The following is a 107,760-nucleotide window of genomic DNA, read 5'->3' as shown; positions in this document are numbered from 1 at the left end:
GGCGCCTCCGGCACCGGGGCGGCGAAGGGGGCGGGGAAGTCCTCGCCGTCGGCGGACGCGACGTCCGGCAGCGGCACCGGCAAGGGCGACGGCAGCGGTGCGGGCGCCGGCACGAAGGCCCCGCCGTCGGCCACGCCCTCGGGCGGCGGGTCGCGGACGGCCTCGAAGGGCGGCGCGGACGGCTCGTCCGCGGGCTCGTCCGCCGGGTCGTCCACCGGGTCGTCGGGAGGGTCGTCGAGCGGCACGTCCGGGAACTGAGCGAACTGAGCGGCCCCTGGGCCGTGTGTGGATTTGGTTTCGGCTTGCCGGGTGGTTGCGGTCCGCACCACCCGGCAGGGTAGCGTCAGCTCTGCCATGGACATTGCTTACATCCCCAGCCCGTCGACCGGCGTGATCCATCTCGGACCGATCCCGCTGCGCGGCTACGCGTTCTGCATCATCGTCGGCGTCTTCGTCGCCGTCTGGCTCGGCAACAAGCGGTGGGTCGCCAGAGGCGGCAAGCCGGGGACGGTCGCGGACATCGCCGTGTGGGCGGTGCCGTTCGGGCTGGTCGGCGGCCGCCTCTACCACGTGATCACCGACTACCAGCTGTACTTCGGCGAGGGCCGCAACTGGGTCGACGCCTTCAAGATCTGGGAGGGTGGCCTCGGCATCTGGGGTGCCATCGCGCTCGGCGCGGTCGGTGCCTGGATCGGCTGCCGACTGCGCGGGATCCCGCTGCCGGCCTGGGCGGACGCCCTGGCCCCGGGCATCGCGCTGGCCCAGGCCTGCGGGCGCTGGGGCAACTGGTTCAACCAGGAGCTGTACGGCCGGGCCACCGACCTGCCGTGGGCGGTGGAGATCAGCGAGGGCGCTAACCGCGTCGCCGGCACCTACCACCCGACCTTCCTGTACGAGTCGCTCTGGTGCGTCGGCGTCGCCGTGCTGGTGATCTGGGCCGACCGCCGCTTCACGCTCGGCCACGGACGGGCGTTCGCGCTGTACGTCGCCGCGTACTGCGCGGGCCGCGGCTGGATCGAGTACATGCGGGTCGACGAGGCGCACCACATCCTGGGCCTGCGGCTGAACGTCTGGACGTCGATCGTCGTCTTCGTCCTGGCCGTTGTCTACCTGGTGCTGTCGGCCAGGCTGCGGCCGGGCCGCGAGGAGATCGTCGAGCCGGAGACCTCCGGCGCGGCGAAGGACAAGGACAAGGGCGGGACCGGCGGCGACGCCGGGGACGCGGCCGGGGACACGGCCACGGACGTGGCCGGAGCCCGGGACACCGCAAAGGACACCGACAAGGACGCGGACCAGGGCGCCGCCAAGGGCGAGGCCGTGTCCGGCGCGAAGCCGGCCGGCGGCGCCGCGACGGAGGCGGCCGCGGAGTCCAAGGCGCCCGTCCTGACGAAGGCCGAGCCCGCGGACGCCGCGCCGGCCGGGGCCGCGGCCGAGCCGAAGGGCGCCGTCACGGCGGACCTGCGGAAGGCGGAGCCGGCCGAGGGCGGGACCCCGGAGGCCGGAAAGGCCTGACCGGAACGTTCCAGGAGGGGCGCCGCGCACCGCGCGGCGCCCCTCCTGCGTTCCCCCGGGCGGCGCGTGCCGGGGCCGGGCGCCGCCGCCCTCACCGCGTGGCGGCCCGGCGGGACAGGGCCAGGGTGCGGTGGGCCGCGGCCACCACCGCCGGGTCCACGAACCTGCCGTCGGGCAGGGCCAGCGCGCCCGGGGTGGCGCGGGCGGCGCCGATCACCTCCTCGGCGGCGGTCACCTCCTCTGGCGCGGGGACGTAGGCCCGCTCGATCACCGGCAGCTGGCGGGGGTGGATCGCCGCCCGGCCGAGGAAGCCCAGGGACCGGCCGCGGGCGCAGGAGGCGGCCAGTGCCTCCAGGTCCCGGATGTCGGGGAACACCGACTGGGCCGGGGGCGGGAGATCCGCGGCCCGCGCCGCCACGACCACCCGGGACCGGCACCAGTCCAGCCCCGACTCGGCACTGACGGCGAGGTCGGCCCGCAGGTCCGCCTCGCCCAGCGAGAGGCCGCGCAGGGAGGGGTGGGCGCGGGCGATCTCGTACGCGCGCTCCACGCCCAGCGCCGACTCCAGGAGGGCGTGCAGGCCGACGCCGCCGGTGCGGTCGGCGACGGTGGTGATCTGCTCCGGGGAGCTGATCTTGGGCAGCCGCAGGCCGGCGAGGCCGTGCAGTCCGGCCAGGGCGGCGAGGTCGGCGCCGCCCCAGGGGGAGTCGAGGGTGTTGACGCGTACGTGGACGGGGAGCGGGGGCCGCTCGCCGAGCAGTTCGGCGGTGGCGGAGCGGGCGTACTCCTTGCGGGAGGCCGGTACGGCGTCCTCCAGGTCCACGATGACGGCGTCCGCCCCGCAGCCCAGGGCCTTGGCCACCACCGCCGGACGGTCGCCCGGTGCGTAGAGCCAGGTGAGGATCACAGGGCCCCCTCCGTCCGCAGCGCGCTGACCTCGGCCCCCGTCAGGCCGAGTTCGGCGAGGACCTCCTCGGTGTCCGCGCCGTGCGGGCGGCCGGCCCAGCGAATGCCGCCCGGGGTCTCGGAGAGCCGGAAGAGGATGTTCTGCATCCGGATCGGGCCGAGTTCGGGGTCCTCGACCTCGGTGACGGTGCCCAGGGCCGCGTACTGCGGGTCCTCCATCACGTCCCGTACGTCGTAGACCTGCGCGACCGCGGCCTGGGCGTCCTCGAAGGCGGCCAGGACCTCGTCCGCCTTGCGCTGGGCGATCCAGCCGCCGACGGCCTCGTCCAGCACGGGAGCGTGGGCGGCCCGGCCGGAACCCGTCGTGAACCACGGCTCGTCGATCAGCTCGGGCCTGCCGACGAGGCGCACCACGCGCTCGGCGATGGACTGGGCGGAGGTGGATACCGCGAGCCAGCGCCCGTCGAGGCTGCGGTAGGTGTTGCGGGGCGCGTTGTTCGTGGAGCGGTTGCCGGTGCGGGGCTGTACGTAGCCGAGCTGGTCGTACCAGAGGGGGTGCGGGCCCAGCACGGTGAGGATCGGCTCGATGATGGCCAGGTCCACGACCTGCCCGGCGCCGGTGCGGTCGCGTCCGGCGAGCGCGGTCATCACGGCGTACGCGGTGGTCAGCGCGGCGATCGAGTCCGCCAGGCCGAAGGGCGGCAGGGTCGGCGGCCCCTCCGGCTCCCCGGTGATCGCGGCGAAGCCGCTCATCGCCTCGGCGAGGGTGCCGAAGCCCGGGCGGTGGGCGTACGGCCCGTGCTGGCCGAACGCCGTGACGCGGGCCAGGACCAGCCGCGGGTTGGCGGCCGACAGCTCGGCCCAGCCCAGGCCCCACTTCTCCAGGGTGCCGGGGCGGAAGTTCTCGACGACGACGTCCGCGGTGGCGGCGAGGCGCAGCAGGACGTCCCGGCCGCCGGGGGTGGACAGGTCGAGGGTCATGGTCCGCTTGTTGCGGCCCAGCAGCTTCCACCACAGGCCGACACCGTCCTTGGCGGGGCCGTGGCCCCGGGAGGGGTCGGGCCGGCCGGGGTGCTCGACCTTGACGACCTCGGCGCCGAAGTCGCCCAGCAGGGTGGCGGCGAGGGGTCCGGCGAAGAGGGTGGCGAGGTCGAGGACACGGAGCCCTTGCAAGGGGCCCGGGGCGGGTGCCGCGGGGCCGGGTGCCGGGCCGGCGGTCCGACGGGTGCCGGTGGCGGTGCGGGATGCGCCGGTGGTGGATGCGCGCGGGCCGGGGCCGGGGGCCGCACCGGAGGGGGTCACGAGGCGGCTCCGGAGCCGCCGGCCGACCCGGGGACGACCGGGGTTCCGGGGCCGGGCGAGGCTTCTGGGGCTGCCCGGTCCGCGGCCGCGGAGCCGGATGCCGGGGCGGTGGCGGGCCTGGTCCTGGGGTCGGTGCCGGAGGCCGGGTTGGTGTCGGGCGCGGTCTTGCGGCCGGTGCCGGAGGCCGGGGCGGTGGCGGGCCTGGTCTTGCGGTCGGTGCCGGGCGGGGCGTCGGTGCCGGGCGGGGGCGCGGCGAAGGCGTCCACCTCCGCGCGGGTGGGCATCGAGTCCTGGGCTCCGGGCCGCTGGACGGAGAGCGCGGCCGCCGCGGAGGCCCAGCGCAGCGCGTGCGGCATCGGGCGGCCCTCGCCGAGGGCCACGGCGAGGGCGCCGACGAACGTGTCCCCGGCCGCGGTGGTGTCCACGGCCCGGACCCGGGGCGCGGGCACGGTGAGCGGTTCGCGGCCGCGCGCGGCGTACAGGACCCCGGCCGCCCCCAGCGTGACGACCACCTCCGGTACCTCGTCCAGCAGCGCGGCCGCGGCCCGGCGCGGGTCGGTGAGCCCGGTGAGGGACGCCGCCTCGTGCTCGTTGGGGACCAGGAGGTCGGTCGCGGCGAGGAGTTCGGCCGGCAGCGGCCGGGCCGGGGCCGGGGTCAGGACCGTGCGGACCCCGTGCGCGCGGGCGGCGAGGGCTCCGGCGAGGACGGCCTCCAGGGGCAGTTCGAGCTGGAGGAGCAGGGCGCCGGCGGCGGCGATGCGGCTGTCGTCGCCCGCCTCCAGCCCGGTGACGCGGGCGTTGGCGCCGGGGATGACGATGATGCTGTTGCCGCCCTCGTCGTCCACGGTGATGTGGGCGGTGCCGCTGGCCCCCTCCACCGTGCGCAGGGCGGCCGTCTCGACCCCGGCCGCGGCGAGCGCGGAGCGCAGCCGTACGCCGAACTCGTCGGCCCCGACCGCCCCGATCATCACCACCGTCCCGCCGAGGCGGGCCGCCGCGACGGCCTGGTTGGCGCCCTTGCCGCCGGGCACGGTGCGGAAGGCGGTGCCGGTGACGGTCTCCCCGAGGCGGGGGGCCTTGGGGACGTAGGCGACGAGGTCCATGTTCGTACTGCCGAGCACGGCGATGGCCGTCATGAGCGTGCTGCCTCCTGTGCGGTGAGGTGGGCGAGGGTGTCGAAGCCGGTGCCGTCGAAGCCGGGGACGGTGGTGGACAGGCGGTTCTTCAGCGGGACGGTCCAGCGCTCCGGGAGGGCGTCCGGCGAGCCGGCGAGCAGCCCGGCGAGGGCCCCGGCCGTGGCCCCGTTGGAGTCGGTGTCCCAGCCGCCCGACACGGCGCGGCAGACGGAGCGGGTGAAGTCCCCGTCGGCGTGGGTGAGGGCGGCCGCGATCAGGGCGGTGTTGGGGACGGCGTGGACCCAGTGGTAGTGACCGTAGCGCGCGTGCAGGGCGTCGACGACGCGGTCGAAGTCCGGCTCCGCGGCGGCCGCGGCGATCGCGAACCGGACGGCTTCGGCGAGGCGCGAGCGGGGCGGTACGACCGCCAGCCCGGCCCGCAGCGCGCCGTGGACGTCCGTGTCGCCGGTGGCGGCCTCGGCGGTGGCGGCGGCGACGAGGAGCGCGGCGTACACGCCGTTGCCGGTGTGGGTCAGGGTGGCGTCCCGGTACGCCTGGGCCGCGGCGGCGGCCGGGTCGCCGGGATGGGTCCAGCCGTGGACGTCGGCGCGGATGAGGGCGCCGATCCACTCGCGGAACGGGTTGTGGTGGGCGGCGGTGGCGGGCGGCTCCAGCCCGAGGAGGAGGTTGCGGTAGGCCGCGCGCTCGGCGGTGAAGGTCCGTCCGGCGGGCAGTTCGTCGAGCCAGAGGCGGGCGACGTCGGCGGTGGTGAACCGCTTGCCGTGCCGCTGGAGCAGGAGCAGGCCGAGGAGGGGGTAGTTGAGGTCGTCGTCCTCGGGCATGCCGTCGATGTTCTCGGCGAGGGAGGTCGGGGCCGAGCGGCGGTTCCAGGGATGGGCGGCCAGCAGCTCCGGGGGGACGCCGCGGGCGGTGAACCAGTGGTTCAGCGGCCAGTTCCCGGTGGCGCGGGCCAGCGCCCGGATGACGGCCAGGGGCAGCTTCTCGACGGGCTTGCCGAGCAGGCACCCGGCGGCCCGCCCCAGCCAGGCGGCTTCCAGCCGGGCCGCGAGGCGGGGATCGGCGGCGGGGGCCGGTTCCGGTGCGGACGGGCCCGGGGCGCCGGGGCCCGGCCGGGTGCCGTCGGGCGGGCCCGGTGTCCCGATCGGGCCGGGGACGCCGTCCGGCCAGGTGGCGCGGACCGCCTCCCAGGACACGGGCTCGTCGGCGGCCAACGGCGAGGGCAACAGGGCGAGTTCGTCCAGCAGCCGGGCGGCCAGGGCGCGGAGCTCCGGGTCGGCCGGGCCGGGGGAGGCACCGGCCCGCTCGGGCGCGGGATGCCCGCCGGCCGCCAGCCAGGCCCGGCGGGCGGGCCCGGGGTCCCGGCCGTCCTCGTCCGCCTGCCGGAGCTCGTGCCCGATGAGGTCCTCGGGCTGCGCCCAGGTGACCCGTACGCCCTGCCCGGCGGGATCCGCGGCCGGGCGCGGGGAGGACCGGCCCGGGGACGCCGCCCGTACGGCGCCGGGATCCGTCGGCGCGGTGGCGGGCGGCGCGGTGGCGGCCGGCGGCCTCCGCCCGGCCGGCCGTTCCGGCTCCGGCCCGCGCCGGGCGAGGGCGGTGACGGCGACCTCGGCGGTGGCCTCGGCGGTGCCCCCGGCGGTTGCCTCGGCGGTGCCCCCGGCGGTTGCCTCGGCGGGGCCCGGGGCGGGGCCCGGGGCGGCGGGGCCCTCCCGGGCTGCCCGGGTTCCGGATGCTGCGCGGAAGCCGAGGGGGGCGTCGGCGCCGAGGATTCGGCCGTCCCCGGCCGGGGACGCGTCGGGCGGTGTGGTTCGGGTGGTGGGCGGGAGTGGGTCGATGGGCGTGGTCTGGTGGGTGGCCGGGGGCGGTGTGGTTCGGGTGGTGGGCGGGAGTGGGTCGATGGGCGTGGTCTGGTGGGTGGCCGGGGGCGGTGTGGATCGGGTGGTGGACGTGAGTGGGCCGACGGGCGTGGCCGGGGGTGATGTGGTCGGTGTGGGGGTGGGCTCGGGAGCCGGCCTCGGGGGTGCGGGGGCCCGGGTGGGGTCGGGGCCGGTCATCGGGGGGTGGTGATCGCGGTGAAGGCGACCTCGTGGGTGCGGCGGCGGGAGCGGTCGAGGGCGAAGACCTCGCGGGCCACCGCGGCCAGCGCGGCCGCCGGCGCGTGCAGGTCGAGGCGGCTGGCCTCGGCGACCTGCTTGGCCCAGGCCTCGGGGACGGCGGACTCCCCGCCCAGGGCCCCGGCGATCGCGCCCGCCATGGTGGCGATGGAGTCGCAGTCGCGGCCGTAGTTGACCGCGCCGAGGACCGAGGTCTCGTACGCGCCGTCCGCGACCAGCAGCATGCCGAGGGCGACGGGGAGCTCCTCGACGGAGTGCAGACGGGACGGGCGCCGGGCGCCCAGGGACGGCTTGCGATAGTCCGGGCCCACCGAGTCGTACGGGGCCACCGCCGCCCGCAGCGGGACCAGGGCCGACTCGAAGTCCCGGTGGCGGGAGGCCGCTTCGGCGACTGCCGCGATGGCCGCGCGGGTGCCGTCCTTGGCCAGGTCCAGGGCGGTGTCCACCACCGAGGCGGCGGTGGCGCCGGGGACGCACGCCGCCGCCACGGCCGCCGCGAACACGCCCGCGGCCTCCCGCCCGTACGAGGACTGGTGTGCGCCCGCGACGTCCAGCGCCTCCGCGTACGCACCCTCCGGGTTGCCGGCGTTGACGATGCCCACCGGAGCCATGTACATCGCCGCACCGCAGTTGACGATGTTGCCGCTGCCGGCCTCGCGCGGGTCCACGTGCGCGTAGTGCAGCCGGGTCACGATCCACTTCTCGGCGAGGAAGATCCGCTGCAACGGCAGTGCCTCCGCCTCCAGTTCGGGGATCCAGCGGGGGTTGCCCATCAGGTCGGGGACGAGGTGGTCGGCGACCGCGTAGGCGTCGAGGTGGTCGCGCACGGTCTCGTAGACCCGTACCAGCGCGTGCGTCATCAAGGTGTCGTCCGTGACGTGTCCGTCGCCCTTGTGGTACGGGGCGATGGGGCGCGCCGTGCGCCAGTCCTCGTACCAGGGGCCGACGATGCCGTGGACGCGGCCGCCGTGCCGGTCCACGATCTGGTCCGGGGTCCAGCCCTCCACCGGGCCGCCCAGCGCGTCACCGACGGCGGCTCCGACGAGGGCGCCGTGGGCCCGGTCCTCCAACGTGAGCGTCATGTCCGAATCATCCCTTGGGTGAGGTGAGTTCCGTACGCGCGAGCAGCGCGGCGAGTGCGACGAGGTCGGTGCCGGCGAGGCGGGGGAGGGCGCAGCCGGACAGGGTCCGGCAGGCCATGCGCCAGGCGGCGGGGATCGAGTCGCCGCCGCCGAGCGCGCCGGTGAGGGCGCCGGCGAGGGCGGGGGCGGAGTCCGCGACGCGGGACAGGCAGGCGGCGGCCGGAACGGCCTCCGCCACCTTGCCGCGGGCGGCGGTCGCGAGGGCGAGGGCGACGGGCACGGTCTCGGCGGCGGCGATCCCGTAGCTGTAGACGTGGTCGACGATCTCGTGTTCGAGGGTGGGGACGATGGCGAAGGCGCCGCCGTCGGCGCTCGCACGGAGGTGGGTGCGGGCGAGTCCGACGGCGTGGCGGGCGTTGCGGCCGATCTCGGTGGAGTCGGGGAGCTGGGCGAGGGCGGCCTCGACGGCGGCGTCGACGTCCGCGCCGGCGAGGGCGGTGGCGATGGCGGCGGCCATCGCGCGGGCGCCGTGGACGCCGTCGCCGTCCTGGGTGTAGCGGGCGTCGAACTCGGCCAGGTCCGCGGCGGCGGCCGGGGAGCCGGGGTGGACGACCGCCAGGACGCAGGCGCGGACGCAGGCGGCGTCGTCGAAGTAGTGCGGGTTGTCGTGGCCGGTGGCGGGCGGGCGCAGGCCGGCGGCGAGGTTGCCCAGGCCGGCGCGGACGGAGATCCGGGCGCGGAGCGGGAGCACGGCGGATTCGACCTCGGGGGCGCGTTCCGCGGCCGCGGCGACCTCGGAGGCGAGGGCGTTCCACGCGAGGTCGATGGCGGCGCGCATGCGGCGGGAGCGGGAGAGGTCGCTGAGCAGGACCCCGGCGGCGGTGAGCACGGACTCGGCGGCGAAGGCCGCCCATTCGGCGTCGTCGCTGGGGCCGAGGCGCAGCGGCTCCGGGGGCTGGTTGAGGGCGATCGGGACGGGGAGGGTGGTGGTGGCGTTCTGCTCGGCGAAGGTGTCGAGCTCCCGGGTGAGGCGCCGGGTCCACTCGGGCATCCGGCTGGCGCGGTGGCGGGCGGCGGGCCAGCCGGCCGCGTCCCCGGCGGCGAGCCCGAGCAGCAGCCCCTCGATCCGCCGCCGGTCGACCGCGCCGCCGGTCACGTCCGCGGCGGTACGGGGCTCCGGGCGGGGGAGGTCCGCGGGGCGCACGGCCGGGCGCTCGGCGATCCGGACCCCGGCCGTACGGGGTGCTCGCGGCGCGGAGTCCGGTACGGGTGCGAGCCCCGCGGCGGCGGTACGGGGCCCCGGGCCGCCGCCGCCCGGGCCCGGGATCCCCGGCGCGGCGGGGTCCGCCGGGGCGTCCCGCAGGTCCGGGGCCTCCTGGGCGCTCGGGCCGTCCTGGGGGCGCGGGCCGCCCGGCGCGCCCGGGGTGTCCGGGGCCGGGACGGCGGTGGTCCGCGGGGCGGCGGCCGTCCAGCGCGGGGGAGCGGGGCGTGCGGTGCCGGGCTCCGGGGCCGCCGGGCCGCCGGGAGCCGGGTCCGGGGCTGCCGGGTCGGGTGCGCTGGGACGGGCGGCTGCCGGGTCCGGGACCGGTGCGCTCGGGGCTTCCGTGCCCGGGATGGCCGGGTCGGGCCGGCGGGCGGCAGTCCCGGCCGGGGACGCCTGGCCCGCCGGGGCCGGGGCCGCCGGGATGGCGGGGGTGGGGCCCGCCGGGGCCGGGTGGGGGGGCGCGGGGTCCGGGGTGTACGGGGGCGGGGTCACCGGGGGGTCTCGTATTCGGGGGTGAGGAGGTCCGCGATGTCCAGGACGTGGTAGCCCCGCATCGAGGGGAGGCAGCTGCCGCGGACCGGGCCGATGGCCGACGCCCAGGCGACGGGGATCGCCGCGGCCCCCGACATCGCACCGGCGAGGGCGCCCGCCACGGCCGCCGTGGTGTCCGCGTCGCGCCCCATGTTCACGGCGGTCAGGACGGAGGCGGCGAAGTCGCCCCCGCACGCGGCGAACGCGCCGAAGGCCAGGCCGACGGCCTCCGGGGCCAGGTCCGTCCACGGGTAGCCGCCGATGACGACGGCCGAGCGCACGGCGCGCTCGCCGCGCGGGGCGGCGGTCACCGCGCGCCGCAGGGAGCGGGCCGTCCAGGAGTCGGAGGGGATGACCGACAGTGCCGCCGAGACCACGGAGGCCGGGGACCCGCCGGCCATCGCCGCGGCGACGCCCGCCGCGACGGCCTGGCCGCCGTAGATGCCCTCCCCGTCGTGGCTCACGCAGCCGTCGATCGCGACGAGCCGCGCCGCCTCGGCCGGGCGGCCGGCCGCGAAGACCCCGAAGGGCGCCGCCCGCATCGCCAGCCCGTCCGACCAGGCGTGCCGGTGCTGCGCGGAGATGGGAGCCGCGAGGCCCCGGCGGAGGTTCTCCAGGGTGCCGCGCTCCGAGAAGCCCGCGCCGCGGAAGGGGCCCTCGTCGAGGTCCGCGATCCAGTGGTGCCAGGCCCGCTCCACGTGGGCGACGGTGAGCGCCGAGCCGTGCCGGGCAAGCAGGAGCCCGGAGAAGATCGCGTACTCGGTGTCGTCGGTGCCCGCCGGGTCGTCCGACACGAAGCCTTCGATGCGGCCCCACTTGGCCCGGATCTCCGACGGCTTCATGTTCTCCGCGGGGGCGCCCAGCGCGTCACCGACCGCGAGCCCCAGAAGAGCACCCCTGGCCCGTTCGAGGAGGACCTGCGGATTGCATGCAATCAGCTCCATGGCGCGCCTCTCCACTTGATGGGACTCATGATGAGCCCTTGGGGGATTTGTTCCATGACATGAGGTTTGTCGCTCGCCGCGAAACACCCCGCGCGGGCTCTCGTCACCCGGTCGCCGATCCGTAAAACCGCAGGTAAGTACGGCCTTCCTTGCTGGCGGGCGGCAAAAATCGGGCGTAGGTTCGAGGTGGTCAGGGGGAGTGGGTGTCCGCGCGTCGGCCGCGTGGCGAATTCGCGTACCCATTCGTACAAAAGGGGAGAAAGGCGCCGCCATGTCCATCATCGACATCGAAGCACCGCTGCACGCCGCCCACCGCGACAACCACACCCACCGCGACGTCAACGGCGGATGGCTGCGCCCGGCGGTCTTCGGCGCGATGGACGGGCTCGTGTCCAACCTCGCCCTCATGACCGGCGTCGCCGGCGGCGCCGTCGCCCCGCACGTCGTGGTGATCACCGGGCTGGCGGGCCTCGCGGCCGGCGCGTTCTCGATGGCGGCCGGCGAGTACACCTCCGTCGCCTCGCAGCGCGAGCTGGTCCTCGCGGAACTCGACGTGGAGCGCCAGCAGCTGCGCAAGCACCCCGTCGACGAGATGGAGGAGCTGGCGGAGCTCTACGCCTCGCGCGGAGTCGACCCCTCCCTCGCCCGCGAGGTCGCCATGCAGCTCTCCCGGGACCCGGAACAGGCGCTGGAGATCCACGCCCGCGAGGAACTCGGGATCGACCCCGAGGACCTGCCGTCGCCGATGGTCGCGGCGGTGTCCTCGTTCGGCTCCTTCGCGCTGGGCGCGCTGCTGCCCCTGCTGCCGTACCTGCTCGGGGCCGTGTCGCTGTGGCCGGCTGTGCTGCTGGCGCTGGTGGGGCTGTTCGCCTGCGGAGCGGTCGTCTCGCGGGTCACGGCCAGGTCCTGGTGGTACAGCGGACTGCGCCAGCTCGTCCTGGGTGGCGCGGCCGCGGGTGTGACGTACATCCTGGGAACCTGGATCGGTGGGGCCGTAGGCTGACCGCGCAGGGAGTGAGACACTATGCAGTACGCGACATAAGTAGTTCGTTACTCGGCGGTTTCGCTTCCGTGTCCGCCGGGCATCACACCATCGCGTCTCCCCGGTCCCTACCGGGAGGCGCCCAGGGGCAACGATGCCCCTCGCGCCGGGACCTTCGGCCCGTGATCGCAAGCTGATTCGCCCGCGAAGGTCCCACTTTTCTGCCCCGTGCACTGTCCGCATGCTGGAATGGCGTATCCGCTTCTCGGGATTGTCGTCATCATGTAATCTGCACGAAATTTCGCAGAGGGCCAACGTCGTCCCTCGGCTATGCACATATGCCACGACGACGACGGGAGAGCCGATGCGTTCCGCATCCACGCACTCCGCGACCGGCCCCAGCACCACTGCCTGGTCGCCCATGGACGGTCGCCCCGCCCAGCAGGGCATGTACGACCCGCGCAACGAGCACGACGCCTGCGGCGTCGGCTTCGTGGCCAACCTCAGCGGCGAGGCCAGCCACACGCTGGTCGAGCAGGCGCTGACCGTATTGCGGAACCTCGAGCACCGCGGCGCGACGGGCTCCGAGCCCGACTCGGGCGACGGCGCCGGAATCCTCTCCCAGGTGCCGGACGCGTTCCTGCGCGAGGTGGCCGGGTTCGAGCTCCCCGAAGCCGGCGCCTACGCCGTCGGCATCGCCTTCCTGCCCGCCGACGGCTCCGCACAGGCCGTCGCGCGGATCGAGGCCATCGCCGCCGAGGAGGACCTCACGGTCCTCGGCTGGCGCGAGGTGCCCGTCACCCCCGACCTGCTCGGCAACGGCGCCCGCGCCACCATGCCGGCCTTCTCCCAGCTGTTCGTCGCCGGGGGTACCTCCCAGGCCGAAGGCTCCGGGGGAGGCAGCACCGGCATCGAGCTGGACCGCAGGGCGTTCGTGCTGCGCAAGCGCGCCGAGCGCGAGGCCGGGGTGTACTTCCCGTCGCTCTCCGCGCGCACCATCGTCTACAAGGGCATGCTGACCACCGGCCAGCTGGAGCCCTTCTTCCCGGACCTCTCCGACCGCCGCTTCGCGTCGACGCTCGCCCTGGTCCACTCCCGGTTCTCGACGAACACCTTCCCGTCCTGGCCGCTCGCCCACCCGTACCGCTTCGTCGCGCACAACGGCGAGATCAACACGGTCAAGGGCAACCGCAACTGGATGGAGGCCCGCGAGTCCCAGCTGGCCTCCGGAGTGTTCGGCGAGGGCGCCCTGGAGCGCATCTTCCCGATCTGCACCCCGGACGCCTCCGACTCGGCCTCCTTCGACGAGGTCCTGGAACTGCTCCACCTCGGCGGGCGCTCCTTGCCGCACAGCGTGCTGATGATGATCCCGGAGGCGTGGGAGAACCACACCTCCATGGACCCGGCGCTGCGCGCGTTCTACAAGTACCACTCCACGCAGATGGAGCCCTGGGACGGCCCGGCCTGCGTCACCTTCACCGACGGCACCCAGGTCGGCGCGGTCCTCGACCGCAACGGCCTGCGCCCCGGCCGCTACTGGGTCACCGATGACGGCCTCGTCGTCCTCGGCTCCGAGGTCGGCGTGCTCGACATCGACCCGGCCAAGGTCGTCCGCAAGGGCCGCCTGCAGCCCGGCAAGATGTTCCTCGTCGACACCGCCCAGAAGCGGATCATCGAGGACTCCGAGATCAAGGCCGAGCTGGCCGGCGCCGCTCCGTACGCCGAATGGCTGGAGACCGGCGAGATCGAGCTGACGGACCTGCCCGAGCGCGAGCACATCGTGCACACCCACGCCTCGGTCACCCGCCGCCAGCAGACCTTCGGCTACACCGAGGAAGAGCTGCGCGTCATCCTCGCGCCGATGGCCCGTACCGCCGGTGAGCCGCTGGGCTCCATGGGTACGGACTCCCCGATCGCGGCCCTGTCCGAGCGGCCCCGGCTGCTCTTCGACTACTTCACGCAGCTGTTCGCGCAGGTCACCAACCCGCCGCTGGACGCCATCCGCGAGGAGCTCGTCACCTCGCTGCTGTCCTCGCTCGGCCCCCAGGGCAACCTGCTGGAGCCGAACGCCGCGTCCTGCCGCAGCGTGACCCTGCCCTTCCCGGTGATCGACAACGACGAGCTGGCCAAGCTCATCCACGTCAACGCCGACGGCGACATGCCTGGCATGAAGGCCGCCACGCTCTCCGGCCTCTACCGGGTCTCCGGCGGCGGCGAGACGCTGGCCGCCCGCCTGGACGAGATCCGCGGCGAGGTCGACGCGGCCATCGCGAACGGCGCGCACCTGATCGTCCTGTCGGACCGCCACTCGGACGCCGAGCACGCGCCGATCCCGTCGCTGCTGCTCACCTCCGCCGTGCACCACCACCTCATCGCCACCAAGCAGCGCACCCAGGTGGGCCTGCTGGTCGAGGCCGGCGACGTCCGCGAGGTCCACCACGTCGCGCTGCTCATCGGCTACGGCGCGGCCGCGGTCAACCCGTACCTCGCCATGGAGTCCGTCGAGGACCTGCTGCGCGCCGGTACCTTCCTGTCCGGCCTGGAGCCGGAGCAGGCCATCAAGAACCTGATCTACGCGCTCGGCAAGGGCGTCCTGAAGGTCATGTCCAAGATGGGCATCTCCACCGTCGCCTCCTACCGCGGCGCCCAGGTCTTCGAGGCCGTCGGCCTGAACGAGGAGTTCGTCGGGGCGTACTTCAGCGGTACCGCCACCAAGATCGGCGGCGCCGGCCTGGACGTCATCGCCAAGGAGGTGGCCGCGCGCCACGCCAAGGCGTACCCGGCCTCCGGCATCGCCGCCACGCACCGCGCGCTGGAGATCGGCGGCGAGTACCAGTGGCGCCGCGAGGGCGAGCCGCACCTGTTCGACCCGGAGACGGTCTTCCGCCTCCAGCACGCCACCCGCAACCGCCGGTACGACATCTTCAAGCAGTACACGGACCGGGTGAACGAGCAGTCCGAGCGCCTCATGACGCTCCGCGGGCTCTTCGGCTTCAAGACCGAGGGCGCGGCGGCCCGCCCGCCGATCTCCGTCGACGAGGTCGAGTCGGTAGCCGACATCGTCAAGCGCTTCTCCACCGGCGCCATGTCGTACGGCTCCATCTCGCGCGAGGCCCACGAGACCCTCGCCATCGCCATGAACCAGCTGGGCGGCAAGTCCAACACCGGCGAGGGCGGCGAGGACCCGGACCGCCTGTACGACCCGGCGCGCCGCTCCTCCATCAAGCAGGTCGCCTCCGGCCGCTTCGGTGTGACGAGCGAGTACCTGGTCAACGCGGACGACATCCAGATCAAGATGGCGCAGGGCGCCAAGCCCGGCGAGGGCGGCCAGCTGCCCGGCCACAAGGTCTACCCGTGGGTGGCCAAGACCCGGCACTCCACGCCGGGCGTGGGCCTGATCTCCCCGCCGCCGCACCACGACATCTACTCCATCGAGGACCTCGCCCAGCTGATCCACGACCTGAAGAACGCCAACCCGGCGGCCCGCATCCACGTGAAGCTGGTCTCCGAGGTCGGCGTGGGCACGGTCGCCGCGGGTGTCTCCAAGGCCCACGCGGACGTCGTCCTCATCTCCGGCCACGACGGCGGTACGGGCGCCTCGCCGCTCACCTCGCTGAAGCACGCGGGCGGTCCCTGGGAGCTCGGCCTCGCCGAGACTCAGCAGACGCTGCTGCTCAACGGGCTGCGCGACCGCATCGTGGTCCAGACGGACGGCCAGCTCAAGACCGGCCGCGACGTGGTCATCGCCGCGCTGCTCGGCGCCGAGGAGTTCGGTTTCGCGACCGCGCCGCTCGTCGTCTCCGGCTGCGTCATGATGCGCGTCTGCCACCTGGACACCTGCCCGGTCGGCATCGCCACGCAGAACCCGGTCCTGCGTGACCGGTTCTCCGGCAAGCCCGAGTTCGTCGTCAACTTCTTCGAGTTCATCGCCGAGGAGGTCCGCGAGATCCTCGCCGAGCTGGGCTTCCGCACGATCGAAGAGGCCGTCGGCCACGCCGAGCTGCTCGACACCACCAAGGCCGTCACGCACTGGAAGGCCCAGGGCCTCGACCTGGAGCCCCTCTTCTACGTGCCCGAGCTGCCCGAGGGCGCGGTCCGCCACGCCCTCATCGAGCAGGACCACGGTCTGGAGAAGGCCCTCGACAACGAGCTGATCAAGCTCGCCGCCGACGCGCTGAACGCCGACACGGCCGAGCAGGCCCAGCCGGTGCGCGCCCAGGTCGCGATCCGCAACATCAACCGGACCGTCGGCACGATGCTCGGCCACGAGGTCACGAAGAGGTTCGGCGGCGCGGGCCTGCCCGACGACACCATCGACCTGACCTTCACCGGTTCGGCCGGCCAGTCCTTCGGCGCCTTCGTTCCGCGGGGCATCACCCTGCGCCTGGAGGGCGACGCCAACGACTACGTCGGCAAGGGCCTCTCCGGCGGCCGGATCGTGGTCCGCCCGGACCGCGGCGCCGACCACCTCGCCGAGTACTCGACCATCGCCGGCAACACCATCGGCTACGGCGCGACCGGCGGCGAGATGTTCCTGCGCGGCCGCACCGGCGAGCGCTTCTGCGTCCGCAACTCCGGTGCGCTGGTCGTCTCGGAGGGCGTGGGCGACCACGGCTGCGAGTACATGACCGGTGGCCGGGCGGTCGTCCTCGGCGAGACGGGCCGCAACTTCGCGGCCGGCATGTCGGGCGGCGTCGCGTACGTCATCGACCTCGACCCGGACAACGTCAACCTCGGCAACGCGGGAGCCGTCGAGACCGACCTGTCCGACACGGACAAGCAGTGGCTGCACGGTGTGGTGCGGCGCCACGAGGAGGAGACCGGCTCGACCGTGGCCGCGAAGCTCCTCGCTGACTGGTCCGCCGCGGCGGATCGATTCAGCAAGATCATCCCGACCACGTACAAGGCAGTGCTCGCCGCCAAGGACGCCGCTGAGCTGGCCGGACTCTCGGAGTCCGAGACCACTGAGAAGATGATGGAGGCGGCGACCCATGGCTGACCCGAAGGGCTTCCTCACCACAGCGCGCGAGACCGCCTGCACCCGTCCCGTGACCGACCGGCTCCAGGACTGGAACGAGGTCTACGTTCCGGGCTCCCTGCTCCCGATCATCAGCAAGCAGGCCGGCCGCTGCATGGACTGCGGCATCCCGTTCTGCCACAACGGCTGTCCGCTCGGGAACCTGATCCCGGAGTGGAACGACTTCGCGTACCGCGAGGACTGGACGGCGGCGTCCGAGCGCCTGCACGCCACGAACAACTTCCCGGAGTTCACCGGGCGGCTGTGCCCGGCCCCGTGCGAGTCGGCGTGCGTGCTCGGCATCAACCAGCCGGCCGTCACGATCAAGAACGTCGAAGTCTCGATCATCGACCGGGCGTGGGACAACGGCAGCGTCACCCCGCAGCCGCCCGAGCGGCTGTCGGGCAAGACCGCCGCCGTCATCGGCTCCGGCCCGGCGGGTCTCGCCGCGGCCCAGCAGCTGACCCGGGCCGGACACACGGTCGTGGTGTACGAGCGCGCCGACCGCGTCGGCGGGCTGCTGCGCTACGGCATCCCCGAGTTCAAGATGGAGAAGGTGCACATCAACCGCCGCATCGAGCAGATGCGCGCGGAGGGCACCAAGTTCCGTACCGGCATCGAGGTCGGCCGCGACATCACCGCCACCGACCTGCGCAAGCGGTTCGACGCAGTGGTCATCGCCGCCGGCGCCACGGTCTCCCGCGACCTCCCGGTCCCGGGCCGCGAGCTGAACGGCATCCACTTCGCGATGGAGTACCTGCCGCTCGCGAACAAGGTGCAGGAGGGCGACTTCATGGCGCCCCCCATCACGGCCGAGGGCAAGCACGTCGTCGTCATCGGCGGCGGCGACACCGGCGCGGACTGCGTGGGCACCGCCCACCGCCAGGGCGCGGCCTCGGTCACGCAGCTGGAGATCATGCCGCGCCCGTCGGAGGACCGGCCCACCCACCAGCCGTGGCCGACGTTCCCCATGCTGTACAAGGTCACCTCGGCCCACGAGGAGGGCGGCGAGCGGGTCTACTCCGTCTCCACCACCCACTTCGAGGGGGACAAGGACGGCAACGTCCAGTCGCTGCACCTCACCGAGGTGGAGTTCGTCGACGGCAAGCTCACCTCGAAGCCCGGCACCGAGCGCGTCCTCCCGGCGCAGCTCGTCACCCTGGCGATGGGCTTCACGGGCACGGACCAGGAGAACGGCCTGGTCCAGCAGTTCGGCCTGGCGCTGGACGCGCGCGGCAACATCGAGCGCGACGCGGCCTACGCGACCAACGTCGACGGCGTCTTCGTCGCCGGGGACGCCGGCCGCGGCCAGTCGCTCATCGTGTGGGCCATCGCGGAGGGCCGCTCGGCCGCCCGCGGCGTGGACCGCTTCCTGACGGGCACCAGCGCCCTCCCGTACCCGGTCAAGCCGACGGACCGCTCCCTCACCGTCTGACCCGCCGCACCCCGGCGGCCTCCGGGCCGCCGGGCCCCTCCCGAACGGGAGGACCCCTCATACGGTCCGTACAACGGTGTACGGAACTCCGACACCGCGCCCGCCATGACCATCCTGGATGCCGGGCTCGCACCGCTCGGCCGCAGGCGGCCTCCCGGGCTTCGCCCTGCTGCGCCGGCCTCCGGCCGTCGGCCCCCCGCCCCCGCACAGGGCGGGACCCCTCATACGGTCCGTACAACGGTGTACGGAACTCCGACACCGCGCCCGCCATGTCCCCGACCAGGGATGGCGGGCGCTGTGGCGTTCCGGGGCTACTCGGGGGTGAACTCGTACTGGAGCTCGTAGAGATGCCCGGCCTTCACCATGACGGTGACCTCGACCGGACGGTGGTCCCCGTCGCACACGGTGCGCAGGGTACGCAGTACGGGCAGGTCTCCCGGCAACCGCAGCGCGGCGTACTGCTCCTGCGTCGCGATCCGCGCGGAGATCCGGTCGGTACTGTGCGCGGGCGGGAAGCCGAGCCCGGTGAGCAGGGTCGGTGTGCCGCCCCGGATCCGGCGCGCCGCCGCCAGGGCGGTGCCGTGCGCGACATCGAGGGGGTAGTACGAACTCACCAGTTCGGCGGGTTCGCCGTCGAGAGTGATCAGCTGGTATCTGCGGACTGCCCTGCCGCCCCCCGGGAGGCCGAGCGCGGTGGCGACGTCACCGGCTACCGGTACCTCTTCCACCGAGAGCAGAGTGACACGGGCGGCTGCGGACTGTTCCGTGACGGCCCGGGCGAGCCAGGGGTATGTGGTGCCGTCTCCCGCCGGGGCGAGAGAACCCGCCGGGCGGACGGTGCGCTGTCGGTTCTGCCGTACGGTGATCGCCGATCCGGCTCTGCCGATGACCAGCCCCTCGCTCTTCAGGAGCTGAACGGCCTTTTGAATCGTGGCGTTGGACGCGTCGAACCGGTTCTTCAGCTGCGCGGTGGACGGCAGCTTCGCCCCGGACGCAAGCCCTCCGCTCATGATCTCGCCGCGAAGGTCGGCAGCGATGCGTACGTGGAGCGGGCGGGGGTCCGACCCATCGGTTTCGGGACTGCTCAAGGTCATCCGATCCTGATCTCGTACCGCAGCTGCTGGCGTCCGGAGGGCATGAGCATCAGATCCGCCTGGATCGCACGGTCCGATCCGTCGTAGGTGGTGCGGGTCAGGTGCAGCACCGGCTCGGCCGGACCGAGGCTCAGTTGCCGCTGCTCCCGTGCATCCGGCATGCGGGCCGTGACGGTCTCGACAACGCGCTCGCCGACGTAACCGAGCTGCGCCAGCAGGGTCACGGCACCACCGCGGATTTTGGCGGTGCCGGCCAGAGGAGTGCCGGAGGCGATGTCGGCAGGGTAGTAGGTGTCCGTCAACTCCACTGGAACTCCGTCCAGTTCGATCAGCCTGCGACGGACCACGACTATTTCCGGGCCGGCCAGTCCGAGGGCGCGGGTGACATCGGGCGGGGCGGCGGTTTCCCCCGCGTGCAGGATGCGCTGACCGCCTCGACGCCCGGCGGCCCGCGCTTCCTCGGTCCACGTGTCCGTTTCTCCCGCGTGGCGCGGCGTCAGGTACGGCAATGACGTGCTGGTCCATCCGCTGCCGCTCACGATGCCTCCGCGCTCCGATCCGCTGTGTCCCGCACTACGTTAGGCGACTCCTTCGTGTGGGCCTACCCTCGCAAACCTTGCTGCTTTTTGCGAATAGCGATACGTTCCGTGTGGTCTTGGAAGCTGAGAGTCAAGGCGGTGGGATGTATATGCGCTTGTCCAGGCAACAGCGATTTCCTCGGGTGCGCAGTGCCGTGCCGGCGGCCCGTCACTTCGTTGGTGACACGCTCGCCGGGTGGGGGATCGTCGAGCGTCGAGACGACGTGCGGCTCTGCGCGTCGGGGCTCGCCGCCAATGCGGTCGTCCACGGAGTTCCCGTAGGGCGCCAATTTTCCGTGCAGTTGGTGTGGGAAGTGCGCGATCTGTGGATCGAGGTGCGTGACAGCGGTCCGGGATGCCCTGTCGTTCAGCGGCCCGGGTGGGAGGCTTCCGCCGGCAGGGGGCTGTGGCTCGTCACTTCGGTCGCGGACGCGTTCGAGGTCCGGGACGAAGGAGTGGGCAAGTCGGCCCGCGCGGTCTTCAGGCTGCCGCCGCATGTCGTAGACGGGCGGGTGGTGCCGGGGCGCTGAGGGCGCTGCCCTGGAGGCGGTGCCGAGGGGGTGCGCAGGGGCCGGAGTGCCGGTCGGGCAGGTCGGGGTGGACGGCGCCGGCGCGTTCGGACGGGCGTAAGCGCGGTGGGCCGGGGTGTCGGCAGCGGCTCACGGGGTTGGTGTCGAGCGGGATGTGAGGGCTGCCGGGGCTAGCGGGTCGTGACGCCCGCCGTGCGGAACATGTGCGACAAGTGGGTGTCGTCCGTACGGGGGCTGCGGTGGAGCCGGGCCGCGATGGCCGGGGTCGTGAAGCCCTTCGCCGCCAGGGGCGGGGGAGGAGCGCCGGAACCCGGGCCGGTGCGGGCGGCGGCGGGGGGAACAGGTCCGCCAGGCCCGTGAGGAGCCGGGAGCCGCCCGCCTCCGCCAGGCGGCGGCCCCGCCGCCACAGCGCCGCCGCCGCCGCACCCGGGTCACCGGTCGGCCCGTCAGGCCGGCGCCTGCCGGCAGGGCCTGCGACGGCCACAGCGCCGCACTCGCGTCGGCCGCCGCCCGCGCCGCGCGCGTACCGCTCCGCCGCCGGCCCCGGCGCGCCCCGCCCCGCCAGCACGGCGCCCGCGCCGTCGTCTGGTACCTATCGGCACCATGGCCCCCACCCGAACGCTGCTGAGCGGCCTCCTCGGAGCCGCCCTGCTGTTCCCCCTCCCGCTCACCACCGCCACCGCCACCGCCACCCCGAACGCCGCCGGCGACGGGCGGACCGTCGACTACCGCGGGCTGCGGCTCTCCGTCCCCGCCGACTGGCGGGTCGTCGACCTCGACCGGAACCCCGGCGCCTGTGTGCGCCTCGACCTGCCCACCCTGTACCTCGGCCACGCCGGGACCCAGGCCGAGTGCACCGGCCGGGCGGCCGTCCGCCGGGCCGACACCCTGCACCTCGAACCCCTCGACGGAGCCCCGCCGCGCGCCGACGTGCCGACCGTCGCCGCGGAGTCCGTGGAGGCCCTGCCCGAGGTCCCGCCCCGCTCCGACAGCAACGAGCTGCGCTACGCCCTGCGCCGCTCCGGGATCATGGCCACCGTCTCCTACGGGCTCGCGCCCGACACCGTACGGGAGGTCCTGGCCCGGGCCCGTACCGTCGCCGGCGCGGCCGCCGCGGCCCCCGCCGGTCCGGCCGTCGCCACCGCCGCCCTCGCGGCCCCGGCGCTCCGTACCGCCCAGGAGCCGTTCACCGGCCAGGGCTTCGACGCCTGCACCGCGCCCACCCAGCGTTCCATGGACACGTGGCGCGCCGATTCCCCCTTCGGCGCGGTCGGCATCTACATCGGGGGCCGCGCCCGCGCCTGCGCCCAGCCGCAGCTCACCGCCGGCTGGGTGCGCAAGCAGGCCCAGGCCGGCTGGCACCTGATGCCGATCTGGGTGGGTCCGCAGCCCTGGCACAGCGCCAGCACCGGCCTGTCCACCGATCCCTCCGAGGCGGACGCGCAGGGCCGCTCCGCCGCCGACGGCGCGGTCGCCGCGGCCCGGTCGCTCGGCCTGCCCGAGGGCACCGTCCTCTACAACGACCTGGAGAACTACTCGGACCGCGCCACCTGGGACGCCCCGGTCGTCGCCTACCTGACCGCCTGGACGGTCCGGCTGCACGAGCTGCGCTACCTGTCCGCCGCCTACGTCTCGGCGAGCTCCGGGGTCAAGGCCCTGAGCGCCCACTACGACCAGGCCCGCGAGGCCATGCCCGACGTGCTGTGGGTCGCCCGGTGGAACGGGACGGCCTCCGTCTCCGACGCCGATATGGGCCTGCCGAAGGGCACCGCCCAGTGGGCCGGACCGCGCCGGGCCCACCAGTTCCGCGGCGACCACGACGCCTCGTACGGCGGGGTGACCATCAACATCGACCGGAACCGGGTGGAAGTGGATCCCTCCGTCCTCGGGACCGGAGGGATCCCCGCACCGCTCCTGCCGCTCAGCTAGGGCGCCGGCCGGCGGTCCGGAAGTCGGCGGTCCGGGAGCAGGCGGTCCGGGAGCAGGCGGTCCGGAAGCCGGCGGTCACCCGCCGGCCGGGTCCCTCGGGTCCTCCCGGGCCGGCTCGTCGTCGTTGCCCCGGCGGATGGTCCGCAGACCGCCCGCCGGGGTCCACGACCGCACCACCAGCTCCTCGCCCGCCACGCCGACGTGGACGACCTCCGTCAGGTCGGCGTGGAAGAGGTGGAAGGGGTGCGGGGACTCCGACGCCGTCTCCTCCGCGTACCGGTGCAGCTCGGGCGGGTCGACGACCTCGACCGCCCGCCCGGAGACCCGTACGTCCCCGTCCGGCATCGTCTCGCCCGCGCCCGGGTTGGTGTGCAGGGCGAAGCGGGGGTCGCGCTGGAGGTCCCTGGCCTTCATCGAGCCCGGCATCATGCCGAGCCACAGCTCCCCGCCGCGGATGTCGACGTTCAGCCCGGCCGCCCGGGGGGACCCGTCCTTGCGGAGGGTGGCCAGGACGTGGTGCGGGTACTGCGCGAAGCGGTCCCGGACCGCCGTCGCGAACTCCGGCTCTGCCTTCTCGAAGGCCGCCCAGTTGGTGATCGTCATGCCGCCATGAAACCCCTCAGGCCACCGTGATGCCCAGCCGCCGGGCCGCGTCCAGCCAGGCGGGGAACTCCCCGACGAGCCGGTCGTACAGCTCCGAGTCCGCGACGGAGCGCGGGTCGGGGCCCGCGTGGAAGTAGCCCGCGTTGTCCACGGCGCGCCGGCCCGGGACCGGCAGCTCGTCCAGCCGGCGCAGGAAGTCGAACTGCGAGCTGCGGGTGTTGCCGAAGCCGACGAACTGCCAGAAGAGCGGCAGCCGGGCCGCCTTGCAGAGGTACCTCTCCGCCGCGAGCTTGTTGATCGGCCCGCCGTCCGTCTGGAACACGACGAGGGCCGGCCGCGTGGATCCGGAGTCCAGGTAATGGTCGATCACCGCGTCCATCGCCGCGTGGTAGGCCGTCTTGCCCATGTGGCCGAGCCGGGAGGCGATCTCGGTGACCCGTCCCTCGTGCCCGGCGAGGGAGACCTCCTCCACCGCGTCGACGTCGGTGGAGAAGAAGACGACCGGGACGCGCCCGTCGTCGTCCAGGTGCGCCGACAGCCCCAGCACCCGGTCGGCGAGGGCCTGGACGCTGCCGTCGTCGTAGTACGGGCGCATCGACCCCGAGTAGTCGAGGACCAGGTAGACCGCGGCGCGCCCGCCCTCCAGGCCGTACTTGCGCAGGGAGACCCCGGCGCTCTTGTAGAGGCTCACGAGCGCCGGAGCCGTTTCCTCGACCTTGCGGAGGTCCATCGCACTGCCCGTCATGGGGCCGAGGGTACGGGAGGACGCGCCGGCCGGCGCCGGTGAACATCCGTGCGCATCCCGGGGTGCGGGGGCGGGCGGCGACGGCCGCCACGGCCGTGCCGCCGGCTCCCGGCCCGGCTAGGGGCGGTCGGCCCGTTCGGCCCGTTCGGCCGCCGCCGCCTCGATGTCGTCGAGCATGGCGGCCGCGAGGTCGCGCTCGGAGGCGTAGTACCGCTCGGCCCACTTGAGGGTGAGGGCGGGGTAGGCCCAGGCCGGCTCGTCCTGCGCGCTCTGCGCGTCGGCGACCGCGCGCAGCCGCATGTCCTCCGCGAACTCCTGGTGCCGGACGAGGACCTCGCGCATCTGGGCGGGTTCCAGCAGGTGGCCCAGCCACAGCCGGAGCATCGGCCCGTGCTTCAGGACGGGCGGGTCGACGGCCGCCTCCCGGGCCCACTCGCGTACGGCCGCCATGCCGTCCCCGGTGATCCGGTAGACGCGCTTGTCGCGGGTGCCGGTCTCCTGGGCGACCAGGCGCGAGGAGGCGTACCCCGCACCCTCCAGCCGCTTGAGCTCGCTGTAGATCTGGCTGAAGGAGGGGCTCCAGTAGAAGAACTTCAAGGACCGGTCCGACCACTTCTTCAGGTCGTAGCCGGACAGCTCCTCCCCGAAGGACAGCAGCCCGAGCACCGCCCAGCTGGTCGCGGGGAGCGTGCGCCTGTTCGTCTCGTCTGCCACGCAGCGCAGTCTACGACCGGTGTCCGCGACGGCCCTTCCCCGGAGAGGCCATGCCTGCTAGGAATATTTCTAATCGAAATATGTCCAGGAAGTCCGGAGGCTCCGTGAAGTTCTCGATGATCTTCGAGGCGCAGCTCGTCGACCCGACCCCGGAGCGGGAGCGCCGGGTCATCCACGACTGCGTCGAACAGGCCGTCTTCGCCGAGGAGATGGGCTTCGACCGGATCTGGGCCGTCGAGCACCACTCCCTCACCCAGTACGCGCACATGAGCGCCTCCGAAAAGTTTTCACTGCGCATGTGTTCTGGTCAAGGGAAAGCCCCCCGGATGCGGAGCCGGGGGGCCTGGCGGGTGGGGGCTACTGAGCGTACTTCGACAGCAGTCTGAGGACGTCATCGAGGGAGCTGCGGAGGCTCTCGATCATCACGATGGATCCGGCAGCATCCAGGGCGGCCAGGTCGGCTACGCGGGATGCGGCGAGGGCGCGGGCGGCGGCGTCACGCTCGATGCGTTGGGCGGGGCCAAGGTTGGCGACTGGCGAGTCCGGCATTTCGTGCACTGTGTATCACCCTGGGTTGTTGATCGGCGCGGCTCTGTCATGAGCTTGGTTGCTTTAAGCCACTGACGCAATGGGTTTCGGTCAACAAATTGGAAGGGACATCTAACGATCAGGTGTACCTGGCCAGGTACAGACAAAATAACAAGATCGTTACAGCGTGGGCCGGATGTCTGCCGATCCGCCGCCCACCTGGACAGTCGCCCGACGCCGGGTCATCGGCGAGCGCCTACGCACCGCCCGCACCGCAGCGCGCCTCTCCCAGGAGGAGCTGGCCGAGCGCGCCGGGATCGACCGGAAGACGGTCGTACGTCTGGAGGGTGGCGCCAGCGACGCGCGGTTGACGGTCTGGATGCTCCTCGCCCGCGCGGTGGGCGTTCCCCTTGCGCACCTCGTACGCGAGTAGCCCCGGCCGGAAGGGTGACCGGCCGAGGCGCAGGGGTGGAGCTACTACACCGGCGGTCGGCCCGGGGTTGTCGTCGGCTTCGGAGTGGGCAACGCCGGGCCGGGGTTCGGTGGCGTCTTCGGCGGGCCGCCGGCGTGCTTGCCCATCTTGATCCTCGCCGTGCTCAGGCCGTACAGGCCGAGCGGCGGGAACAGGACGACGCGGGGCGCGTTGCCCAGCACAGCGCAGTTAAGGCACAGCAGATCGCGGGCGCCCTGGCCGACGCGAGCCGCCTCGACAGGCGCGCGCCAACAGGCCTCGCAGGTGGTGACGTCGGTGGGCGACGCCTTGAACTCGGTGGTGGTGATCACTCGGTCCTCGCTTCGGTGAGAGGTCGGTGGTTCAGGTGGATGCGGCCCAGAGGGTGACCGCGACGAACGCGACCACCGTGGCGGCGACGATCAGGGCCTGCTTCTGTCGCTCGGTCACTGCTCGACCGGCTCTTCCGGCCGACGCACGGTGCAGCTCGGCTTGTGGAGGATCGCCCCGCCCTCGGGGCCGCCGATCGGCAGAGCTTTGACGCCGCAGCCGCCGCACTTGCGGGGCAGCGCGGTCCACCGCCCGGTCGGGTACGTCGGCGTTGTCATGCCGTGCCGCCGGGCGCCGGGCAGGAGTAGACGTCGAAGTCCAGGGCGTACGGCCCGTCGTGGACCATGGCGACGCCGCGGTGCACGCGGTTGGTGGAGAGCTGGCCACCGCAGGCGACGCACGCCACGCCCTTCAACTGCTCCGTCGTCAGCTGGCTGGTGACTGGGACGGGGACGTCTCGGCACCGGGTGGTGGGCAGTCGGTCGGCCTCGGTTCTCGCGTTCACGTTGCCCTCCTCGGTGCCGGGAGGGAAAGCGTCGTCCTGCCGGACCGTCAATACGAGGACTTTTAGCGGACTTCTTGCCGTGCCAAAGGGGACTTCCTATGCTCCGAACGGGCATCCACTGGTCGCCGATGGGACTTCCTGGGACAGTGGCATATACCCATCACCATACGGAGGTTGAGCGTGACCAAGCCCGATGGGAACCGACGCTTCAAGGCCGCGCGCGTAGCCGCCGGCTACCCCTCACAACAGGCCCTCGTGAAGGCCCTGGCCCGCGAGGGCCTCGCCGTGGACGTACGGCAGGTCAGACGCTGGGAATCCGCCACCCCGCCCTGGCCCTACCAGGCCGCGCAGGACGCACTCACCAGCCTCCTCAAAGCGAGCATCGAGGAACTCGGCTTCACCCCGCCCGACGGCCGCGACCGCCCCGTCACCACCCGGCGCCGCGTCACCGCGCCGCACGCCCCGGCCGCCCGCACGCCGATGCAGAACGTCGGCGCCATGCAGCCCGCCACCGTCGCCGCCGACTACCTCGCCGTGACCCGCGCCCACCGCCGCCTTTACTGGACCGTCGCGCCCGCGGCCCTCCACCCCGCCGTCACCGCGCACGCCGCGCTCGGCACCGAACTCCTCCCCGCGACAGCCGGCGCCACCGGGCAGACCGTCGCCGCCGCCCTCGCCGAGAGTTTGCTCCTCGCCGGGCGCATCGAGTTCTTCGACCTGCGTGAACCCCAGCAGGCCACCGCCACGTGGCTGCGCGCAGTCCAGGCCGCCGGGGAAGCCGACGACTCGATACTTGGATCGGCGATCCTCGCCCACATGGCGTTCGCCCCGGGCTGGGCCGGCGACCGCGAAGGCGCCGCCGAGCGGATGGTGATGGCGCGGACGTACGCCCGCCGGGGCCCGGCGTCGCCCCTGTTCCTTGCGTGGCTCGACGCGGTCGAGGCCGAGTGTGAGACCCGCAGCGGGCAGACCCGCACCGCCCTGAACCTGATCGCGCACGGCGAGGACCTCCTGGCCGGCGGCGGGGAAGCGGCGCCGGCTCCGGAGTGGATGGACTGGTTCAGCCCGGCCCGTCTCGCCGCGTTCAAGGGCAACACGCAGTTGATCGCTGGGCACCTGCCGCAGGCGCGGACGACGCTGCTCGGCGCCCTCGACGCGCTGCCGACCGACGCCGACAAACAGCGGACCGTCCTGCTCGGCGATCTCGCCGCCGTCGAGGCTGCGGCCGGACTGCCGGAGGCCGCGTGCGGGTACGCGCTGCGCGCCCTCGACCAGCTGGAGACGCACTGGTACGCCACCGGGATGGAACGGGTCCGGGAGGTGCGGCGCACGCTCGCACGGTGGCAGCACGAGCAGTGCGTCCGCGACCTCGACGACCGGCTGTACGGGTGGGGGCCGACGCTCAGCGCGCTGACGCGTTGAACTCGGTGATCCGACCGGGAAGTTCGAGGAGGCTGTCGACACGGAACGTCGGCAGCTTCTTCGCTTCCTCGGTGTCCCACTGGATGGTGGCCCACGGGCCGCGGCGGATCAGCGCGGTGTGCATCCCGGCGGCGGCGCCCGGCCGGAGGTCGTTGTCGACTCGGTCCCCGACGTAGAGGATCTCGTCGTTGGCGTGCGGGACGACGGCCGCGACGCGCTCGAAGAACGCGAGGTCCGGCTTGCTGGCGCCCCAGTCGTCCGACGTGCCGATCAGGTCGACGTCCCGGGTGAACAGGCTCCGCAGGATGCCGCCCGCGCGGACTGTCTGATTCCCTGCGATGCCCAGCCACAGCCCGTCGGCGCGCAGCTCGGCGAGCGCGGGCCGGACATCCGGGTACAGGTCGGACTCGTCGAAGTGCTCCGGCTTGCCCGCGGCCGCGCGGGCCTCCCGCTGCTCCGTGAGGTCGAAGCCGGGCGCGAACTCCTGGAACACCTCGCGGTAGTCGCGGCCCTGAGCCACGACCGCGCCGAACATCGAGGCGAAGGTGTGGCGCGGGACGCCGAGCCAGTCCGCCCAGGTGCCGTACTCCCGCGTCTCGTCCACGAGGCACTCGCCGACGTCGAAAACCACTGCGCGAATCGTCATGGCGGCAGCGTAGCCACCGACCCCGGACGCACGAAAGCGCCCCCTCCCGACCCCGAAGGGCCGGAAGGGGGCGCCCGCCTACTTGCCGCTGTCCTTCAGCATCTTCTCTTTGCTGAACCGGCCGTTCTCGTCCGCCCAGCCGAGCCGCTCGATCGTGGCACTGACAGCGATCGGGGCGTAGTCCTCCTGCTTGATGTCCTTGCAGGCCCCCGGCTTGCCCGTCTCGCTGGCGGGGCGCTCGATGAGAACACGGCGGCATTCCTTCACGGTGTCGTCGTAGCTCTGCCCGCAGCCGGTGGCCAGGAACAGGACGGTGATGGTGGCCGCGGTCGCGCGGCGGGTGGTGCGCATGGTCCCCCCTAGGGTTCGGGTGGGCTGCATCATGCAGCGCGCGCCACCGTTCTGGCGAGGGGCTGGCGCTGGTCGGACTCCAGTTCGGTCAGTCGATGCTGTACGGGATCAGCTCGGGCGGGATGGGCTCCGGTTCCAGCTCGGCCGTCCGGAGTCGGCGGTTCGCGCGGCGGATGACACGCATCGCCTGGCGGAGCAGTTTCTCCAGGGTGGAGACGCGGATGGTCTGGTGCTCGACGAGCTCCGTCAGATGATCCACTTTGGCTTCCAGGGTGGTGATCTTCCCGGAGAAATGCGACCAGATTTGCGGGCTGACCTCCAGCGCACCCGGCGCCCGGTCGTCATCACCCTCGGCCGCCGCGGGCGGGCCGTGGACGGGAGACTGCGGGCCCTTCGGTGCGGACACCCGCGCCACGAGGACGGAGCCGATCACGCCGACGACCGCGATCACGACTCCCAGAACGGTTCCCTCAGTGCCCATCTGGCGCCCCCTCATCACACGTGCATGAGCGCCTGCGACCCCCCGTCAGCGCGGCGACAACGAACACCAGCAGGACGATCGCCGCGTACAGCGGGGCGGACGCCCACGCGACCTCGTACTCGCCCGTCGCGGACGAGCCGACGAACGCCAGCCCCCACACCGCGGGCGGCAGGAACACACCGCCAACGCCGAGGAGATCCCGACCCGGGCGCAGGGCCGCGGTCAACACTCCGGCTACGCCGCAGGCGATCCACACCCCGCCCCACGCCTCAACGCACATGATCCGAATCAGGGGCGCCGCCGCGGCCACGACCCCGGGCCGGGCGGTCACGATCAGACCGATGCCGTACGCAATCCAGCACAGGCCGGTGCCGCCCAGCGCCAGGCCCCGCCACTGGAGGTGCCTCCACAGGGCGGCCCGCACTCAGACCGCCTGCGGCGCGGCCGGCTTGACCGGGCTGGACTGCTCGATCGGGAGCCGGGCGACGGGCGCTTCGACCTGGTCGTGCGAGACGAACGCCAGGACCGCCGAGACGAGAGACATCCACGTGGCCTGCTCGGTCGCCGAGAGGTCGAGGCCGAACCCGACGAACAGAGCCAGCGCCGCCTGCGCGAGCTGGAGGATCGCGGCTCCGGCGGCGCCGGTCTTCAGCACGATCGCGGAGGCGACCGCAACCGCGCAGGCGAGGAACGTGTTGATGAGGGTCTGCTGGAACTCGGTGACTTCCCAGCCGTACGCCGCGGACAGCTTCAGCGTGACGGCGATGACGGCGAGAAGGTAGACGGGCTCGCGTCCGAAGATGCGCATGATCAGGACTCCTTCGGGGTGGTGGCGGGGGCGACGGTGATCTGGACTTTGAGGGTGCCGTCGGCGAGGGCCGCGGCGATCTCGGTCGGGGTGAGCTTGCACGCGGCGGGTAGTGCCGCGAGGATCGCGTTCTGCGCCTTGAACTTCGTGTTCAGGGACGCGACGACGCCCGCCAGCGGGTGCGTGCCCGCCGACTCGGGCTTCTCGGACATCGCCTGGTTGAGCCAGTACAGGGTGGCGTGCGCGATGTCCTCTTTGGTGAGGCCAGCCATGGGGTCTTCCTCCTCGGTGGGGTTGCTGTTGGTCGGTTCTTCCGGCTGTTCGCCGCGGGCGAGAGCCAGGACCCGCGCGAAGTCGATGTCGCCGGGGTCGCCGTGGTCGTTCTCGGGGACGTGCTGGTGGCCAAGCCACCCGTAGTAGTCGCCCCACTGGGTGCCGGTGAGTCGGACGCCGTTGGCGCCGTACGAGCCGCCGACCTGGCCTTTCTTGTAGGGCTTCCACGTCACGCCGGACTGCATCAGGAGGTTGTGTGCCTCGCTGGCCCAGCGGACAAAGATCGCGAGCTCGGCAAGGACCCAGTCGGGGGCGGCGGGCCAGAAGATGTAGTCGACGCCCGCGCGCTTCCCGTCCCAGGTGACGGCCTTCCGCTCGTCGCAGGTCCCGACGAGCTCAATCTGCACAGCGTTCGCGGTGTTCGTCTCGACGCCACCAGCGAGGTTCATGAGGGCGCGGCTGGAGGTGTCGAAGTCGAAGTGCTGGTACCAGCGCAGCCGCTTGTTGGGGATGTCGGGGAGCGCGGTGAAATTGGGTGCGTCCCGGCCGCCGCGGTAGTCGGGTAGGGTGCGGCCCTCCGTGGTGTGGAGGACACCGACATTCGACTCCATCGGGTTGCCGGGGAAGGCGCCCTGCCACCAGTACGCGAGCGACGCCGGCGGGTACTTCTGCGGACCGGTCTTGGACATCAGGAGGCCTCCCCTTCTGTGGGCGGCAAAGCGGCGCGCACCGCCGCGTCCTTGGCTTCGAGCAGTTTGCGGAGCGCCACCGACAGCTCGGGGCCCGGCGGCAGGCTGTCCACCAGCTGGCGCGCGAGGACCGAGAACGGGGACGACACCGACTTCAGGCGGTCCGGGAGGTGCCCGGACTCGAAGTACCGCAGGATCGGGGGATGCGACATCAGGTCTCCAGTGCTGGTGGGTTAGGGCATGCCGACGAGGAGGATCTGCCGGTAGTCGTAGGTGCCGGTCGAGGCGTTGACCCGGTGCTGCATGGTCACCGTGAGGGTCTCGCCGGGCGTCAGCCCCGACAGGCGGTACGACAGGTCCACGGGCAAGTTCTGCGTCCCGTTGACGATCAACGCGGCCGTGTCGTTCGCCGTGTATACCGACCCCGCGATCGACCCCGACGCGTTCCACGACGTGATCGTGTTGTTCGTCGAGGAGTTCCGCTGTGTTGCCCGCAGCTCAACGACGACCGCCCCCGACGCCGGCACGATCACCGACGTCGAGAACGCGCCGCCCGTCGCCGCGTTGCCGTACGACGTCGACACCGTCGTCCGGGTCGTGGTGTCCTCGACCTGTGAACTCTCGATCGTCAGCAGGCCCGCGGTGAGGCGCTGCCCGGCCCGAAGATGCGTAGCCACGGTGGTCTCCTACAGTCCGAGGATGGGGGGATTGGCAAGCCGGATGTCCTCACCGGCGACCTGGGCCTTGCTGATCGCGTTGTAGGACCGGGTGACGGTGAGGCGCTGCGGCGACAGGACCACCCAGTCGTGAAAGCGGATCTGCGGTGACACGTTGGTGTTGCCGGTGAGGCCGGACGCGGCCAGGCCGACGACTCCGTCCGTGATCGGGCTGGAGACGACTGTCTCGTCGAGGTGCCACGTCACCGGCTCGACAGCTCCGGTTGCCCAGGCGCGGGCTAGGACACGGTTGCCGATGACCCGGACCCGGACCTCGATCACGGCGCCCGGTGTGTAGGTGACGCCGGTACTTACTGTTGAGCCGGTAACGGTGCCCCCGCGGGTCAGCGTCAACGACACGGTGCTGCCGGTGGTGAATTCGACACGGACCCGGTAGTAGGCGGACGAGCTCTGCCACCGGCAGAGGAGCGCCGCGACCAGCGAGCCGCCGGTTGCCGTCGCGGACACTGCGACCGCCGCCCGGATCTCGACGTCCTGGCAGGTCTCGGCGACCGTCTGGTGCCGGATCGTTGTTGGCGCTGATGCCAGCGTCACGATTCCGTACGTTGCGGCCACCGACCGCTCCGCCGCCGTCCCGTTTGTCAGCGTGTAGGTGTGGCCGTCCGAAGCGGTGCCCCAGCCGCCCGCGGCGACCGTCCGCGTGAACGTGTCCGCGGCGAGCGGCGCGCCTGCGGTCGCGGTGACGACCTCCCCGCCGACCCGCAGCCTGAACGGGTAGTCGGCCGGGGTCTCCGTCCAGATCGGGACCAGCCCGTCAGCGGTCTGCGTGGTGTGCACGACCAGCGTCGTCGCCGAGTTGGTAGCCGCGGCTCCGAGGACGGAGCCGTCCGTGTCCAGGTGGTCATCGTCGTCGAGGATGATCACCGTGTACGGGGACGCCGGCGCGCAGTGAAACCGCAGGTCCCACTCGTACTGCCACAGTGTCTCGGTGTAGCCCTGCACCAGTTGGTCGATCGTTCCCGGCGGGAGTTTCGCCACCGGCGGGCTCAGGACTTGCAGGCGGTCTCCGCAGTCGAGTTCGGCGACTGTGCCGATCAGCTCCGGGTTCGCCTGTAGCGCCACACGGATCGTCGGGTACCGGTGCTCGTCGACGGTCCCCAGGTTGACCAGCCACCCCGCATGGTTGGTGGTCTGTTGGTCGGTGTGCAGGTTGAGGGTGAAGCTCTCGGAGTACCGGTTGACTCCGGCCGGAGGGGGCAGGACGGACAGGGCCCCCGATTCGAGGGAGGCGTAGCCGGTCGCGCCCCCGGTCCGCTGCACGATCGCGTCGTTCAGGGTCATCTGGTCGTCGTCGATGGGGTCGAGGGGCGGCATCAGGTCGGTGGAGTAGGTGAGGGCGGCCGTCGGCGTCTGGTTGCACAGCGACGTCAGGTCCCGGTACGCGGCCGCCAGGGTGTTCCTCGACTCGTACAGCAGACCGTGGTCGGCGGCCTCGGCCTCCCGCCACAGTTCCATGATGGTCGCGGCGCGCTGGTTGCCGAGCTGCTCGCTGCCCGCGTCACTGACCGCGACGGGGATGTCCTCCTCGGCGCCGAGGCGGGCGATCCGGGAGGCCGCGGTCTCGCCCCGGTTCGCGATCGTCGCCGGTCCGGTGGAGGTGAACGCGTCGGCGGTGTTGCCGACCGCGACGTGGCCGACGGCAACCCCGTCGAGGCCGTCACCTATGACGACGTCGGTGGCCGCGCCGATGGCCGTCAGGGCGACGGTGCCGCTGGACGTGGTGCCGGACGTCGGGGAAAGACCGTCCAGGTAAAAAACGGTCAGGTCCCAGTCGACACCGACGCCCGCGGTCCTCAGGTCGAGGGCGACGATGACGGACTGCTGGCCGATCGCGAACGGCAGCCAGCCCGAGTCGACGAGCGTCGCCGCCGAGCCGGTGTCCACCACGATCAGCTTCAAGTCGCCGACGGAGTCGACGTAGATGCTGTAGCTGCGCATCCCCGTCGTCGTCATCGACATGAGCAGCGGGGTGCCGGTGATGGCCTGCGAAAAGTCTGCGAACAGGCGCAGCGAGAGGAACCCCGTGAACCCTGCGGGTGCGGGTGCAGGTACGGACCCGGTGAGACGGCTGTCGGCCGTGTGCACGGGCAGCGCGGCGGACGCCGCCCACCCGCTGTACGAGCCTGTCCGCAACGTCCCCGTGATCATCAGGGGTGGGGCCTGCTCGATGGCCGACGCGAGGAACGTCGCGGAGTCGCCGTCCTCGCACGGCCAGTAGGCGACGATCCCGGCCCGCGCCGGGCTGGCGAGCTCGCGCCGCATCGAAGACTTGATCGGCGCCTGCCGGCGGCCCAGCCGGCGCAGGATCCCGGCGGCTTCGACCGGTACCCAGATGTCCTTGCCGGAGGTGTCCCAGCGGGTAGGCCACGACGTCACCTCGCCGACGAAGCGGGTGCGCCGGTTGGAGATCAGGCTCGCGTCCGACACCGTCCACGTGCGGCCCGCCGCGTCCGCCCACGTTGTGGCGCCGACGGCCTGCGCGGTAAACACGGGGTTCGCGACGGCGCTGCCGCCGATACCGTTGCGGACTTCCACCGCGTGGACCCGGCCCGTGCAGCCCGGGGTGTCCCCGAGCGTCAGGTGCCCCACGTCCACGCTCGCGGTGCTGTTGAAAATGCTGGTCGTGCCGCTGGTAACGACCGGGTCACCGAGCTGCGTCCACGTCCCCGACAAGCTGTCCGAGGTGTAGAACGTCACGGTCCGGCCGGCGGCCCCGTTGTTGACGTCGAGGGTCGCCCGCACCGCCAGCGGCGCGCCCGGCGCCGCGTTCAGGCGCGCCGTGGACGTCGACGACTGGACCGCGCCGGACGTCCCGGACGTCGACCAGGCGAGTTGCAGGCAGCCCCGGTACAGCAGCAGCCGCCACGACCGCTGGTCGGTGGACTCCAGCCACTTCCCCATCAGTGACGTCGTCACGTACGGCGACCAGTCATCGAGGCGCCCCTCGAAACGGACGTCGATATCGCCCGTGATGTCGAGCGACGCATGGTCCACTGTGCTGGCCCGCTGCTCGGTGCTGGCGGTGAGGTCGAGAAACGGGGTCCCGGTGTTGACGCTGACCCTGATCAGGGTGTTGCGGCCGATCTTCCCGTAGTACTCGCCCGTCGGGTTCTTCGGCGCGTACTTCCCCAGCCGATTGTTCAAGGTCAGCGAGCAGCGGCCCGCGTCGACCTGCCCGCCCTCGTTGGCGCGGCCGCGGCTGATGCGGATCTCGTTGCGGGTGTAGACGTCGGAAGTGATCTCCGTCCAGGCGCCGTCGATCATCAGGTCGGTCTGGAGACCCAAGGGCGTCTGCGGGAACGTCATGAGCGCCGCCCCCCGAGGACCAGCTGAACGTCGCCGCCCCGCACCCGGATCGACTCCCGCAGCAGCTCCAGCAGCATGTCGTCGACCCTCGACCCCGACGACTGGATCTCCAGGACCGGCATGCTCGCGCCGGCCCCGCCGGCCATGCCGTCCGCGATCCGCTTCGAGTCAGGGTTCGACCGGACCCGGGAGCCGGGCGCCAGATCCACCAGCTCCGGGCCCTGCTCGCCGACCAGCGTCATCCGGGAGCGGGGCCCGCCGCCCGCGGCGCCGATGAGACCGCCATGGGCCCGCGCCTGCCCGCCCGGGTGCTGCTCACGGAACGTCCGGTACACGGTGTTGATGAATACGGTTCGATCATCAAGGCCGTTCACGGCGGCGTCCGCCTGCCGGACCTTGGCCATCAGGTCCGAGATCTCCGCCCTGATGGACGCCTGCTTGTCCAGCGGGGCCTTCGCCAGCCGCGACTGTGCGTCCCTCAGCTTCGTGTGCAGATCCTCGCTGTTGGCCCGCAGGTAGGCTGTTTTGTCCGGCGTCGCCAGGATCTGATTGGCGAGCGAGCGGGCCTGCGCCTCGGTCATGCCCATCGCGCCGGCGCTCTCGATAAGTTTCCCGCGGCCCCGCTCCCACACCTCCTGCGCCGCTTCCCAGCCCTGCCCGTTAGCCATCGTGGCCTCGACCGCCCGCATGGTGGTGGCCGCAAGGTCGTCGAGGGCCTGGTTGTTGGCGCGGCCCTTCTCGGTGTTCTCGTCGAGCGTCGCCCCGTTCCGCTTGAGGGCCTCGGCGGCCGCGTCGATCGCCGCCTCCATCGCCCGGACCCCGCCACGCGCGAGCAAGTACACCTCGTTGAGGGCGTGCAGCGACTGCACCAGCCCCGACACGCTCTGCTTTTGCATCTCCAACTTCGCCTGCACCGCCATGGCCTGCTCGCCGAAGACGCCCATGCTGCGGGCCGCCAACTCCTGCTCAGCCGCCAGTCCCGCCACCGCACCCTGGTACTCCGGGAAGATCGCCGCGATCTCCTGCGAGGTGGCCCCGGCGGCCCGCAGCGCCTGCTCGAACTGCATGAACTGGATGCTGGCTTCCTCGGCGTACCCGGACTTCGCCATGCCGGCAAATGCCTCGTCGAAGGCCTTGAAATCTTCTTTCGTCGCGCTCAGGGACTTCGATCCGCGTACGAGCTCGTCGAGCTTGCCCGTCATCCGGGTGACGGCCTCGATGCCCGGCACCCAGGATCCGAACTGCTCGGCCATGTCGAAGGTCTTCGTGGCCGCCTTCATCTCCGCGACCTTCTGAACGAACCCGTCCATATCGCCGAACGTCGACTTGAGTTCCCCCGTGAACTTCCCGGCCTCGCCCAACTTCTTGAGGCTGGTCGTCAGCCGGTCGACGTCCGGCGGCGCCCCCTTCGCCCGTTCCGCCAGCTCGTTGATCCCCATGACGACCGCCGTCAGCACAGCCAGGACGACCGTGGACTTCTGCATCGCGGACAGGCTGGCCGTCACACCCTGGATCGCAGCGCTCACCCCGGCGAAGCGGGCCGAGCGGATGAACATGGCCACGGCGCCCGACGCAGCCATGACCGCAGGGGCGACAGCACCCAGCGCGGCCGCCGCCAGACGCACCATGGCGAACGCCGATGCCAGCTGCACCAGCCGGGCCAGGAGCTCCGGCGGGATCGCGTTGACCATCTGCGCGAAAGCGTTGACCAGGCCGAGGACGCCGACGCCTGTCTCCGCGGCCGCGACGAGGAGCCGGCCGACGGCCTCGGCCAGATTGCCGAGGGTGTCCGCGACGAGCGGCCCGTGCTCCTCGGCGAACCGCATGAACTCGGCGATCCCGCCGGACGCCGTGCCGGAGGCCAGGGACTCCGCCAGCCGTACGACGCCCAGGTTCGCGCGCGCCAGGGTCTCCGTCGAAAACTTGGTGAACCGGGCCATGAGCCGGTCGAAGCCGGGGGACTCGATACCGCCGGCGAGGATCGTCATGAACCGGGACAGCTGCTCCGACGAGCCTCTCACCAGCGGCGTTAGTTTCGGAAACAGGGCCCCGAGCGCCGCGAACCCCTTCGTCGCCACGGGCAGGGTGTCACTGGCCAGCCCGTCGGACCAGTCCTTGTAGGCCGTCTTGAACAGGGTGAACGCGGCGGCGCCTTCCTGCACGACGCGCGGGGTGTGGGCGAGTTGCTGCGTGAACGCGGCCTCCGCGCGCATCGCCTGCGCCGACGTCCGCCCGAACTGCTCGCGCGCGTCGGTGACCGCCTGCTCCGCCTTCGACACCTCACCGAGCGCTTTGATCTGCGGGATGACCGCCGCCGTGAACGCCATGACGGCCACACCCGCCGCGCCCAGGCCCGCCGCGACCGGGGCGACAGCCGCCGCGACCGGGATGATGGCCGGCGCCAGGGCCAGCGCGGCAAGGAGCAGCTTGTTCATGCCGTCCGCGGAGTTCCCGGCCGACGACCCGAGCGACCCAACGTTCCCGCGGACCGCGGCCAGGCGCCCGCCGACCCCGCGCAGTGCGTCGTCGAGGCCGCTCATCTGCCCGCGCAGGGCGCCCACCCGGGTAGCCATCGCGTCCATGCGGCCGCCCGCACTGTCCGCGCTCCGGGACACGCTCCGCAACGACGTCGACAGGCTGGTGCTCGACGCCCGCAGCTCCTGCAACGCGACCGAGGCGAGCGCCGCCTGCCCCCGGAGGGACCGCAGGGCCTGCGCCGCCTCGTCGACAGCGTGCCGGAGGACCACCAGCGCCGCGGCGGCCGCCCCCGCCCGGCCCGTCAGCGCCGTCATCGCGGTGCCCGTGACGGTGGCGCTGGTCCGGAGCTCACGCATCGCGCGGGCGGACGTCGCCAGCTCGGCGCTGTCGCCGTGAACCTCGACGTTCAGCCGGACCGGGGCCTCGCCACGCAGCGCCGCGATCCGGGCCCGGAGCTCGGCCACGCCGGTCTCGGTGCGGTCGTTGAGGGACACGTCGAATGCGGCCGTACTGGCCAGTGCCGTACGAAGTTGGGTTACGGACTGGCTTGCGTCGCGCGCGCTCTGGCGGAGCTGCCGCATTGAGGCGTTGACGGGGGCCAGGCCGCCGGCGGACTGGTTGGAGACGCGAACCCGGATTTCCACGTCATTCGCCATCCGCGTCCCCTTCCGTACGTCCAGTCTGTTGGATCTTGATGAGTTGGAGCAGTTCGATCGGCTCGCTGTAGATGGCGCTGGGCAGGCAGTGGAACCGCTCGCACAGCCCGAGGATCAAATCCGCGTGGGCTAGCTCACGAGGCTGTCGGACAGGGGTTCCATCGGTAGCGACGCCTCCGGGAACGGCTCGCCATCGGGCGAGCTCGGCTCCAAAGGGGCAGGCACCTCAGCCTCTTTGGAGAGCGAGTCCATCCAGCCGTTGAGGATGGCGAGCATCAGGGCCTGGTCCTGAGCGAGGACGGCCTCCTGCGTCGTGGGGACCGGGGTGCCGTCCTCCTCTTCCAGGTTCCAGGAGATCAGCTTGTCGGCCATCTTCCGAAGCTGGTCGCCGACGTGGCGGACCTCGGGGGTCCCGGCGCCCATGCCAGTGATCTCCAGCCACTCGCCCAGGGTCAGACGGCGGAGGACGGCCTCGCAGCCGTGGTAGTCGTGGCCTTCCTCGAAGTCGAGGTGGATACGCGGAATCTTGTGCCTGTAGCCCACGGTGAGCCCCCTATTGGTTGTGCGGACAAACGCCGCCGTTTATCTGTCGACCGAAATTGCAGTTGTGGCAGAGCGCCCGGAAGCCTTCCAGGGATGCCATGACGTGGTATTAGCTCCAGACCGGGACAGTGCCGTCGGACAGGACGCCGGGTACGGCCCAGGTCAGTTCGCCGGAGTCGGACCGCTGGAGCGGGTAGTCGGTGAACAGGCATTCGTTGGTGAGGGTCTGGCCGCTGACGGCGAGGGTCACCGTCCGGGCGACGCTCGTGCTGGGGACCGTCTTGAACACGGCGTGGCTCTGGTTGGCCGCGTCGTTGAAAACCCCGTTCAGGGTGATCGAGAAGTCGGCGAGCAGGAGCAGCCGTTCCATCGCTGACTTGTCGATACCGGTGACGTCCTGCACCGCTCGCGGCGTCGCGAACTGGAGATTGGTGACATCGTTTTTGATCGCCTGCGGGGACCCCGACGCGTCATCGACGCTGCACGTGGTCCAGCCGAGGCCGCTTTCCTTCGCCATGGTCTATCCCTTCTGCTGCTGGTCGGTGAGCACCAGCTGGTGCTCACCGAAGTCCTCGACCCAGTCACTGGGGCGCTGGTGCTGGCGGACCCGGCCCGTCGGGTTGCCCCGCCAGTCGCCGTCCCGAACCCCGTAGGTCTCCGGGTTCGTCTTGTGCTCCGCGAAGCACCGCTGCCCGGAGTCGAACCGGAAGACCGTCAGACCCGCGGCGGTGCGCAGCTCGCTGAACGTCCGCCCGGCCTGCGTGCGGATGTACGCGGCCTGCGACCGGCCCAGCGACGTCATCTCGTCGACCGTCGACTCCCAGCCGGACAGCCACGCCGAACAGCCGACCTGCTGGCAGGCCGCCCGTACGAGAACGTCGGGCTGCCGGCGGATGCTGTACGTCTGGTACGCCTGCACGGCGTACAACGGGTCGATCCGGTTGATGGACTGCTGCATGGCACCTCCTAGAAGCTGGTCGCAACCTCGTTGCGGTTGACGGACACGGCGAAGACCGCGCTGGTGAAAGTCCCGGTCGTCACGACGCGGAGGTACCGCTCGACGGTCTGGGTGTCGGAAGTGACGATCCGCTGGCTGGTCACGCCGGTCGCCGCGGTGAAACCACCGCCGGTAACGTCGGCCCAGGCATCGGCGCCGCCGTTGTCGCTGGACTCCTGGAGCTTCACGGTGACGCTGGTCCCGGTGAACGCGAACACGTGCAGGTACGCCTGGAGGCCGAACAGAGTCGACCCGGTGCCGAAGTCGACGCTGCTGCCGTTCGTGCCGGTGGTGTCTGTCCGCTTCCCTGCGGTGAGGTTCGTGCCCCACTCCAGGCCGTAGCCGTTGCCCTGGTTGGATCCGGCGAAGGTGAGCGCGCCGTCGTCCGCCCGGGTGGGGTCGTAGTTGAGCTGCTTCGACACGAGGTTCGCGGACGCGCCGCCCAGGGTGGTGCCCCGGAAATACGTCATGATCACGTCGGTGGTGGGCAGCGCCGACAGGCGGGCGTGCGCCCGGCCAACCGCCGGGTTGAAGAACGACGTGTAGTCGATGTGGCCGTCGCGGCGCCCGCCGATCCGCTCGAACGCGGACTTGTCGATGCCGGTCACGTCGAGGAGCGCGGGGCCCCCGCTGATGCCGTTGACGGCGCCGATGTCACCGGACAGGTCGTAGCCCGCGATGTACAGCGCATCGCCGAGCCCGGACTGCTTTGCCATCAGGCCACCTGCTCCCAGAGATCATTCACGATGAGGGGAAGGGTGATCGTCATCACCCGGAACGTGGCGCCGCCCTGCTGGAGGTAGCCGGCGCGGACGAACAGCGGCACACCGTGCGCGCCCAGGACGTCCACGTTCCTGACCAGGCCGTCCAGCGTGTAGTCGCCGACGTACGCCGCGCACAGCTCATCGACCGCGGCCATCATGTCCGGGTCGATCGCGTCGGCCGGCTCGGACTGCGCCGACGTGTAGATCCGCACGTTGACGGCGAGGCGGACGGTTGTCGAGTCCAGGCCGGACGCCCGCACCGGCTGGACCGCGTCCACCCACACCGCGGCGGTCAGGCCCAGCGACGGCGCGTTCTTCACCGGCTCGTGGCCGTTGACCTGCTCGAACCGGCCCAAGGCCATGGCGTGGGAGACGACTCCGTCGAGGATCCCGGCGATGTTGAGGGTCATCGGGTCACCTCACCCTCGGCAGGTAGCGTTCCAGCAGTCGCTGCGCCATCTCCGGCGCCCGCGCGGCCAGCACGGCTTTCGTCTGCCGCCAGTGCTGGTAGCCCTTGAAGCGGGTGACGGGGAAATTTCGGGAGCCGACGCCCTCCAGCCACGGCCCGTAGACCACCCCGGAGTCGTGGACGCGGGACACCTCGGCGGACACCCGCTCGGTCATGACCTGCGACTCGTAGTAGCCCGTCGGATGCTTGAAGGCGAGGCCCATCAGATTGAGGGCGTGCTCCTCGGCGAACTCAGCGAGGTGCTCGCGGAGATCGTCGGCGTACTCGGCGAGCGCGGTAGCGGCCCGCCCGTCGAACAGCGGGCCCGTCGTGACGATCTCGACGTCGGACATCATCAGACCCCCCTGATCCTGGCCATACGGCCGTAGGCGTCGTAGACCTGCTGGCGCAGCGCGGCGATCCCGCGGAGGTCGCGGGTCCGCTCGCCGCCCGACTCGCTGGAGCGGACCGTGGTGATGTACGCCGAGTGCTCCTGGCCGAGGGTGCTCAAGGCCTCGCCGATCGCCAGGGTGCGGATCAACGCGGGCGGCTCCCAGCGGTGCACCGGCGCGGCCGCGCTATGGGCGGCGGCCGTCGTGCCGAGGACACCGCGGCGGACGGTCAGGGACCGCGAGGCGTACACGGCGGCGCCCGTGGTGTGCGCGGCCAGGGCGCTGCCATCCCAGCCGCGCTTCACGACCAGGTTGCTGCCGGCAACGTCGACGATCAGCATGCGCTCGCCGTCGACGAGGACGACCTCCCCGGCGGTGAACCCGGCCGTCGAGGCGACGGTCACGAGGACCGAGGCGGCCTTGACGTCGAGGTTGGCGGTGAGGGTCTGGCCGGTGGCGAGCATGGCCCGCTCGGTAACGGTCATCCGCTCGGTGTCAACGCGCAGGAGGCCACCGACGCCGAGCCGGGCGGACGCCGGGCCGTCCACGGCCACGGTCGTCTGGGTTGCGTCGAGGGCGCCGACGACGGTCCCAGACGTGGTCTCCTCGACGGGGCAGCCCGCCCACAGGCCGGTGATGGAGATGTCCCGCTGCCACGTCGGGCCGCCACCGAACGCCGCGCTGGAGGCGAGGGACAGCTCCAGCCGGTTGTACGGCGGCCCGTACGCGGCGGGCTCCAGCAGGACGTCCGCCGGGCTGATGGCGGTGCCGCCCGAGGTGATGGCGCTGACGGACAGCAGCTCGTTGCCGTCGAGCCACAGGCGGCTTGCGCCCGCGCGCTGCGCGTTCGGCCAGTCGAAGGCCCGCGTGGCGATCTCCGGGTAGAAGATCCGGTGGCACAGCCTTTCGGCCGCCCGGGAACCGGCGTCCAGACCACGGTCGATCTGCCCAGCGTTGCGGGCGGTCTCTTTGCTGTCGAGGGCGCGCTGCACGTCCTCGCGGGTGGCGTACCAGATGCCCATGGTCAGCTCACCCCGTACCACTGGGAGGCCCAGCCGGTCGTGATGATCGTTGTCAGCTGGTTGGCGAGGGTGAGGCTGGTCGGGAGGCTGGTCTGTGCGGTGAGCATGTTGGCGTAGCGCAGGTTCGGCGCGGTGAGGCCCGCGTTGACGGACACCCCGGCGCCGCTGGCCTTGAAGTGCAGCGAGTTCGTGGTCCAGGTGCCGTTGAGGAGCATGGCTATGTAGTACGCGCCGGGCTCCGCGTCGAACGGGGCCGTCAGCGGGAGGGCCTTCGCGGTGGCGCCGGTCATGAGGCTGGCGGAGATGTCGGCGGTCGTGCCGCGCAGGGTGCCCGCCGCGTCGTACACGCCGAGGAAGCAGTTTGCGAGGGACGCCCCCGCGTCGACGCCGGACAGGCCGATCCACACGTTCGACCAGGTGATGCGGCGCCGGATCAGGATTCGGACGAGGGTGATCCGGCCGGCGACGCCGCCCGAGGACTGGGCGGTGACGTGCCCGGCCATGTTCGGGTCGTACGTCCAGGCGAGGAGGCCTTGCTCGGACGGCAGGTCGGCGTCGAGGAGCAGGTTCGCGCGGGCGTCTCCGGCTGTGCTGAGGGTGCTCATGCGACCACGTACCAGTTGCCGCCGGAGGGGATGACCGTGGCGGTATCCCACTGGGCGGAGAGGACTTTGGTCGCGGCGCCGTCGATCGTCTCCGCACCTGCGGCCGCGATGGTGACCGTGTTGCCCGACACGTCGACCTTCTTGACGGTGTAGCTGTTCGGGGTGGCCACGGCCGAGATCAGGGTGATGACCCGGGCGCCCGCGGTGGCGTCGACGAGCAGCACGTCGTCAATAACGCGCACAGTCTGGCTCGTCGACACGGCCCGAACGGGGAACGGGGCCTGCGCGTTGATCAATTTGATGCCGCACGGGTTGCCGACGGTCACACCGGACTCGGTGAACAGGCCGGTCAGGCGGACGATGCCGCGCGCGGCGGCCATCGCTCCGGCGCTGCTGCCCGCGATGTTCGGCGTCCCCGACTCGGTGGACAGCTGGTCGATGTCGACGATCGGGCCGATCCCGTTCGAGCCGGTCCCCATGATGTACAGCTCGTTGGTGCACGCCTCGATGCTCGCGTTGAGGATCTTCATGGCGTGGACGGAGCCGACCGAGCTGGCGTACGTCCCGACCGCAACCAGCCCGGCCCAGCAGTACAGGGCCATGTACCGGTCGACCATCGCGTGCTCGGTGATGAACGCCGCGTACGTGTAGCCGCCCCCGACGGACAGATTCTTCGCCACGACGTTGTCGTTGTTCCCGGGCGCCGGGAGCAGCAGACCGGCACTGAGACCGGTACCGAGGGTGCCGGGCGAGGTGTAGTCCGTGGACGGGCTGGCGACGGTACCGAGCGTGCCGATGCCGAGGTTTTCGATGTGAGCGTTGGCGCATCCGTACAGGTTGGCGGCGCCGTACGTCAGGCCGTACGTGCTGTGCGTCGTCAGGATCGCCATGTTCCGGATCACCGGCATGACGTTGCTGAACAGCGCGGCCGCCCCGTACCCGAACCCCTCGTTGGGCCCGCACAGCACGGCCGGGTTGCCGTCGGCGTTGATGCTGTTGGTCTGCGCGACGGTGGAGGCGAACACGCCGGCGGACACCCAGCAGCTCCCAGCGAGCTGCGGCACGGTCTGCTGCCAGTGCCGGACCGCGGCCGCCCCGTCGCTCTCGCCCCGGAACTCCAGGATCGGCTTGTTGCCGGTGGTCGGGTACACCCCGAACACGATCTGCCCGTTCCCACTCTTGGTGTTGTTGAGCGGGCCCGCGATGAGGAACGACTGCGGCGGGGTGTACACCTGCGCGTACGTGCTGCCCGCGGCCAGGTACGCCTCCGCCGCATCGACCGCGGCCTGGATGGCGGCGGTGTTGTCGGTGCCCCAGATGACGAGGGCGCCGCTGGCCGTCGACCCGGCGTTGCTGCCGAGGGTGACCTGGGTGTCGCTCTGCCTGCTGACGATGGTGGTAACCAAGCTAGTCACGCCAGTCGCCGCCGCACCCTTGACGATCACGTACTTCCCGACGGGGCTGGCCGCGACCGTGAACGGGCCGGACGCGCAGGTGAGGACAGCGCTGCCCGAGGACATGGCGCCGTCGGTCGCGATCCGGACATCGCCGACGGCGCCGTAGGTGGTGACGTCGAACACCCACGGGCTGGCCGCAGAGAACCGCTCGTCATCGCCCGCAGCCACAGTGCCAGCCGTCGTACCGACGTCCAGGACGGCGGCATCACCCAACCCGAGTCGGGATCGGCCCTCCGCTGCTGTGTTGATGGTGCTCACTCGTCACCTCCTTCCGTGTCGTGGGTGGCGCGGTCAGTCGTCAGACGTGGCGGCCGCCGGGCCGCCATCCGTCCCAGGGGCAGAAGAGCTCGCCGTCGGGGCCTTCTTTGAGCGGCTCGCCGTCTTGCGGGCAGGCGACGGGGGTCCGGTCTTGTTCGGCTCGCTGCTCTGCTCGGATGTCTTTGACGATGCTGAGGAGCTCTTCCCAGGAGATGACGCACCTCCGTCGTCGGGGGCCGGTGCCGCGCTCGCGGGGGGCTCAGCGGCACCGGCTGTCTCGGGGTCGGCGGCAGCGTTGGACGCCCCACCGTGAACGGTGATCTTCGGCATGGGTTCTCCCTCGTCGAGGTAGGCCGTGGAGTGGCAGTGCGGGCAGCGCGGAGCACCCACCGAGTAGACGGCGGTGCAGTCCGCGCACACCCAGACCGCCATGTCAGGCCGCCACTACCGTCGCGCCGTCGTCGAACGGAACGTAGGTCAGGTACCAGGTGATATCGCCGTCGGTCCCAGCAGATACGGATTCGATCTGTCCGACCGGGAGCGGCAGCGAAGCCGGGATGTTGTAGCCGCCCTTGAGGAGGGCCGGTGCCGCGGTGGTGCCCTGCCCGAAGCCGATGACCGTGCCGGCCGCGGTGTCGGTGGTTCCGATGTCCGTGGCGGCGTTGATGTCGGTCGTGTCCCCTGTGGTGGGGTTGAACTGCAGCTTGTAGCTGTTGGCCACCGTGATCGACGTGGTGACCACGCCGAACAGGCTGGTGACCATGACCCGGCCGCCAGCCACTGTGAACAGGGGCACGGTGGTCGCGGCGAGCGTGCCGGTTGCCTTCGAGACCGGCGCGGAGCCGAGGACGAGAGTCCGCTGAGAGCGGCCCGACGTGGGAGATGCAGACATCTGTCAGGCTCCTTAGCTCAGCGGGGCGACGAGGTTGGCGGGGGTGCGCTGGACCGCGAGGTCACGCAGCAGGTACAGGCCGGAGCAGTGCCGGGTGCCGTTGGTGCCGAGGTCGGGGATGTCGAGGCTGATGTAGTCGTAGCCGTCCGACAGCTGGCGGGCGTCGACCTCGATGACGAGGAGGAGTTCCTCGGATGCGGCGCCGGCGTTGGTGATCTCCGAGGCGGCGGACTGTGTGGCCCGGGTCCAGGTCTCGTCACCGTCGAGGGTGGCCTCTGACTTGTAGTAGTAGTACGTGATCACGTCGAGGTCGGCGGTCGTGCCGCCCGACGAGGCGGTGTGCTGCTGAAGGTCGACGTCGGTGATGTCCGTCGACGCGCCGGTGGTCTGCACGACGATCGTGCAGCCGCCCGCGTTGCGCAGCGATACGCGCTTGCCGGTGATTGCACCCGCGACCGCGTCCGTGGGGACGAACGCCGTCGAGATGTCGAAGAGGCGTCCCAGTCCGTCCTGTGCCATGAGCTTTTCTCCTGTCTGAGGGGCCCTGCCGGGGCGACACTGCCGGCCCGGGTGGTGGCGGGCGCCGGGGGTTGATTGCCGGCGCCCGCCGGGTTGTTACGCGCGGTCCGCGATCTCGACGAACGGGCTGAGCGTGGGTCCGCCGTTCGCGGGGGTGATCGGGGACTGGAGCCACGGCCGGCCGTCGACGCGCTGGATGATCCGGTACGCGGTCTGGTCGTTGCCGAACTTGTACTCGGTGCTGCTCGCGGCGGTCATCTGCTGCCGGTCGCCGATGAGGTAGTACGACAGGTCCACGAAGCACAGGTCGGAGCGGTCGCCGAGGCGACCGGCTTTCTCCGCGACGACGAGCGGCCGACCGAAGATCGTCATCGGGGCGGGGCCGGCGACGTTGGTCAGCATGACCGGGCCGCCACCCGTGCCGACCGACAGGGCCATCGTGTACAGCTCGGGGATCGCTTCCGGAGAGCACACCCAGATGCCGCGCGAGAGGCTGGACGGCAGCATCCGCGAGTACATCTTGATGACGTTCTCGACGACGATGGTGTCCGCGGTCTGGCCGGTCTCCTTGGTGACGGCGACGCCCGCCGGGTTGGCGGCGCCCAGGAAGCCAAGGGGCTCGCCGACACCGGTGCCCGACATGAACGCCAGGTCTTCGAAGTGGGCCAGGGCCTGCGGCCACAGCGTTTCGATCAGCGACGAGAAGCTGATGAGGGAGTCCTGGAGCAGCTCGTTCGGGACGACGGCGAAGCCGGTGAGCTTCTTCGCGTCGAGGACGGCGCGGGCGAACTTCGGGTTGGACTCGACGAGGGCGGCGCCCTCCTCACCCCAGTAGCCGACCATGCCGCCGAAGACGGAACCGACGTTGGTCGTCGAGTCGATCATCGGGAAGGGGACGCGGGCGGTTTCCATCGGCACGACGGTCGCGCGCGGACGGACTACGGACTCTTCGAGCGCGATCTGCAGCAGCTGCGAGCGCAGCGTCTCAGGGACCAGGAACCCGCCGTCGGCCGGGATGACGGAGCTGTACGCGTTGCGGAGCTCGTCCATCTTGGCGAGGGCCTGCGGGTCGCGGTTGAGGTGCCAGGCGTGCCGGAAATAATCCGCGGCGTTCTCGAACTTGCCGTCGAGGACCGAGCCGACGGCCCTCGCGTTGTAGGCGGTGGCCTGCTTGTGGCTGGACAGCATGTTCGCCGGCCGGGTTTGCGGGTCGAGGTTCAGCCGCTGGATGTTGTCCCGGTCGGCGTTCTGGCCGTTGTCGCGCAGCAGGTTGGCGAGCTGCCGCTGCGTCTCGACTTCGATCTGCCGCTGCATGTCGGTGCCGTCGCCCTGCTGCCGCTGGGCGTAGGCGTCGATGAAGTCCTTCGTGGACTCCTTCGTGGCGAAGATCTCCTTGGCCCGGGTGGGGTCGGCGATCATCTCCGCCAGTTCATCGCTGTTGCGCGGCGTGGGGATGGTGGTTGTCACGATGCCTCCTTCAAGGCGCTGCCTGTCGCCGCGCTGTGCGACGGGGTGGTGTCGGTGAGGTGGGCGACGGCTGCGGCCCACGGGTCGGTGGTGGGTTCGCAGAGGCGCGCGGTGAGAGCGGTCCAGGGGTCCGGCTCGGGCTCGGCGGCGGGCGCCGGCGGGGCGGCGAGGTGGGGCAGGAGGTCGACGGTCTCGGGGCCATGCTCGCCCTGGATCGTCATCTCCAGGACCGTCACCTCAGCGACGGGCAGGGGCTCGACGACCGGCTCGACGGCGGCCGCCGGGGGCGCCGTGTTGATGACCGGGGCGGGCGCCTGCTCGCGGCCGGCGTAGTTGAAGACGGACAGGTCCCAGCGGGCGGTCACCTGCTCGGCGGGCTGCTCGCCCTTCCGAGGCAGCGTCTCGACCTCGTCGGCCAGGCCCGCCGCGACGGTCTCCTCGGCGTTGAACCAGGTCTCGGCCTTCATCCGCTCGCGCCACTCGTCGGGCGTCCCGCCCGCGCGCTCGGCATAGATCGCGGCGATGTTGTCCGACTGCTTTTCCAGGAGGGCGGCCATCTGCGCCATGTCGGCGGCGTTGCCCATGCACAGCCCGGCGCCCTCATGGATCATCATCTGGCTGCCGGACAGCATGACGATCCGGTCTCCGGCCTGCGCGATGACGGAGGCGATCGATGCGGCGAGCGCGGAGACGCGGACGGTGACGTTGGCGGGGTGGGTGCGCAGCGCATTGTAGATCGCGATGCCCTCGAAGATCTCCCCGCCCGGGCTGGAGAGGTTCACGGTGATGTCGGTGGCGGACACCTGCGCCAGCTCCCGCTGGAAGGCGGCGGCGTTGACGCCCCAGAACCCGATCTCGTCGAAGATGTCGACGACGGCCTGGCCGCCCGCCTGGTTGGTGATGCGGTACCAGTCGCGGCGCTCGACGACGGCGCCCGCCTGGAGGTTCACGCCAGGCCTGACAACGTTGTCATTCCCTGCTGCGGCACGAGGCGCGCCAGCGAGGAACTCCCGGATGGCCCCCTGCGACAGGGCCATGTTGAACGTACGGGCACGGCGCGGGAGAGGCCCCAGCCTGCGCACAGCGGACTCCGCAACTCCCCGCGAGTCGTTACTCATGATGCACCACGTCGACATCTGCGTCACTCCTCGCCCTCGCTGGCCTTGCCGCGCTTGATGACCTTGCAGCGGCAGGCGTTGCCGTGCTCGGCGCCGATGCAGTGGATGTAACCCGCCCCGCCCGGGTAGTCCCGGTAGGCGGCCGCCCGGTTCTTGTACAGGCGGCCGTCGTTGTCCCGGCACGGCTCACACGAGTTGTCGTCGTCGGAGGCCACGACCACCCAGCGCTGCGCCGCCTGCACGTCGGGCACGCCGAGGAAGGCGGCCAGCTCAGGCCCGAGCGGCAGCGAGCCGACCGCCTCCTCCTCCCCGCTCGCCGCCGGAGCCGCGACAGCGGGAGACTTGGGCCGGCGAGACCTCTCGCCGGACAGCACCACGGACAGATCCAGCCCGGCGCCGGCCCGGTTGCAGATCTCCCTGGCCTCCGCGGAGGTGAGGACGGTGCCGACACCCAGATAGATCGACTGGACCATGTCGGCGATCTCACGCGGCGTCGCCTGGCCTTCGCCGCCCGCAGCGGGCGCAGCTTCGATGTCCGGCAGCCCAACCGCAGCGAGGACCGCCTCGGTGGACAGGCCGGCTTCGATCAGGGTTCGGGCGGCGGATGTACGGGCAGTGAGCTCCTTGGCTGCCAGCTCTCGGTCTTCGCTGACGGGGTTTTCGTAGTCGAACTCCAGGTCCTGCGTTGTGGCGCCGAACATCGGCAGCAGGTCGTGGTTGAGGGCGCTCTTGAAGCGCTCCAGCCGAGGCACGGTGAGCATGGAGGAGAACCAGGCGGCAGAGGCGTCAGCGCTGGCGCGGTTCACGTCCTCTACGTCACCGACGGCGAACTTCGGCATGCCGAAGGCGCCCCGGATCACGCCGTTGGACACGCCCTGTAGCTCGGCGAACTGCATGTCCCGCTGGGTGAATTTGCGGTCGATCCACTTGCCGTGCTCCAGGATCGCGACCCTGTGAGCGTTGGCGACGCCGCGGTGCTGCTCGTTCCAGCGGGCGCGCAGCTCGTCGAACTGCGGGTCGGAGAGGGCGTTGGGGACCTCGATGATCCCGCCGGGCTCAGCACTGTTGAGGAAGAAGTTGCGGTTCCACTCGGCGCTGTACTTCGTGGCGTCGAGGTCGGTCATGATCGCCTGCACGGGGCCCATTCCGCGGTACGGGTCCAGCGGGTTCGGCATCCGCAGTTGGATGACCTGGTTCAGCTCCAGCGCGATCTGCTGTCCGTCGGGGCCCTGGTACATGTAGCCGCGGAGGTAGGTCTCCGGGTCCGGGATCGGGGTGATCCGGTCGGGGCGGACGGGCCACAGCTCCAGCGGGATCGGAGACGCCTTGTGTCGGGAGACGACCCACCAGCCTTCGCCGGTGAGGTCGACGTGCTGCTGCACAACCTCGACGAATTCCTGCCGCGGCATGAACGGGTTCGGCTTGTTCCACAGGTCGAGGGCTGCGTGCGACGTGACTTCGACCCGGTCCTCTTTGCGGCCGGACTTCGCCTTGCGCCACAGCTTCCACTCGACCTGCGACGTGGCGTTCGACGTGCGGTTGACGATGGAGAACAGCGTGCCCACGCTGCCCATGGCGGCCATCTGCGCGGTGGCGTCGCGGCGTCCGCCGAAGCCGAAGCCGTGGGACTGGGCGCGGCTGGAGAACGGGACAGGCGGTGCGGCGGGGGCGGCGACGCGGTTGAGGATGGCGCCGAGCATCGTCCTCCCCATGGCCACCTCCTACCGTCCGGCCTCGTTGGTGCTGTCGTAGCGCCATTCGAGGAGCCATGCCCCCAGGCCGAGGCTGATCCAGCCGGCTGGTTGATAGATCATACCTATGCCGATCGCCACTAGCATAGTTCCAGTCAATGCCAATACGGCGGGAAGAGCCCTATTTAGGACGCTGACGATCGTTTTGCGGCTCACAGCCACCTCACCCGGGTCCGGCCCGCGCTGTAGAACGCGAGCAGCAGTGCGTCGGCGTTGTCGGGGCTCCGACCCAGCCGTTTGATGATTTCGGCCTTGGGCTCCACGCGGATCTTCCCGTTCGGGTCGACGTCCCAACGGGGCTCCAGGAGCTGGGCGATCGTGGTGTCCGCGTTCTCCATGCGGGCGAGATCCCAGCCGGCGGACGCAGACAGACCGCGGCCGACCTCCCACCACATCTCCGCGCGAAGGTTGACGTACTTCGTCTTGTCGCTGGCGGACTCGGCGACGTTGACCGCGACGATCGACGCGGTGTGCTCGCCACGGTTGGCCGCGTTGCGGAGCTCGCCGATCACCCCGAAGCCGATGCCAATGCTGTCGATCTTGACGGCGGTCGCGCCGGTGTCCTTGATGGCCTGGATGATGAGTGGGGCGATCAGCTCCGGCCGGTCGGTGTGCGCCCGCCACTCCCTGCCCGCGTGCCGGCCGCGGCGCTCGCGGATGACGGTCTCGTCGCCACCACCACCGACGTCGACGCCCAGCTCGACGGGCACCATGGTCTCCGGCCGCGGGCGCGCGTCGAGGGCGACCCGGCATGCTGCGATGTCGGATGCGCGCACCACCTGGTTGGGAGCGTCGGACGTGAACTCCCCCAGGACCTTGCTCCTGTAGACCGGGTTGTCCTCGCCCCACTCCCGTGTCTTCTCCGCGACCCAGTCGGCGCCGACGAGGGACGCGGACATCTCCTCCGGGACTTCCTCGCCGGTCAGGTTCGGGGAGTCGAACGCGGAGATGGTGATCTGGTGCCAGCCGGACCCCGGCGTGCAGACCTTCCGGAAGTGGGACGCCGGATTGTCCGGATTGCCGATGGCGAGGATCCGGCAGTCGGGCCCGGTCGCCAGCGCGTCGGCCGCGATCCATAGCTGCTCGGGGATCCCGCACGCCTCATCGAGGATCACGAGGACGTACCGGGCGTGGATGCCCTGGAAGCCACTCGCATCGTGATCAGCGGGTTTGCGGCCGTAGCCGACGAGCTCATCGTCGATCAGCCACTCGGTCTGGTTGACGCGGCCGGCGAGCTGGCCGGAGCGGTGGTGCTTGCGGATGTACCGCCACAGGATCGCCCGGACTTGGGAGAACGTCGGAGCCGTCGATACGACGAACGCTTCGCCGGGCGGGTGGGTGTCGAGCCACCAAGTGACGACGAGCGCCGCTGTCCAGCTCTTGCCGACGCCGTGGCCGGAGCGGACGGCCGTACGCCGGTGATCGCGGACCGCGTTGAGGATCTCCCGCTGTTTCGACCAGACCGTCTGTCGCAGGCGTTCGCGGACCCAGGTGACCGGATGGCCCTGGTAGCGGGCCGCGCGCTCGGCCAATTCCCGCTGCTCCAGGCCCGCCTTGAGACGGTCGCGGATCACGCGCAGCTGCTTGGAGTCCCCGGCCCGCACGAGCTCTTCGACCTGCGCGCGGAACCGGGTCAGGTCAGGGGGTGCCGTCATCGTCCGGCCGCTGCGCGATCCGGTCGAGGATCTGTGCGATCTCGCTGCCGATCTGGTCCGCTTCGACGCTGACCTTCGACGGGGCGTCGAGGCCGACGAGCTTGCGCCGCGACTCGGAGATGCGGAGCAGGCGGTCGATGGCTTGGAGGACGGGCGCGTCGTCGGGGAGCGGGGCGCCGTTGAGGTCGACGACGCGGCCGTTGGAGACGACGACGTGCTGCCGCTCCAGCACTTCCCATGCCGCTTCGGACATGCGGTCCAGGCGCTCGCGTTCCAGCTGGCGCAGCTCGTCGCCGGCTTCCCGCACCGTCTCTTCGAGGACTTGCTTGACCGCGTTGTACGCGGACCCTCTGCAGGCGTAGCCGACTTCCTTGGCGATCCGCTCGTACGACCAGCCCATCGCGCGGAGGCGGGCGGCGTGGGCCCGCTTCTCGGCGGCGTCGACGGTGGCCGTGAACCGGTTGTGTCCGTCGCGGACCTTGTGGACTGGTGCGTCTCCCATGGGTGGCCTCCCTCCTGGCCCCAGGATCGCATGCCACACAGCAGATTGGCCCGCCTCCCAGGTTAGGGAGACGGGCCGTGAGGGGCCACTTAGCGCGGGTTGGCCCCCGTGTCGGGAAGGATACGGCCGGCGGTGTCGATGAGGCACAGGCCGTGGAAGCCGACGCGGCCGAGGAGGTACGCGCCGTCGGGGCGGCCGTCGGCGAGGGCGGCCATGTCCCAGTCGGGCAGGCGGGCGGCGCGCCGGGCGATGTCGCAGTGGTCGCCGTCGGGGCAGTCGGTGGGGTGGGTCCAGTCGTAGTCGCGGCCGCCGTCATCGAGGATGGTGACGGTGAAGGGGTGCGGGGTGGTGTTCATGGTGGTGCTCCTGTCAGTCGTTGTCGGTGTCGTGGTGGTCCTGCTCCCACAGGTCCCAGGCGCGGTCTTCCTGGGCGAGGTGCTGGCCGGTGGTTTCCCAGGCGGGGATCGGGTCGGGGGTGGCGCCGGGGGCGAGGTTGTTCACGGCGCCTCCTAGGCGGCGAGGCTGAGGATGTGGGCGGCGATGCGGTGCTTGCAGACGTGGTGGCCCTTGAGGCCGGCCTTGCAGTTGCAGGCGGCGCGGTGGGTGCGGTAGGTCTCGGTGCCGTCGCTGCTGACGGCGAGGTAGATGTGGCCGCGGAGGGGGATGAGGGCGCCCTGCTCGATGAGTTCGTGGGCCTTCTCGATCTGGTGGGGCTTGTAGGTGGCGATGATCTCGGCCTTGGCGGCGGCGCGGACCTTGGCCTTGCAGGTGGGGCCGTAGCCGGCGGCGATGGACTTGGTGTTGCGGAGGACCCGGCCGCAGCGGAGGCAGTTGGTGTGCTCGGTCATGGGGTCCCCCTTGTTGGCGCGTTCACCCTGTTCATGGGTGGCTTGCCACCTCAGAATGGCACACCTTTTGACGGGTGGCAAGCCACCTGAGAGAATGGGTCCATGGCCAACGCCCACAAGCACAAGCAGCGCGTCATCCGCGGCGCAGACGACCAGCTCTGGGAAGACCTCGACGCCGCCACGAACAGGGCCGGCATCGACCGGTCCGCCGTCACCCGCCAGTTCTGGGAGTGGTACGTCAAGCGCCCCGACGCCAAGCTTCCGGAGCGCCCCGGCGGAGAGGTGGCCCCGTGAGCGGATAGCGCACCCGGACGCAGGAGAGCCCCGCCGTGTCGGAGCACGGTGGGGCTCTCTGCTGGGCGCGCTGCGGGGGGAGGATCCAGCACGCCTCTTCGGGGGGTGGCCCCACCGCCAGCAGGGCTCACGCTACGCCCTGGGTGGCTGGTACGGCACCCCTTCTGCGTGGCTGAATTCAGCCGCCTGCTGGGCGCCAGTCCTCGCGGTAGTCCGGGTGGTTGGCGTACGGCAGGGCGAGCAGGCGGAGCGTGCGGCACGGATGGGGCTGTGGGGTGCTGCTTCCAAGGACGGGGTAGCCCCATTGGCCGTCCACGCAGGTGCCGCAGCTTCCGTCGTTGGTGTCCCCGTGCTCGTCGAGGAGCTGCCGCTTGGCGACGACCTCGGCGAGGACGCGCGCCTTGGCGATCCGGAGGTAGGCGTAGCTGTCGTAGGTGCCGGTCTCATCCCGGCGCACCTGCCACGGCTCCATCTCCCAGTCGTCGCCGTCAGCCAGCTTGCCCGCCTCCACAACGTCCTCGTCGTAGCGGTCGCGGAGGAACTGCACGAGGTCGTCCATGCCGTCCATCATCGGCCCTTCGGGCGGAGGTGGGGCGGGATCGGTGGAGGCGGGGGTGCGGAATCCTTGGACTGCGCGTTGGCCTTGCGAAGGTCATTGAGGCTGATCGTTTGGCGGTCCATGATGGCGGTCCTGTCTCTCGTGAGGTGACGGGGACCCGGGGCGGCCGGTTGCTGCCAGGCGGCGGCCGCCCCGGGGTCAGACGGTGTACGCGCGCTGCTCGGCGAGGTCGGTGACGGTGACCTGGGCTCCCCCTGCCGAGCGGGTGACCCGGATGTTGTTGCTGTTGTTGTTGGCGTCCTGACCTGCACCAACAACGCCGCCAACCCCTTCCGGAGAGGGGGAGGAGAGGGGCGGGATGTCGGAGTCCTGGATGCCGGTGCTGGTGCCGGCCCCCTTCATCCGCACGTCGGAGATGGGGATCCCGGCCTCGACGAGGACCGGTCGGACGGTGCCGCGCGGGGCCTTGATGTGCCGCTCGATCGCGGCCAGATGGACGTGCGGCGTGCCGAGCTTCCGGGCGGCGGCGAGGACGTCATCGAGGGTCGGCCCGACGGGGTGGTCCTTGGCCAGGGAGACGGTCTCCGGTTCGGCCTCGGGCTCCGGCTCCTCCGCGGCAGCCGGGGCGGGGCGGGGCTTCCAGTCGGGGTGTCCGGCCCGCCACGCGGCGATGATCCACAGGGCGAGTGCGGGCCACAGCAGCCACGCCGAGGCCTCGATCCGGCGGGCGGCCGCCGCCGCGATCGAGACGCCGACCTTGCGGAGAATCCAGGCCGCGGCAAGGAGCACGCACAGCCGTACCGCCCAGGCGAGGCCGGTGGCGTCGGACAGCCACGCCATGGTCCGCTGCCAGGTGTTGCGGATCCAGGCGGCGATCCGGCGGGTGAGGTGGCTGGTGAGGCGCTTGGAGCCGAGGGTGAGGCGGGCGGCGGCGGCCTGGGCCCAGGCGCGGGAGGTCGGGGCGGTCACAGGAACGTCCCGTGGACGGCACTGCCGATGAGCTGCGCGCCGACCGAGTTGACCGCGGGGATGACGGCGTTGCCGATGACGGCGAACACGCCGGTGCCGATCGCGAGGAGCGTCCCGGACCAGACGCCGGTCTTGAAGCCGGACTTGGCGACCTTCGCGAACGCCTTGCGGAGGAGGAACAGGCTGATCACGAGGACGGTGACGATCAGGGCGCCGTTGCCGTCGAGGCGTGGCGCGGCGGCCGCGGCGACGACGGCGGACCGCTGGCCGGTCATGGTCGACATGACGAAGTCGCCGAGGGAGTTGCCGCCCCAGCGGAGGGCGCCGGCGGCGACGCCGAGGAGGCCGGCGGGGCAGGCGACCATCAGCGTGCCGAACCCGATGCCGGACCAGAACGGGATGAGCTCCTTGGGGTCGCGGCCCCCTCCCCCTGCGACTCCGGTCTTCCACCAGCGGGCGTGCTGGACGACGAGGAGGGCGACGCCGACGACCAGGCCAGCACCGGTGAGGGCGTAGCTGGTGAACTGCGTGTTCATGTGCGGACTCCGGTGAGGACGTAGACGAGGGTGGTGGCGGGGAGGGTGGTGGCGGTGGCGGTGAGGGCGGCGTAGAGGAGGATCCGGGCGCGGATGGCGCGGAGCTTCGGGGCCCACAGTTCGGGGATGGCGTGTTCGGCTTCGACGCGGCGGCCGTTGTCGAGGAGGGTGAGGACGGCGATCGGGATTGCGGCGAGGGTCCAGGCCCCGGCGAGGCCCTGGCTGTCGCGGACTCCGGCGAGGGCCCAGGCGAGCGGGGCGGAGACGGGGCCGGCGCAGAGGAGGCAGCCCGCGTTGTAGCCCCAGCGGATCCGCCGCCACCACGCGGGCCGTTCGGGTTCGGGGGCGGCCCAGCTGAGGGTGACGTGGATGTCGACCTGGCCGGGCGGTGGCGGGGGCGGTGTGTACGGCGGGGGTGTCGGTGGCCGGGGCGGGGGCGGCTGGCGCCACCAGTCGTCGGGGAGCGTCAGCCGCGGCGGGCCCGGGGGGTCGGGCGGCCGTGGGGGGAGCGGGGCGCCGGGCGGGATGATCCGGGTGATCGAGGCGTCGGCCATCAGTTGTAGCCCCCGCTCATGATTCGGCGAGCCCTGCGTACCGCGGCGGCGACGGACGGCTCGTGCGCGTCGGGCCGGGCCGCGAGCACCGCTCGGACGGCGGTCGGGTTGTCGGGGGTGATCGCGACTTGATCGCGAGCGAGATCGGCGATGCTCGGCTGCTCGCGATCCCGGATCGTGCTGGTCAGGACGGGTGCTCGCTGGGGGGCGGGCTGGTCGCTGGCGAGCGGGATCGGGGTGATCGCGATCGGCTCGGCTGGATGCTCGCCGCTGCTCGCCGTGATCGCGAGCGGGGTGCGGCGGTCGATCGCGCGGCGCTGCTCGATCCGTTCCAGCACGATCTCCGCGTCGGTCTCGTCGCGGGCCCGGGTGATGCGGGCCTCGGCGCGGATCCGGGCGATCTCCGCGTCGGCGGCCCGGTCGAGCTGGTCGAGCTGCGCGGCGTGGAGCCGGGCCTCGAACTCGGCGTCGCGCATGACGGAGGCGATCTCGGCTTCCTGGTCGGCGGTGAGGGCAGCCGGGTCGCGAAGCGCGGCGAGCGCATACATCCACACGACCTTGCCGACGAGGACAACGAACGGTCCGGCGACGGCCTGCGCGGTGTTGCGCTCGTCGACGCCGTGGAAGACGAGGAGGGCGGCGACGCCGAGGGCGATGGTCCAGCCGGCGGGCGTGGCGCTGATCACCCTGTCGCGGATGGTGATGGTGATGCGGCGGTACTCGACCCACAGGACGGTGATCCAGCCGATGTCTCCGGCGAGGGCGACGGAGAGGCCGAGGCGGCCGGAGTGCATGAGGTCGGTGATGGCGTAGCCGGACCAGATGAGGGAGAGCAGGGCGAGGACGACCGCGCCGTAGAGGATCGCGGGCGGCCGGGGGCCGCGGCGACGGGGTGGGGCGCTGGTCTTGGCGCGGAAGCGCACGGGTGCTCCAGGGCGTGCGGGGGCCGGGCTCGCGGGTGCGGCCCGGCCGGGCGGGGTGGGTCAGGCGCGGCGGTCGGCGACGGCGGCGCGGGCGGCCTGCTCGCGCCGGTAGTCCTCGGCGGCGCGCGCAAGGAGCTCGGCGGCGGTGGCGTTCGCGTCCTCGATCACGACGGCCTCCCGGAGGCGGCAATCAGCCGGAGCGCGTACTCCCCACGGGTCTCCCCGTCGCGCGGGGTCGGCATCGCGGCGACGAGCACAGCGTGGAGGGCGCTGTGCCGGGGGCGGTCGACGCGTCCGGTGTTGCTCGCGTGCTTGAGGTGTGTCCAGGTGGTGGAGCTGGTGATCTCGTCGAGGTCGTCCAGGGTGAACCCGGCGTGGGGGGCGGTGGTTCGGATCCACTGGGCGACGCGGCGCATGAGGATGTGAAGGGTGGCCGGGTGGGCGTCGGCCCGGCGGAGGGCTTCATCCGGCTGAGGGAGATCGGTACGGTGTGCCATAGCTGTTCCTCCTGGTTGTGCAGGTGGGATGGCTGGCCCCGGCCATGTGGCGTTGCGAGCGCCGGCCGGGGCCGTTCTGTTGGTGCTGGATCAAACGTAGCGACCTCCTAGCCATATGGCTAGTAGGTCAGAGAGAATGGTGCCCTGTGGTCGACGAGCAGGGAGGACCGGAGATGGTCTCGTTCCGTGAACTGGCGCGCCGGCTGGTGGCCGAGCAGGTGGTGAAGAACATCAGCCATCAGCGGGTGTCGCAGCTGTCGCGCGAGGACCCCGCCTTCCCGCCGGTCGTCGAGGTGGGGCGATCCAAGGCGGTGGACTGGCGGCTGGCGCTGCCCTACTTCCGGGCTCGCACTCCGCGCCCGGGCTGGCGTACGGACCTAAAGGGTGCGCCCCCCGCCGCTGAGTAGCCGTGACACGACGAAGCCCGCCCCCGACGTACGCGGGGACGGGCTTCGTGCGGTCGTCGCGATCGACCCTGCGGACCGGACTCGAACCGGCGCCTACGCCCGAGGGGGTGCCGCTTGCCTTTCGGCGGGCCTCGATCCCTGCTCCCTGGACAGCTCTGGCCGCTGAGCTACCGCACCGCCAGTCTGGCACGGGGGAAGAAGACCGGCGCTACCTCAACCACCGCTCGTCTGCGACGGGTTCCACGATGAAGCGATGCCCGCACGGATCAACATCCACGAGCAGTTCGATCTCGTAGAGGCTCCAGGAAACAGACTCCCCCGGGGCCCCGCAGCCAGGGCAGCCGGGAAGCGGCACGCATTCCTCGCCGCCGTCGACCAGCCAGTGGAATCCTTCGGCCCGCATGTAGTCCCTGCGCTTGTCGAAGGCGTCGTAGAAGGCTCGGGCTTCCGCCTCACTCAGGTGGGCCCGATCGGCTTCCGGCTGGGGGTGGTGCATGGCGCCTCCTCGGGGTGGGGCTCCAGTGTGGCAGGGGCGGCGGGCCACCCGTCGTCTCCCGCCCGCGGGCCCCGGCCGATATCCTGATCACATGCTCCCCACCCCTACCGGCCCTGCCGCGCTGCGCCCTGCCCACGTCGTCAACGACGAGATCAGGCAGCTTGTAACCGCGGGCGGTGCGGGGACAGTCCGGTATCGGGAGTTGCTGGAGGAGTGGGCGGCCGCGGTCCGGGCTGAGGTGGAGCCGGCGGCCTGATCGGATACTGAGCGTTACGGTCCGGCCGGGGTGTGCAGCGTTTGTTACATCCTGGGCGTAACGAACGCTGCGTCCTTCACGCGCCGCCCGTAACGCGCTGTGACAGCAGTCCGCCCCACCGGGCGCTGTCCCCTCGTCGGGGTCCGGTGGGGCGGTGTCGTGCAGCTGCAGCCCGCAGCATCCCCGCGTGCTCAGGTACTGCTCGCGGATGATGCGTCCAGTGTCGGTCACCGCACTGACAGCGGGCCGGGCGCAGGCTCAGGCGGGCTGCCAGGTGACGGCGCCCTCTTCGACGTACCCGCGGGCGCGGCTCGTGCCGGTGCGCTCACAGGTCTCGTGGTCGCGGTCGGCGAGGTAGTTCGTCCAAAAGGAGACGCGGGCGCGGGCGGCACCGATGGATCCGTACGGGCCTTCGTGCTTGGTGTCCTCGGTGCCGTCGCGGTTGGTGATCGTGATGACGGCGCGGAAGACGGTGGCGTTGGCGGCCATGCCGATCGAGCGGGCCATGGTCAGGACTCCTTCGGCGGGTCGAGGGCGGCGCGGATGTCGCGGGCGTAGACCTGGGCGTGCGGCCAGTCGGCGGACGCGATGGCGGCGCGGACCCGTTCGACGGTGGCCTCGGCCTGCTGCCGGGCCTGGTGCGGGGTGAGCTTGCCAACGCGCTGCAGGGTGAACGCGAACCGCTCCGGGTCCTCGGCGACCTTGACCTCCATCGCGATGGGGGTCTCGCTGTAGTTCTCCGCGTCGCCGAGCATGGCGCGGGCGGCGCCGACCCAGTGGGCGACGAGCTCGCGGGCGGGCTCGATGTCCATCGTCATGCCGTTGCGGAAGTCCATGGCCTTGAGCCCGGTCTCGTCGAGCTGCCGCTTGATCCAGCGCTCGCGTGCCTCCTCGTCGCGGCCGTTGAGCTCGGCGAGCAGCTGCTCCCGCTCGTCGTACAGCTGGTCGAGGGCGGCGTCAGTGACGCTGTCCGCAGTGTGCCGGCCCGGCTGCTCGGGCCGGGCGCAGGGGTGGGCGCCGCAGGAGCAGTCAGCGCAGTGCGCGCAGAACGGCAGCTCGCGGTGGTTGTGGTAGACGACGGGGCCGTGCGCTCCGCGGCAGCCGCAGCAGACGCCTTGTCCCTGCTCTCGTTCGGCTTGCTGTTGGAGGGCGGCTCCGATCGGGCCGGGGGGCTGGGTCATCGGGGTGTTCCGTTCTGCTGGGTGGCGAGGAGCGCGCGGGCCACGGTGAGGGCGGGTCCGGCGATGCCCTCCTGCCAGCTGGGGTGGGTGGTGGCGTCGAGGCGGGCGGCGTGGTCGTCCAGGAGCTCGGCGAGCGGGCCCCGGGCGCGGACCAGCGCGGCGACGGCCGGGGTGGCGGTTATCGCGCCGCGGATCGTGGCGGCCCTCAGGGTCTCGGCCGCGGCGCGCAGCTCTTCGGAGGGCGTCATCGGCCGCTCCCGTCCGGGACGAGCCGGAGGGTCGCGGGCTCGGGGTCGTGCTGTTCCCAGCCGCCGAGTTCGAGGACGTCGGCGAAGATCTCGGCGGCGTCGGCCCGGGTGGTGGGGGTGGTGTCGCCGGTCCACAGGTCGGTGAGGGCGTAGGCGCGTTCGAGGGCGCGGGCTCGGAGGGCGGTGAGCTCTTCCCGGGTGGTCACTGGCGGTCTCCCTCGGTGTCGGCGAAGAGGTGGTCGACGAGGCGCTGCGCCCGCTCCTCGATGGAGTCGTACGGTCCGACGGCCGGGGTGAGCTGGGCGCGGATGCGGGCGAGGACGGCACGGACCTGGTCGGCACCCGGGTCTTGACGGCGGCGCCATTCGGTTTCGAGGTCGGCGCACTCGCGGTGGACATTGCGGAGGGTGTCCATGGCGAGGAGGGCGGCGCCCCTGTTCGCTGCGGCTGCTGCTTGTTGGAGCCGTTCGTAGGCGCTGGGCTGGCTCATCGTCGGTGCCTTCCGTTGTGGTGGTCGGTGCGGGCCCAGGCGGGCGTCTGCCGGGCTGTGCGGGGGCGGTTGGGGTTCTGGTGCTGCTTGCCCCAGGACGCGGCTTGACGGCGGGCCTGGAGGGCTGTGGCGCGGTGGGCGGCCTGGCGGTCGCGGCGGCGGCGTCCGACGGCGAGGAAGGCGCACACGGCCACGGCGCCTACGGCCCACCCGGCGGCGAGTCCGAACACCCAGCCGTTCACCGTGGGCCCTCGGGCGGCCAGGGGTCGGCGCGGACGGGCACCGGCACCCGGGCGGGCGGGTCGTTGCGAGTCCGCCACGAGCGCCAGGCCTGCCGCGGGTGGGTGGCGATCCAGCTGAGATCCTCGGCGGTGCGGATCGTCCATACCGCGGCGAGCCGGAGGCCGGTCGGCCGGGTCTGCCAGTGCGCCCAGTCGGAGACGCGACGCGCGGGCCGGGTCCGGCCGGTGAGGTAGCCGACGGCGGCCGCGACGGCCAGGAGGAGGGTCAGCACGGCTGCTCCCCGGCGGCGGCCCGGTCGAGCCGGGACTGCATCGGGGTGATGGACCACGTGGTCAGCTCGTCCCCGTCGAACTGTCCGACGCGGGTGAGTTCGGCCCCGTGGTAGGCGGCGAGGAACAGTTCCAGGCCGGCCCAGAGGGTGGCGGGGACGAGGACTTGGCGGACCTCGCCGGGTGCGGGCTGCTCGCTCATGCTCGGGCCCGCCCTTCGGGGCCGCGGCGGACGATGATGATCGGCGGCTCGGCGGGCTTCTCGTGGATGACGACCGTCGGCCGGGCCGGGGCCTGCTGCCGGGCGATGTCGCGGAGTCCGGTGATGATCTCCTCCAGCCGGTCGAGGGGGATCGTCGCCTCGGCGTGGCCGACCTCCTCGCTGCCGGTGAGGATGCGGGCCGCGGGCCGGCCGTCGGGGGTTTCGCCGGGGACGGCGGCGAAGTCCTGGCCGGCGAAGTCGGTGTAGACGAACCCGCCCCTCGGGAAGCGGGGCAGCGGTGCGGGCCCGGTCATGTCCTGGTAGGTGGTGATCTCCACAACGATGCGGCGCCGCACGGGCGTCTCGTCAGCCCACTTCAAGTACCTCTCGTCGCGGTAGACCATCGCCTTGACGGCGGTCTGCCGGTCGGTGAAGGAGGTGCCGGACGACCACTCGGCGGCGACCGGGTCGTAGGTCTCGACGTGCCAGCGGATGCGGGGCGGGTGAGCGGTCACGGGCTCTCCAAGGTGAGCTGGCCGGCGGCGGTGATGGCGGCGCGGCGGGTGGCGGCGCGGGTCTGGGCGTGGTGCTCGCGGTCGTAGCGCAAGTGGCATACCTGGCAGGCGGCCATGAGGTTGGCGGGGTCGCAGTTCGCCGGGTTGTGGTCGAGGTGGGCGACGGTGAGGACGACGAGCGAGCCGGTCATGGGACTGGGGCGGCTGTTGCGGGCGGCGCAACGCCCGTCGTGGCTGGTTCCGCAGCGCCCGTCGCACTCGCAGCGGAGGCGGGCACGGTCGACGCGGATGCTGCGGCTGATGTCGGGCCAGTTGATCGGGTAGCGGTCGCGGTTCTCGGGGCGGATGGGCACGGCCTGCCTCCGGGTTGGTGTGCGGGTGGTGGCCGCCCCGCGGTGGTGCGGAGCGGCCAGGCGGCGGGGGTCAGGCCTGGGCTTTGCGGCGCTTGAGGTAGGCCTTGAACTCGTCGACGGCCTGCTGGTCGTCTGGGCTGAGGCGGATGTTCGGGTTGTTGCCGCAGCGCGGGCCGACCTCCGCGGCTTCGGCGCCGTCCCGGGTCTTGCAGCTGGCGCACAGGTCCGCAGCGGCGGTGCACGACCAGCCCTCGTTGTCCGTGAGGTGGGTACGGGCGACGTCGAGGCGTTGGGTCCGGGTCATGTCGGTGTGGACCACGTAGTCGTGGGTGACGGTGGTCCCGCAGCCGTCGCAGAACACGCCGATCTGGGACGGGTAGTAGCCGGTCGGATCGTCAAGGTCGGCAAGGCTGAACGGGAGGGTCATGGCGGTCTGCTCCTGGGTAGTGGAAGATCGGGCTGGTCCGGCCCCCTCGTCACGAGCGAGGGGGCCGGGCTGCTGCGTCACGGGGCTACAGGTCGGCCGGGCGCGGGGTGACCAGGTCCGAGCACACGCAGGTGCGGACGGTCCCGTTGCAGGCCTGGCAGTGGTCCCGGTCGTCGGGCAGGTCGGGCGCGTCCCATGGCTCGGCTTCGGCCTCCCGCTGGGCGGCGGCGGGCCGTTCGTCGGTGGGGCAGCCGCAGCCCCAGTTGTGGGACTCCGGGGTCGGGCAGTGGACGTCGTGGTCGATGCCGACCTCACAGGCCGGGCAGTCGGCGGGCCGCCGGTCGAGGTCGGACACCCAGGCCGCGCACACCGCGGCAATTTGGATCAGCTCGGCGCGCAGCTTCGTGGGGTCGGACTCGGCGAACGCCTCGGCTACCTCCTCGTTGAGGACGTGCAGCCAGGTCAGGTCACCGCGTTCGGCGGCGTGTTGGCACCGGGTGCGTGCTGCGGCGGCGAAGCGGTCGGCGGGGAGGAGAGGGGCCCAGACGGGGGTGTTCGGGCCAGTCCCGTCGGGGTGCCGCTGGTCGCCGAACTTTTGAAGCTGCCGGGCGCGTTCGGCGTCGAGCTCCTCGGCGAACCGGGCGACGCCGGGGGTGGTGAACAGGCTGGGGTACATGTCTGGTCCTTCGTGTTGTGTCGGGCGGTGGTCGCGGTGGTCAGGCGGGGCGGGCTACGCGGCGGCGGCGAGGGCGGCGGGCATCGGGATGCCGGCAGCGGCGGCCGCGATGTGCGCAGCCAGCAGCGGCGGGACGGCGTTGCCGACGATGAGGTGCTGCTCGCCCTTGCCGCCCTGCCAGGGCAGGCCGGGCCGGAAGCCCTGGAGGGTGGCGCATTCGGCGATGGTCGGGGTGAGGCTGCGGATACCGCGGTCGGCCCAGAGGCTGGTGCCGTGGGCGCGGCGCATGGCCTGCCGGGTGCCGTTGCCGAAGGGTTCGGCGCCGCCGGTTGCGGTGCCGCCGCCGGTGACGGTGGGTGCCGGCCGTTGGGTGTAGCCCCAGCCGATGGCGTCGGCCATGACCTGCTGTGCGGGCTGTCCGGGCCCGCCGTGCGTCGGGGCAGGGATCCGGGCGTCGGTGTTGCGGGAGGCGGTGAGGATGGCGCGGAGCCGGTTCTGCGGCAGCCCGTAGTGGGCGGCGTCGATGACGGCCGTGTCGGCGCTGTAGCCCCAGCTGCGGAGGATGGCGGCGTACTGCTCCCAGACGGGCAGGACGGACGGGACCTGTTCCATGCAGATCCAGGCGGGGCGCAGGGCGTGGAGCCAGCGCATGGGTTCGGCGGTGAGGATGCTGCGGGGGTCGCGGCAGGCGCCGTTGAGGGTGGTGCGGGTGTCGTGGCCGGCGGCGAGGTCGCTGACGGCCTGGTGGACGAGGGGCAGGTCGAGGAGGCCGAGGCCTTTGCCGGACTTGCCGAAGCCGGGGCAGGGCGGTGAGGCGATGATCCCGTTCGTCCGGCCGGTGAACGGCGCGGTGGGATAGGCGGCGACGTCGCACTGCACGGTCGGGTGCCCGGCCGCGGCCCTGGTGCGGCAGGCGGGGGTGGCGAGTTCGAGGCCGAGTTCGGTGAGGCCGAGGGTGTTGAGGCCTTCGGCCCAGCCGATGCCGGCAAAGAGGCCGAGGGTGTGGCTGGTCATGGTGGTCCTTCCTGGGCGCGGGGTTGGGCTGAACCGGAGGCCCGGTCAGGTGGTCGTCTGTCGGCAGTGGTTCCAGGCGATGCCGGTGCCGGTTTGGTCGGAGCAGGCGGGGCAGTAGTGGCCGGCGGTTACGTCGAGGCAGCGCCACAGTGCAAGTCCGTCGGGTTGGTGTTGGGGGTGGGGGCCGGGGCCGTGTGTGCAGCCGGGGGTGCCGGCGTCGGCGTGGAAGGGGGTGGGTTCGTGCGGTTGGGGCATGGGGTGGCCTTTCAGGCGGTGTCGGGGTGGCTGCCGGTGGTGGGGTCGGCGTTGGTAGTTGAATGCGGAACGAGGTGGACAGGTGGACAAGGTGGACGCGTGTCCACCACCCCCTGTCTCGCGTAACACGTGAAAGAGAAGATGTCCTTTTTCTTATAGTTAGTTCGCATATTTTTGAGGCTCGTTTTCCCGAGGCAGGGGGTGGTGGACAGATGTCCACCTGTCCACCTCGGGGGAAAAGGTGGACGTGGACACGAGCTTGTCCACCTTCGATTAGTCCGTTTTGATACAGATCCGGTCTCCCTCTTCGAAGACCCAGCCCCGAGCCACCGCAAGCGACACCGCCTTCTCGGCGACCGGCCGGTCGCGGGAGGCGAGCGCCTTCTTCAACCCGCCGTACGTGACGCCTCCGACCGTCGAGGCGTGGCGCCGGACGAGGTGGGCGACGCGTTCGAGGGTGAGGTCGGCGTCCTTCTTCGCCACGTGGGACCGCAGCTCCGCGTGGACCTTCGCGTCCTCGGTGCGCTGCCGTTCGGCTGCGGCCTCGCGCTGGGCCCGCAGGACGAGCGCGTCACGGACCTTGCAGGACGAGTCCCAGGCGATCTCGGCGAGCTCCCAGTCCTCTTCGGTGACCGCGTACCGGCCGCCGTCGAGGAGGGCGAACATCGCGGCGAGCTTGACCTTCATCAGGCCGGCGTGGCCGTCGAGTTCGGCGACTTCGATCTCTCCGCGGCCGCGGGCGACGCGGTCCTGCCACAGCATCTTGCGGATGCGGGTGGGGAAGGTGATGTCGATGGGCTGGTCGGGCCGGTGGCGGCCGGGGTGGGGTTCGATGGGGCCGGGCCACGGCGGGGGCTCGTCGGGGATGGTCGGGTCGTCGGCCCAACCCCAGTAGAAGCGCTGGGGGGTGCCGGTGTGGGCGTCGGCGAGGAGGACGGTGGCGATGGACGGCTGGAACCCGGCGAGGAGGCCGAGGCTGTACGAGCCGGGCGCAATGTAACGGGTCCGTTCCTCGGAGGCGTTGGTCTGGCCGAGGGCTTCGCCGATCGCGGCGCGGCGGAGGGTCTCGCCGAGGATGGACCCGGAGCGTTCGGCGAGCTTGGCGAGGGTCTGGCCTTCGTCGACGTAGAAGAACGCGTTGTGGCGGGTCTGCTTGCGGACTTTCGCCATGACGGGGTCGCCCTTGTAGGGGCCCTTCTGGTGGAGCTCGCCGGTCGCCTCGTCGACGGTGCCCATGAACGCTTCGGCGATGCCTTCGCCGGTGCCGATGGGGAGGCCGTCGCGGAAGTCGTCGTCGGGCGGGGCCATGAGGTCGCGGACGCAGCCGGCGGAGATGGACTTACCTGCGCCGGAGGTACCGACCATGGCGGCGAACACGTTGAGGCTGGCGCGGCCGCCGATGCCGGTGACGGCGCGAATGTTGTGGGACAGCATTCCGGAGAGCCGGGACAGGGTGCTGTAGAGGACGAGGTCGCCGGAGCAGCCTTGGGAGTGGGCGGCCTGCCGCATGTGCTGGAACACGGGGCGTGCGGCCCAGAACGATTCGGGCAGGAGCCCCGGCCGCCGGGTGGCGGGCTCCGCGGTGTCGGGCTCCGCGTCCGGGTCGGGGGCTTCCTCGGGGTCCGCGATGACCTGCCAGATATCTTCGGCCGGGGCCTTCTGGACGGGCGGATTGCAGCGGCGGCGGAGCTCCGCGAGGGCCGACGCGGGCAGGGCACGGGCGGCGGAACGGGCGTCCTGATCGAACGCGGCACGCAGCGCGTCGAGGGCGGCCTCACGTTCGTCGCCGTTGTAGTGGACGTGCGCCCAGAGGGTGGGCACGGTCAGCTTCCGGCCGGACGCCTGCTGTCCGACGGGGAGCCCGGAGCGCTCGGACCAGTTGACGGCGACGTGGTCATCGCAGACGAGGCTGTACTCGCTGTCCGCGGACCCTTCGGCGCCGGCGGGGCGCAGCCACTTCTGGCGGCCGTCGGGGGCGGTGCCGCGGTACGTCCAGCCCTGGGGTTCGAGGATGTCGCGGAAGGTGAGGGTGGCGGCGAGGATGTCGAAGATGCCGCTGCCCGCGGGGCGAAGGTGGGTGGGCCGCGCGGGTGCCGGTGCGGCGGGGGTGCGGCCGGTGCGGTCATCCTGCCGGGCGCGCTTCTCGGCGGCGGCCTTGTCCAGGGTGCGGCGTGCGTCCGGCTCCAGGCGGGTGATGGCCTCGCGCATGACGGCCAGGTCGATGGGCTGCCCGGTGCCCTGGTAGCTGGTGGAGGGGCGGGCGCCGCCGCCCTTGCGGTTGACGGTGCCCGGCACCCGCATGAGCCGGTCAAGGTTGCCAACCTGCGTGTCCCAGGTGCAGCCGTAGTTGTAGGCGGCGGCGCCGAGGACGGTCTGCAGAGCGGACGTCATCTGCTCGACGGGCGCGCGGTCTTCGTCGGTGATCACGTGGGGTTCGGCGAGGGTCCAGACGGGGTTGCAGCCGCCGCCGGTGTCGACCCAGCCGGACGGTTCGGGAAGGCCGCTGGAGGCGACGATCTCGCGGACGTGGTTGGCGTCGATCGGGTGCGGCATGTCGTCGGGGCCCGGCTTGTGGCCGACGTGTCCGTAGTCGCCGTCAGCCCACAGCCAGGTCATGGCGTGCGCCAGGTCCTTGCCGCCTCGCCCTTTGGTGGGGTGCTCGCGCAGGGTGGTGACCTGGGTGTAGATCCCCTTCGGGAGGCGGGCGTCGAGCTCGGTGACGTAGCGGACGGCTGCGGCGATGCCGACCTCGTCGGTGGTGAAGCGGCGGCCGGCGAATCCGTCGGCGTCGGAGCAGACGCTGAGGAGACCGGGGGCGCCTTGGTAGTGGTAGGTGAGGGAGGCGCGGACGAGGTCGATGTTCGCTGCCTCGTGCGGCGTCTGGGCTGCCGTGCTCACTTGCGCCCCTTGATGATGTCGTCGGCGATGTTGGTGATGGTGGTGACCCACTGGTGTGCGGCGGCGCGGATGGTCTGGGCGGAGGGCTGCTCGGCGAGGTGAGCGCGGATGGACTGCAGCTCCAGGTGGTCCTGTCCTGGGGCGGGGTGGCAGTGGGGGCATTCGAGGTGGCCGCGGATGCTGGCCTGCGTGATCTGCGTGCGGGCGGCCTCGGCGTTGGCGGCGGCCAGGAGGGGGCCGAGGGGGGTGCGGGGGGTGGGCCAGGCGCCGGGCTGGGCGTGGGCAGGGGCGTCCGCCGGGTGCGGGTCTTGGTGGCGGGTGACCTTGTCCACGGGGCTCCTCAGAACAGGGTGGTGGGCTCCGCCGGCGGGCAGCGGTGCTCTGTGACGTGGTCGAACGGGCACTGCTCTGGGTGGTCGCGGCCGGTCCAGGTGAGGCGGCGGGCGGTGTGCTCGCGGTCTCGGATGCACCAGATCAGCCGGTTGGGTTCGCGTACTGCGGCCTGCTCGGCTGGGGTGAGCGGTGTCAGGTCGGCGGTGACGGTGATCGCTGCGACCGTCCCGACGAGCTGGCGGAGGATGGGGGCCCGGCAGCGCGGGCACCGGGAGTCGGCGGGTCCCGCGCTGCCAGGCCGGCTCATCAGGCGACGTGCGCGTCGAGGGTCCCGTCGCTGGTGCGGCGGACGTACAGGTCGCGCTGCAGGTTCCGCAGCCGCTCGTCGGTGATGGCGTCCGCGGCCACCTCGATGGCCGTCACGCGGATCTTGACGGTCGGGTCCTTGTCCTCGTCGGGGCCCGGCTCGGTGCGCTCGACGTGGGCGAGCTCGACGATCGCCATCCACCGGCCGCGCCGCTGCTTGAACATCTCGGACGCGAACGGTTCGAGGGACTCGGCGGGGTCGGTGAGGACCTTGGTGTCGAACTTGATGGCGGCGTCGACGCGGATGGGGGTGCTCATGCGGCTGCTCCTTGGTTGCGTTGGTGCTTCTGGTGGTGGTGGGCTCGGGCGGTCGCGATGAACTCCAGGACCGTGTATTCGCCGACCGCGTCGGGCGACACGTACTGGCAGGGCCAGCACTCGTAGCGGGCGCGGGGCGCCTGGACCCAGGTTCCGGCGGTGGAGCCCGGGCGGCCGCAGTTGATGGACAGGAGGCCGGTGAGGATGGGCCCCACCGGGTCGATGGGGCGGGCCTTGGTCGCGGCCGCCCGAGCCGGGGCGGTGGTCCGCTCGACGCGGGGCCGAGGCTGCGGGGCATGGGCGGTGCAGAGCCGGCCGCCGGGGTACAGGCGGACGGGCCCGTCGTGGCCGCCGCTGGGGACGTCGCACGGGCGGCCGGTCACTGGGACACCTTCACCGCGCGGAGCTTCTGGTCAGCGAGGTGCGCGAAGGCCCGGCAGTCAGGCTGCCCGCAGGTCGCACGGACCTGGCCCACGGGCTCGCGCTCGTACCCCACCAGGAAAGCGAGCTGGGCGGGGCTGATGCGGCGGCCCTTGACCGTGACGTACCGGCCACCCGTCCACCGGCGGTGCCCGCCCGGGAGGGTGATGGTCTCGGCGGCGTATGCGTCGGCCGGCGTCCGCTCATCCTTGTGTTCCGTGAGCTGGAGCTTTTCGCGCCGGGAGTACACCGTCGAGTTGGGCAGGCCGCACCGTTGGGCGATCTCGGTGTCCCCGAAGACGCCGGCCCTCAGCAGCTCGTCGACCTCGGTGTAGTCCCTCGTCGGAGCCGCAGGGGCGGGCTGCTGAGGGCGGCTGTGGGCGAGGTCGCGGCGTTCGCGTTCGCTGAGGCCGCCCCAGATTCCGAAGCGCTCGCCGTTGTCGAGGGCGTACTCCAGGCACTCGGTGCGGATGGGGCAGTCGGTGCAGAGCTCCTTCGCGGCGGCGGCGGATCCGCCCTTCTTCGGGAAGAAGGAGTCGGGGTCGGTCTGGGCGCAGACGCCGTCGGCCATCCACTCGGGCAGGGTCGACTTCATCGGGACACCGCCTTGTCGAACGTGGACCAGTCGCATCCGACGAGGGCCCGGGCGTGCGAGGGGGGAACCTCGGCGAGCGGGTGGCCGAGATGGTCGAGACCCATGGCGAGGAGTACGTAGGCGTCAGCCTCGTCGTACTGGCAGGCGCCGTCGGTGTGGATGCCGTACCGGTCCTTGACCGCGGCCCGGACCATCCGCTTCAGGGCCAGCCCTTTGACTCGCAGGCCGTCGGGGTCCTTGTGGACGGTGGTGCCCGTGGCGTAGGTGATCCGCTTTGACGGGGTGATGACGACGTACGGGATGCGCCGCTTCCACAGGTCGTGGCGGACCATCCACCGCATCGCGGCCAGCGCGTCGGCGCCCTGGTTGTTCTTGGAGTAGGCGGCGCCCTCGATGAGGACGAACTCGGCGTGCCGGTAGAAGCTGGCGAGGCCGTCGAGCTGGAAGGCCATGCGGGAATGGGTGTTGGTGGTGGTGCAGCGGACGTGATCGGTCCAGCCGGCGCCCGCTACTCCGGAGGCGCCGATGGCGACGTCGAGGCCGATGACGAGGGGGCGGCGCTGTGCGGGCGGGGCCGGGACGGGGGGCTTGGGCGCCGGGTCGAACAGGGTGGGGGTGCTCACGGTCGGGCCTCCGTCACGGTGTTGCAGGTCCAGCAGCGGAGCCGGCCGTCCGCCTGCACGGCGTGGTACTGGCGGCGGTCCTCTGCCGGGCAGTGCGCGAACGTGCCGGGCTCGGCGTCCATGGACAGGCCGATCAGCGGGGCCGGGGTGCCGGGGCGGTGGCGGCCGGAGGGGACCAGGGACCGCAGTACGGCCAGCGGGCCCCTCACGACGACACCTCTGCGATCTGCGGGATCCCGCTGTTCGCCGCAGTGAGGTCCGTGACCTCCCTGTGCAGCGCCTTGTTGGCGGTGCGCAGGTCGGTGATCTGGCGTCGGAGCTCGTTGGTCTGCGCGTCGTCCACGACACCGGCGCGGAGCTGGTCGATCAGCCGGGCCTGCTTGGTGAGTTCCTCTTCGAGGTGCTCAATGCGTTCGGTGTTGTCGTCGGGCCTCGGCTTGGATGTGGCCTGGGCGTCGGCGAGCTTGCCTTCGAGGTCACGGATCTTCACTGCCTGGCCGGCGATGATGCCCCGGTCGCGGGCCTGGTCCTTGCGGAAGAGGTTGATGAGCTTGCGTACGCGCATCACTGGTCTCCGTCCTGCTGGTGAGGAATGGGAAGGAGGGGCCACTCGCCGCGGACCACCGCGGTCGGGTCGGTCTTGCGGAAGTGCGCCTGCAGCTCGGCCTGCTGGTCGGCCCGCCACCGCTGCTGCTGGGTGAAGAGCGATCCGGGCGCGTAGTCGCCGAGGATCGGGAACCGTTCGAACTGCTTCTCGGCGATGAGGAGCGCAGCCAGGGCGTCGGCCTTCGCCTCGTGCCAGTCGGTGAGCTTGACGCCGTACCGCTCGGCGGTCGGCTGGAGCTGCCGCTGGCCCTTGCCCTTGACGTACCGGTCGAACTGCCGGTCGAGCACGTGGGGATCCAGCAGGCATTCGGGCTGCTCACCCAGCCGGTCCTCGACCGTCGCCAGCCCGTTGCGAACGAGTTCGTAGTGGAGGATCGACCAGTCGAAGGACTGGTTGAAGGCGACCACAGGCATCCGCCACTTCAGGGCCGCCGTCAGGTGGCTGGCGATCTCATCAAGCGCGACCTTCGGGTCCCGGCCCTCGGCCTGCACCATCGCGTCAGTGACACCGTGGATGCCGCTGGCTGCTTCGGGGATCGGGATCCCCGGGTTGATGGTGTAGGTGAAATCCATGTCCGGGCGGCCGCCGCCGCGTACGACGATCGCGGCGGTGACGATGCGGTCTTCCTGCGGGTTGGTTCCCGTGGTCTCGGTGTCCCATCCGACGCGGCGGAAGTCGGTGAGCTTCATGAGCGCACCGACTTGAGCGCGGTGAGGAACTCGCGGAGCTGGGCCGCGTTCGCGGTGCCGGGGTGGAGGCCGCCGTTCTGCTCGGCGAACTGGGCTTCGACCTGTGCGGTGTTGAGGCCCAGCTTTCCGGCGGCGGCGATGACCTGGAACCAGATCGCGTCGACGTCGTCGTCCTCGACGATCTCGCCCTCGTGCACCACCTCGACCGGGGCGGGCGCCGGAGCCGGGGGCGCGGCGGGGGCGGAGCCCTGGGCCGGAGCGGGCGGCTTCACCTCGGCGGCCCGAGCCTTCAACGCCGCGGCGAGAGCGTCGTCGAGGTGACCGGCCCGCTGCGCCTTCGTCCACAGCGCGCCCACGGCCTCGGCTGTCGTGGCCTCTGCGGCCAGCGCCGCGTAGTCCGGGCGGCCGCCGGTGATGGCGACCCGCTCCGGCCCCGCCGCTACCGCCGGGGCGCCGGTGATCTGCCCGGCCATCAACGCGGCCGGGGTGATCTCCACATCGAGCGTCGGCACCATGAACCGGGCCGGGCCCTCGTCGCGCTGGACCAGCTTCTCCTCCATGCCGAGCCAGCCCGCCACGTACCCGCCGGCCTGCGCCAGCAACTCGGCCGCCGGTGGCAGCGTCACCGCGGCGTAGAACCCCTTCGACACGAGCAGCCACTGGCCCAGCGCGGGCACGTCGCGGAGCATGACGTTCACCCGGGTCGTGATCTTGCACTCGCGTTCGTCCGGGTCGCACATGCACGGCCGGTCCCGCTTGTGCTCCGTCACGCCGTCGCAACGACGCTGGCACTTCGAGCCGGCGTACAGCTCGTACCACTGCGACACCGCGTCGTTCGGCGGGATCAGTACCGGCAGCCGGTTGGCCGTGGAGTACACCTCGAACTCGGTGGGCCCGCCGTTCGCTGGCGTCCACGGCTTCACCTCGCCGCCGTACAGGCCAGCGACCGACGCGAGGATCTCCCGGGAGGGAGAGGTGAACCGGAAGTGGTTCAGCTTCGCGGGCCGCGTGTACTCCTTGCCTGCCTTGCTGACCCCGGCCACGACGTGGCCGATCCGGATCTCGCCGAGCTGCCGCATACGGCGCTGCAAATCGATGATGGGCATCAGGCAGCCTTCTCTTCGGCACGGACGGGAAGGGTGAGGGCGGGGCGGATGACCTGCTTCGACAGGCCGGTCGTCCACTCCGCGTTCCGTTTGACGGTCAGGAACGCCTCGAACACGGCGTCGTCAGCGACGGCGGGGATCAGCCGGTAGCCCTCGGGCCGCAGGTGCAGGACGACCCCGGCCCAGAACGTGGGCAGCATCGGGATCTTCGTGCCGTCCTTCAGCCACGCCACCCGCGCTTTGCGGTACGCGGCCATCTGCAGGGACGCTTCGGGGTAGACGCCCTTGACATCGAGCTCGCCGCCGGTCTTCGTGTCGCCGATGATCACGGAGTCGGCCGGTACGTCGGTGTTGAAGTACGCGGCCAGCGCCGCGGCGACCAGCGGCGAGCGGAGAAGGTAGTCGAGCTTCCCGGCGTAGCCGTCCTCCTCGTTGCCGACGACCATCTCCGACGCCTCGAACGTGATCTGCCAGTCCTCGACGAACGCGAGGAAGCGATCGAGGAACGGCGTCAGGTTGGCGTCGGTGAGCAGTTCGGCCGGCATCGGGGTGCCGAGTACCTTCGCCTCGATCAGGTCGTGGACGGCGGTGCCGATGTCCGCGCGCTCGTCCTTCTTCCGGACGTGGGCCCGGGCCAGCCAGTTACGGGCCTCGGCCCGCTCCTCGGGCCGGAGGGACGTGCTGACCAGGTAGGGCAGGTTCTCCATCGCCGTGTCGGCGGTGATGTTCCCGGCCCAGAAGGTGAGGGCGTCGCCCTTGGAGCAGCCCTGTTCGAGGATGGTGGTGACGCGGCGCAGCTTGGCGCCGTTCGTGGGGTCGCGGTACCAGCCCTGGGAGGGCTTGGGGATGCGGGCGGTTCCGGTGGGTGCGGGGGCGGCGGCCTTGCGGCGGCGGCCGGCGGCCGGGGCGGTGCTCGCCCCGGCCATCGCGGTGTCGGTCATCGGCCACCGCCGGTCTCGGCCCAGCCACCGACCGCGTAGTCGTCCGGGTCGAGCTGCGCCGGCACCCACTGGTGCACGCCTTCGACCTGCCGGAACATCCACCCGAGAGCACGACGCTCGCCGGTCCCCGGGTGGTGCGTGACGGCGTGGCACTGGAAGACGCCAGCCTCGGAGCGGTAGGCGGTGCCGACCCGGAAGAAGTCGGCAGGCGGGGTGGGCTCGCCGCCGGTCGTGCCGGTGCCCTTCCCCTCCACCGCGCTCGTGCCGTTGCGGAGCCGGTACAGGGCCGACACGGCGTCGAACACGCCCTCGTTGTACGGCGTGCGGGCGGCCGTAATGTCGCCCTGCTCGTACACCGCGGTGGCCGCGGTGATCGCCTCGGCCAGGACCTCGTGCCGGTGGTCACCGACGTGGTCGTGGTCGTCGCGGGAACAGCCCACGTCGATGGCCTCAGCCAGGTGCTCGGCGGCGCTCATCGGTCACCCTCCGTCGGGTAGTTCGGGGTGTAGGAGACGCGGCCCGGGGTGCGGCGCTCGCGCAGGTAGCCGTGTGCGGCGAGGGCCTGGAGGGAGTGCCGGGTGAAGTGGACCGGCGGCTTCGGGACGACGTTCGCGGCCACCCACTGGTGGGCCTTCCCGGTGGTCCACTCCCCGCCGGTGTTGACGATGTGGTCGGCGAGGCGAAGCGCCCGCTCGTCCAACCCGGGCGCGGAGCTGCTGCCGAGGAGCCCGGCGAGCTTTGCCCGCGCCTCGTCGTCGAGGAGCAGCGCCACGGGGCGCCCGTCCTCGGCGACGCAGCACACGAGGAGTTCGGTCTCGTCGCCGTCCCAGTCCGGCTCGATGGAGCACTCGATCCGGCGGACCTCCAGCGGCGTGGACGCGGCCTCGGCCAACACCTCGGCCCGGTAGGCCGCGAGCTTGGCGCGCAGCTCCGTCAGAGACCCGAGCGGTTCGGTGTCGGCCTGCCCGTATTCGTCGATGAGGTCATCACGAACGCTCACGCGGCGGCCCCCGGCTTCCGCTGGGCGGGCATCTTGGCCAGCAGCACCGGCCGGGCGGCCACCGCCGGGTTGAACCGGGCGAGCTTCTCGATCACGGCGTCCAGGTCGTTCCGCAGACGGAGCGCGTCGTGCAGGTCGATGCGGATCTCCGCGTCGTCCATGCCCGCCGCGTCCTCGACCGCCTCGACCAGCGAGTCCAGCTCACCCTCACGGGGCGACTGCATCGCAGCGGCGAGCGCGTCCAGCGCGGCGACGATGAGGTCGCGGCCCTCGTCGTCGGCCCACGCCGTGGCGAGGGAGACGAGCGTGTCGTGGCGGATCTTGTCGGCGCGGAGGATGCCGTGCATCCACGTTGCGTCGAGGCGTACGGACAGCTGCGGCTGGGCCGCGGCCGGGGTCGGGTCAGCGGGCATCGGTGCCTCCGAGCGGTGCGGTGCGCAGGTACGGGTACAGGCAGGCGCCCGGCATGGGCGCCGTGCTGTCGGCGTCGAGGTCGTAGAACTGGTGCCGCTGCTCGGCCAACTCGCCGAGGCACGGGGCGACGGGCGCGGCCTGCCCGGCAGCGACCTCCCGCCGGAGCCGTTCCAGCCCGGCGGCCGCGGTGAGGACCGGCGCCGGCCGGGACCGCTCCGCCTCCAGCTCGGCCACCCGGGCCAGCAACTCGGCGACCCGCTTCCGGTGCCACTCCAGCTCGTCGTCCGGCGGACTCAGCAACCAGCAGTGCCCGGCATGCGACTGAGGGGTGTCCTTCCACGGCTCGCCACACGTGCAGCCGCTGTGCTGCGCCGCGAACTCCCGGGCCCGAATGCACCACGAGCTGTGGGGAAGGACGCACCCCTCGCCGTCACAGCCACGAGCCGAGGTCTCCAGCTCGCTCACCCGCACCGCCAGTCGGGCCTGCTCGGTCCTCATGCCCGCAGTCAGGTGTTGCCCCGCCGACGCGATCGCCAGCGCGATCCCCATCGGCGTTCGGTCCTTCGACTGCGCGGCGCGGATCGTCTCCGCCAAGAGGTTGAGGTCAGCGACGTTCATGCCGCACGCTCCACCCGGGTCAGCGGGCCGGCGAACGCGTCGGTCAGGTATGACTCCTTCGCCCACAGCCACCGAGCAACCTGCGCCCGGTCCAGCTCCGCGGGGATGAACAGCAGACCGTCCTCGTCCGAGCCGACCAGCTGGAACAGCCTCCCCGTCGGCGCCTCGTACAAGTCGACCGGCATCTCCGCCGGGACCGGGCGGACCGGGAGGGGCGTCGCGCCCTGCTCCATCGCTCCGAGGGTGGGGGTACTGTCGTGCTTCATGGTGTGCCTCTCGTTTCTGGTGGTAGAGGTGGCGCCGTAGGGGCCGTTGTCGGACCGGGCCAGGTCCGCGCGGCCCCGACCTATGCGGTCAGGCGGCAGCCGGAGTGCTCTCGGCGGCCAAGGTCCGGCGCTTGGCCGGGCTGGTGAGGATCGGGCGGAGGGCCGCGATGAGCTCGGCGTCCGGCGGGGGAGCGGCTGCCGCTTCTTCCCGGCAGTGGGCGACGACCGTCGGGCCGAGGAGCGCGAGGCGCTCGGCGCGGGTCATGCGGCCGGCTCGATGAGGTCGCCCTCGGCCAGGTCGTAGGTGGCACGGAGGAGCAGGACCGTTTCGTACTTCGGCTGGCTCTTGCCGTTCAGGAGCCGGGAGACCTGGGGCTGGGAGAGGCCGGTCCGTTGGGCGATCTCCGTGCCGGTCTTGTCGCCTGCCGCTGCGGCGGCTTCGCGGAGTCGGTCGATTCGCAGGCGGTAGGGCATGGGCACCTCCTTTCATGCATCCCTGCAAGGAGTTCCTGCCGGGCATGCATGAAACGTACGCCCAACCGTGCATGCATGCAAGCATGAATGGTGTGAAGGACTCGCAAAGTTTCGGATCGCACGGGTGTTCGAGTTTGGGTTGCAAGGTGCACGGATGTCGGAAACCGTTGCTGACCTGCAAACATGCACGCACGCATGGTTGGTGCGACTTGCTTGCATGCACGCTACGGTGCAGGCATGCGGAGTGGAGAAGAGACGGTGAGGCAGCGCTTTGGGCGCCTAGTGGCCGAAGCCGCTCAACGGGCAGGCAGGTACGAGGGGCGCGGCGGCCAGGCGCTCCTCGCTCAGGAGATCGGCATGTCACCGAGTGCCGTCGGCAGGATGATGAGGGGTGAAACGCTGCCCGATCCGAGGCACTTCGAGGCCATCGCAAGGACCCTCGACCTCAACGTGCGCGACCTACTGGTTCAAGCCGAGATCGTTTCTCCTGAGTCCCTGTCAACCCCTGCGCAAACTCGGGCAACGGGAGTAGGCTCGCGTTCAATCACCCTCGAAGAAGCGGCAAATGCCCTCGGCATTCACGATCCCGTGGCACGCGACATGCTCGCCGCGACGGTCGAGCGGCTCCGGCGAATTCAAGCCGCCGAAGGAGAATCGGACGGCGGCGGGGGTGCCGCAGCACAAGCTTGACGGGGGTACAGATGGAACAGGCAATCACCCGGGCGAAGCTGGCCGCGGTAGCGGCTGGGGCGGTCATGCTCTTTACCTCGGGGATCGTCGCCTACGGCATCGTCGAGAAGAGCATCGAGGCGAGCGTCGGCGGGGGCCTCGCCGGCCTGGCCGCCGCGGCAATGCTCACCCTGGCCAAGGTCCGCGTTTGGACGGTCGACACCAGCGCCGAGCGCCGACAGCTCGAAGAGGCGAGCAGGCGGGCGCACGACACGCAGACCCGCTACCTGGCCGTGGAGGCCGCCTTCACCGAGGAGCACCGGCGCCGTGTCCGCGACTTGGAGGCTGAGCGGCTTCGCCTCCAGCGCCAGTACGAAGTCGCGAAGCGTGAACTGGAAGACCGGTTCGAAGCGCGGCGCGAGGCGCTCATCGTCGAGAGCATGGGCATCGGGGTCGAGCTGTATCTCAAGGGCCTCCTCGACGGGCCCGAAGCCAGCTCCTCCGAAGCGAAGATCATGGCGTTCCCCGTGCCCGAGCAGCAGATGCGCGAGCGGGCCACCGCCCACCCCGCGGACCCGGCTACTCAGGAAGCACGCGACCGCGGCGTCGCCCGCCCATGAACCCCGGCTGACCCCGGAACGCAATCGTCACCCGGCCCGGCTCGATCGTCCGCGCCCCCTTCCGCGCCGCCGAGTGCAGGCGCACCGTCATGCACAGGCGCAGGACCGCCCGCTGTTGCTGCAAGTCGTACGAGTTCCAGAGCCCGTCGACATCGTCGGACTCCAGCAGGTCCAGCAGCACATCCGGGACGACCCGCGGCCGGGCCGCCTGCTTCGCCGCCGCGATCAACGGCGTGAGCCTGGTCTCCAGCCGCGACAGAGCCGCGATGCTCATGGCCGGAACCCCGTTCTCGTCGAACGTCGCGGCCGCCTCCTCGGCCTGCTCCAGCTGCAACTCCAGCGCCCGCAGCCGGCTGCTGGCCGCGGCCGCGTCGTGGTCAACCGACTCCGACCGGAAGGCCGCGCGTGTCTCCTCGCGCTCCAGGTAGGCGACCAGCTCTTCCTCGACGTACGCCGTCAGCTTCGCCTCGTTGATCGTCGTGTGCGCGGTCAGCGAGCAGCGCAGCGAGGGGTAGCCGCGGTTCACGTACCCGCGGAGCACCGGCTCGGCGTTCGCCTCGCGCAGCTCCGAATGCTCGCCACACAGCGCAATCCCGGACAATAGGTGCGTTGGGGTCAGGTCCGTCGCCCACGCGCGGCCCTCCATGTTCAGCAACGTCTGCACCGCATCGAAGACCTCAGGCGTCACCAGCCGCGGCCAGGTGCTCCGCTTGTAGTCCTCGCCCTGGAACACCCGGCGGCCGGCGTAGGCCGGGTTCCTGAGGATCGTCCGCAGGTGCCAGACCTGCCAGGGCTTGCCCTTCTGCGTCCGATGCCCGGCCTGGTTGAGCGCGGCGGCCGTGGACCGCAGCGACTTGCCGGCCGCGGCCGCTGCCCAGATCTTCCGCACCACGGGCCCTTGGCTGGGATGAACGATCTGCCTCACCAGGTCACCGGAGTCCGGGTCGTACACCCGTTTGTAGCCGTCGGGCACCGGACCCCACGGCTTGCCCGCGTCAGCGGTCTGGCGCGCCGTGCGGAGGTTGCGGTCCCGGATGTCCTCGGCTTCGCTCTCGGCCTGCACGGCGTCCATCGCGGTGGCCTTGCGGTCCGCGCTCTTGCTCAGGTCGTAGATCTGGCCCTTGTAGAACAGCAGGACCCCGGCGTCATGGCAGGCGGACCGCAGGCGGGTGTACGCCTCGAGATCTCGGTAGTACCTGCTGGCCTCGAACGCTACGACGATGCGGCAGCGGCCGGCGCGGATGCCGTTGAGCATTGCCTCGAAGTCGTCGCGGCCGACCTTGGCGTGCCGGGACGCGCTGATGCCGGTGTCTTTGAACTCCTCGACGATGGGCCAGCCGAGTCGATGACAGAGGTCGCGGCCGTCCTTGAGCTGGGCGTTGACGCTGCGGCCCTTCTTCTTCGGGTCGCGGCTGGCGCGGCCGTACAGGAAGGCGGGGAAGGGGCCTTGGTAGATCGCGTGCAGGTACTCCGGGTCAACGGGCATGCGTCGAAGGGTAGTACCAACCCATGCGCAATAGAATCTTTGCCTCGGAGATCTTCCTGACCTGGGTCGCCGCCCGGACGCGGAAGATCCGCATCGGCCACGGCGTGGTCACCATGCCCTTCGGCTACCAGCACCCGGTCCGCGTCGCCGAACGCGCCGCGATGCTCGACGTCCTCTCCGGCGGCCGCGTCGACATCGGCGCGGGCCGCGGCGCCACCCGCCAGGAGATGTCCATGTTCGGGGTGCGGCCCGAGGACACCCGGCCGCAGACGGAGGAGGCCCTGCGGATCTTCGCCTCCGCCTGGCGCGAGCCGGAGTTCGAGTGGCACGGCTCCCTCCACATCGGGCCCGGCGCGATCCTGCCCCGACCGGTCCAGGACCCCCACCCGCCGCTCTTCATGGCCTGCTCCAGCCACGACACCCTGAGGCTCGCCGCCGAACTGGGCATCGGGGCCCTGGTAATGGGCTTCGCGGGCGCCGACGACGTACGCGCGATGCGCACGGTCTACGACGGGGCCGTCACGGCCCGCGACGGCGGCCGGTTCGTCTCCACCGTGGTCAACGACCACTTCTCCGCCCTCTGTCCGACCGTCGTCCTCGACGACGCCGAGCGGGCGCTGCGCCTGGGCACCCGGGGGCAGCGCTTCTTCGCCGAGTCCATCGCGCACTGGTACGGCGGCGGCCCCGCGCCCACCGGGTACGCCGAGGACGCGTCCGCCGAGGAACACGCGGGAGCCCTCGCCAGGGGCCGGGAGGAACTCGTCGCCCGGCTGCACGAGGCGAACGTCCCGGCCCGCCCCGTCGACACCGGCACCTACAACGCCGACCATGCCTACGGGAACGCCGAGACCGCCGTCGCCTACGTGGAGCGGCTGCGCGAGATCGGCGTCGACGAGGTCATGTGCCTGATCCAGATGGGCACCGTGCCGCAGGAGGCCTGCATGGAGACCGTCCGCCAGTGGGGCGAGAAGGTCATCCCGCACTTCCGCGCCCTGGAGGGCTGAGCCGTGATCACGCTGGACGGGAAAGTCGTCGTCATCACCGGCGCCGGGCGCGGCCAGGGCGCCGCCGGGGCCCTGCTGTGCGCGGAGGCCGGCGCGCGGGTCGTCGTCACCGACGTCCGCGAGGAGGAGGGCCGGGCGGTGGCCGCCGGGCTCGGCGGGCAGGGGCTGTTCGTACGCCACGATGTGGCCGACACCGCGTCCTGGGCCGGGGTGGTGGAGGCGGCCGTCGGAGCCTTCGGCACGGTCTCGGCGCTGGTCAACAACGCGGCCCTGTGGCGCACCGCCCACGTGGAGCGGCAGACGGCCGCGGACTTCGAGGCGCTGCTGCGGGTCAACCTGCTGGGCCCGTTCCTCGGCATCCAGGCGCTGGCGCCGGTGCTGAGGGCCGCGGGCGGCGGCTCGATCGTCAACATCTCCTCCACCGCCGGACTGGTCGGGATACCGGGCCACGCCGCCTACGGCTCCACCAAGTTCGCGCTGCGCGGGCTGACCCGCTCCTCGGCCCTGGACCTGGCCCGGGACCACATCCGGGTCAACTCCGTGCACCCCGGGGCGATCGACACCCCGATGGTCGCCGCTTCGGTCGCGGGCCGGGACTGGTCGCACGTCCCCCTGGGCCGGATGGGCCGGCCGGAGGAGGTCGGGGAACTCGTCCGCTTCCTCTGCTCGGACGCCTCCTCGTACCTGACGGGCGCCGAGTTCACCGTCGACGGCGGGATGACGGCCCGATGAGCGCCGGTGCGGGCGACGACCCGCTCTCCCCGGCGGCCCGGCGGCTGTGCGACGCGATGGCCGCCGGCTTCCCCGCCCCCGGCGACGCGGCGGCCCTGCGGGCGGCGGCCGTCCCCGGCCCCCGGGGCCGGGAGGTCGCCTCGGTGTACGACACCTCCGCCGCGGCCGTCCCGGTCCGCGTGTACGACCCGGCGCCGGGCGCCGCCGGCCGGCCGCTCGTCGTCTTCCTCCACGGCGGCGGCTGGGTGATGTGCGGCCCCGACACCCATGACGCGCTGTGCCGGCGGCTGGCCGCGGCCTCGGGCGCCGTCGTCCTCTCGGCCGACTACCGGCTCGCCCCCGAACACCCCTGGCCCGCGGCGGCCGACGACGCGCTGACGGTACTGCTGTGGGCCCGCTCCACGGCGCCCGCGCTCGGCTGCGCCGCGGAACGGGTGGTGGTGGCGGGGGACTCCAGCGGTGGCAACCTGGCCGCCGTGACGGCGCTGCGGGCGCCCGGACTCGTGGCCGGACAGCTGCTGTTCTACCCGCCGCTGGACGCGTCGATGGCCACGGAGTCGGTCGCGGCGTACGGGACGGGGTACTTCCACACCGCCGCCCACATGGCCTGGTACTGGGACTGCTACGGCGGCGACCCGGCCCACCCGCACGTCTCGCCGCTGCGCGCGCCCGACGCCGAACTCGCGGGCCTGCCGCGTACGTTGCTCGTCCTCGCCGACTGCGACGTGCTGCGGGACGAGGGCCTGGCGTACGCGCGCCGCCTCGGGGCGGCCGGCGTGGACTGCGCCGTCCAGCTCCACCCGGGGGTCTTCCACGGCTTCCTGGGCCTGCCGCTGCCGGCCGGGACCACCGCGCTGGCGGCCGCCGCGGGCTGGGTGGCGGCCACGTAGCGGGCGCGCCGGAAGAAGGGGGGAAGGGGGGCGGGGCGGCCGGATTCGAACCGGCGTCCTCCTCCATGCTGTGTAGGCGCACTACCTCTGTGCTACGACCCCGCCCTTGCCGACGACCCTAGACCGCGGGGCCCGTCCGGGCGATCGAATATCGCGGGACGGGCCCCGGGCCGGACGGGCTCAGTGCTTGAACGTGAAGGTGAAGTCGCCCGAGCGCCGGCCGCTCAGGCGGACCGCCGACACGAGTTCCCCCTCGGCGAGCAGCCGCTCGGCCCCGGCCCGCGACAGGCCGAACCCTTCGGCGACCAGTCGCACCGGCCGTACGGGTATCGGCGCGGCGAAGCGGACCGACACCTCGACCGCCTCGCCCTCCGGCGGCCGCGGCCGGTCCGGCGCGCCGCGGTCGAGGCGCCAGGCGCCGTCCCAGTCGAGGGCGATCCGGTTGCGGCGCAGCACGAGCGGGTCCTGGAGCAGTTCGGCGGCCAGGCCCGGGTCGTTGCCGTGCAGCAGGTTCAGGAGCGCGGGCCGCACGGACCGCACGTTCACCCGCTCCAGGACCGTGAGCCGGGTGGTGTCCCCGCACCGGGTGCACCGGGCGAGGAGCCAGGCGTCGAGGAGCTTGTGGTGCGCGTTGACGCGGAATTTTCCGTTCGCCCGGAAGCGCCCGGAGGCGCACCTGTGGCAAGGGCGGAGGACTGTCGGCAGGCAGGTGGGCAGGACCACCCAGGTTTCGGACACAGAGGTACACCGGTTCCAGTGAGAAGACCGCAGCGAAAAGGAGCGCGGCGCACAGGTGCGACGCGCGACGGTTCAGCGCTCGGGGGGTCTCACTTGGTGTACAACGGCACGTCCTTGACGGGGCGACTGCGGGCGGGAGCACGGTAACGGCACGCGGCGGTGCGGCTCCACCGAATTCGGGGCGGGCGGCGCTACCCCCCAACGGCGGATGCCCGCGCGCCCGCGGGCCCGCACCACGGCCGGCCCGCACTCCCGGCCCGCACGTCCCCGGCCCGCACGGGCACCGTCCCCGCCCCGTGCGCCGGGCCGGAGTCCGCGCGGGCGGCACCTGCCCGGCAGCTGAGCCGGTACTCCTTCCGGAAGTCCCGGTACTGAAACCCGCTCGCCCGGCCGCGGCGCCGGCGTTAGCCTCGGCGGATGTCCACCACCACCCTCTGGCGCCCGACGGGTCCCGTCGAGCTCGACCTGGTCCGCGCCGCGGACTGGAAGGCCTGGCCGCCGCGGCTCCCGGAGCAGCCGATCTTCTACCCGGTCCTGAACGAGGACTACGCGACCCGCATCGCCCGCGACTGGAACGTCACGCACGACGGCGCCGGCTTCGTGACCCGGTTCGAGGTCGACTCCGCCTTCCTGGCCCGCTACCCGGTCCAGCGGGCGGGCGGCGAGACGATCCTGGAGCTGTGGGTCCCCGCCGAGGACCTGCCCGAGTTCAACGCACACATCGTCGGCCGCATCGAGGTCGTACACGCGTTCCCTTGACCCGCGCCGCGAAGGCCCCGCCCCCGGGACCAGACCTCCGCGCGGCCCACCGGGCGGAGGTCTGGTCCCCGCCGGGAAGACCGAAGAGAACGGCCGCATGACGACACGCGCCCGCTCCTTCGACGCCGCCGCCGCGCTGTACCACTCCCACCGGCCCGGATACCCGGGCGCGCTGTTCGACGCCGTCCTCCTCGGACGGCCCCGCACCCGCGCGTTCCTGGACGAGGAGCGCGCCCGGCTGTTCGCCCTGTTCCCCGACGGCTCCGTCGAGGAGCGGTACGTGGTCAGCCTGAGCGTCGCCGTGCCGTGACCCGTACCGGGGCCGCCTCACCGCCCCCGCCTCACCGCCCCCGCCTCACCGCCCCCGGTGCGCCGCGAGGACCTCCGCCCGGCAGGCCGACGGCGTCCCCCACGCGTCCCGCAGCGGGCGGGCCTTGCGCAGCCACAGGGACAGGTCCAGCTCCTCGGTGTAGCCCACCGCCCCGTGCAGCTGGAGCGCCGACATCGCCGCCCGGTACGCCGACTCCCCGGCGGTCAGCTTCGCCGCCGCCACGTCGGCCGGGTCCAGGGACAGCGCCGCCGCCCACACCAGCGGCCGGGCGAACTCCAGCCCCAGCAGGGTGTCCGCCAGCCGGTGCTTGACCGCCTGGAAACCGCCGATCGGCACCCCGAACTGCGTGCGCTGCTTCGCGTACTCCACCGTCCGGTCCAGCAGCGCCTCGCCGACGCCCAGGCACTGGGCCGCCGTAAGCAGCCGCGCCCAGCGCGCGGCCGTCCGCGCCGCCTCCAGCACCCGGGGCCCGGCGGCCAGGAGTTCGCCTCCGGCCGGCGGGACGGACAGCCGCCGGGCCGGGTCCGTCGAAGCCAGGAGCGGACCGCCGCCCGCGGTCAGCCGGAGCTCGCCCGCCCCCGACACCGTGAAGCAGTACGCGGCCGCGTCCGCGTCCAGGGCGTACGGGCTCCCGCCCGGCAGCGTCAGCGTCGCCGCGGCCCCGCCCCCGGCCAGCCCCGGCAGGAACCGCTTGGCCGGGGCCTCCCCGTCCAGCCCCGCCAGCAGGACGCAGGCAGCCGCCGTCTCCACCACGGGCCCCGGCACCCCCGCCCGGCCCAGCTCCACGAAGCCCAGCGCCAGCTCCGACGGGAGCGGCCCCAGGCCCTCGTACGCCTCCGGCACGGCCAGTGCGAACAGGCCCGTGTCCGCGAGCCCCGACCAGAGCGCCCGTCCGGGCCCGTGCCGCCCGCCGGCCCAGTCCCGTACCGCGGCCGGCACGTCGGCGGCGGCCAGCAGCGAGCGCAGCGTACGGGCGAAGTCCGCCTGCTCGTCGGTCGGCAGGAAGCGCATCAGCGGCGGCCCTTCGGGAGGCCGAGCAGCCGCTCGGCGATGATGTCGCGCTGGATCTCGTTGGTCCCGGCGTAGATCGGCCCGGCCAGCGAGAAGACCCACGGCTCGGCCCACTCGCCCTCGGCGAGCTCCGCGTCCGGCCCCAGCAGGTCCAGCGCCGTCTCGTGCAGGGCGATGTCGTACTGCGACCAGAACACCTTGTTCAGGCTGGACTCGGCGCCGATCGTCCGGCCCGCCGCGAGGCGCGAGGCGTTCGCCCAGGTGAACAGCTCGTACGCGCGGGCCCCGACCACCGCGTCCGCCACCCGGTCCCGCAGCGCCGTGTCCCCCGGATCGCCGGCCGCCTCCCACAGGCCCACCAGACGGTCCGCGGCCGCCAGGAAGCGGCCCGGAGCGCGCAGGGTCAGGCCGCGTTCGTTGCCCGTGGTCGACATGGCGATCCGCCAGCCCTGCCCCGGCTCCCCGATCACGTCCCGGTCCGGCACGAACAGCCCGTCGAGGAACAGCTCCGCGAAGGCGGGCTTGCCGTCCAGGCGCCCGACGGGACGCACCGTCACCCCCGGTGCCCGCAGGTCGAACATCAGGTACGTCAGCCCCTGGTGCGGCTTCGGCGCGTGCGGATCCGTACGGAAGATGCCGAACGCGCGGTCGGCGAAGGCGGCCCGCGAGGACCAGGTCTTCTGCCCGGACAGCAGCCAGCCGCCGTCCGTACGGACCGCCCGCGAGGTCAGGGACGCCAGGTCGGAGCCCGCCTCCGGCTCCGACCAGGCCTGCGCCCAGATCTCCGCGCCGCTCGCCATCGCGGGCAGCACCCGCGCCCGCTGCTCCGCGCTCGCGTGGTCGAAGAGGGTCGGGGCCAGCAGGTTGATGCCGTTCTGCGAGACCCGGCCCGGCGCGCCCGCCGCCCAGTACTCCTCCTCGAAGACCAGCCAGTGCACGAGGTCCGCACCCCGGCCCCCGTACTCCTCGGGCCAGGACACCGCCGACCAGCGGTCCGCGTGCAGCAGCGCCTCCCACGCGCGGTGGGCGGCGAAGCCCTCCGCCGTCTCCAGGGAGGGGAGGGGGACCGCCGGGACGTGGGCGGCGAGCCAGGCCCGGGCCTCCGCCCGGAAGGCCAGGGTCCGCGCCGTCTGGGTCAGGTCCATCAGAGGTTCGCCTCCATCCGTACATCCTTCCCTAACAAGTGTTTGGTAGGTTAACGTACGGTCATGAGCAGCGTCGAGCAGTTCCGCACCGCGTCCGGAACCCGGGAGGCACGTGCATGACCCCGCCCGACTACGTCCCCGGCCACGGCCTGCTGAGCGGACGCACCGCCGTCATCACCGCCGCCGCCGGAGCCGGCATCGGCGGGGCCACCGCCCGCCGCTTCCTGGAGGAGGGCGCCCGCATCGTCATCGGCGACGCCCACGCCCGCCGCCTGAAGGAGACCGAAACCGCGCTGGCCGCCGAGTTCGGCGCGGACCGCGTCACCTCCCTGCCCTGTGACGTCACCGACGAGGAGCAGGTACGGGCCCTCTTCGCGCTCGCCGAGCAGACCCACGGCCGCCTCGACGCCGTCGTCAACAACGCAGGCCTCGGCGGCACGGCCGCCCTCGTCGACATGACCGACGAGCAGTGGTCCCGCGTCCTCGACGTCACCCTGAACGGGACCTTCCGCTGCACCCGCGCCGCGATGCGCTCGTTCCGGGCCTCCGGCCGGGGCGGGGTCGTCGTCAACAACGCCTCCGTCGTGGGCTGGCGCGCCCAGACCGGCCAGGCCCACTACGCCGCCGCCAAGGCCGGGGTGATGGCACTGACCCGCTGCGCGGCCCTGGAGGCGGCCGAGTTCGGCGTACGCGTCAACGCCGTCGCCCCGAGCCTGGCCATGCACCCGCACCTGGTGAAGGTCACCAGCGAGGAACTGCTCGCCGAACTCACCGCCCGCGAGGCCTTCGGCCGCCACGCCGAGCCCTGGGAGGTCGCCAACGTCATCGTCTTCCTGGCCAGCGGCTACTCGTCGTACATGACGGGCGAGACCGTCTCGGTCAGCAGCCAGCACGCGTAGGCCCAGAATGGGCGCGTGCCGACGAACAAGCCGAAAACCGCGAACCAGCCGACAGCCGAGAACGGGCCGACGGCCGGGAAGAAGCGGACCTCCGCGAAGAAGCCGCAGGTGACCGCGTCGCCCGAACGCCGCCGCGAACTCCTCGCCGCCGCCGCCGAGGTCTTCGCCGCGCAGGGATACAACGCCACCACCGTCCGCAAGATCGCCGACGCCGCCGGGATGCTCGCCGGCAGCCTCTACTACCACTTCGATTCGAAGGAATCGATGCTCGACGAGATCCTGTCGGCCTTCCTGACCGAGCTGTGGGAGGGCTACGACACCGTCCTCGCCGCCGGCCTCGGCCCCAGGGAGACCATCGAGGCCCTCGTCACCGAGTCCTTCCGGGAGATCGACCGGCACCGCGCCGCCGTCGCGATCTACCAGAAGGAATCCCGCACCCTCTCCGCACAGCCCCGCTTCCACTACCTCTCCGACTCGCAGCAGAAGTTCGAGAAGGCGTGGCTGGGGACGCTGGAGCGGGGGGTCGCGGCCAAGGTCTTCCGGGCCGACCTCGACATCCGCCTCACCTACCGGTTCGTGCGCGACACGGTGTGGGTGGCGGCGTCCTGGTACCGGCCGGGCGGCCTGCACAGTCCCGAGGAGATCGCCCGCCAGTACCTGTCGATGGTGCTGGACGGGATCGCCCTGCGCACGTAACCGATCCAGAGGAGTCCCGATGCCCGAGGCCTACATAGTCGACGCCGTACGCACCCCCGTGGGGCGGCGCAAGGGCGGCCTGTCGGCGGTCCACCCGGCCGACCTGGGCGCGCACGTCCTGAAGGCGCTGGTCGACCGGTCGGGCGTCGACCCGTCGGCGGTGGAGGACGTCGTGTTCGGCTGCCTCGACACGGTCGGCCCGCAGGCGGGCGACATCGCCCGGACCGCATGGCTGGCGGCGGGCCTCCCGGAGGAGGTGCCGGGAGTCACCGTCGACCGGCAGTGCGGCTCCTCGCAGCAGGCGGTGCACTTCGCGGCGCAGGGCGTGCTCTCCGGCACCCAGGACCTGGTGGTCGCGGGCGGCACCCAGAACATGTCGATGATCCCGATCGCCTTCGCCTCGCGGCAGGCGGCGGAACCCCTCGGCCTCACCGAGGGCCCGTACGCCGGAGCGGCAGGCTGGCGGGCGCGCTACGGCGACGCCCCCGTGAACCAGTTCCACGGCGCCCAGCTCATCGCCGAGAAGTGGGGGATCTCCCGCCGGGACATGGAGGAGTTCGCCCTCCGCTCGCACCAACGGGCGCTGCGCGCGATCGACGAGGGCCGCTTCGACCGCGAGACGGTGGCGTACGGGGACGTGACGGCGGACGAGGGGCCCCGCCGGGACACGACGCTGGAGAAGATGGCGGGCCTTGAGCCGGTCGTCGAGGGCGGCACCATCACGGCGGCCGTCTCCTCCCAGGTCTCGGACGGCGCGGCGGCGATGCTGATCGCCTCCGAACGGGCGGTACGGGAGCACGGCCTGCGGCCCCGGGCCCGCATCCACCACCTCTCGGTGCGCGGCGAGGACCCCATCCGGATGCTGTCGGCGCCGATCCCCGCCACGGCGTACGCGCTGAAGAAGACCGGCATGTCCCTGGCGGACATCGACCTGGTGGAGATCAACGAGGCCTTCGCCCCGGTGGTCCTCGCCTGGCTCAAGGAGACCGGAGCCGATCCGGAGCGGGTCAACGTCAACGGCGGCGCGATCGCCCTGGGCCACCCGCTCGGCGCGACCGGCGTGAAGCTGATGACCACGCTCCTGCACGAGCTGGAGCGGACGGGGGGCCGCTTCGGCCTCCAGACCATGTGTGAGGGCGGCGGCCAGGCCAACGTGACGATCATCGAACGGCTGTAGTCCGGCCCCGGCGGGCGGGGCCGCCCGGCCCGGCCCACCCCTCGCCCACCCCCCCCGCTCACCCCCCGCCCACCCCTCGCTCAACCGTCCGAACGCATTATTTTCCGGCGGTCTCGGGACGCCCTGCGCGGCCGGGCCGGCCGGCGGTCCGGAGGGGCGGTGACACAGCGGAACCCTTGTCGTACGGGCCTTCCGCGCCCCGCCCGCCGCCCCCGCCGCCGGGTCCGGCGGCCGGGGCTCCCCATGGAGAAGGGCGCAGGTCACACCCTCGCTGGCGCACACCCCCGCGGACGTGTGCTAGCTTAGAGCTCGTTGCAGTTGTGGTACCCATGAACTTTATGTGCGCCTGACGGGATTGCTCCGACAGGCGCTTTTATTGTTTTGCCGGAATCTCCGGATGGGGCCCTTTGCCGCCTATTCAGGAGATTCAAAATGGCACTTGGCACCGTGAAGTGGTTCAACTCGGAAAAGGGCTTCGGCTTCATCGAGCAGGACGGTGGCGGCCCGGACGTCTTCGCCCACTACTCGAACATCGCCACCCAGGGCTTCCGTGAGCTCCAGGAGGGCCAGCGCGTGTCCTTCGACGTCACCCAGGGCCAGAAGGGCCCCCAGGCGGAGAACATCCTCCCCGCCAACTGACGTCATCAGCACGCCGGGGTCCGCACCGTGAAGGTGCGGACCCCGGCTTGTCTGCTGTCTCGACTGTTTGTTGTACCGCCGGTTTCAGGAGGGCGTTTTCCGCATGACCAGCTCCAGCTCCGCACGACCCAGCCGCCGCCCCACGCGGGGTCGAGGTGCGGCCCAGGGACGTCCGAAGGCTGGCGCGGGACGGCAGAAGTCCGCCCCCGTGGCCAGGCCCCAAGAATTCACCATGCCCGAACCGCTGACCCCGGCGCTCCCGCCGGTCGAGGCGTTCGAGGACATGGGCATGCCCGAGGCGCTGCTGAAGACCCTCGCCGCCCAGGGCGTCACCTCGCCGTTCCCGATCCAGTCCGCCACGCTGCCGAACTCGCTCGTCGGCCGTGACCTGCTCGGCCGCGGCCGTACCGGCTCCGGCAAGACGCTGGCCTTCGGCCTGGCGCTGCTGGCCCGTATCGCGGGCCGCCGCGCGGAGCCCAAGGCCCCGCTCGCGCTGGTCCTCGTACCGACCCGTGAGCTCGCGCAGCAGGTGACCGACGCGCTGACCCCGTACGCCACGGCCGTCAACCTGCGCATCGCCACCGTCGTCGGCGGCATGTCGATCAACCGGCAGTCGGGCGCCCTGCGCCGCGGCTCTGAGGTCCTCGTCGCCACCCCCGGCCGCCTGAAGGACCTCATCGAGCGCGGTGACGCCGACCTCTCGCAGGTCGAGATCACTGTCCTCGACGAGGCCGACCAGATGACCGACATGGGCTTCATGCCGCAGGTCACCGCCCTGCTGAAGCAGGTCCGGTCGGACGGCCAGCGGATGCTGTTCTCGGCGACGCTGGACAAGAACATCGACAAGCTCGTCAAGATGTTCCTCACCGACCCGGTCGGCCACTCCGTCGACCCGTCGGCCGGTGCGGTCACCACCATGGAGCACCACGTCCTGTACGTCATGGACGAGACCGACAAGAAGGCCGTGGCGACGCGCATAGCCGCTCGCGACGGCCGGGTGATCATGTTCGTGGACACGAAGCGCGGTGTCGACCGCATGGTCAAGAAGCTCCTGGCGGACGGCGTCCGCGCCTCCGGCCTGCACGGGGGGCGCTCGCAGCCGCAGCGCAACCGGACCCTGGACTGGTTCAAGACGGGCGAGGTCACCGCGCTGGTGGCCACCAACGTCGCGGCGCGCGGCATCCACATCGACGACCTCGACCTCGTCGTCAACGTGGACCCGCCGACCGACCACAAGGACTACCTGCACCGCGGTGGCCGCACCGCCCGTGCCGGCGAGTCCGGCAGCGTGGTCACCCTGGTGCTGCCCGACCAGAAGCGGGACATGACCCGCCTGATGTCGGACGCCGGGATCTCGCCGCGCACCGCCCAGATCAAGTCCTCCGACGAGGAGCTGGCCCGGCTGACCGGCGCCAAGGAGCCCTCGGGCGTCCCGGTGGTGCTGGACGTGCCGCAGCCGACCCCGCCGCGGCAGCGTTCCGCGTCGAAGCCGGCCTCGGGCAACGCCGCCGGCGGTGGCGGTCGCCGCCGCTCGGCCGGCCCGCGCACCGGTTCCGCCGCGGGGGCGGCTCCGGCCGCCGGTACGCGCGGACGCCGTACGGGCGGCGGCGCCGCCGGTCAGGGCGCCGGTTCCGCCTCGGGCCAGGCCCGGCGCGGCCAGGGCGGCCAGGGTGCGGCCGCGGCCGGCTCCGGCGAGCGCGGCCGGCGTACCGGGGGCGGCGCCTCCGGCGGTGCGGCGGCGGCTTCGGCCCGCAGCCGCGTCGGTGGCCCGGGCCAGGCACGGCGCCGGTCCGCCTGACGGCGGGGCACCTCGTACGAACACCGGGACGCCGGGCAGCGCACGCGCGCTGCCCGGCGTTTCGGCGTACCCGGGGCCGCCGGGGCCGCCGGGGAGTGTCCGGGGCGGGACGGTCAGCGGACCATCCTGGACTGGAGCTTCGCCAGGGTCCGCAGGTCCAGGCCGAGGCCGTCCGTGAGGTAGCCGTAGAAGCCGCCGTACTCGGCCAGCATCCGGGCCGTCGCCGCGTCCAGGTAGTCCTGGCGGACTTCCTGGAGCGGGATCAGCAGGTCCGGGTTCTGCATCCGCCCGGACTGCTTGAGGCCCGCCCGCAAGCGGGCGTCGTACGCGGCGCGGTAGGTGTTCGACGCCAGGTAGTCGCGCTCGGCGGCGCCCTCGGGGACGGCGAGGGCGCGCAGCAGCACGTAGCTCATCCAGCCGGTGCGGTCCTTGCCCGAGGTGCAGTGGTACAGGACCGGGCCCTGCCGGCCGTCGGCGATCTCCCGCAGCGTCGCCGCGAACTGCGCCCGGTTCTCGGGGCTGGTCACGAAGGTGCGGTAGATGTCGCGCATGTAGGCCTCGGCGCGGCCGCCGCCGAGCATCTGCTCCTGGGTCACGGGATCGCCGCTGGCGATGGCGCCGACGAGGGTTCCGTAGAGGCCGAGGTCGCTGACCGGGCGCGGGGTGACCGTGAGACCGGCGGGCAGCTTGTCGGGGCCGTCGTACTGGAGCTCCAGGGGGATGCGGAAGTCCACGACCCTGCCCAGGCCCAGCCCGGAGACGGTGGTGAGGTCGGCGGCGGTCAGCTTGCTCAGCGCGTCGGAGCGGTAGACCAGCCCCCGGCGGACCTGGCCGCCGGTGTAGGTGCGGTAGCCGCCGAGGTCCCGGACGTTGACGGCGCCCTGAAGCGGGATGTGGTGAATCGTTTCTGCGGAGGGGTGGGACCCGTGGTGCCGGGCACTGGCCCCGGCTTCCGGGCCCGCCGCGGCGTACGCGGAGGCGGGCAGGGTCCCGAAGGCGAGGGCGGAGACGAGCGCCGCGGTCGCCAGACGGATTCGGGCACGGCTCATCTGATGCGACTCCTGTAACGGAGAAGGGGGTCACCCTGGGGGTGGCAGGGTGTCGTGCGGGTGCGGGTGCGGGTGCGGGGGGTGGGCGCCGTGCAGCCGTTCCAGCACGTCATACGCCTCGGCCATGACGCGGGAGACGAGCTCCGCGCAGGACGGGAGGTCGTCGATCACCCCCGCGACCTGGCCCGATGCCATGACTCCGAGGTCCGTACGGCCCTCGACCATGGACGCCTTGAGGAGCATGGGGGTGTTCGCGGCGAGCAGGACCTGGCTCCAGGACAGGTCCTTGCCGTGTTTCATGGCCAGTCCGTCCCGAACCATCTGCGACCAGGTGAGGCCGGAGATCGTCCGGAAGCCCGCCGCGTGGCGGACCGCCCGGGCCAGCGCCCGGGTGCGGCCCGCCCGCTCCAGGGAGTCGACCAGCGCGGAGCGCAGCATGCGGTGCGGGAGGCCGTCGACGGCGGTGGTGACGGTGACGTCCTTGACCGTCGCCTTCAGGTACTCCGCCTTGACCGCGTCCGGGACGGTGGAGTCGGACGTCAGCAGGAAGCGGGTGCCCATGGCGATGCCCGCGGCCCCGTACGCCAGTGCCGCGACCAGGCCGCGGCCGTCGGCGAAGCCGCCCGCCGCGACGACCGGGACTTCCACGGCGTCCACGACCTGGGGAAGCAGGACGGTCGTGGCCACGTCGCCGGTGTGGCCGCCGCCCTCGCCGCCCTGCACGATCACCGCGTCGGCGCCCCAGGCGGCGACCTTCTCGGCGTGCCGACGGGCCCCGACGGAGGGGACGACGACCACGCCCGCTTCCTTGAGGCGCGCGATCAGCTCAGGGGAGGGGGCGAGCGCGAAGGACGCGACCCGGACCCCCTCGTCGATGATCAGCCGGGCCCGCTCGGCCGCGTCCCCGGCGTCCGCCCGCAGGTTGACCCCGAAGGGCGTCCCCTCCGGCGTACGGGACCTGACCTCGCGGACCGCCGACCGCAGCTGGTCCAGGGTCATCGTCGCGGAGGCCAGGATGCCGAGCGCGCCCGCGTTGGCCGCGCCCGCCACCAGGCGCGGGCCGGCCACCCAGCCCATGCCGGTCTGCACGATCGGGTACCGGACCCCGACCAGCTTCGTGAACGCCGTCTCCACCGGATCAGCCCCGCACTTCCCGGTCGCGCAGCCCCTCGGGGTCGATCACCTCGCGGATCAGCCGCAGCTCGTCCGCGGTCGGTTCCCGCGTGTACGGGACCTCCTCCGCGGCGGCCAGCTCGAAGCCGGTGGCGGCCCGGACCTGCTCCACGGTGACCCCGGGGTGCACCGACACCAGGCGCATCGAGTGGCCGGGCCCGGAGAAGTCGAAGACGCCGAGGTCGCTGACGACCCGGGGGAGCCGGTGGTACCGGGTGGCCGAGGGGCCCGCCGCCCCGGCGCGGTCGTAGCCCACCCCGCTGACCATGTCCACGCGCGCGACGAACACCCGGGGGGAATGCTTCGGGACCCAGTAGCTCACCGGGTTGTTCAGGGTGTTGACGGGCGCGCCGCGCACGCCGAGGAGCTGGCGGGCCGGCTGCTCCCAGTCGCCGATGCAGGAGATGTTCTGGTTGCCGAACCGGTCGATCTGGCTGGCGCCCATCATCACGTGCCGCTTTCCGCCGGTGACCATCGCCAGGTGGCGGCGGTACGGCAGCCACCCCTCGGCCGTGCCGTCCAGCCCGACGAGCATGGCCTCGCCGTCCGTCAGCAGCAGGTCGGGGGAGAACGTCCGCTTGGCGAGGCGGGCCCCGAAGGAGGGGATCAGGCCCATGGGGCTGGCGAGCACCTCGCCGTCGCCGCGCCAGGCCTCGGCGCAGGCGATCACGCAGTACTCGGCACGGGTGGCCGTAGGGGCGGTCACTGCTGCTCCTCGTGCCAGGTCCGGACGGCGCACTGGTAGTCGTGCTCGCCCGCGCCGGAGAGGAAGCGGGCGGCGAACTCGGGCCAGGGGGTGGTCGCGTACAGCTTCTGGAAGGCCTCGTCGCGGCCGTAGTCGGGGGCGCAGGAGGTGAAGTGCGCGCCGTTCGGGGTCTCGACGACCCCGGTGACGCAGTGGCGGCTGACGAGGAGTGACTGCGGGGGGCCGGCCTTGGAGAGCTCGGCGGTCTCGACGAGCTGCTCGCAGGAGAGGTACGCGGCGTCGGCGGCCTCGCAGAAGAGGTCGTCGAAGTACGGGTCCGGGCCCAGGTACTGGCCGTTGCCGAGGCGGTCGGCGCGGTTGAGGTGGACCAGGGCGGCGTCCATGCGCAGGGCGGGGACGGCGACGAGCTCCTCGCCGTCTTCGTACGGGGAGGTCACGGTCCGCAGCTCCGGGTTGACCCGCATCACGTCCGAGCCGAGGCCGGCCCGGACGGGCAGGAACGGCAGCCGGTTCGCGGCGGCGTGCAGGCCCCACATGAACATGGCCTCGTCGAGCTCGGTGAGGGCGAAGGCGGCGCGCTCGCGGGCGGCCCGGAAGTGGGGTTCCAGCGGAATGGAGTCCAGGGTGGCGAAGGGGGCGACGAGCCGCCGGATCCGTCCCGCGGCCGCCAGCAGGCCGACGTCGGGGCCGCCGTACGCGATCACGGTGAGATCGGTGATCTCCGAGCGGAGCAGTGCCCGCACCAGCGCCATGGGCTTGCGCCGCGAGCCCCAGCCGCCGATGCCGAGGGTCATTCCGCTGCGCAGCCGCCCGACCACCTCGTCGGGGGTCATCGTCTTGTCGGTCACGGGGTCGCTTCCTTCCCGAAGGTGTCACGGACCCGGTCGGCCACTCCGCTGAGGTTGGCCTCGAAGGTGAAGCCCTGCTCGAAGCGGTAGCTGCGGCGTACGTCGACGGGGTCGATGCCGTTGATGGCGGCCTTCGCCAGGCGGATCAGGCAGCCGTCCTTCCGCGCGATCTCGGCGGCCAGTTCCAGGGCCGCGGCGCGCAGTTCGGCGCGCCGGACCACCTTCCAGACCGAGCCGTGGGCGTGCAGTTCGGCGGCGGTCGCGGTGCGCGAGGTGTAGTAGAGCGTGCGCATCAGGTGCTGGGGGACCAAGCGGGACAGGTGGGTCGCGGCGCCGAGCGCGCCCCGGTCCAGTTCGGGCAGTCCGAAGGTCGCGTCGTCGGAGGCGACGATCGCGTCGGCGTTCCCGACCAGCCCGATGCCGCCGCCCAGGCAGAACCCGTTCACGGCGGCGACCACCGGCACCTCGCACTCGTACACGGCGGCGAAGGCCTCGAAACAGCCCCGGTTGGCGCCGATGAGGGAGGCGTGGCCGGGGTCGCGCTGCATCTCCTTGATGTCGACGCCCGCGTTGAAGCCGCGGCCCTCGGCGCCGAGGACCACGCACCGGACCCCCGGGTCGCGGCCGGCCGCGCGCAGCGCGTCAGCGAGGTCGTACCAGCCGCGCACGGGGAGGGCGTTGACGGGCGGGAAGTCGACGGTGACGAGTGCGACGCCCTGGTCCGGGCGGGAGGTGGAGACACCCATGAGCGGATCAGCTACCTTTCCACCAAACATTTGTTAGGTGAGGAAGGTAGCAGCCCATGGAGCTCGACGGGAGGGTCGTCGTCGTCACCGGGGGAACCCGGGGCGTCGGCGCCGGGATCGCCCGGTCGTTCCTCAAGGCCGGGGCGGACGTCGTCGTCTGTGCACGGCGGCCGCCGGACGAACCGGTGGCGGCGGCTGGCCGGGAGGCCTCGTTCGCGGTGCTCGACCTGCGCGACCCCGCCGCCGTGCAGGAGTTCTGCGCCGGGCTCGCCGAGCGGTACGGGCGGCTCGACTGCCTGGTCAACAACGCGGGCGGGACCCCGTACCGGCTGCTGGGCGAGGCGGACGCGCAGCGGCACGCGCGGGTCGTCGAGCTGAACCTGGTGGCGCCGATGACGGCGTCCCTGGCCGCGTACCCGTGGCTGCGCGAGAGCCGGGGCTCGGTGGTGATGATCGGCAGCGTCAGTGGCGGCCGGCCGTCGCCGGGGACGGCCGCGTACGGGGCGGCGAAGGCGGGGCTGGAGAACCTGGCCCGGTCGATGGCCGTGGAGTGGGCCCCCGAGGTACGGGTGAACACGCTGGTCCTCGGCATGGTGCGGACCGAGCTGTCCCACCTGCACTACGGGGACGCCGCGGGGATCGCGGCAGTGGCGGCGACCGTGCCGCTGGGACGGCTGGCGGACCCCGCGGACGTGGGCGAGGCGGCGGTGTTCCTGGCCTCGCCGCGGGCCGGGTATGTCAGCGGGGCCAGCCTGCTGGTGCACGGGGGCGGGGAGCGGCCCGCGTTCCTGGACGCCGCGACGGTGAACAGGGAGGCGGAGGCGGCCGCGGCGGAGGCGGCCGCGGCGGAGGCGGCCGCGGCGGAGGCGGATGCGGCCGCGGATACGGCGGGCGCGGGTACGGGTGCGGCGGGCAGGGGTACGGCGGGCAGGGGTACGGCGGGGACGGGCACGGGTACGGCGGGCACGGATGCGGCGACTGCGAACGAGGAGGACTGAGATGGGCATGGCCGAAGGCAGGGTCGTGATCGTGACGGGAGCGGGGCGGGGGCTGGGGCGGGCGCACGCCCTGGCTTTCGCGGCGGAGGGCGCGAAGGTCGTCGTGAACGACCTGGGGGTGGGGCTCGACGGGCTCCCGGGCCCCGGGAGCCCGGCGGCCCGGGTGGTCGCGGAGATCGAGGCGCTGGGCGGGGAGGCGGTCGCGCACGGCGGGGACATCGCGACGGGCGAGGGGGCCGCGTCGCTGGTCGACTGCGCGGTCGGCCGCTTCGGCCGGCTGGACACCCTGGTCAACAACGCGGGGTTCCTGCGCGACCGGATGCTCGTCAACCTGGACGAGGACGACTGGGACGCGGTGATGCGGGTCCATCTGAAGGGCCATTTCCTGCCGCTGCGCTCCGCGGCCGCGTGGTGGCGGGCGGAGGCGAAGGCGGGCCGCCGGGTGGCGGCCCGGGTCGTCAACACCTCTTCGGGGGCGGGGCTGTCGGGCTCGGTGGGCCAGGGCAACTACAGCGCGGCCAAGGCGGGCATCCTGGGGCTGACCCTGGTCTCGGCCGCGGAGATGGGCCGGTACGGGGTCCAGGTCAACGCGATCGCCCCGGCGGCCCGCACCCGGATGACGGAGCAGACCTTCGCGGAGACCATGGCGGCCCCGGAAGAGGGCGGATTCGACGCGATGGCGCCGGAGAACGTGTCCCCGCTGGTGGTGTGGCTGGGCTCGGGCGCCTCGGCGGGGGTGACGGGCCGGGTCTTCGAGACGGAGGGCGGCCGCATCACGGTGATGGAGGGCTGGCGCCCCGGCCCCACGGCCGACCGGGGCGCCCGCTGGACCCCGGCGGAGGCGGGGGAGGCGGCGGCGAAGCTCCTGTCGGCCGCGGAGCCCCCGCTGCCGGTGTACGGGTCCCGGTAGGCGGGTGCCCGGCCGGCCGGCGGCGGGCCGGTTGCGGGGTTCCGGTCATCTTGGGCCGCCCCGGGGGTGTCACCGCCCGGGGCGGGCGGGGTCGCCGGGCTGATGGGCGGGGTTCGGGAGGGGGCGGCGGAGTCGTCAGTTCCGGCCAGGGGGCGGGGGGCGGCGGGCGTTGGCCGTATCCGGGCCTTCCCCGTCCGGTTCGCCCGTGATGGCATGTGCATGCCGCATACGGAAACCGTGTGCGTGCCCATGCGGAATTCGATTCCGCCGGGCTCCGGACGAATGGGAGAAACAATGACGTCGCTCCGCAGACCCCTCGTCGGCGCGGCGGTCACGGCCCTCCTGGCCGTCGCCGCACCCGCGCACGCCGATACCGTCCCCACGCCGCCCGGGAGAATCACCGTCGACGTGGTCGGGGTCAACGGCTCGGGATGTCCGCAGGGGACCGCGGACGTCGCCGCGGCCTCCGACAACACCGCCTTCACCGTCACGTACAGCAACTACCTCGCCCAGACGGGCGCCGGCTCCGGCGGCACCGAGTTCCGCAAGAACTGCCAGCTCGCCCTGCGCATCCACGTGCCCCAGGGGTTCACGTACGCCATCGCCCGGGCCGACTACCGCGGCTTCGCGCACCTCCAGCGCGGCGCCTTCGGCCAGGAGCGCGCCAACTACTACTTCCAGGGCGCCGCACAGTCGGCCCGTACGACCCACCAGTTCAACGGCCCGTACTCGGACAACTGGCAGGCGAGCGACCAGACCGAGTACGCGGACCTGGTCTGGGCCCCCTGCGGTGAGGAGCGCAACCTCAACGTCAACACCGAACTGCGCGTCTACGCGGGCTCGTCGAACCCGCAGGCCCAGAGCTTCATGAGCATGGACTCGACCGACGGCAGCGTCAGCACGGTCTACCACTTCGAGTGGAGGCAGTGCACCGAGGCCTGACGGAGTGCGCACAGGAATCCCGACTCACGGCCAGGAGTGACAACGATGTCTCACCCCCTGTCCCGCACCCTGCTCACCGGCGGCGCCATCGCCGCCCTCATCACCGCGGCGGTGGCGACACCGGCCGGAGCGGCCGGTACGGGCACCGGCGGCGGTCCGATCACCGCGCCACCCGACAAGATCGTGATCGAGCTCGCCACCGTGAACGGATCCGGCTGCCGGGAAGGCACCGCCGAGGTGGCCGTCGCGCCCGACAACACGGCCTTCACCGTCACCTACAGTGAGTACCTCGCTCAGGTCGGCCCCGGCGCCCCGCCGACCGCCTTCCGCAAGAACTGCCAGCTCAATCTGCGCGTCCACGTCCCGTCGGGCTTCACCTACGCGATCGTCCAGGCGGATTACCGCGGATTCGCATTCCTCCAGCCCGGCGCGTGGGGACAGGAAAAGGCGAGTTACTACTTCCAGGGAATGCCCCAGACCTCCCAGCGGACGCACCAGTTCAACGGTCCGTTCAACGACAACTGGCAGGCGACCGACAGGACGGAATACGCCGACCTGGTCTGGGCGCCCTGCGGGGAGAAGCGCAACTTCAACATCAACACCGAGCTGCGCGTGAACGCGGGCACGTCCAATCCGCAGGCGGTGACGAGCTTCATGGCGATGGACTCCACCGACGCCAGCGTCAGCACCCTCTACCACCTCGCCTGGCAGGTGTGCCCCGGCCGATAGGCGGGCGGACCGGGGGCGGGGCCCCTGCGGGCTCCGCCCCCGACGCGTGCTCCTCCGGCCCGATGCGTGCCCCTCCGCCCCGACGCCTGGCCTTCCGGCCCGATGCGTGCCCCGGCTGCCGGGGCTGTCGGGGACGTGCGGGCCGTGAAAAGGGCCGGGCCCGGCCCCCTGGCGAGGGGTCGGGTCCGGGTCCTTCACTCGTGCGGTGGGGTATCGATACCCGCTCCACCCGCTCGCTGAACCGCGCCGGACCCACCATGTTGTCCGTCATCCGCACCGGGGCTCCGGAGCGGGCTCAGGGCCGGGGCCGGGGCCGGGCCCGGGCTCGGGCTCGGGCCGGGGTTCAGGAGAGCTTGCCGCCGTAGTCCGGGAGCTTGACGGTCCGTTCCGCGTGCCCGCCGACGAGGTCGCTCTGCTTGTTGCCGATGTTGGCGATGATCGTGTAGCCGCGGCTCTCGATCTCGGCGCGCTTGCCCGTCTTGTAGGCGCTGACCTCGTCGAACAGGTCGGGCAGGTCGCGGACGTAGAGCCCCGACACCGGGTAGCCGACGGCCTTGAGGTTGTACTCGGTGAGGGACTGGATGATCCCCGGGCGCGCGGTGACGAAGAAGATGGCGACGCCGCGCTCGCTCGCGTACCGGGTCAGCTCGCGGACCTTGGAGATCGCCGGGGTCGGGAAGGTCCAGAACCAGTGGAAGTCCGTCTCCAGCGAGGAGTTGTCGATGTCGAGGACGATCGCGGGCCGCTCGCCGGCCGGTGACGCGGCGATGCGCTGCTCGATGGCGGGCCGTACCGCGTCGATGACGGCGGCGACGTCGCGCTGCCAGGTGCCGTAGTCGATCCCGAGGATCGCAGCGTTGCCGCCGGGGGCGGAGGCGGTGACCGCGGAGAACGCGGAGACGCTCGCGGAGGTCGACGCCGCCGGGCTCGGGGCCGGGGCCGCCGAGGCGGTCGTGGCCGGAATCAGCGTCAGGACGGCGGCCGCCGCGACCAGTGCGGCGGCGGCGGTGCGGGGCGTACGGGACGTACGGGACGTACGGGTGCGGCGGGTGCTGCGCATGGGGGAGCGCTCCCTAGGTCACGAATTGACATGGACGCGACCAGGCTGGGCGATGCCCGGGCCCCCTGTCTACTGGCCGGTAAGTAACTTTTCGCGGCCGGGTGGTGAACTCCCGCTACGTGTCGCACTCCAGCACCGTGCGGCACAGTCCGCACCGCGCCCGCACCGGACCCCGCACCGGCAGGCGCAGCCGCTGATCGCAGACCGGGCAGGGGAAGCTCACCAGCGGCCCGGCTCCGTGCTCCTCGAAGCGGTACTCCGCCCCGCGCCCCGGGGTGGTCCCGGTCCGGCGGCAGCGGGCGTAGCGCCGCCGATCGATCGGGCCCGCTGCGGCGAGCGGCGCCCGGCGGTGGTCCCGGTCGGCCCGGGCCCGGCCGCGCACGTACGCCTCGTACGCCAGGGGGCTGGTGAACCAGGCGGAGAGGTCCTCGCCGAGGAGCCGGCCCCGGCGGGCGAGGACGTAGCCGAACTCCTCCGGGGTGAGGTAGCCGAACCTCTGGTGGGTCAGTGCGTCCTCGCGGTAGGCGTCGAGCAGCAGCCAGCCCGCCCCGAGGTAGGCGGCGGTGGTGTCGGTGAGGATCTCGTTGTCCGCGGTGGGCGGGAAGCGCAGGTCCAAGCGGTGCAGCAGGACGTGCGCGACCTCGTGGGAGAGGGCCGCCGCGAGGTCCCCGCGGCGGGTCCGGAAGCGGTCGCCGACCTCGACGAAGTACTCGGGTCCGGCCGTCAGTTCGACGGTGGCGGCCTCCTCCATCGGCCGGAAGGCGACCACCACGCGCGCATCGGGCAGCCGCAGCGCGCGGACCATCGCCGACGCCACCCGCTGCGCACCCAGGTGCAGGTCCTCCTCGGGCCCGAAGGCGGCGTCGGCGGGGGCGAAGCTGGTGTCGTATACGCGGATCCCGTCGGCCGACAGCCGGCGGAAGAGCGCGGTGATGGAGGCGCGGACGACGTCCAGGTGTGGAAATCCGTGCTCGACCGGCCCCCGGGGCCTGCCGTTCCGCGTCATCGGGTGCTCCTCGCCGCAATCCCTTTCGCCGGGACGGACAGTTGGCCAAAAATGCGTTCTTGATGTCGGCCATATGTGTGATGTGTCATGGACTCGTCATTCACCCGATGACACGCACAGCCCAACCCCCCACGAAAGGCAGTGTGTTGAGCGTGAGCACTCTTGTCCGCTTCATGAAGCGCACCCTCGCCGTCGGCGCCGTCGCCCTCGCCGCCGTCAGCCTCCAGCCCTCCAACGCCGGCGCCGCCCCGAGCCCCGTCGTCGGCGGAACCCGCGCCGCACAGGGCGAGTTCCCCTTCATGGTGCGCCTCTCCATGGGCTGCGGCGGCGCCCTCTACACCCAGCAGATAGTCCTCACCGCGGCCCACTGCGTGAACGGCTCCGGCAACAACACCTCCATCACCGCCACCGCCGGAGTCGTCGATCTCAACAGCTCCAGCGCGATCAAGGTCAAGTCCACCAAGGTCCTCCAGGCCCCCGGCTACAACGGCACGGGCAAGGACTGGGCCCTCATCAAGCTCGCCAAGCCCATCAACCTGCCCACCCTCAAGATCGCGGAGACCAAGGCCTACGACAGCGGCACCTTCACCGTCGCCGGCTGGGGCGCCACCCGCGAGGGCGGCGGCCAGCAGCGGTACCTGATGAAGGCCACCGTCCCGTTCGTCTCCGACGCCAGCTGCCAGAACGCCTACGGCAGCAGCCTCGTCCCGGCCGAGGAGATCTGCGCCGGCTACAACCAGGGCGGCGTCGACACCTGCCAGGGCGACTCCGGCGGCCCGATGTTCCGCCGCGACAACGCGAACGCCTGGATCCAGGTCGGCATCGTCAGCTGGGGCGAGGGCTGCGCCCGCGCCGGCTACCCCGGCGTCTACACCGAGGTGTCCACCTTCGCCGCCGCGATCAAGAGCGCCGCGGCCGGCCTGTAGTACCGACTCGTCCTTCCGGCCGGGACGGATCCGGCCGGAAGGACGAGGCGCAGCCCCCCGGACGTACGTAACCTCGTCCGGAGCGCCGTACGGCCCGAACACCGCCCTCCCCGTCCCGCGGCGCCCCTCCCGCGGCCCTCGTTGCGGTTGCGGGCCGCAGCGCGCACCGGTCTTAGCCGCCCGCCCCTCCGGCCGGACGCAGGCCGTCGGCCGCGCGGCGGCCGCCAGCGGCCGGGGCCCCGGCAGCGGCCGAGGGCGCGGGCCCGGCGCCGGCCGGGGGCGGCGGTGAGCCCGCTCGCCGGCTGGGCCCGCCGCCACCCGCACGCCGCCGACTGGATCCGCCTCGCCCTCTCCCTCGTCCTGCTCGCCCTCGTCACCTTCGAAGGCGTGGTCCTGGCCCGCCAGCCCAGCCTCCCGCACGCCGCCGTGTGGGCGTCCGGCATCCTCGTCTGCCTCAGCGCCGCGCCCTGGCCCGCCGTCCCCCTCCTGGCCCGCGCCTGGTTCGCGGCGGCCGTCACCTGGACCGCCACCCTCCTGCTGATCTTCGGCAACCACCCCCTCGTCGTCTGGGGCGGCGGCGAGGCCATCGCCCTCCTCGTCCTGCTCTCCCAGGTCCTGATCCGGGCCCCCACCCGCACCGCCGCCGTCCTCGGCCCGCTCCTCGGCCTCGGCTGCATGGCCGTGCCGGTGCGGGACACCGACCCCGGCCGGTTCACGCTGCTCTTCTCCGTACTGGCCGTGGTCGTCGCCGCGTACTCCCTCCTGCTGCGCCTCCAGTCCGGCCAGCGGGTGCGCGAGCTGAGCGCCGTACGGACCGCGGAGCGCCTGGAACTCGCCCGCGAGCTGCACGACCTCGTCGCCCACCACGTCACCGGGATCGTCGTCGAGGCGCGGGCGGCCCCGCTTCACCCGGGTCTCCGCCGAACGCGCCGCCGAGATCTTCGGCCGGATCGAGACCGCGGGCGACGAGGCCCTCGGCTCGATGCGCCGCCTCGTCAAGATCCTCCGCGAAAGCGACACGGCCGGGCCCCAGCCCGGAACCGCCCCGGTCGCGGGCCTCGCCGACCTGCGCGGGCTCACCGAGCGGTTCTCCGTCACCGGGCCGCCCGTCGCCCTCTCCGTCGAGCAGGGCCTGGCGGACCGGCTCCCCGGCGACGTCGCCACCACCGCCCACCGCATCGTCCTCGAAGCCCTCACCAACATCGGCAAGCACGCCGCCACCGCCACCGCCGTCCGGGTCGGCCTGCGGACCGTACCGGCCGGACTGGAGATCCGCATCGCCGACGACGGCGGCCGACCCGCCAAACTCTCCGACAACGCCCGAGGCGGCGGCTACGGCCTCGTCGGCATGGCCGAACGCGCCGAGGCCCTCGGCGGCCACCTCACCGCGGGCCCGGCCCCCGAGGGCGGCTGGCTCGTCACCGCCACCCTGCCCCTGTGAGGCCCGTCGCGCGAAACGCCCGGAGAGGCGCCGACCCGACCCGGTGGCCGTCTCATCCACCGACCGGCCCGGAGGACCACGCGCCGGCGCCACGTATTCTCGGGAACCATGAACAACAGCGCCACCGACCACGGCACGCCCCCGGCCGCCGGCGGGACCGACGAGAACGTCGCCGCCGAGCTGGCCCGACTGCGGGACAGCATCGACAACATCGACGCGGCCGTCGTCCACATGCTCGCCGAACGCTTCAAGTGCACCCAGCAGGTCGGCCACCTCAAGGCCCGCCACCAGCTGCCCCCGGCCGACCCGGGCCGCGAGGCCAGCCAGATCGCCCGGCTGCGCCAACTCGCCGAGAACGCCAAGCTCGACCCGGCCTTCGCCGAGAAACTCCTCACCTTCATCATCGCCGAGGTCATCCGCCACCACGAGACGATCGCCGCGGGCGAAGAGTAGAAGGCTGGGGTCCGGCCGCCCACTGCGGCAGCATGGGCCCATGTCCGCACTGACACGCACCGAAGCGCAGCTCCGAGCCCGGCTCCTCGACGTCCAGCACTACGCCGTCACCCTCGACCTCACCGGCGGCGACGACACCTTCGGCTCCACCACCGTCATCCGGTTCACGGCCCTCGCCCCCGGAGACACCTTCCTGGAACTGAAACCGGACGAGCTGCGCTCCGCCACCCTCGACGGAGACCCCCTCGACCCGGCGGCCCTCACCGACAACCGCCTCCCGCTCACCGGCCTCACCGAAGGCCCCCACGAGCTGCGCGTCGACACCCGCATGCGCTACTCCCGCACCGGGGAAGGCCTGCACCGCTTCACCGACCCCGCGGACGGGGAGACGTACGTCTACAGCCAGATGTTCATGGACGACGTCCAGCGCGTCTTCCCCGCCTTCGACCAGCCCGACCTCAAGGCCGTCTTCGAGTTCACCGTCACCGCCCCCGCACACTGGACCGTCCTCGCCAACGGCATCACCACGCGCACCGGGGACCGCGAAACGGACGGAGCCGGCGTCTGGCGCTCCGCCCCGACCCCCCTCATCTCCACGTACCTCGCCGCCGTCGCCGCCGGCCCCTGGCACAGCGTGCGCGTCGAACACGCCGGGCTGCCCTTCGGCATCCACTGCCGGCAGTCCCTCGCGCCCCACCTGGACGAGGACGCCGGGGAAATCCTCTCCGTCACCCGGGACTGCTTCGACCGCTACCAGGAGAAGTTCAGCGAGCCGTACCCCTTCGACTCGTACGACCAGGCCTTCGTCCCCGAGTTCAACGCGGGCGCCATGGAGAACCCCGGACTGGTCACCTTCCGCGACGAGTTCATCTACCGCTCCGCCGTCACCGAGACCGAGCGCCAGACCCGCGCCATGGTCATCGCCCACGAGATGGCCCACATGTGGTTCGGCGACCTCGTCACCCTCGCCTGGTTCGACGACATCTGGCTGAACGAGTCCTTCGCCGAGTACATGGGCTACCAGACCCTCACCGAAGCCACCCGCTTCACCGACACCTGGGTCGACTTCGGCGTCACCCGCAAGTCCTGGGGCTACGACGCCGACCAGCGCCCCTCCACCCACCCCGTCGCCCCCGCCCCCGAGGACGTCCCCGACACCGCCTCCGCGCTCCTCAACTTCGACGGGATCTCCTACGCCAAGGGCGCCTCCGCCCTGCGCCAGCTCGTCGCCTGGCTCGGCGAGAAGGACTTCCTGGCCGGCATCAACACCCACTTCGCCCGCCACAAGTTCGCCAACGCCTCCCTCGCCGACTTCGTCGACTCCCTCGCCGCCCACACCGACCTCGACGTCCACGCCTGGGCCGAGGTCTGGCTGCGCACCACCGGCATCGACACCCTCCGCCCGCGGATCGAGGACAGCCCCGGCGGCCCCGGCGGCTGGACCCTGACCGTCGACCGCGACGGCAGCCGCCCGCACCACATCGCCGTCGGCGTCTACCACCGCGACCCCGGCGACGGGCGGACCCTGGAACGCACCGAACTCCTCCACCTCGACGTCCCCTCCGACGAGGTCGTCTCCGCCGACGGCCCCCGCCCCGCGCTCCTCCTGCTCAACGACGGCGACCTCGGCTACGCGAAGGTCCGCCTCGACGACACCTCCGTCGAGACCGTCCTGAGCAGCCTGTCCGGCATCCCCGACGCGCTCACCCGCGCCGTCGTCTGGAACGCCCTGCGCGACATGGTCCGCGACGGCGAACTCGACCCGGCCGTCTACCTGGCGACCGCCGCGGCGCACCTGCCCGAGGAGGCCGACCTGGCCGTCGTCCAGGGCGTCCTCGCCTTCGCCCGCACCCAGATCGCCGACCGCTACCTCGCCCCCGCACAGCGGACCGAGGCGCTCGGCACCCTCACCGACCTGGCCCGCGACCTGCTGCGGCGGACCGAGGACGGCTCGGCCCCCGGCCTGCGGCTGGCCGCCGTACGCGTCCTCATCGACAGTGCCGCCCGCCCCGACACCCTCGCCGCCTGGCTCGACGACGACACGGTCCCCGGCGGCCCCGCACTCGACCCCGAACTGCGCTGGCGCATCCTGGCCCGGCTCTCCGTCCTCGGCGCGGCCGGAGAGGAGCGGATCGCCGCCGCCTTCGCCGCCGACCCCAGCGCCACCGGCGAGGAGGGCGCGGCCCGCTGCCGCGCCGCCCTCCCCACCCCGGAGGCCAAGGCCGCCGCCTGGGACCGCCTCTTCCACGACGACAGCCTCTCCAACTACCTGTTCAGCGCCACCGCCCAGGGCTTCTGGCAGCCCGAACAGGCCGACCTCGTACGGGAGTACGTGCCGCGGTTCTACCCCGACGCCGTCGCCCTCGGAGCCCGTCGCGGCCCGGCCATCGCCGAGGCCGCCGGCCGCTGGGCGTTCCCCGTCCACGCCGCCGACGAGGCCAACCTCCGGGCGGGCCGCGCCTGCCTGGAGAACCCCGAGATCCTCCCGCTCCTGCGGCGCAAACTGGTGGACCAGCTGGACGACCTGGCCCGCGCCCTCCACATCCGCACCCCCTGACACCCACCGCCGGGTCCCCACGAGGGACCCGGCGGGGGCCCCTTCCACCCCACCCGGAGCACGCCCTCCAGCCCGCCAGGAGCCCGGCTTTTCAGCCCGTCCGGGGTCCCAGGCCCGTCCTTTCCTCCGGAGTCCGCCCTCCATCCCGCCCGCCGTTTCCAGCCCGTTCGGGTTTCGGGGCCGGCCCTCCCGCCGGGAGCCCGCCCTCCAGCCGGTCCGGGGTCCGGGCCGGCCCTCCCGCCAGGAGCCCGCCCTCCAGCCCGTCCGGCGTTTGAGGACCGGGTCCGGGCGGAGCCCGGGGAACGGAGGAAGGGCGGGCCGGGGAGCAGCGCGCGCAGCGCCCCCCGGCACCCCCGGCCCCGGTACCCCCGCCCGCAGCGGCCCCGGCCCCGGCACCCCGCACGGGCACCCCGACACCCGGCCCCGCGCCCCGGCACGCCGGCCGCCCCCGCACCGACAACCCGGCCCGCGCACCGGCACACCCGTACCCCCCGCCCCCCGGGAGGCCACGGCTGAAAATCGTCCCCGGACAAACCCCGGCGGTTACCCCATTCGGGTCTGATCGTTGTACGGGCCGGGTGCCCCGCCCCGCCTCGGCGGGCGCGGCCCCACCCGCCCAGCCACCGGAGGGACACCGCATGACGGCGCTGCCCGGCACCCGCCCCCCGCCGCCCCCGCCGCCGCTCGCCGGCGGCCACTGCGGCCCCGACGCGCTGCGGCCCCTGCTCGACACCGTCCTCGACGCCCTGCGCACCGGCGCCGCGGAACGCGGCGGACCCCTCCCGGCCGGCGGGCCCGACACCACCACCGCCCGGGTCCGGGCCGCGCTCGGGGACGTGCTCCCCGCGGAGGGAACCGGCGACCACGAAGCGCTGCGGACCCTCGTGCACGCCCTCGCCGCCGGCGCCGCCGACCCCGCCGACCCGCTGTGCGCGGCCCACCTCCACTGCCCGCCGCTCGCCGTCGCGGCCGCCGCCGACCTCGCCGCCAGCGCCCTCAACCCCTCCCTCGACTCCTGGGACCAGGCCCCCGCCGCCTCCGCCGTCGAAGCCCTCCTCACCCGCGCCCTCGCCGCCGAGTTCCACCCGGACGCCCCCCACCCCGACGCCCTCGTCACCACCGGCGGCACCGAGTCCAACCAGCTCGCCCTCCTCCTCGCCCGCGAACGCCACGGCCCGGCCCTGACCGTCCTGCACGGCGCCAACGCCCACCACTCCGTACCCCGCGCCGCCTGGCTCCTCGGCCTCCCGCCCGCCGTGTCCGTACCGACCCCCACCGGCACCCTCCACCCCGCCGACCTCGCCGAGGCCCTCGCCACCACCACAGGGCCCGTCCT

The 107,760-nt window shown here is 72.4% G+C and carries 124 protein-coding genes, 1 tRNA gene and 5 pseudogenes (2 of these 130 only partly in view); 34 read left to right on the top strand and 96 right to left on the bottom strand.

Features of this window, described 5'->3' with window-relative positions; translation table 11 throughout:
- Together ACFWTC_RS03430 and lgt are read left to right on the top strand one after the other, a co-directional pair.
- Positions 1–3 (top strand): annotated as a pseudogene (locus tag ACFWTC_RS03430) (DsbA family protein) (its annotated part extends 789 nt beyond the left edge of the window); the annotation flags it as partial.
- Positions 4–354: 351 nt separating this feature from the next.
- Positions 355–1,512, top strand: coding sequence for a prolipoprotein diacylglyceryl transferase (gene lgt / locus ACFWTC_RS03425; protein WP_384025674.1), 1,158 nt, complete (start codon positions 355–357; stop codon positions 1,510–1,512).
- Positions 1,513–1,603: 91 nt separating this feature from the next.
- Here the strand turns inward: lgt and ACFWTC_RS03420 are convergent, their stop codons facing one another.
- The 7 genes and pseudogenes from ACFWTC_RS03420 to ACFWTC_RS03390 form a co-directional block, all read right to left on the bottom strand.
- Positions 1,604–2,419 carry an HpcH/HpaI aldolase/citrate lyase family protein gene (locus ACFWTC_RS03420; RefSeq protein ID WP_384025670.1) on the bottom strand — a complete coding sequence of 272 codons (816 nt, stop codon included), beginning with the start codon at positions 2,417–2,419 and terminating at the stop codon, positions 1,604–1,606.
- A complete protein-coding gene (locus ACFWTC_RS03415; RefSeq protein WP_383928607.1) occupies positions 2,416–3,591 on the bottom strand; it encodes a CaiB/BaiF CoA transferase family protein in 1,176 nt (391 codons plus the stop codon). Before ACFWTC_RS03415 ends, ACFWTC_RS03420 begins: the two co-directional genes overlap by 4 nt.
- A 380-nt stretch (positions 3,592–3,971) precedes the next feature.
- Positions 3,972–4,856, bottom strand: a pseudogene (rbsK, locus tag ACFWTC_RS03410) (ribokinase); the annotation flags it as partial.
- Positions 4,853–6,253 carry an ADP-ribosylglycohydrolase family protein gene (locus ACFWTC_RS03405; protein ID WP_384025784.1) on the bottom strand — a complete coding sequence of 467 codons (1,401 nt, stop codon included), beginning with the start codon at positions 6,251–6,253 and terminating at the stop codon, positions 4,853–4,855. The pseudogene rbsK and the gene ACFWTC_RS03405, both read right to left, overlap by 4 nt.
- Positions 6,254–6,903: 650 nt before the next feature.
- On the bottom strand, positions 6,904–8,049 hold the full coding sequence (locus tag ACFWTC_RS03400) for an ADP-ribosylglycohydrolase family protein (protein ID WP_383928605.1): 1,146 nt from the start codon (positions 8,047–8,049) through the stop codon (positions 6,904–6,906).
- A 7-nt stretch (positions 8,050–8,056) separates the two neighbouring features.
- Entirely contained in the window at positions 8,057–9,205 is a 1,149-nt protein-coding gene (locus ACFWTC_RS03395) for an ADP-ribosylglycohydrolase family protein (protein ID WP_383928619.1), read from the bottom strand.
- 596 nt (positions 9,206–9,801) lie between these two features.
- Entirely contained in the window at positions 9,802–10,788 is a 987-nt protein-coding gene (locus ACFWTC_RS03390; protein WP_383928603.1) for an ADP-ribosylglycohydrolase family protein, read from the bottom strand.
- A gap of 271 nt (positions 10,789–11,059) precedes the next feature.
- On the opposite strand from ACFWTC_RS03390, the gene ACFWTC_RS03385 reads away from it, so the two are divergent.
- From ACFWTC_RS03385 to ACFWTC_RS03375, 3 genes are all read left to right on the top strand, one after another.
- On the top strand, positions 11,060–11,791 hold the full coding sequence (locus ACFWTC_RS03385) for a VIT1/CCC1 transporter family protein (RefSeq protein ID WP_383928601.1): 732 nt from the start codon (positions 11,060–11,062) through the stop codon (positions 11,789–11,791).
- 400 nt (positions 11,792–12,191) lie between these two features.
- Positions 12,192–16,769: a glutamate synthase large subunit gene (gltB, locus tag ACFWTC_RS03380; protein WP_383928616.1), complete on the top strand. Its 4,578-nt coding sequence runs from the start codon at positions 12,192–12,194 to the stop codon at positions 16,767–16,769.
- The gene (locus ACFWTC_RS03375) at positions 16,762–18,222 is read left to right on the top strand and encodes a glutamate synthase subunit beta (protein WP_384025667.1); all 1,461 of its coding nucleotides are present in this window, start codon (positions 16,762–16,764) and stop codon (positions 18,220–18,222) included. The genes gltB and ACFWTC_RS03375 overlap by 8 nt, the downstream gene beginning before the upstream one ends.
- A gap of 311 nt (positions 18,223–18,533) precedes the next feature.
- Here ACFWTC_RS03375 and ACFWTC_RS03370 read toward each other — a convergent pair whose 3' ends face one another.
- The gene (locus tag ACFWTC_RS03370) at positions 18,534–19,316 is read right to left on the bottom strand and encodes a GntR family transcriptional regulator (protein ID WP_383928596.1); all 783 of its coding nucleotides are present in this window, start codon (positions 19,314–19,316) and stop codon (positions 18,534–18,536) included.
- Positions 19,313–19,855, bottom strand: coding sequence for a GntR family transcriptional regulator (locus ACFWTC_RS03365; RefSeq protein ID WP_383928595.1), 543 nt, complete (start codon positions 19,853–19,855; stop codon positions 19,313–19,315). The genes ACFWTC_RS03370 and ACFWTC_RS03365 overlap by 4 nt, the downstream gene beginning before the upstream one ends.
- A 77-nt stretch (positions 19,856–19,932) precedes the next feature.
- Between ACFWTC_RS03365 and ACFWTC_RS03360 the strand changes: the two genes are divergently transcribed.
- Both ACFWTC_RS03360 and ACFWTC_RS03355 read left to right on the top strand, forming a co-directional pair.
- Positions 19,933–20,424 (top strand): ATP-binding protein, encoded by a 492-nt coding sequence (locus tag ACFWTC_RS03360; protein ID WP_383928592.1) that lies wholly within the window; start codon positions 19,933–19,935, stop codon positions 20,422–20,424.
- 603 nt (positions 20,425–21,027) lie between these two features.
- Positions 21,028–22,353, top strand: a complete 1,326-nt coding sequence (locus ACFWTC_RS03355; protein ID WP_383928590.1) for a DUF1906 domain-containing protein — start codon at positions 21,028–21,030, stop codon at positions 22,351–22,353.
- Between the two features lie 75 nt (positions 22,354–22,428).
- Here ACFWTC_RS03355 and ACFWTC_RS03350 read toward each other — a convergent pair whose 3' ends face one another.
- The 3 genes from ACFWTC_RS03350 to ACFWTC_RS03340 all read right to left on the bottom strand — a co-directional run bounded on the left by ACFWTC_RS03350 (position 22,429) and on the right by ACFWTC_RS03340 (position 24,415).
- Complete coding sequence (locus ACFWTC_RS03350) at positions 22,429–22,956, bottom strand: pyridoxamine 5'-phosphate oxidase family protein (RefSeq protein WP_383928587.1); 528 nt, start codon at positions 22,954–22,956, stop codon at positions 22,429–22,431.
- 16 nt (positions 22,957–22,972) lie between these two features.
- The gene (locus ACFWTC_RS03345) at positions 22,973–23,701 is read right to left on the bottom strand and encodes a VWA domain-containing protein (protein WP_383928585.1); all 729 of its coding nucleotides are present in this window, start codon (positions 23,699–23,701) and stop codon (positions 22,973–22,975) included.
- A 117-nt stretch (positions 23,702–23,818) separates the two neighbouring features.
- Positions 23,819–24,415, bottom strand: a complete 597-nt coding sequence (locus ACFWTC_RS03340; RefSeq protein WP_384025664.1) for a helix-turn-helix transcriptional regulator — start codon at positions 24,413–24,415, stop codon at positions 23,819–23,821.
- A gap of 104 nt (positions 24,416–24,519) precedes the next feature.
- Here ACFWTC_RS03340 and ACFWTC_RS03335 point away from each other — a divergent pair.
- Positions 24,520–24,702 (top strand): annotated as a pseudogene (locus ACFWTC_RS03335) (LLM class flavin-dependent oxidoreductase); the annotation flags it as partial.
- Between the two features lie 70 nt (positions 24,703–24,772).
- Here ACFWTC_RS03335 and ACFWTC_RS03330 read toward each other — a convergent pair.
- Positions 24,773–24,964, bottom strand: a complete 192-nt coding sequence (locus ACFWTC_RS03330; protein WP_384025661.1) for a hypothetical protein — start codon at positions 24,962–24,964, stop codon at positions 24,773–24,775.
- A gap of 175 nt (positions 24,965–25,139) precedes the next feature.
- Between ACFWTC_RS03330 and ACFWTC_RS03325 the strand changes: the two genes are divergently transcribed.
- Positions 25,140–25,376, top strand: a complete 237-nt coding sequence (locus tag ACFWTC_RS03325; RefSeq protein WP_384025658.1) for a helix-turn-helix transcriptional regulator — start codon at positions 25,140–25,142, stop codon at positions 25,374–25,376.
- A gap of 44 nt (positions 25,377–25,420) precedes the next feature.
- Here the strand turns inward: ACFWTC_RS03325 and ACFWTC_RS03320 are convergent, their stop codons facing one another.
- From ACFWTC_RS03320 to ACFWTC_RS03310, 3 genes are all read right to left on the bottom strand, one after another.
- Positions 25,421–25,726, bottom strand: coding sequence for a hypothetical protein (locus ACFWTC_RS03320; RefSeq protein WP_384025655.1), 306 nt, complete (start codon positions 25,724–25,726; stop codon positions 25,421–25,423).
- A 114-nt stretch (positions 25,727–25,840) separates the two neighbouring features.
- On the bottom strand, positions 25,841–26,002 hold the full coding sequence (locus ACFWTC_RS03315) for a hypothetical protein (protein WP_384025652.1): 162 nt from the start codon (positions 26,000–26,002) through the stop codon (positions 25,841–25,843).
- Positions 25,999–26,229, bottom strand: coding sequence for a hypothetical protein (locus ACFWTC_RS03310; RefSeq protein ID WP_384025649.1), 231 nt, complete (start codon positions 26,227–26,229; stop codon positions 25,999–26,001). The genes ACFWTC_RS03315 and ACFWTC_RS03310 overlap by 4 nt, the downstream gene beginning before the upstream one ends.
- A gap of 180 nt (positions 26,230–26,409) precedes the next feature.
- On the opposite strand from ACFWTC_RS03310, the gene ACFWTC_RS03305 reads away from it, so the two are divergent.
- Positions 26,410–27,651: a transcriptional regulator gene (locus ACFWTC_RS03305; protein ID WP_384025646.1), complete on the top strand. Its 1,242-nt coding sequence runs from the start codon at positions 26,410–26,412 to the stop codon at positions 27,649–27,651.
- On the opposite strand, the gene ACFWTC_RS03300 is transcribed toward ACFWTC_RS03305, so the two are convergent.
- The 29 genes from ACFWTC_RS03300 to ACFWTC_RS03160 form a co-directional block, all read right to left on the bottom strand.
- Positions 27,632–28,297, bottom strand: coding sequence for an HAD family hydrolase (locus ACFWTC_RS03300; RefSeq protein WP_384025643.1), 666 nt, complete (start codon positions 28,295–28,297; stop codon positions 27,632–27,634). The two genes, ACFWTC_RS03305 and ACFWTC_RS03300, sit on opposite strands and share 20 nt — an antisense overlap.
- A gap of 78 nt (positions 28,298–28,375) precedes the next feature.
- Entirely contained in the window at positions 28,376–28,648 is a 273-nt protein-coding gene (locus ACFWTC_RS03295; protein WP_384025640.1) for a hypothetical protein, read from the bottom strand.
- An 88-nt stretch (positions 28,649–28,736) separates the two neighbouring features.
- Positions 28,737–29,129, bottom strand: a complete 393-nt coding sequence (locus ACFWTC_RS03290) for a hypothetical protein (RefSeq protein WP_384025638.1) — start codon at positions 29,127–29,129, stop codon at positions 28,737–28,739.
- Positions 29,119–29,553, bottom strand: a complete 435-nt coding sequence (locus tag ACFWTC_RS03285) for a hypothetical protein (protein ID WP_384025635.1) — start codon at positions 29,551–29,553, stop codon at positions 29,119–29,121. Before ACFWTC_RS03285 ends, ACFWTC_RS03290 begins: the two co-directional genes overlap by 11 nt.
- Positions 29,554–29,937: a hypothetical protein gene (locus ACFWTC_RS03280; RefSeq protein WP_384025632.1), complete on the bottom strand. Its 384-nt coding sequence runs from the start codon at positions 29,935–29,937 to the stop codon at positions 29,554–29,556.
- Between the two features lie 2 nt (positions 29,938–29,939).
- On the bottom strand, positions 29,940–30,899 hold the full coding sequence (locus ACFWTC_RS03275; protein ID WP_384025630.1) for a hypothetical protein: 960 nt from the start codon (positions 30,897–30,899) through the stop codon (positions 29,940–29,942).
- Entirely contained in the window at positions 30,899–31,111 is a 213-nt protein-coding gene (locus ACFWTC_RS03270) for a hypothetical protein (protein WP_384025627.1), read from the bottom strand. Before ACFWTC_RS03270 ends, ACFWTC_RS03275 begins: the two co-directional genes overlap by 1 nt.
- Positions 31,112–31,132: 21 nt before the next feature.
- Positions 31,133–31,576 carry a hypothetical protein gene (locus tag ACFWTC_RS03265; RefSeq protein WP_384025624.1) on the bottom strand — a complete coding sequence of 148 codons (444 nt, stop codon included), beginning with the start codon at positions 31,574–31,576 and terminating at the stop codon, positions 31,133–31,135.
- A gap of 9 nt (positions 31,577–31,585) precedes the next feature.
- Positions 31,586–34,942 carry a hypothetical protein gene (locus ACFWTC_RS03260; protein ID WP_384025621.1) on the bottom strand — a complete coding sequence of 1,119 codons (3,357 nt, stop codon included), beginning with the start codon at positions 34,940–34,942 and terminating at the stop codon, positions 31,586–31,588.
- Positions 34,939–38,076, bottom strand: a complete 3,138-nt coding sequence (locus ACFWTC_RS03255) for a hypothetical protein (RefSeq protein ID WP_384025618.1) — start codon at positions 38,074–38,076, stop codon at positions 34,939–34,941. Before ACFWTC_RS03255 ends, ACFWTC_RS03260 begins: the two co-directional genes overlap by 4 nt.
- 129 nt (positions 38,077–38,205) lie before the next feature.
- On the bottom strand, positions 38,206–38,619 hold the full coding sequence (locus ACFWTC_RS03250; protein WP_384025615.1) for a hypothetical protein: 414 nt from the start codon (positions 38,617–38,619) through the stop codon (positions 38,206–38,208).
- Between the two features lie 109 nt (positions 38,620–38,728).
- Entirely contained in the window at positions 38,729–39,136 is a 408-nt protein-coding gene (locus ACFWTC_RS03245; protein ID WP_384025612.1) for a hypothetical protein, read from the bottom strand.
- Positions 39,137–39,139: 3 nt separating this feature from the next.
- Positions 39,140–39,577, bottom strand: coding sequence for a hypothetical protein (locus ACFWTC_RS03240; protein ID WP_384025609.1), 438 nt, complete (start codon positions 39,575–39,577; stop codon positions 39,140–39,142).
- A gap of 8 nt (positions 39,578–39,585) precedes the next feature.
- Positions 39,586–40,332, bottom strand: coding sequence for a hypothetical protein (locus ACFWTC_RS03235; RefSeq protein WP_384025606.1), 747 nt, complete (start codon positions 40,330–40,332; stop codon positions 39,586–39,588).
- Complete coding sequence (locus ACFWTC_RS03230) at positions 40,332–40,790, bottom strand: hypothetical protein (RefSeq protein ID WP_384025603.1); 459 nt, start codon at positions 40,788–40,790, stop codon at positions 40,332–40,334. Before ACFWTC_RS03230 ends, ACFWTC_RS03235 begins: the two co-directional genes overlap by 1 nt.
- Positions 40,791–40,794: 4 nt before the next feature.
- Positions 40,795–41,184 (bottom strand): hypothetical protein, encoded by a 390-nt coding sequence (locus tag ACFWTC_RS03225; protein WP_384025600.1) that lies wholly within the window; start codon positions 41,182–41,184, stop codon positions 40,795–40,797.
- Positions 41,184–42,242 carry a hypothetical protein gene (locus ACFWTC_RS03220; RefSeq protein WP_384025597.1) on the bottom strand — a complete coding sequence of 353 codons (1,059 nt, stop codon included), beginning with the start codon at positions 42,240–42,242 and terminating at the stop codon, positions 41,184–41,186. Before ACFWTC_RS03220 ends, ACFWTC_RS03225 begins: the two co-directional genes overlap by 1 nt.
- 2 nt (positions 42,243–42,244) lie before the next feature.
- Positions 42,245–42,847 carry a hypothetical protein gene (locus ACFWTC_RS03215; protein WP_384025594.1) on the bottom strand — a complete coding sequence of 201 codons (603 nt, stop codon included), beginning with the start codon at positions 42,845–42,847 and terminating at the stop codon, positions 42,245–42,247.
- Positions 42,844–44,562, bottom strand: coding sequence for a hypothetical protein (locus tag ACFWTC_RS03210; protein ID WP_384074025.1), 1,719 nt, complete (start codon positions 44,560–44,562; stop codon positions 42,844–42,846). The genes ACFWTC_RS03215 and ACFWTC_RS03210 overlap by 4 nt, the downstream gene beginning before the upstream one ends.
- Positions 44,563–44,995: 433 nt before the next feature.
- Positions 44,996–45,454 carry a hypothetical protein gene (locus ACFWTC_RS03205; protein ID WP_384025588.1) on the bottom strand — a complete coding sequence of 153 codons (459 nt, stop codon included), beginning with the start codon at positions 45,452–45,454 and terminating at the stop codon, positions 44,996–44,998.
- Between the two features lie 12 nt (positions 45,455–45,466).
- A complete protein-coding gene (locus tag ACFWTC_RS03200; protein WP_384025585.1) occupies positions 45,467–45,973 on the bottom strand; it encodes a hypothetical protein in 507 nt (168 codons plus the stop codon).
- A 96-nt stretch (positions 45,974–46,069) separates the two neighbouring features.
- Positions 46,070–47,440, bottom strand: coding sequence for a phage major capsid protein (locus ACFWTC_RS03195; protein WP_384025582.1), 1,371 nt, complete (start codon positions 47,438–47,440; stop codon positions 46,070–46,072).
- Positions 47,437–48,390 (bottom strand): head maturation protease, ClpP-related, encoded by a 954-nt coding sequence (locus ACFWTC_RS03190; protein WP_384025579.1) that lies wholly within the window; start codon positions 48,388–48,390, stop codon positions 47,437–47,439. Before ACFWTC_RS03190 ends, ACFWTC_RS03195 begins: the two co-directional genes overlap by 4 nt.
- Positions 48,391–48,581: 191 nt before the next feature.
- Positions 48,582–50,270 carry a phage portal protein gene (locus tag ACFWTC_RS03185; protein WP_384025576.1) on the bottom strand — a complete coding sequence of 563 codons (1,689 nt, stop codon included), beginning with the start codon at positions 50,268–50,270 and terminating at the stop codon, positions 48,582–48,584.
- A 191-nt stretch (positions 50,271–50,461) separates the two neighbouring features.
- Entirely contained in the window at positions 50,462–51,964 is a 1,503-nt protein-coding gene (locus ACFWTC_RS03180; protein ID WP_384074022.1) for a hypothetical protein, read from the bottom strand.
- On the bottom strand, positions 51,948–52,466 hold the full coding sequence (locus tag ACFWTC_RS03175; RefSeq protein ID WP_384074019.1) for a hypothetical protein: 519 nt from the start codon (positions 52,464–52,466) through the stop codon (positions 51,948–51,950). The genes ACFWTC_RS03180 and ACFWTC_RS03175 overlap by 17 nt, the downstream gene beginning before the upstream one ends.
- Positions 52,467–52,555: 89 nt before the next feature.
- Positions 52,556–52,822, bottom strand: coding sequence for a hypothetical protein (locus ACFWTC_RS03170; RefSeq protein WP_384025567.1), 267 nt, complete (start codon positions 52,820–52,822; stop codon positions 52,556–52,558).
- 13 nt (positions 52,823–52,835) lie between these two features.
- Positions 52,836–52,967, bottom strand: coding sequence for a hypothetical protein (locus ACFWTC_RS03165; RefSeq protein ID WP_384074016.1), 132 nt, complete (start codon positions 52,965–52,967; stop codon positions 52,836–52,838).
- An 8-nt stretch (positions 52,968–52,975) separates the two neighbouring features.
- The gene (locus tag ACFWTC_RS03160) at positions 52,976–53,314 is read right to left on the bottom strand and encodes a DUF6011 domain-containing protein (RefSeq protein WP_384074013.1); all 339 of its coding nucleotides are present in this window, start codon (positions 53,312–53,314) and stop codon (positions 52,976–52,978) included.
- A 102-nt stretch (positions 53,315–53,416) separates the two neighbouring features.
- Between ACFWTC_RS03160 and ACFWTC_RS03155 the strand changes: the two genes are divergently transcribed.
- The gene (locus ACFWTC_RS03155; protein ID WP_384074011.1) at positions 53,417–53,608 is read left to right on the top strand and encodes a hypothetical protein; all 192 of its coding nucleotides are present in this window, start codon (positions 53,417–53,419) and stop codon (positions 53,606–53,608) included.
- A 178-nt stretch (positions 53,609–53,786) separates the two neighbouring features.
- Here the strand turns inward: ACFWTC_RS03155 and ACFWTC_RS03150 are convergent, their stop codons facing one another.
- From ACFWTC_RS03150 to ACFWTC_RS03125, 6 genes are all read right to left on the bottom strand, one after another.
- Entirely contained in the window at positions 53,787–54,167 is a 381-nt protein-coding gene (locus ACFWTC_RS03150) for a DUF6221 family protein (protein WP_384074008.1), read from the bottom strand.
- A gap of 198 nt (positions 54,168–54,365) precedes the next feature.
- Positions 54,366–55,136: a hypothetical protein gene (locus tag ACFWTC_RS03145; RefSeq protein WP_384025541.1), complete on the bottom strand. Its 771-nt coding sequence runs from the start codon at positions 55,134–55,136 to the stop codon at positions 54,366–54,368.
- The gene (locus ACFWTC_RS03140) at positions 55,133–55,672 is read right to left on the bottom strand and encodes a hypothetical protein (protein WP_384025538.1); all 540 of its coding nucleotides are present in this window, start codon (positions 55,670–55,672) and stop codon (positions 55,133–55,135) included. Before ACFWTC_RS03140 ends, ACFWTC_RS03145 begins: the two co-directional genes overlap by 4 nt.
- Positions 55,669–56,226, bottom strand: coding sequence for a hypothetical protein (locus ACFWTC_RS03135; protein ID WP_384074005.1), 558 nt, complete (start codon positions 56,224–56,226; stop codon positions 55,669–55,671). The genes ACFWTC_RS03140 and ACFWTC_RS03135 overlap by 4 nt, the downstream gene beginning before the upstream one ends.
- Positions 56,226–57,149: a hypothetical protein gene (locus ACFWTC_RS03130; RefSeq protein WP_384025533.1), complete on the bottom strand. Its 924-nt coding sequence runs from the start codon at positions 57,147–57,149 to the stop codon at positions 56,226–56,228. The genes ACFWTC_RS03135 and ACFWTC_RS03130 overlap by 1 nt, the downstream gene beginning before the upstream one ends.
- A gap of 164 nt (positions 57,150–57,313) precedes the next feature.
- Positions 57,314–57,646, bottom strand: coding sequence for a hypothetical protein (locus ACFWTC_RS03125; protein WP_384074002.1), 333 nt, complete (start codon positions 57,644–57,646; stop codon positions 57,314–57,316).
- A gap of 146 nt (positions 57,647–57,792) precedes the next feature.
- On the opposite strand from ACFWTC_RS03125, the gene ACFWTC_RS03120 reads away from it, so the two are divergent.
- The gene (locus ACFWTC_RS03120) at positions 57,793–58,053 is read left to right on the top strand and encodes a hypothetical protein (protein ID WP_384073998.1); all 261 of its coding nucleotides are present in this window, start codon (positions 57,793–57,795) and stop codon (positions 58,051–58,053) included.
- Positions 58,054–58,261: 208 nt separating this feature from the next.
- Here the strand turns inward: ACFWTC_RS03120 and ACFWTC_RS03115 are convergent, their stop codons facing one another.
- From ACFWTC_RS03115 to ACFWTC_RS02955, 33 genes and pseudogenes are all read right to left on the bottom strand, one after another.
- Complete coding sequence (locus ACFWTC_RS03115) at positions 58,262–58,549, bottom strand: hypothetical protein (RefSeq protein WP_384025524.1); 288 nt, start codon at positions 58,547–58,549, stop codon at positions 58,262–58,264.
- Positions 58,550–59,063: 514 nt separating this feature from the next.
- A complete protein-coding gene (locus tag ACFWTC_RS03110) occupies positions 59,064–59,312 on the bottom strand; it encodes a hypothetical protein (RefSeq protein ID WP_384025521.1) in 249 nt (82 codons plus the stop codon).
- Between the two features lie 2 nt (positions 59,313–59,314).
- Entirely contained in the window at positions 59,315–59,986 is a 672-nt protein-coding gene (locus tag ACFWTC_RS03105) for a hypothetical protein (protein WP_384025519.1), read from the bottom strand.
- Complete coding sequence (locus ACFWTC_RS03100; RefSeq protein WP_384025516.1) at positions 59,983–60,234, bottom strand: hypothetical protein; 252 nt, start codon at positions 60,232–60,234, stop codon at positions 59,983–59,985. The genes ACFWTC_RS03105 and ACFWTC_RS03100 overlap by 4 nt, the downstream gene beginning before the upstream one ends.
- On the bottom strand, positions 60,231–60,440 hold the full coding sequence (locus ACFWTC_RS03095) for a hypothetical protein (RefSeq protein WP_384025513.1): 210 nt from the start codon (positions 60,438–60,440) through the stop codon (positions 60,231–60,233). The genes ACFWTC_RS03100 and ACFWTC_RS03095 overlap by 4 nt, the downstream gene beginning before the upstream one ends.
- On the bottom strand, positions 60,437–60,724 hold the full coding sequence (locus tag ACFWTC_RS03090; RefSeq protein WP_384025510.1) for a hypothetical protein: 288 nt from the start codon (positions 60,722–60,724) through the stop codon (positions 60,437–60,439). The genes ACFWTC_RS03095 and ACFWTC_RS03090 overlap by 4 nt, the downstream gene beginning before the upstream one ends.
- Positions 60,721–60,966 (bottom strand): hypothetical protein, encoded by a 246-nt coding sequence (locus ACFWTC_RS03085; RefSeq protein ID WP_384025507.1) that lies wholly within the window; start codon positions 60,964–60,966, stop codon positions 60,721–60,723. The genes ACFWTC_RS03090 and ACFWTC_RS03085 overlap by 4 nt, the downstream gene beginning before the upstream one ends.
- Positions 60,963–61,238, bottom strand: a complete 276-nt coding sequence (locus ACFWTC_RS03080; RefSeq protein WP_384073995.1) for a hypothetical protein — start codon at positions 61,236–61,238, stop codon at positions 60,963–60,965. The genes ACFWTC_RS03085 and ACFWTC_RS03080 overlap by 4 nt, the downstream gene beginning before the upstream one ends.
- Entirely contained in the window at positions 61,232–61,438 is a 207-nt protein-coding gene (locus ACFWTC_RS03075) for a hypothetical protein (RefSeq protein WP_384025502.1), read from the bottom strand. The genes ACFWTC_RS03080 and ACFWTC_RS03075 overlap by 7 nt, the downstream gene beginning before the upstream one ends.
- The gene (locus ACFWTC_RS03070) at positions 61,435–61,953 is read right to left on the bottom strand and encodes a hypothetical protein (protein ID WP_384073992.1); all 519 of its coding nucleotides are present in this window, start codon (positions 61,951–61,953) and stop codon (positions 61,435–61,437) included. Before ACFWTC_RS03070 ends, ACFWTC_RS03075 begins: the two co-directional genes overlap by 4 nt.
- Positions 61,950–62,306, bottom strand: coding sequence for a hypothetical protein (locus ACFWTC_RS03065; protein ID WP_384073989.1), 357 nt, complete (start codon positions 62,304–62,306; stop codon positions 61,950–61,952). The genes ACFWTC_RS03070 and ACFWTC_RS03065 overlap by 4 nt, the downstream gene beginning before the upstream one ends.
- A 70-nt stretch (positions 62,307–62,376) precedes the next feature.
- Positions 62,377–62,733, bottom strand: coding sequence for a hypothetical protein (locus ACFWTC_RS03060; protein ID WP_384025493.1), 357 nt, complete (start codon positions 62,731–62,733; stop codon positions 62,377–62,379).
- 85 nt (positions 62,734–62,818) lie between these two features.
- Entirely contained in the window at positions 62,819–63,409 is a 591-nt protein-coding gene (locus tag ACFWTC_RS03055; protein ID WP_384025490.1) for a hypothetical protein, read from the bottom strand.
- 54 nt (positions 63,410–63,463) lie between these two features.
- Entirely contained in the window at positions 63,464–64,423 is a 960-nt protein-coding gene (locus ACFWTC_RS03050) for a DNA cytosine methyltransferase (protein WP_384025487.1), read from the bottom strand.
- Between the two features lie 528 nt (positions 64,424–64,951).
- Complete coding sequence (locus ACFWTC_RS03045) at positions 64,952–67,576, bottom strand: hypothetical protein (protein ID WP_384025484.1); 2,625 nt, start codon at positions 67,574–67,576, stop codon at positions 64,952–64,954.
- A complete protein-coding gene (locus tag ACFWTC_RS03040) occupies positions 67,573–67,908 on the bottom strand; it encodes a hypothetical protein (RefSeq protein ID WP_384025481.1) in 336 nt (111 codons plus the stop codon). The genes ACFWTC_RS03045 and ACFWTC_RS03040 overlap by 4 nt, the downstream gene beginning before the upstream one ends.
- Positions 67,909–67,916: 8 nt before the next feature.
- Positions 67,917–68,216: a hypothetical protein gene (locus tag ACFWTC_RS03035; RefSeq protein WP_384025478.1), complete on the bottom strand. Its 300-nt coding sequence runs from the start codon at positions 68,214–68,216 to the stop codon at positions 67,917–67,919.
- Positions 68,216–68,533 carry a hypothetical protein gene (locus ACFWTC_RS03030; protein ID WP_384025475.1) on the bottom strand — a complete coding sequence of 106 codons (318 nt, stop codon included), beginning with the start codon at positions 68,531–68,533 and terminating at the stop codon, positions 68,216–68,218. The genes ACFWTC_RS03035 and ACFWTC_RS03030 overlap by 1 nt, the downstream gene beginning before the upstream one ends.
- Positions 68,530–68,916: a hypothetical protein gene (locus tag ACFWTC_RS03025; RefSeq protein ID WP_384025472.1), complete on the bottom strand. Its 387-nt coding sequence runs from the start codon at positions 68,914–68,916 to the stop codon at positions 68,530–68,532. The genes ACFWTC_RS03030 and ACFWTC_RS03025 overlap by 4 nt, the downstream gene beginning before the upstream one ends.
- A 419-nt stretch (positions 68,917–69,335) precedes the next feature.
- A pseudogene (locus ACFWTC_RS03020) lies at positions 69,336–69,548 on the bottom strand (WhiB family transcriptional regulator); the annotation flags it as partial.
- Positions 69,545–70,171: a hypothetical protein gene (locus ACFWTC_RS03015; RefSeq protein WP_384025469.1), complete on the bottom strand. Its 627-nt coding sequence runs from the start codon at positions 70,169–70,171 to the stop codon at positions 69,545–69,547. The gene ACFWTC_RS03015 and the pseudogene ACFWTC_RS03020, both read right to left, overlap by 4 nt.
- Positions 70,168–70,380 carry a hypothetical protein gene (locus ACFWTC_RS03010; protein ID WP_384025466.1) on the bottom strand — a complete coding sequence of 71 codons (213 nt, stop codon included), beginning with the start codon at positions 70,378–70,380 and terminating at the stop codon, positions 70,168–70,170. Before ACFWTC_RS03010 ends, ACFWTC_RS03015 begins: the two co-directional genes overlap by 4 nt.
- Positions 70,377–70,736 (bottom strand): hypothetical protein, encoded by a 360-nt coding sequence (locus tag ACFWTC_RS03005; protein WP_384025463.1) that lies wholly within the window; start codon positions 70,734–70,736, stop codon positions 70,377–70,379. Before ACFWTC_RS03005 ends, ACFWTC_RS03010 begins: the two co-directional genes overlap by 4 nt.
- On the bottom strand, positions 70,736–71,467 hold the full coding sequence (locus ACFWTC_RS03000) for an exonuclease domain-containing protein (RefSeq protein ID WP_384025460.1): 732 nt from the start codon (positions 71,465–71,467) through the stop codon (positions 70,736–70,738). The genes ACFWTC_RS03005 and ACFWTC_RS03000 overlap by 1 nt, the downstream gene beginning before the upstream one ends.
- Positions 71,464–72,573, bottom strand: a complete 1,110-nt coding sequence (locus ACFWTC_RS02995) for a hypothetical protein (protein ID WP_384025457.1) — start codon at positions 72,571–72,573, stop codon at positions 71,464–71,466. The genes ACFWTC_RS03000 and ACFWTC_RS02995 overlap by 4 nt, the downstream gene beginning before the upstream one ends.
- On the bottom strand, positions 72,573–73,514 hold the full coding sequence (locus tag ACFWTC_RS02990; RefSeq protein ID WP_384025455.1) for a hypothetical protein: 942 nt from the start codon (positions 73,512–73,514) through the stop codon (positions 72,573–72,575). Before ACFWTC_RS02990 ends, ACFWTC_RS02995 begins: the two co-directional genes overlap by 1 nt.
- Positions 73,511–73,990, bottom strand: coding sequence for a hypothetical protein (locus tag ACFWTC_RS02985; protein ID WP_384025451.1), 480 nt, complete (start codon positions 73,988–73,990; stop codon positions 73,511–73,513). Before ACFWTC_RS02985 ends, ACFWTC_RS02990 begins: the two co-directional genes overlap by 4 nt.
- Positions 73,987–74,514, bottom strand: coding sequence for a hypothetical protein (locus ACFWTC_RS02980; RefSeq protein ID WP_384025448.1), 528 nt, complete (start codon positions 74,512–74,514; stop codon positions 73,987–73,989). The genes ACFWTC_RS02985 and ACFWTC_RS02980 overlap by 4 nt, the downstream gene beginning before the upstream one ends.
- Positions 74,511–74,927: a hypothetical protein gene (locus tag ACFWTC_RS02975; protein WP_384025445.1), complete on the bottom strand. Its 417-nt coding sequence runs from the start codon at positions 74,925–74,927 to the stop codon at positions 74,511–74,513. Before ACFWTC_RS02975 ends, ACFWTC_RS02980 begins: the two co-directional genes overlap by 4 nt.
- Entirely contained in the window at positions 74,917–75,546 is a 630-nt protein-coding gene (locus ACFWTC_RS02970) for a hypothetical protein (protein ID WP_384073986.1), read from the bottom strand. The genes ACFWTC_RS02975 and ACFWTC_RS02970 overlap by 11 nt, the downstream gene beginning before the upstream one ends.
- Positions 75,543–75,812, bottom strand: coding sequence for a hypothetical protein (locus ACFWTC_RS02965; RefSeq protein WP_384025439.1), 270 nt, complete (start codon positions 75,810–75,812; stop codon positions 75,543–75,545). The genes ACFWTC_RS02970 and ACFWTC_RS02965 overlap by 4 nt, the downstream gene beginning before the upstream one ends.
- 88 nt (positions 75,813–75,900) lie before the next feature.
- Positions 75,901–76,077 carry a hypothetical protein gene (locus tag ACFWTC_RS02960; RefSeq protein ID WP_384025437.1) on the bottom strand — a complete coding sequence of 59 codons (177 nt, stop codon included), beginning with the start codon at positions 76,075–76,077 and terminating at the stop codon, positions 75,901–75,903.
- Complete coding sequence (locus ACFWTC_RS02955) at positions 76,074–76,286, bottom strand: helix-turn-helix domain-containing protein (RefSeq protein WP_384025435.1); 213 nt, start codon at positions 76,284–76,286, stop codon at positions 76,074–76,076. Before ACFWTC_RS02955 ends, ACFWTC_RS02960 begins: the two co-directional genes overlap by 4 nt.
- Before the next feature lie 183 nt (positions 76,287–76,469).
- Between ACFWTC_RS02955 and ACFWTC_RS02950 the strand changes: the two genes are divergently transcribed.
- On the top strand, positions 76,470–76,976 hold the full coding sequence (locus ACFWTC_RS02950; RefSeq protein ID WP_384025432.1) for a helix-turn-helix domain-containing protein: 507 nt from the start codon (positions 76,470–76,472) through the stop codon (positions 76,974–76,976).
- 11 nt (positions 76,977–76,987) lie between these two features.
- The gene (locus ACFWTC_RS02945; protein WP_384025429.1) at positions 76,988–77,575 is read left to right on the top strand and encodes a hypothetical protein; all 588 of its coding nucleotides are present in this window, start codon (positions 76,988–76,990) and stop codon (positions 77,573–77,575) included.
- On the opposite strand, the gene ACFWTC_RS02940 is transcribed toward ACFWTC_RS02945, so the two are convergent.
- On the bottom strand, positions 77,535–79,061 hold the full coding sequence (locus tag ACFWTC_RS02940) for a recombinase family protein (protein WP_384025426.1): 1,527 nt from the start codon (positions 79,059–79,061) through the stop codon (positions 77,535–77,537). The two genes, ACFWTC_RS02945 and ACFWTC_RS02940, sit on opposite strands and share 41 nt — an antisense overlap.
- 23 nt (positions 79,062–79,084) lie before the next feature.
- Here ACFWTC_RS02940 and ACFWTC_RS02935 point away from each other — a divergent pair, with 23 nt between their 5' ends.
- Genes ACFWTC_RS02935 through ACFWTC_RS02925 form a run of 3 tightly spaced genes read left to right on the top strand, consistent with a single transcriptional unit; the run spans position 79,085 to position 81,687 of the window.
- The gene (locus tag ACFWTC_RS02935; protein WP_384025423.1) at positions 79,085–80,065 is read left to right on the top strand and encodes an LLM class flavin-dependent oxidoreductase; all 981 of its coding nucleotides are present in this window, start codon (positions 79,085–79,087) and stop codon (positions 80,063–80,065) included.
- Between the two features lie 3 nt (positions 80,066–80,068).
- The gene (locus tag ACFWTC_RS02930; protein WP_383928577.1) at positions 80,069–80,797 is read left to right on the top strand and encodes an SDR family NAD(P)-dependent oxidoreductase; all 729 of its coding nucleotides are present in this window, start codon (positions 80,069–80,071) and stop codon (positions 80,795–80,797) included.
- A complete protein-coding gene (locus ACFWTC_RS02925) occupies positions 80,794–81,687 on the top strand; it encodes an alpha/beta hydrolase (RefSeq protein WP_384025420.1) in 894 nt (297 codons plus the stop codon). Before ACFWTC_RS02930 ends, ACFWTC_RS02925 begins: the two co-directional genes overlap by 4 nt.
- Positions 81,688–81,716: 29 nt before the next feature.
- Here ACFWTC_RS02925 and ACFWTC_RS02920 read toward each other — a convergent pair.
- Both ACFWTC_RS02920 and ACFWTC_RS02915 read right to left on the bottom strand, forming a co-directional pair.
- Positions 81,717–81,791: transfer RNA gene (locus tag ACFWTC_RS02920), tRNA-Ala, on the bottom strand.
- A 76-nt stretch (positions 81,792–81,867) separates the two neighbouring features.
- Complete coding sequence (locus tag ACFWTC_RS02915) at positions 81,868–82,425, bottom strand: DUF1062 domain-containing protein (protein ID WP_383928571.1); 558 nt, start codon at positions 82,423–82,425, stop codon at positions 81,868–81,870.
- Between the two features lie 417 nt (positions 82,426–82,842).
- Between ACFWTC_RS02915 and ACFWTC_RS02910 the strand changes: the two genes are divergently transcribed.
- Together ACFWTC_RS02910 and ACFWTC_RS02905 are read left to right on the top strand one after the other, a co-directional pair.
- Positions 82,843–83,184: a hypothetical protein gene (locus tag ACFWTC_RS02910; protein WP_383928569.1), complete on the top strand. Its 342-nt coding sequence runs from the start codon at positions 82,843–82,845 to the stop codon at positions 83,182–83,184.
- A gap of 97 nt (positions 83,185–83,281) precedes the next feature.
- Positions 83,282–83,494 carry a hypothetical protein gene (locus tag ACFWTC_RS02905; RefSeq protein WP_383928566.1) on the top strand — a complete coding sequence of 71 codons (213 nt, stop codon included), beginning with the start codon at positions 83,282–83,284 and terminating at the stop codon, positions 83,492–83,494.
- Positions 83,495–83,539: 45 nt separating this feature from the next.
- Here ACFWTC_RS02905 and ACFWTC_RS02900 read toward each other — a convergent pair whose 3' ends face one another.
- Both ACFWTC_RS02900 and ACFWTC_RS02895 read right to left on the bottom strand, forming a co-directional pair.
- Complete coding sequence (locus tag ACFWTC_RS02900) at positions 83,540–84,526, bottom strand: acyl-CoA dehydrogenase family protein (RefSeq protein ID WP_384025417.1); 987 nt, start codon at positions 84,524–84,526, stop codon at positions 83,540–83,542.
- Complete coding sequence (locus ACFWTC_RS02895; RefSeq protein ID WP_383928561.1) at positions 84,526–85,671, bottom strand: acyl-CoA dehydrogenase family protein; 1,146 nt, start codon at positions 85,669–85,671, stop codon at positions 84,526–84,528. Before ACFWTC_RS02895 ends, ACFWTC_RS02900 begins: the two co-directional genes overlap by 1 nt.
- 116 nt (positions 85,672–85,787) lie before the next feature.
- Here ACFWTC_RS02895 and ACFWTC_RS02890 point away from each other — a divergent pair, with 116 nt between their 5' ends.
- The 5 genes from ACFWTC_RS02890 to ACFWTC_RS02870 all read left to right on the top strand — a co-directional run bounded on the left by ACFWTC_RS02890 (position 85,788) and on the right by ACFWTC_RS02870 (position 90,880).
- Positions 85,788–86,570 carry an SDR family oxidoreductase gene (locus ACFWTC_RS02890; protein WP_383928558.1) on the top strand — a complete coding sequence of 261 codons (783 nt, stop codon included), beginning with the start codon at positions 85,788–85,790 and terminating at the stop codon, positions 86,568–86,570.
- A gap of 108 nt (positions 86,571–86,678) precedes the next feature.
- Entirely contained in the window at positions 86,679–87,266 is a 588-nt protein-coding gene (locus ACFWTC_RS02885) for a TetR/AcrR family transcriptional regulator (protein WP_383928613.1), read from the top strand.
- A gap of 19 nt (positions 87,267–87,285) precedes the next feature.
- The gene (locus ACFWTC_RS02880; RefSeq protein ID WP_383928555.1) at positions 87,286–88,443 is read left to right on the top strand and encodes an acetyl-CoA C-acetyltransferase; all 1,158 of its coding nucleotides are present in this window, start codon (positions 87,286–87,288) and stop codon (positions 88,441–88,443) included.
- Between the two features lie 432 nt (positions 88,444–88,875).
- Positions 88,876–89,082 carry a cold-shock protein gene (locus ACFWTC_RS02875; RefSeq protein ID WP_030707191.1) on the top strand — a complete coding sequence of 69 codons (207 nt, stop codon included), beginning with the start codon at positions 88,876–88,878 and terminating at the stop codon, positions 89,080–89,082.
- A gap of 103 nt (positions 89,083–89,185) precedes the next feature.
- Complete coding sequence (locus tag ACFWTC_RS02870; RefSeq protein WP_384025415.1) at positions 89,186–90,880, top strand: DEAD/DEAH box helicase; 1,695 nt, start codon at positions 89,186–89,188, stop codon at positions 90,878–90,880.
- Between the two features lie 113 nt (positions 90,881–90,993).
- Here the strand turns inward: ACFWTC_RS02870 and ACFWTC_RS02865 are convergent, their stop codons facing one another.
- The 5 genes from ACFWTC_RS02865 to ACFWTC_RS02845 are packed head-to-tail and all read right to left on the bottom strand — an operon-like array spanning position 90,994 to position 95,402.
- Positions 90,994–91,929, bottom strand: coding sequence for a tyrosine-protein phosphatase (locus tag ACFWTC_RS02865; protein WP_384025412.1), 936 nt, complete (start codon positions 91,927–91,929; stop codon positions 90,994–90,996).
- A gap of 30 nt (positions 91,930–91,959) precedes the next feature.
- Positions 91,960–93,063: an NAD(P)H-dependent flavin oxidoreductase gene (locus tag ACFWTC_RS02860; protein ID WP_384025409.1), complete on the bottom strand. Its 1,104-nt coding sequence runs from the start codon at positions 93,061–93,063 to the stop codon at positions 91,960–91,962.
- A gap of 4 nt (positions 93,064–93,067) precedes the next feature.
- Positions 93,068–93,808: a CoA-transferase subunit beta gene (locus ACFWTC_RS02855; protein WP_383915238.1), complete on the bottom strand. Its 741-nt coding sequence runs from the start codon at positions 93,806–93,808 to the stop codon at positions 93,068–93,070.
- Entirely contained in the window at positions 93,805–94,656 is an 852-nt protein-coding gene (locus ACFWTC_RS02850; protein ID WP_384025406.1) for a CoA transferase subunit A, read from the bottom strand. The genes ACFWTC_RS02855 and ACFWTC_RS02850 overlap by 4 nt, the downstream gene beginning before the upstream one ends.
- A complete protein-coding gene (locus ACFWTC_RS02845; protein WP_384025403.1) occupies positions 94,653–95,402 on the bottom strand; it encodes an enoyl-CoA hydratase family protein in 750 nt (249 codons plus the stop codon). Before ACFWTC_RS02845 ends, ACFWTC_RS02850 begins: the two co-directional genes overlap by 4 nt.
- Before the next feature lie 56 nt (positions 95,403–95,458).
- Here ACFWTC_RS02845 and ACFWTC_RS02840 point away from each other — a divergent pair, with 56 nt between their 5' ends.
- The 4 genes from ACFWTC_RS02840 to ACFWTC_RS02825 all read left to right on the top strand — a co-directional run bounded on the left by ACFWTC_RS02840 (position 95,459) and on the right by ACFWTC_RS02825 (position 98,981).
- Entirely contained in the window at positions 95,459–96,400 is a 942-nt protein-coding gene (locus ACFWTC_RS02840) for an SDR family oxidoreductase (RefSeq protein WP_384073983.1), read from the top strand.
- Between the two features lies 1 nt (position 96,401).
- The gene (locus ACFWTC_RS02835) at positions 96,402–97,310 is read left to right on the top strand and encodes an SDR family oxidoreductase (RefSeq protein WP_384025400.1); all 909 of its coding nucleotides are present in this window, start codon (positions 96,402–96,404) and stop codon (positions 97,308–97,310) included.
- A 294-nt stretch (positions 97,311–97,604) separates the two neighbouring features.
- A complete protein-coding gene (locus tag ACFWTC_RS02830; RefSeq protein WP_383915233.1) occupies positions 97,605–98,252 on the top strand; it encodes a DUF4360 domain-containing protein in 648 nt (215 codons plus the stop codon).
- Positions 98,253–98,297: 45 nt separating this feature from the next.
- A complete protein-coding gene (locus ACFWTC_RS02825; protein WP_383915232.1) occupies positions 98,298–98,981 on the top strand; it encodes a DUF4360 domain-containing protein in 684 nt (227 codons plus the stop codon).
- A 343-nt stretch (positions 98,982–99,324) separates the two neighbouring features.
- On the opposite strand, the gene ACFWTC_RS02820 is transcribed toward ACFWTC_RS02825, so the two are convergent.
- Positions 99,325–100,041 carry an HAD family acid phosphatase gene (locus ACFWTC_RS02820; protein ID WP_384025397.1) on the bottom strand — a complete coding sequence of 239 codons (717 nt, stop codon included), beginning with the start codon at positions 100,039–100,041 and terminating at the stop codon, positions 99,325–99,327.
- Between the two features lie 115 nt (positions 100,042–100,156).
- On the bottom strand, positions 100,157–101,047 hold the full coding sequence (locus ACFWTC_RS02815) for a hypothetical protein (protein WP_383915230.1): 891 nt from the start codon (positions 101,045–101,047) through the stop codon (positions 100,157–100,159).
- Between the two features lie 173 nt (positions 101,048–101,220).
- On the opposite strand from ACFWTC_RS02815, the gene ACFWTC_RS02810 reads away from it, so the two are divergent.
- The 6 genes and pseudogenes from ACFWTC_RS02810 to ACFWTC_RS02785 form a co-directional block, all read left to right on the top strand.
- Positions 101,221–101,973, top strand: coding sequence for a serine protease (locus ACFWTC_RS02810; protein WP_384025781.1), 753 nt, complete (start codon positions 101,221–101,223; stop codon positions 101,971–101,973).
- A gap of 675 nt (positions 101,974–102,648) precedes the next feature.
- Positions 102,649–102,837: pseudogene (locus tag ACFWTC_RS02805) on the top strand (two-component sensor histidine kinase); the annotation flags it as partial.
- Positions 102,838–102,955: 118 nt separating this feature from the next.
- Entirely contained in the window at positions 102,956–103,414 is a 459-nt protein-coding gene (locus ACFWTC_RS02800) for a sensor histidine kinase (RefSeq protein WP_383915229.1), read from the top strand.
- 108 nt (positions 103,415–103,522) lie between these two features.
- Entirely contained in the window at positions 103,523–103,867 is a 345-nt protein-coding gene (locus tag ACFWTC_RS02795) for a chorismate mutase (RefSeq protein ID WP_383915228.1), read from the top strand.
- Between the two features lie 40 nt (positions 103,868–103,907).
- A complete protein-coding gene (pepN, locus tag ACFWTC_RS02790; RefSeq protein ID WP_383915227.1) occupies positions 103,908–106,424 on the top strand; it encodes an aminopeptidase N in 2,517 nt (838 codons plus the stop codon).
- A 638-nt stretch (positions 106,425–107,062) separates the two neighbouring features.
- On the top strand, positions 107,063–107,760 hold the beginning of the coding sequence (locus ACFWTC_RS02785) for a pyridoxal phosphate-dependent decarboxylase family protein (protein ID WP_384025394.1). It continues 712 nt past the right edge of the window; the window shows 698 of its 1,410 coding nt (coding positions 1–698); the start codon lies at positions 107,063–107,065; its stop codon lies off the right edge, out of view.

Origin of the sequence: Streptomyces sp. NPDC058619, from assembly GCF_042717785.1 — a bacterium.
GTDB lineage: Bacteria > Actinomycetota > Actinomycetes > Streptomycetales > Streptomycetaceae > Streptomyces.
Note: the sequence above shows the minus strand (reverse complement) of the source record. Positions and strands in the feature narration are given on the sequence as shown.

Excerpts from the sequence above, each read along its gene's own strand:
- lgt (WP_384025674.1), top strand. The coding sequence starts at position 355 with ATGGACATTGCTTACATCCCCAGCCCGTCGACCGGCGTGATCCATCTC.
- ACFWTC_RS03400 (WP_383928605.1), bottom strand. The coding sequence starts at position 8,049 with ATGACGCTCACGTTGGAGGACCGGGCCCACGGCGCCCTCGTCGGAGCC.
- ACFWTC_RS03390 (WP_383928603.1), bottom strand. The coding sequence starts at position 10,788 with ATGGAGCTGATTGCATGCAATCCGCAGGTCCTCCTCGAACGGGCCAGG.
- ACFWTC_RS03385 (WP_383928601.1), top strand. The coding sequence starts at position 11,060 with ATGTCCATCATCGACATCGAAGCACCGCTGCACGCCGCCCACCGCGAC.
- gltB (WP_383928616.1), top strand. The coding sequence starts at position 12,192 with ATGGACGGTCGCCCCGCCCAGCAGGGCATGTACGACCCGCGCAACGAG.
- ACFWTC_RS03375 (WP_384025667.1), top strand. The coding sequence starts at position 16,762 with ATGGCTGACCCGAAGGGCTTCCTCACCACAGCGCGCGAGACCGCCTGC.
- ACFWTC_RS03370 (WP_383928596.1), bottom strand. The coding sequence starts at position 19,316 with ATGACCTTGAGCAGTCCCGAAACCGATGGGTCGGACCCCCGCCCGCTC.
- ACFWTC_RS03355 (WP_383928590.1), top strand. The coding sequence starts at position 21,028 with ATGGCCCCCACCCGAACGCTGCTGAGCGGCCTCCTCGGAGCCGCCCTG.
- ACFWTC_RS03350 (WP_383928587.1), bottom strand. The coding sequence starts at position 22,956 with ATGACGATCACCAACTGGGCGGCCTTCGAGAAGGCAGAGCCGGAGTTC.
- ACFWTC_RS03345 (WP_383928585.1), bottom strand. The coding sequence starts at position 23,701 with ATGACGGGCAGTGCGATGGACCTCCGCAAGGTCGAGGAAACGGCTCCG.
- ACFWTC_RS03330 (WP_384025661.1), bottom strand. The coding sequence starts at position 24,964 with ATGCCGGACTCGCCAGTCGCCAACCTTGGCCCCGCCCAACGCATCGAG.
- ACFWTC_RS03325 (WP_384025658.1), top strand. The coding sequence starts at position 25,140 with ATGTCTGCCGATCCGCCGCCCACCTGGACAGTCGCCCGACGCCGGGTC.
- ACFWTC_RS03315 (WP_384025652.1), bottom strand. The coding sequence starts at position 26,002 with ATGACAACGCCGACGTACCCGACCGGGCGGTGGACCGCGCTGCCCCGC.
- ACFWTC_RS03300 (WP_384025643.1), bottom strand. The coding sequence starts at position 28,297 with ATGACGATTCGCGCAGTGGTTTTCGACGTCGGCGAGTGCCTCGTGGAC.
- ACFWTC_RS03295 (WP_384025640.1), bottom strand. The coding sequence starts at position 28,648 with ATGCGCACCACCCGCCGCGCGACCGCGGCCACCATCACCGTCCTGTTC.
- ACFWTC_RS03290 (WP_384025638.1), bottom strand. The coding sequence starts at position 29,129 with ATGGGCACTGAGGGAACCGTTCTGGGAGTCGTGATCGCGGTCGTCGGC.
- ACFWTC_RS03280 (WP_384025632.1), bottom strand. The coding sequence starts at position 29,937 with ATGCGCATCTTCGGACGCGAGCCCGTCTACCTTCTCGCCGTCATCGCC.
- ACFWTC_RS03275 (WP_384025630.1), bottom strand. The coding sequence starts at position 30,899 with ATGTCCAAGACCGGTCCGCAGAAGTACCCGCCGGCGTCGCTCGCGTAC.
- ACFWTC_RS03270 (WP_384025627.1), bottom strand. The coding sequence starts at position 31,111 with ATGTCGCATCCCCCGATCCTGCGGTACTTCGAGTCCGGGCACCTCCCG.
- ACFWTC_RS03260 (WP_384025621.1), bottom strand. The coding sequence starts at position 34,942 with ATGACGTTCCCGCAGACGCCCTTGGGTCTCCAGACCGACCTGATGATC.
- ACFWTC_RS03255 (WP_384025618.1), bottom strand. The coding sequence starts at position 38,076 with ATGGCGAATGACGTGGAAATCCGGGTTCGCGTCTCCAACCAGTCCGCC.
- ACFWTC_RS03245 (WP_384025612.1), bottom strand. The coding sequence starts at position 39,136 with ATGGCGAAGGAAAGCGGCCTCGGCTGGACCACGTGCAGCGTCGATGAC.
- ACFWTC_RS03240 (WP_384025609.1), bottom strand. The coding sequence starts at position 39,577 with ATGCAGCAGTCCATCAACCGGATCGACCCGTTGTACGCCGTGCAGGCG.
- ACFWTC_RS03235 (WP_384025606.1), bottom strand. The coding sequence starts at position 40,332 with ATGGCAAAGCAGTCCGGGCTCGGCGATGCGCTGTACATCGCGGGCTAC.
- ACFWTC_RS03230 (WP_384025603.1), bottom strand. The coding sequence starts at position 40,790 with ATGACCCTCAACATCGCCGGGATCCTCGACGGAGTCGTCTCCCACGCC.
- ACFWTC_RS03225 (WP_384025600.1), bottom strand. The coding sequence starts at position 41,184 with ATGATGTCCGACGTCGAGATCGTCACGACGGGCCCGCTGTTCGACGGG.
- ACFWTC_RS03220 (WP_384025597.1), bottom strand. The coding sequence starts at position 42,242 with ATGGGCATCTGGTACGCCACCCGCGAGGACGTGCAGCGCGCCCTCGAC.
- ACFWTC_RS03215 (WP_384025594.1), bottom strand. The coding sequence starts at position 42,847 with ATGAGCACCCTCAGCACAGCCGGAGACGCCCGCGCGAACCTGCTCCTC.
- ACFWTC_RS03205 (WP_384025588.1), bottom strand. The coding sequence starts at position 45,454 with ATGTCTGCATCTCCCACGTCGGGCCGCTCTCAGCGGACTCTCGTCCTC.
- ACFWTC_RS03200 (WP_384025585.1), bottom strand. The coding sequence starts at position 45,973 with ATGGCACAGGACGGACTGGGACGCCTCTTCGACATCTCGACGGCGTTC.
- ACFWTC_RS03185 (WP_384025576.1), bottom strand. The coding sequence starts at position 50,270 with ATGGGGAGGACGATGCTCGGCGCCATCCTCAACCGCGTCGCCGCCCCC.
- ACFWTC_RS03180 (WP_384074022.1), bottom strand. The coding sequence starts at position 51,964 with ATGACGGCACCCCCTGACCTGACCCGGTTCCGCGCGCAGGTCGAAGAG.
- ACFWTC_RS03175 (WP_384074019.1), bottom strand. The coding sequence starts at position 52,466 with ATGGGAGACGCACCAGTCCACAAGGTCCGCGACGGACACAACCGGTTC.
- ACFWTC_RS03170 (WP_384025567.1), bottom strand. The coding sequence starts at position 52,822 with ATGAACACCACCCCGCACCCCTTCACCGTCACCATCCTCGATGACGGC.
- ACFWTC_RS03160 (WP_384074013.1), bottom strand. The coding sequence starts at position 53,314 with ATGACCGAGCACACCAACTGCCTCCGCTGCGGCCGGGTCCTCCGCAAC.
- ACFWTC_RS03155 (WP_384074011.1), top strand. The coding sequence starts at position 53,417 with ATGGCCAACGCCCACAAGCACAAGCAGCGCGTCATCCGCGGCGCAGAC.
- ACFWTC_RS03150 (WP_384074008.1), bottom strand. The coding sequence starts at position 54,167 with ATGGACGACCTCGTGCAGTTCCTCCGCGACCGCTACGACGAGGACGTT.
- ACFWTC_RS03140 (WP_384025538.1), bottom strand. The coding sequence starts at position 55,672 with ATGAACACGCAGTTCACCAGCTACGCCCTCACCGGTGCTGGCCTGGTC.
- ACFWTC_RS03135 (WP_384074005.1), bottom strand. The coding sequence starts at position 56,226 with ATGGCCGACGCCTCGATCACCCGGATCATCCCGCCCGGCGCCCCGCTC.
- ACFWTC_RS03125 (WP_384074002.1), bottom strand. The coding sequence starts at position 57,646 with ATGGCACACCGTACCGATCTCCCTCAGCCGGATGAAGCCCTCCGCCGG.
- ACFWTC_RS03115 (WP_384025524.1), bottom strand. The coding sequence starts at position 58,549 with ATGCACCACCCCCAGCCGGAAGCCGATCGGGCCCACCTGAGTGAGGCG.
- ACFWTC_RS03110 (WP_384025521.1), bottom strand. The coding sequence starts at position 59,312 with ATGGCCCGCTCGATCGGCATGGCCGCCAACGCCACCGTCTTCCGCGCC.
- ACFWTC_RS03105 (WP_384025519.1), bottom strand. The coding sequence starts at position 59,986 with ATGACCCAGCCCCCCGGCCCGATCGGAGCCGCCCTCCAACAGCAAGCC.
- ACFWTC_RS03100 (WP_384025516.1), bottom strand. The coding sequence starts at position 60,234 with ATGACGCCCTCCGAAGAGCTGCGCGCCGCGGCCGAGACCCTGAGGGCC.
- ACFWTC_RS03090 (WP_384025510.1), bottom strand. The coding sequence starts at position 60,724 with ATGAGCCAGCCCAGCGCCTACGAACGGCTCCAACAAGCAGCAGCCGCA.
- ACFWTC_RS03075 (WP_384025502.1), bottom strand. The coding sequence starts at position 61,438 with ATGAGCGAGCAGCCCGCACCCGGCGAGGTCCGCCAAGTCCTCGTCCCC.
- ACFWTC_RS03060 (WP_384025493.1), bottom strand. The coding sequence starts at position 62,733 with ATGACCCTCCCGTTCAGCCTTGCCGACCTTGACGATCCGACCGGCTAC.
- ACFWTC_RS03055 (WP_384025490.1), bottom strand. The coding sequence starts at position 63,409 with ATGTACCCCAGCCTGTTCACCACCCCCGGCGTCGCCCGGTTCGCCGAG.
- ACFWTC_RS03050 (WP_384025487.1), bottom strand. The coding sequence starts at position 64,423 with ATGACCAGCCACACCCTCGGCCTCTTTGCCGGCATCGGCTGGGCCGAA.
- ACFWTC_RS03035 (WP_384025478.1), bottom strand. The coding sequence starts at position 68,216 with ATGAGCCGGCCTGGCAGCGCGGGACCCGCCGACTCCCGGTGCCCGCGC.
- ACFWTC_RS03030 (WP_384025475.1), bottom strand. The coding sequence starts at position 68,533 with ATGAGCACCCCCATCCGCGTCGACGCCGCCATCAAGTTCGACACCAAG.
- ACFWTC_RS03005 (WP_384025463.1), bottom strand. The coding sequence starts at position 70,736 with ATGCGCGTACGCAAGCTCATCAACCTCTTCCGCAAGGACCAGGCCCGC.
- ACFWTC_RS03000 (WP_384025460.1), bottom strand. The coding sequence starts at position 71,467 with ATGAAGCTCACCGACTTCCGCCGCGTCGGATGGGACACCGAGACCACG.
- ACFWTC_RS02995 (WP_384025457.1), bottom strand. The coding sequence starts at position 72,573 with ATGCCCATCATCGATTTGCAGCGCCGTATGCGGCAGCTCGGCGAGATC.
- ACFWTC_RS02990 (WP_384025455.1), bottom strand. The coding sequence starts at position 73,514 with ATGACCGACACCGCGATGGCCGGGGCGAGCACCGCCCCGGCCGCCGGC.
- ACFWTC_RS02985 (WP_384025451.1), bottom strand. The coding sequence starts at position 73,990 with ATGAGCGCCGCCGAGCACCTGGCTGAGGCCATCGACGTGGGCTGTTCC.
- ACFWTC_RS02975 (WP_384025445.1), bottom strand. The coding sequence starts at position 74,927 with ATGCCCGCTGACCCGACCCCGGCCGCGGCCCAGCCGCAGCTGTCCGTA.
- ACFWTC_RS02970 (WP_384073986.1), bottom strand. The coding sequence starts at position 75,546 with ATGAACGTCGCTGACCTCAACCTCTTGGCGGAGACGATCCGCGCCGCG.
- ACFWTC_RS02965 (WP_384025439.1), bottom strand. The coding sequence starts at position 75,812 with ATGAAGCACGACAGTACCCCCACCCTCGGAGCGATGGAGCAGGGCGCG.
- ACFWTC_RS02960 (WP_384025437.1), bottom strand. The coding sequence starts at position 76,077 with ATGACCCGCGCCGAGCGCCTCGCGCTCCTCGGCCCGACGGTCGTCGCC.
- ACFWTC_RS02955 (WP_384025435.1), bottom strand. The coding sequence starts at position 76,286 with ATGCCCTACCGCCTGCGAATCGACCGACTCCGCGAAGCCGCCGCAGCG.
- ACFWTC_RS02950 (WP_384025432.1), top strand. The coding sequence starts at position 76,470 with ATGCACGCACGCATGGTTGGTGCGACTTGCTTGCATGCACGCTACGGT.
- ACFWTC_RS02945 (WP_384025429.1), top strand. The coding sequence starts at position 76,988 with ATGGAACAGGCAATCACCCGGGCGAAGCTGGCCGCGGTAGCGGCTGGG.
- ACFWTC_RS02940 (WP_384025426.1), bottom strand. The coding sequence starts at position 79,061 with ATGCCCGTTGACCCGGAGTACCTGCACGCGATCTACCAAGGCCCCTTC.
- ACFWTC_RS02935 (WP_384025423.1), top strand. The coding sequence starts at position 79,085 with ATGCGCAATAGAATCTTTGCCTCGGAGATCTTCCTGACCTGGGTCGCC.
- ACFWTC_RS02925 (WP_384025420.1), top strand. The coding sequence starts at position 80,794 with ATGAGCGCCGGTGCGGGCGACGACCCGCTCTCCCCGGCGGCCCGGCGG.
- ACFWTC_RS02910 (WP_383928569.1), top strand. The coding sequence starts at position 82,843 with ATGTCCACCACCACCCTCTGGCGCCCGACGGGTCCCGTCGAGCTCGAC.
- ACFWTC_RS02905 (WP_383928566.1), top strand. The coding sequence starts at position 83,282 with ATGACGACACGCGCCCGCTCCTTCGACGCCGCCGCCGCGCTGTACCAC.
- ACFWTC_RS02900 (WP_384025417.1), bottom strand. The coding sequence starts at position 84,526 with ATGCGCTTCCTGCCGACCGACGAGCAGGCGGACTTCGCCCGTACGCTG.
- ACFWTC_RS02895 (WP_383928561.1), bottom strand. The coding sequence starts at position 85,671 with ATGGACCTGACCCAGACGGCGCGGACCCTGGCCTTCCGGGCGGAGGCC.
- ACFWTC_RS02890 (WP_383928558.1), top strand. The coding sequence starts at position 85,788 with ATGACCCCGCCCGACTACGTCCCCGGCCACGGCCTGCTGAGCGGACGC.
- ACFWTC_RS02880 (WP_383928555.1), top strand. The coding sequence starts at position 87,286 with ATGCCCGAGGCCTACATAGTCGACGCCGTACGCACCCCCGTGGGGCGG.
- ACFWTC_RS02875 (WP_030707191.1), top strand. The coding sequence starts at position 88,876 with ATGGCACTTGGCACCGTGAAGTGGTTCAACTCGGAAAAGGGCTTCGGC.
- ACFWTC_RS02870 (WP_384025415.1), top strand. The coding sequence starts at position 89,186 with ATGACCAGCTCCAGCTCCGCACGACCCAGCCGCCGCCCCACGCGGGGT.
- ACFWTC_RS02865 (WP_384025412.1), bottom strand. The coding sequence starts at position 91,929 with ATGAGCCGTGCCCGAATCCGTCTGGCGACCGCGGCGCTCGTCTCCGCC.
- ACFWTC_RS02845 (WP_384025403.1), bottom strand. The coding sequence starts at position 95,402 with ATGGGTGTCTCCACCTCCCGCCCGGACCAGGGCGTCGCACTCGTCACC.
- ACFWTC_RS02840 (WP_384073983.1), top strand. The coding sequence starts at position 95,459 with ATGGAGCTCGACGGGAGGGTCGTCGTCGTCACCGGGGGAACCCGGGGC.
- ACFWTC_RS02835 (WP_384025400.1), top strand. The coding sequence starts at position 96,402 with ATGGGCATGGCCGAAGGCAGGGTCGTGATCGTGACGGGAGCGGGGCGG.
- ACFWTC_RS02830 (WP_383915233.1), top strand. The coding sequence starts at position 97,605 with ATGACGTCGCTCCGCAGACCCCTCGTCGGCGCGGCGGTCACGGCCCTC.
- ACFWTC_RS02825 (WP_383915232.1), top strand. The coding sequence starts at position 98,298 with ATGTCTCACCCCCTGTCCCGCACCCTGCTCACCGGCGGCGCCATCGCC.
- ACFWTC_RS02820 (WP_384025397.1), bottom strand. The coding sequence starts at position 100,041 with ATGCGCAGCACCCGCCGCACCCGTACGTCCCGTACGTCCCGTACGCCC.
- ACFWTC_RS02815 (WP_383915230.1), bottom strand. The coding sequence starts at position 101,047 with ATGACGCGGAACGGCAGGCCCCGGGGGCCGGTCGAGCACGGATTTCCA.
- ACFWTC_RS02810 (WP_384025781.1), top strand. The coding sequence starts at position 101,221 with ATGAAGCGCACCCTCGCCGTCGGCGCCGTCGCCCTCGCCGCCGTCAGC.
- ACFWTC_RS02800 (WP_383915229.1), top strand. The coding sequence starts at position 102,956 with ATGCGCCGCCTCGTCAAGATCCTCCGCGAAAGCGACACGGCCGGGCCC.
- ACFWTC_RS02795 (WP_383915228.1), top strand. The coding sequence starts at position 103,523 with ATGAACAACAGCGCCACCGACCACGGCACGCCCCCGGCCGCCGGCGGG.
- pepN (WP_383915227.1), top strand. The coding sequence starts at position 103,908 with ATGTCCGCACTGACACGCACCGAAGCGCAGCTCCGAGCCCGGCTCCTC.